Raw genomic sequence first — 111,422 nt, 5'->3', positions numbered from 1 at the left:
AGAGTTTCATGGCCGAGGTGCTCCGGATGGCGTCAGCGCGCGCGTGTCGCTCACGCGGCCACCATCTCGCGTCGCTCGGCCTGGTGCGTGAGCGCCGCGGCGATGAACGACTTGAAGAGCGGATGGCCGGCCCACGGCGTCGAATTGAACTCGGGGTGGAACTGCACGCCGATGAACCACGGATGGACGCTGCGCGGCAGCTCGACGACCTCGGTGAGGCGCTCGCGTTGGGTGAGCGCGGAGATCACGAGCCCCGCCTCGGTCAGGCGGTCGAGGTAATGCACGTTCGCCTCGTAGCGGTGGCGATGACGTTCGTTCAGCACGTTGCCGTAGATCTCGTACGCCAGCGTGCCCGGCTTGACGTCGGACTTCTGCGAGCCGAGGCGCATCGTGCCGCCAAGGTCGGACTGCGCGGTGCGCACCTGGATCGTGCCGTCGGCGTCCTGCCACTCGTCGATGAGGGCGATCACCGGGTGCGGCGTCTCGGGGTCGAACTCGGTGCTGTTCGCGTTCTCGAGCCCGGCCTCGTGGCGCGCGAACTCGATCGTCGCGACCTGCATGCCCAGGCAGATGCCGAGGTACGGCACGCCGTGCTCGCGCGCGTACTGCGCGGCGAGGATCTTGCCCTCGACGCCACGCTTGCCGAAGCCGCCCGGCACCAGGATCGCGTCGTAGCGGCCGAGGTTGCCGACATTCGAGGGCGTCAGGTCTTCCGAGTCGACGTACTCGACCTTGACGCGCGCGCTGTTGTGGATGCCGGCGTGGCGCAGCGCCTCGTTGAGCGACTTGTACGAGTCCGAAAGTTCGACGTACTTGCCGCACATGGCGATCGTGACCTCGTGCTCGGGGTGCTCGACCTGGTGCACGAGGTTGTCCCAGCGCGTGAGGTTGGCCGGCTTGCTGTGCAGCTGCAGGCGCGCGCAGACGAGCTCGTCGAGCCCTTGCGAGTGCAGCATGCGCGGCACCTTGTAGATCGTGTCGGCGTCCCACACCGAGATCACGCCGTACTCGTGCACGTTGGCGAACAGCGAGATCTTGGCGCGCTCGTCGTCGGGGATGGGACGGTCGGCGCGGCAGAGCAGGGCGTCGGGCATGATCCCGATCTCGCGCAGCTTCTGCACGCTGTGCTGCGTCGGCTTGGTCTTGAGCTCGCCGGCGGCGGCGATCCACGGCACCAGGGTCAGGTGCAGGAAGGCGGCGTTGCCGGGGCCGAGCTTGAGGCTCATCTGGCGCACGGCCTCGAGGAACGGCAGCGACTCGATGTCACCGACGGTGCCGCCGATCTCGACGATCGCGACCTGCGCCGCGTCGGGGGTGCCGATGCCGGCGCCGCGCCGCACGAACTCCTGGATCTCGTTGGTGACGTGCGGGATCACCTGCACGGTCTTGCCGAGGTAGTCGCCGCGGCGCTCCTTCTCGAGCACGGTCTTGTAGATCTGGCCGGTCGTGAAGTTGTTCGAGCGCCGCATCCGCGTGGTGATGAAGCGCTCGTAGTGGCCCAGATCGAGGTCGGTCTCGGCACCGTCCTCGGTGACGAACACCTCGCCGTGCTGGAACGGCGACATGGTCCCCGGATCGACGTTCAGATACGGGTCCAGCTTGATCAAGGTGACTTTGAGGCCGCGCGATTCGAGGATCGCTGCGAGCGACGCAGACGCGATGCCCTTGCCGAGCGAGGACACCACACCGCCGGTGACAAAGACGAACTTGGTCATTGCGTGCGGCACGCGCGCCGTGCGCGAATGCCGTGGTGGTAAAGCGCGATTATAGGTGCCGCCCCTCGGGCGGAGCCGGGTGCGGGACCCTGCAGCGGGGCACGGCGGTGGCGGGCGCGCTCCGAGAAGCTCGGCCCGCGCGGCGCCCGTCCGAGCGCCGGACGGCGTGCGCTGGCGGGGCAGGCTCGCCCGGCCGTCAGACGATCTTCTCGCCCGGATGCGTGATCTTGCGCATCGGCCCGTAGCGGTCGGACTCGACGCAGAGCGGCGCCGCCGCTTCGGCCGTGCCGTCCCACTGCGGGTCCTCGATCGACTCGAACGCGTCGCGCAGCTTCTGCCCCCAGCTCCCGCTGATCATCCGCCAGTACGGGTTCTTCTCGTCGATGCAGATGATCTGCTGGCTCTGCAACTGCCCGGCCTCGTAGACCAGCAGGTCGAGCGGCAGCCCCACCGAGAGGTTCGACTTCAGCGTGGAGTCCATCGACACCAGCACGCACTTGGCAGCCTCGTCGAGCGGCGTCGACGGCCGCAGGATGCGGTCGAGCACGGGCTTGCCGTACTTCGACTCGCCGATCTGGAAGTAGCAGGTCTCGCGCGTCGCCTCGATGAAGTTGCCCGCCGAGTAGACCAGGAACAGGCGCATCGCCTCGCCGCCGATCTGTCCGCCGAAGATCATCGTGGTGTTGAAGTCGAGCCCTGCGTTCTTCAGCGACTCGCCGTCCTCGTCGTAGATGCGGCGCACCGCCGAGCCGAGCACGCGCGCGGCGTCGAACATGCTCTCGGCGTTCCAGATCGTGATCGGCGGCTTGTCGCCGTTCTCGAGGCGCTCGACCTGCAGGATCTCGCGCACCTGCTGCGAGATCGAGAGGTTGCCGGCCGACAGCATCACCATGAAGCGGTCGCCGGGCCGCTCGTAGACCATCATCTTGCGGAACGTGCTGATCTGGTCGAGACCGGCGTTCGTCCGCGAGTCCGACAGGAACACCAGTCCGGCATCGAGCTTGACCCCCACGCAATACGTCATCGTCTTTCCTGCAGTGCTTTCAGCCGGTAGAGCGCCTCGAGCGCTTCCTTCGGGCTGAGCATATCGGGGTCGAGCGCGGCGAGCGCCACGTCGACCGCGGATTCCGCCACGGCGGGCGGCGGCTCGGCGGGCGCCGGGGCGAAGAGGTCGATCTGCGGCTGGCCGGCGCTCTGCTGCGCCTCGAGCGCCTCGAGGGTCACGGTCGCGTGGCGCAGCAGGGTCGCCGGCATGCCCGCAAGGCGCGCCACCTGCACGCCGTAGCTGCGGCTCGCCGGCCCCGGCACGATCTCGTGCAGGAACACGATGTCGCGCCCGGACTCGACCGCCGACACGTGCATGTTCACCGCCGCCGGGTTGGCCGCGGGGAACTGGGTGAGCTCGAAGTAGTGGGTCGCGAACAGCAGGAAGGCGCGATTGCGGTTGTGCAGGTGGTGCGCGATCGAAGCGGCGAGCGCGAGCCCGTCGAAGGTCGACGTGCCGCGCCCGATCTCGTCCATCAGCACCAGCGACTGCTCGGTCGCCGCGTGCACGATCGCCGCCGCCTCGCTCATCTCGACCATGAACGTCGACTGTGCGTTGGCGAGATCGTCGGCCGCGCCGATGCGGGTGTGGATCGCGTCGATCGGGCCGAGCCGGCACGCGTCGGCCGGCACGTACGAGCCGATCGACGCCAGCAGCACGATCAGCGCCACCTGGCGCATGAAGGTGCTCTTGCCGCCCATGTTGGGACCGGTGATGACGAGGCTGCGCCGCATCAGGTCGAGCCGGCAGTCGTTCGGCGTGAAGCTCGCGCCGGCCTCGTTGAGACGCGCCTCGACCACCGGATGGCGGCCGCGCACGATCTCGATGCACGGCTCGCGCACGAACACCGGCCGCCGCCAGTCGAGCGTCGCCGCGCGCTCGGCGAGCGCCGCGAGCGCGTCGAGCGTCGCGAGCGCGCGCCCGAGCGCGCCGAGCACGTCGAGGTGCGCCTGCAGCGCCTCGAGCAGCTCGTCGTAGAGCTGCTTCTCGCGGGCGAGCGCGCGCTCCTGCGCCGAGAGCGCCTTGTCCTCGAACGCCTTCAGCTCGGGCGTGATGAAGCGTTCGGCGTTCTTCATCGTCTGACGGCGCTGGTAGTCGGCCGGCACCTTCGCCGCGTGCGCCTGAGAGACCTCGATGTAGAAGCCATGCACGCGGTTGAACTGCACGCGCAGGCCCGCGATGCCGGTGCGCGCGCGTTCGCGGCCCTCGAGCTCGAGCAAAAAGGCGTCGCCGTGCTCGCCGATGTCGCGCAGCTCGTCGAGCAGCGCGTCGTGGCCACGCGCGATGACGCCGCCGTCGCGCAGCTGCGCGGCGGGCTCCGCGGCGATGGCGGCATCGAGCAGCGCGGCGATCGCGGGCGGCGGCGCGAGCGCGTCGCGCACGTCGTCGAGCAGCGTCGCGGCGCTCGCCGGCACCGTCTCGCAGAGCGCCGGCAAGGCGTGCAGCGTCGCACGCAGGCCGGCGAGCTCGCGCGGCCGGACCTGGCCGAGTGCCAGGCGCGCGGTGGTCCGCTCGACGTCGCTGACCGCACGCAGCGCGTCGCGAACGCCATCGACGCTGGTGGCGAGCAGCGCGTCGATCGCGCCGTGGCGCTCGGTCGCGACTCGGCGGTCGCGCAACGGGCTGCGCAGCCAGCGACAGAGCGCCCGGCTGCCCATCCCGGTGACGCAGCTGTCGAGCACCGAGAGCAGGGTCGGCGCAGGCGCGCCGCGCAGCGTCTCGGTGAGCTCGAGGTTGCGGTGAGTGGTGACCGGCAGGTCGATGAGTTCGCTGCTGCGCTCGACCGCGAGGCTGCGCACGTGGGCGAGCGCCCGCCCTTGCGTGTGCTCGGCATAGGCGAGCAGCGCCGCCGCCGCCGCGTGCGCGGCGTGCAGTTCGGCCGCGTTGTGGCCGGCGAGGCTGGCGACGCCGAGCTGCTCGCAGAGCTTCCTCACGCCGAGCGCGCTGTCGAACTGCCAGCCGGGGCGCTGCGTCAGGGTCGCGCCGGCGTGCTGCAGCGCAACCGGCACCTGCTCGCGATCGACCAGCACCTCGGCGGCGCCGAGGCGTGCCAGCCAGCTCGCGAGCTCGCCATCGGCGCATTCGGCCATGCCGAGGGCGCCGCTCGAGAGCGCGAGCCAGGCCAGGCCGAGCCGGCCCTTGCGCGAGGCGACGGCGAGCAGGGGAGCGTCGCGCTTGTCCGCGAGCAGGTGACCGTCGGTCAGCGTGCCGGGGGTGACGACACGCACCACCTTGCGTTCGACCGGGCCCTTGGTCGCGCCGACCTCGCCGACCTGCTCGCAGATCGCGACCGACTCGCCGCACTTGATGAGGCGCGCGAGGTAGGTCTCGACCGCGTGCACCGGAACGCCCGCCATCACGATCGGCTCGCCGGCGCTCGCGCCGCGCGTGGTCAGCGTGATGTCGAGCAGGCGATTGGCCTTGCGGGCGTCGTCGTAGAACAGCTCGTAGAAGTCGCCCATCCGGTAGAACACGAGCGTGTCCGGATGCTCGGCCTTGATGCGCAGGTACTGCGCCATCATCGGCGTGTGCGCGGGCGCGGGCGTGCTCATCTCGTTGCCGACAACGTATCGGTGCCGCACGCGTGGTGGGTGCATGGCGAGAGCCGTCGGCTGGCGGTGTCCGCCGCCACCATGCCGGATGCTGCGGCGCAGCCCGGCCGCACTGCCTCGCGAAGCGGCGTCACTCGGGCGCCGGCACCTTGCGGATGCGCACCGGCGGCTTCAGCTTCGGGGCGGCGGGCGCTTCAGCGGCGGCCGGCGCGGGGCGCGCGGTGTCGTCGAGCACTGCGCCGAGCGCGGCCTCCGGCGTGAGCTCGGCGGCGCGGGCCGCCTCAGGCGGCGCAGCGGCCTCTTCGTTGACCACCGACGTGAACGGCGAGAGCAGCTGCACGAGCTGACCGTAGATGCGCGGGCTGGCGGCGAGGACCTCGCCACGTTCCAGGAAGTCGGCGTTGCCGGTGAAGTTGCCGACCAGGCCACCGGCCTCGGTGATCATCAGCGAGCCGGCCGCCATGTCCCACGGCTTGAGGCCGGTCTCGAAGAAGCCGTCGTACCAGCCGGCCGCCACGTAGCAGAGGTCGAGCGCGGCGGCGCCGGGGCGGCGCAGGCCGGCGCACAGCGGCATCATCACTTCCATCATCTTCAGGTAGCGCTGAAAGTTGTCGCCGCGTCGAAACGGAAAGCCGGTGCCAAGCAGGCAGTCCGCGAGGCGCGTGCGCTTGGAGACGCGGATCCGCTTGTCGTTGAGGAACGCGCCGCGTCCCTTCGATGCGTAGAAGAGGTCGTTGCGCGCCGGGTCGTAGACGACCGCCTGCTGGACCTGCCCGCGGAACGCCAGCGCGATCGACACCGCGTAGACCGGAAAGCCGTGCAGGAAGTTGGTCGTGCCGTCGAGCGGATCGATGATCCACACGTACTCGCTGCTCGACGTGCCGTGCGTGCGGCCCGACTCCTCGGCATTGATGCCGTGGCCGGGGTAGGCGCCGAGGAGCGTCTCGATGATCGCGGCCTCGGCGGCGTGGTCGACCTCGGTGACGAAGTCGTTCGGCGCCTTGCGGTTGATCTGCAGCCGATCGAGGTCGAGCGAGGCGCGGTTGATGATGGTGCCGGCGCTCCGGGCCGCCTTGATGGCGGTGTTGAGCATGGGGTGGAGCGCTTGCGACATGGGCGACGGGGAGGGGCGGGAGCGAGGGGAGCGACGAGCCGGGGATCCCGGTGCCGATAATCGCGATTTTAGGCGTGACCTCGTGACCGACTCCGGCGACTCCACGCGCTTCGTGCTGGTGGGAACCAGCCACCCGGGCAACATCGGCGCGGCGGCGCGCGCGCTCAAGGTGATGGGGTTCGGCGACCTGGTGCTCGTGGCGCCGCGCTTCGCCGACGCGCACCGGCAAGCCGAGGCGGTCGCGTTCGCGAGCGGCGCGACCGACGTGCTCGAGCGCGTGCGCGTGGTGCCGACCCTGGTCGAGGCGCTGGGCGGCATCACCTTCGTCTGCGCGACCGCAATGACGCCGCGCGACTTCGGGCCGCCGACGCATGCGCCGCGCGCGTTCTTTCCCGAGCTCGCCGAGCGCGCGCATCGGGTCGCCTTCGTGTTCGGGTCCGAGCGCTTCGGCATGCCCAACCGCGACGTCTACGCGTGCCACGCGTGCCTCTCGATCCCGACCGCGCCCGACTACGGGTCGCTCAACCTCGCGCAGGCGGTGCAGCTGATCGCCTACGAGTGGCGCCAGGCGCTCGGCGGATTCGAGCTGCCGCGGCCGGTCGAGCCCGGTCGTGCCGACGCGGTGGCGATCGACGGCCTGCTCGGGCACTGGGCGCGCGCGCTCGTGCGCCTCGGCTTTCTCGATCCGCTGGTGCCGCGCAAGCTCATGCCGCGCCTGCAGCAGCTCGCCAATCGAGCCGAGCTGACGGGCGAGGAGCTGCACATCCTGCGCGGCGTCGCGCGTGCGATCGAAAGGCGCCTCGACGAGGCCGAGGCCGGCAGGCCGCGCGAGGGCTGAGCGCCCACGGTCCGGCCGCCGATGCTGCACCCCCGACAGGGTCGGGGCGCGCCGCTAAACTGCCGGGCCCTCCTTGCTGCCGGCCAGCGGCCGCCAGCCCTCAGCCCATGTTCGAACGCCTCCGAGAAGACATCGCCTGCATCGTCGAGCGCGACCCCGCCGCGCGCAACGCGTGGGAGGTGCTGACGTGTTACCCGGGGCTGCATGCGCTGGTGCTGCACCGCTGGGCGGCCTGGTTCCGCCGCCACGATCTGCACTGGCTGGCGCGCTTCGTCTCGCAGCTCGGGCGCTGGCTCACCGGCATCGAGATCCACCCCGGGGCGACGATCGGCCGGCGTGTCTTCATCGATCACGGCATGGGGGTCGTGATCGGCGAGACCGCGGTGGTCGGCGACGACTGCACGATCTACCAGGGCGTGACGCTCGGCGGGACTTCGCTCGCGAAGGGCACCAAGCGCCACCCGACGCTCGGCCGCGGCGTCATCGTCGGCGCCAACTCGCAGGTGCTCGGCGGCTTCACGGTCGGCGACGGCGCGCGCGTCGGCTCGGGTGCGGTGGTCGTCAAGCCGGTGCCGGCGGGCGCCACTGCGGTCGGCAACCCGGCGCGCATCATCCAGGCCGAAGCCGACGCGGCGCGCGAGGCGACGGCCGCCCGTATGGGGTTCTCGGCCTATGGGCTGACCCAGGGCGACGACCCGCTCGCGCAGGCGATGAAGGGCCTCATCGACAACGCCTCGGGCCACGAGCACCAGATCGCCTTGCTGTGGCAGGCCATCGAGAAGCTCTCGGCGCGCTCGCGCGAACTGCCGGCCGACAGCTGCGTGCCACGCGAGGCGCAGACCACCGAGTGCTTCGACGCCGAGCGGCTGAACCGGCTCGTGAAGTAGCGCGGTCGCGCTGGCTCTCGGCGCAGGCATCGGCTGCCTGCGCAGCCAATGGTCAGGCCATCCGGCCGAACCGCCGGCGTCAGCGCGGCGGCCGCAGCGCCGACTTCGGCCGGAACGCCTTGCAGACCGCCTCGTCGGTCTCGATGTAGGGCCCGCCGATCAGGTCGATGCAGTAGGGCACCGCGGCGAAGATTCCGGGCACCGGCGGCGTGCCGTTCGGCAGCCCCTCGAGCGTCTCGGCGATCGACTTCGGCTGGCCGGGCAGGTTGACGATGAGCGCGCGGCCGCGGATCACCGCGACCTGGCGCGACAGGATCGCGGTCGGCACGAACGCGAGGCTGATGCGCCGCATCTGCTCGCCAAAGCCCGGCATCACCTTGGTCGCGACCGCGAGCGTCGCCTCGGGCGTGACGTCGCGCGGCGCCGGGCCGGTGCCGCCGGTCGTCAGCACGAGGTCGCACCGCGCGTCGTCGACGAGTTCGCGCAGCGTGGCGCTGATCGTCGCCTCGTCGTCGGGAATCAGGCGCGGCTCCCAGGTGATCGGGTTCCTGAGCGCGCGGCCGAGCCAGTCCTGCAGGGCCGGGATGCCCTGGTCGGCGTAGGTGCCGCTCGAGGCGCGGTCGCTCACCGAGACGACACCGATCCGGACCGGATCGAAGGCTTGGCTGGCGTCAGTCATGGGCACCTTGCGCTGCGTCACGGATGAACTTGAAGAGCTCGCGGAAGGCGCGGCCGCTGCGCTGCTCGGGGCTATGCGCGGCATCCTTGCGCGCTGCCCGCACGAGGCTGCGCAGCGCCTGCACGTCGCACCCCGGGTGTTCGGCGGCAAAGCGCGTGGTGGCCTCGTCGTCGGCGATCAGCTCGGCGCGCCAGCGCTCGGCCTGGTGCAGCGCGAGCGAATCCTTGGCGCGGCCGAGCTGCATCTCGGTGACAGCCTGGCGCAGCGGCTCGGGGTCGACGCGCCGCATCAGCTTGCCGATGTACTGCAGGTGCCGGCGCCGGCCCTCGTGGCTGCGGATGCGTTTGCCTTCGCGGATGGCGTCGAGAAGGATCTCCGGGATGGCCAGCGACTCGATGCGGTCGTCGGGCAGCTCGAGCACCGCCTCGCCGAGCGTCTGCAGGTCGTGCGAGGCCTGCTTCATGCGCGTCTTGCTCGGACGATCGGGCGCCAGCTCGGCGGCGGGCGCGTCGGCGTCCGGAAGATCGTCGGAAAGCTTGCGGGGCATGGAAAGGCGTGAAGGCGTGGATGACGGACGGTGGCGATGCGCCCGAACCCGGGGTGGATCCGGCGTTGCCGAATCATGCAGCGAGCGGTCGGCCAGCTCGGGGCCGGGCTGTTCTTCCGCGACAGACCATTCGGCCGAGGGCCGGAAAGGCGCTGGGTATCATAGTCCGCCACCCTCTCCACCCGCGGTGCCGCGCCCGTCGAGCGCCGCCGCCACTCCACCATGTCGCTTCCTCCCGTGCCTCCGGCGTCGCCGCGCGGCTTCGCGTACCGCCTCGACCAGTTCCAGGAGCTCGTCGACGACACGCTGCGGCTGGCCCGCGAGGTCGGTGCGACCGACGCCTCGGCCGAGGCCTCCGAGGGCGTCGGCCTGTCGGTGTCGGTGCGCAAGGGCGACGTCGAGAACGTCGAGCGCAACCGCGACAAGTCGCTCAGCGTGACGGTCTACGTCGGCCAGCGCCGCGGCCATGCGAGCTCGTCCGACTTCTCGCGCGCCGCACTCGAGCGCACGGTGCGCGCCGCCTACGACATCGCGCGCTTCACCGCCGAAGATCCGGCGGCCGGGCTGCCTGACGCCGACGACCTCGCGATCGGCGACGCCGCCGCCCGCGACCTCGATCTGTTCCACCCCTGGCCGATCGACGCCGAGCAGGCGATGCAGATCGCGCAGGCCGGCGAGGCGGCCGCGTTCGCCGTCGATCCGCGCATCACGAATTCCGAGGGGGCGGGCGTGTCGGCGCAGCAGTCGCACTTCTTCGCCGGCAACACGCGCGGGTTCCGGGCCGGCTACGCGAGCTCGCGCCACTCGCTGTCCGTGGCGCCGATTGCGTCGCGGCGCGGCAAGCGCGGCGACGAGATGCAGCGCGACTCGTGGTACTCGTCGATGCGGGTGCCGGGCGATCTCGCCGCGCCCGAGGCGGTCGGGCGCTATGCCGCCGAGCGGGCCCTCTCGCGCCTGGGCGCACGCAAGATCGCGACCTGCGAGGTGCCGGTGCTCTTCGAGGCGCCGCTCGCATCGGGCCTCATCGGCTCGTACGTGCAGGCGACCAGCGGCGGCGCCCTCTACCGCGGCTCGTCGTTCCTCATGGACAGCCTGGGCAAGCCCGTGCTCGCGCCGCACCTCGACCTGCGCGAGGACCCGCACCAGCTCCGCGGCAAGGCGAGCGCGCCGTTCGACGACGAAGGCGTCGTCACGCAGCCGCGCGACATCGTCGCGGGCGGCGTCGTGCAGAGCTATTTCCTTTCGACCTACTCGGCGCGCAAGCTCGGCATGAAGACCACCGGCCATGCCGGGGGCGCGCACAACCTGGTGCTGACGAGCCGGCTCACCCGGCCCGACGACGGCCTCGACGCGATGCTGAAGAAGCTGCACCGCGGCCTTTTCGTCATCGAGCTGATCGGGCAGGGCGTCAACCCGGTGACCGGCGACTATTCGCGCGGCGCGGCGGGCTTCTGGGTCGACAACGGCCGCATCGTCCACCCCGTGGAGGAGGTGACGATCGCGGGCAACCTGCGCGACATGTTCATGGCGATCGCGGCGGTCGGCGCCGACGCCTATACGTCCGGCAGCCGCACCACCGGATCAGTGCTGATCGAGCGCATGAAGGTCGCCGGTTCGTGACTGGCCGCACGGCTCGCCCCGCAAGCCGTGCAGGGTAAGACCGGTCGGCGCTCGGTAGCGCGCTGGCTACAATTCGGCGCTTCGGCAGGCTTTCGCCGCCGGCCTCACCGCTCGAACGCCTCGCCCTGTCGAGGCGTTCGCACGCTTCACCCCACCTTCTTCGATCGGGCAGGAACCCCATGACTTCCACTTCCTTCCGCTTCGCCCGGCTGTGCCTGGCCGCGTCGCTCGCGCTCGGCGCGTGGGCCTCTGCCAGCGCCGCCGACATCAAGATCGGCGCTGCCGAGGCGCTGTCGGGCCCGGCCGGCCAGTACGGCCAGTCGATCAAGAACGGCCTGCAGCTCGCCGTCGACGAGATCAACGCCGCCGGCGGCGTCAAGGGCAACAAGATCGTGCTGCAGCTCGAGGACGAGCAGGGTCGCAAGGAACAGGCGATCGACGTCTTCAAGAAGCTGATCTTCCAGGACCGCGTGCTGATGCTATTCGGGCCGACGCTGTCGAACTCGGCGCAGGCCGCCGACCCGATCGCGCAGGCCGCCAAGGTCGTGGTGTTCGGCACCTCGAACACCGCCGACGGCATCACGTCGATCGGCAACTACGTGTTCCGCAACTCGGTCACCGAAGCCGACGTGCTGCCGGTGACGCTGCAGGTCGCGGCCAAGCACGCCAACATCAAGAAGGTCGCCGTGCTCTACGGCAACGACGACGTCTTCACCAAGAGCGGCTACGACGCATTCAAGAAGGCGCTCGACGACCTCAAGATCCCGGTCACCACGACCGAGACGTTCGCCAAGGGCGACGTCGACTTCAAGGCGCAGCTCACCAAGATCAAGGCGACCAATCCCGACGCCATCGTGCTGTCGGCGCTGATCGCCGAAGGCGCGCCGATCATGGTGCAGGCGCGCCAGCTCGGCATCACCGTGCCGTTCATCGGCGGCAACGGCATGAACTCGGTCAAGGTGTTCGACCTCGCGAAGGGCAACTCCGACAACCTGTGGGTCGGCAGCCCGTGGTCGCTGAACAGCCAGACCAAGGAGAACCAGCACTTCGTCGTCGCGTACACGCAGAAGTACAAGTCGGCGCCTGACCAGTTCTCGGCGCAGGCCTACGACGCGATGAACATCACGGCGCAGGCGCTCGGCAAGATCAAGCTCACCGGCAACCTCGAAGCCGACCGTGCCGCGCTGCGCGACGCGCTGCCGGCGGTCACGTGGACCGGCGCCACCGGTGCCTTCAAGTTCCGCCAGGCGATGGGCAAGGACGGCAAGCCCGCCGGCTACGACGCCCAGCAGGCCGCGATCGTCAGCGTGACGCGCGCCGGCAAGTACGTGATCGAGAAATGATCGTCGCGCCGGGTGCGGGCGCTGCTCGCGTCTGCCCCGGCAGCCCGGCCGGCAGCCTGCCGGCCGCGGCCGCGTTCCCTCTTCGCTGAACCATGCTCGAACAGCAACTCGTCAACGCGCTGTCGCTCGGCTGCGTCTACGCGCTTTTCGCGCTCGGCTTCACGCTCGTGTTCGGCGTGCTCGGCGTCATCAACCTGGCGCACGGCGCCGTGTTCATGGTCGGTGCCTACGCCGCCCTCGAGGCGGTGACCCGGCTCGCCTTGCCGCTGCCGCTCGCCATGCTCGTCGCGCTGCTGGTCAGCGGCGTCATCGGCCTGCTGATCGACGTGCTCGTGCTGCGGCCGCTGCGCAACCGCAACGCGCCGCACCTGATCCCGATGATCGCCACCATCGGCATCGCGATCTTCCTCAACAGCGCCGCGCAGGGCATGTTCGGGGCCGAGAACCAGCGCTTCGCGCCCGAGGTGCTGCCGACCGAGTCGTTCCAGATCGGCGCGGTGCACGTGAGCGTCATCGAGCTGCTGATCATCGGCCTCTCGTTCGCGCTGATGGCCGCGCTGTTCGTGCTGATGAACCGCACCCAGACCGGCCGCGCGTTGCGCGCGATCGCCGAGTCGCCGAAGGCGGCGGCACTGCTCGGCATCAATGTCGAGGGCCTGTTCCGGCTCACCTCGTTCGCCGCCGCGGCGCTCGGCGGCGTCGGTGGCGTGCTGATCGCGCTCTATTCGAACGCCGTGTTCCCGATGATGGGCCAGCCGATGCTGCACAAGGGCATCGCGGTGATCATCCTCGGCGGCATGGGCGACATCCGCGGCGCGCTGGTCGGCGGGCTCTTCCTCGGCTTCGCCGAGGTGCTGGCGGTCGCCTACATCGGCTCGACCATGCGCGACGCAATCGCCTTCGGTCTCCTCTTCATCGTGCTGCTGCTGCGCCCCCAGGGCCTGTTCGGCAAGGTTCTCGAGCGCAAGGCCTGATGTTTGCGTGCGGCGCTTCGCGCCTGTTCACCGCCCACTGACCCGATGGACCTCGAGAATTTCTGGGCGATCTACAGCAACCTGGTGCTGACCGTCGGCATCAATGCGCTGCTCGCGCTGTCGATCTGGCTCACGCTGTCGTGCGGCCTGCTCGCGATGGCCAACGCCGCGTTCATGGGCATCGGCGCGTACACCGCGTCGATCCTGACCATGAATGCCGGCATGCCGTTTCCGGTCGCCCTGCTCGGCGGCGTCGTGGCTCCGAGCCTCGTGGCGCTGGTGATCGGCGGCCCCACGTTGCGCCTGTCGGGCGTCTATCTCGCGATGGCGACGCTCGGCTTCGGCGAGGTGGTGCGCGTGCTGATCCTCAACGCCGAAACCTATACCGGCGGCGCGCTCGGCCTCAACGGCATTCCTCAGCTCACCCGGTGGTGGCACGTGGTCGGCTTCCTAGTGCTGGTGCTGCTCCTGCTCTGGCGCCTGCGGCGCTCGCGCGTCGGCCGTGCCTTCGAGGCGATCAAGGAAGACGAGATCGCCGCCGGCATGATGGGCATCCCGGTGATGACGCACAAGTTCATCGCGTTCACGCTGGGCGCCGCGATCGCGGGCCTCGCGGGGGCGCTGAACGCGCACCTCACGTTCTTCATCGGCCCCAGCGAGTTCGGCTTCGACCGTGGCGTCGAGATCCTGACGATGGCCATCCTCGGCGGCATCAACGGCCTGGCGGGGCCGGTGCTCGGCGCCGCCATCATCACCGTGCTCCCGGAGGCGCTGCGCGCGTTCCAGGACTTCCGCCTCATGATCAACGGCGCGATCCTCGTGATCATCGTCCTCTTCCTGCCGCGCGGCCTGTGGGATCCAGCGCGCATGCGGCGCTGGTTCGGGCGTCGCCCGGCCGCCCTCGCGGTGCCCCGCTGATGCTGCGCCTCGCCAACGTCTCCAAGCGCTTCGGCGGCCTCTCGGTCCTGCAGGACGTGAGCTTCGAGGTGCCGCAGGGCCGCGTCGTCGGGCTCATCGGCCCGAACGGCGCCGGCAAGACCACGGTGCTCAACATCATCACCGGGCTCGTCGCGCCGACCAGCGGCGCGATCACGCTCGACGGTTCCGCGCTGACGGGCCTCAAGCCGCACCAGGTGACGCGGCGCGGCGTCGGCCGCACGTTCCAGAACATTCGCGTCTTCAAGGAGATGACGCTGCTCGAGAACGTCGTCGTCGGCATGCATGCGCATCTGAACTACGGCGTCGGGGGGCTGATGTTCTCGCTGCCGGCGTTCCGCCGCCGCGAGCACGAGGCTCGCGACAAGGCGCGCGAGCTGCTCTCGTGGGTCGGCCTCGAGGGCAAGGCGTTCGAACTCGCCGACAACCTGTCGTACGGCGACCAGCGCAAGCTCGAGCTTGCCCGCGCGCTCGCCACCGAGCCGCGCCTCCTGCTGCTCGACGAGCCGGTCGCCGGAATGAACTCGGGCGAGAAGGTCGAGCTGATGAAGCAGGTCGGCCAGATCTCCAGGCGCGGCTACACGATCCTGCTGATCGAGCATGACATGCGCTTCGTGATGGGCCTGTGCGACCAGGTGGCGGTGCTCAACTTCGGCCGCATCATCGCCGAGGGTCCGCCCGAGCAGATCCAGCGCAACCCGGACGTGATCGAAGCCTACCTCGGGCGCGACGAGGACGCAGTGCCCGGGGAACCGCTGGGAGCGACGGCATGAGCGCACCGGGCCGTTCCCCGGCGCTCATCCCGGCGCGCAGCGCGGAGGGTTTTCCCATGAGCACGCCGCTGCTGCGCGTCGAGGGCCTGCGCGTCGCCTACGGGCACGTCGAGGCGGTGCAGGGCATCGACTTCGAGGTCAACGCCGGCGAGATCCGCACCCTGGTCGGCGCCAATGGGGCCGGCAAGTCGACCACGCTGCTGGCGCTCTCGGGGCTGGTGCGCCCGACTGCCGGCTCGATCGTGTTCGACGGCGAGGAGCTGCGGCGCCTGCCCACGCACCAGATCGTCGAGCGCGGCCTGGTCCAGGTCGCCGAGGGTCGCGCGATCCTCACCACGCTCACCGTGCGCGAGAACCTCGAGCTCGGCGCCTACCGTCGGCGCGACCGCGCGGGCGTCGCCGACGACCTGGAGCGCGTGCTCGCGCTGTTCCCGCGCCTGGCCGAGCGCATCGACGGCATGGCCGGCAACCTCTCGGGCGGCGAGCAGCAGATGCTGGCGATCGCGCGGGCCCTGCTTGCCAAGCCGCGCATCCTGCTGCTCGACGAGCCGTCGATGGGCCTCGCCCCGATCGTGGTGCAGGAGATCTTCGCGACGCTGCGCCGGATCAACGCCGAGGGACTGACGATCTTCCTGGTCGAGCAGAACGTCCGGCAGGCGCTGAAGGTGGCCAGCCACGGCTACGTGCTCGAGACCGGCCGGATCGTGCTGTCCAAGCCGAGTGCCGAACTGCTCGGCGACCCGCAGGTGGTTGCGGCGTATCTCGGCGGCTGACGGGCATTCAGGCGTGGCGGCCCGACCCCTCGGGTTCTGAACCGGCGCGCGTTGCCGCTCGCCAGCGCCGCCTCAGACCGACTGCGCCGCCATGAAGAGGCGCGCCGAGCGCGCGCCCGAGCGGCAGAACAGCAGCACCGGCTTCGGCAGCGTCGCCAGCAGGTCGGCCAGGGCAGCCGCCTGCTCGGGCGTCTGCACCGCCGAATCGACCGGAAGGTACGCGTACTGCAGACCGGCCGCGTGCGCGGCGGCCTCGACGTCGGCGCTGGTCGGCTGCGTCGGCCCGCCCTCGAAATCGGGGCGGTTGTTGATGACGCTGCGATAGCCTGCTTCGGCGACCGCGGGCATGTCGCCGGGGGCGAGCTGCGGGCAAGCGGCGACGTCGGCGCTGAGCGGGCGGACGGGAGAGGTGCTCATGGCGGCTCCTGGATGCGGCGGCTCAGGACTTGGAGGCGAGCGCCTGCTTCACGGCGCCCGAGACCAGCGACATGTCGGCCTTGCCGGCGAGCCGCGCCTTCAGCGCCGCCATGACCTTGCCCATGTCACCGGGCCCGCTGGCGCCGAGCTCGGCGACCACCTGGCGGGCCTCGGCCGCGATCTCGTCGGCGCTCAGGCGCTGCGGCAGGTACTGCTCGAGCACCGCGAGCTCGGCGCTCTCCTTTTCGACCAGGTCGGGCCGGTTGCCGGCCGTGAACTGGGCGATCGAGTCCTTGCGCTGCTTCACGAGCTTGTCGACGATGCCGACGATGGCGGCATCGTCCAGCGTGATGCGCTCGTCGACCTCGCGCTGCTTGCACGCCGCGAGCAGACCGCGGATCGTCAGCAGGCGGGCCGAGTCCTTGGCGCGCATCGCGGCCTTCATGTCGTCGTTGATCCGGTCTCGCAGGCTCATCGGTTCACGCCGTCCGAAAAAAGGAAGTTCCAAAACGACAAAGCCCGCGCGCGGCGGGCTCGGGCGAAAGCGGCTCGGCTCAGTAGAGCTTCTTGGGCAGCTGCATGCTGCGAACGCGCTTGAAGTGGCGCTTCACGGCCGCAGCCTTCTTGCGCTTGCGCTCGGCGGTGGGCTTCTCGTAGAACTCGCGGGCACGCAGATCGGTCAACAAACCGAGCTTTTCGATGGTGCGCTTGAAACGGCGAAGAGCGACGTCGAAGGGCTCGTTTTCTTTGACGCGAATGGTAGTCATGTATAGCTAAGGCGTGCCGGGTTAAACGCGGGATTATAGCCAGGAGTTTCGGCCGAGCCAAGTGGGCGCACGTACCTGTGCCGAGCCTGCTGCGCCGTGCGGCTGTAGCGCGCCAACCACCCACGCCGAGAAGGCCGATCGACGGCGCCCGCCGCTCGACGCGGGCGCCGAGGTTAACGTGCGCCCCGCGAGGACGACCTCGTCGCTGCATCGCCCCGGGGACGACCTCGATCGAGGTGTCGTCATGGCGTGGATCATGGTGCTGGTTGCCGGCATGTTCGAAGTGGGCTGGGCCCTCGGCCTCAAGTACTCGGATGGCTTTACCCGGCTCTGGTTTTCCGTCGGCACGCTGGCGGCGACGGCCATCAGCGTCGGCCTGCTCGCGCTGGCCATGCGGGACTTGCCGGTCGGAACGGCCTACGCGGTGTGGACCGGCATCGGAGCGGTCGGTACCGCCATCGCCGGCATCGTGCTGTTCGGGGACGCGGCGTCGCCCGCGCGACTTGGCTGCCTCGGCTTGATCGCAGCCGGGATCGTCGGTCTCGAGGTCGTCTCCCCGGGATAGCGGTTCGCGCGGGTGGCGCCTGGGCCACGGATCGGCGGTCGCCGGGCCGCGAAAACGTGATCTTTGCCGCGGATCTGGCTACATTGCGCTGACGATCAACGTCCGCCCGGAGGTTCCCATGCGCCGATCTGCTCTTGCTTTGGTGGTGTTCGGAGCGCTGGGGGTGCAGGCCCATGCCGCCCCGGTATTCCTGGCCGCCACGCTCACCAATGGTCAGGAGCGGCCGAATCCGGCCGTGCCGACGCTCTCGGACAACACCACGCCGCGGCCGGCGTCGTTCGGGACGGCCGAGTTCGTGCTCAACGACGCGCGCACCTCGCTCGCGTTCACGGCGACGATCTTCAACATCGACTTCACCGGCACCCAGACGGCCGACGCCTACGACAACCTCACCGCCGCGCACATCCATGCCGGGCCGACGGTGACGCCGAACACGACGGGAGGAGTGGTCTGGGGCTTCTTCGGCGCGCCGTTCAACGACAACAACCCCAACGACCTGGTGGTCACGCCGTTCGCCACCGGGGTGGGCGGCACGATCAGGGGCAAGTGGGATGCCCCCGAAGGCAACAACACCACCCTCGCGGCCCAGCTCGACAACATCCTGAGCGGGCGCTCGTACATCAACTTCCACACGACGCAGTTCGGGTCGGGAGAGGTGCGGGGCGCCATCCTGCAGGTGCCCGAACCCGCCAGCCTGGCGCTCGTCGTGGCGGCCGGACTCTGGGCGGGCCTCGCACGACGCCGTTGCTGAGGCAAGGGTTTCCCCGCTGCCGGCGTGGCCGGCCGGGCCTGCGGCGCCGCGTCGATATACTCCGGGGCCTGTGCTCCGGTCGAGCCATCGGGTGCCGTTAACCGGGCATTCTTCGTGACGGATTCGCCGCTGCAGGCCGTTCCCGAGGGACTCGCGCGGCACCCGCGACGCTCAGGGTGTTGAGCCCTGCCGCTCGGGCCGCCACGCCCGTGGTACGCAGGCGAGCGCCGCCGTAGCGGCGTCCGTGGCTCCGGTACCGACCGGAAATTGCTTCGATGCGGCGCCGACAGCGCGATGCGGTGTTTTCCCACCCGGGAGCGCGCCACCCGCTGCTGGGCGCAGATCGACGCTGTGCAAGGATTGGCGCGTCGGCGGGCCCTCGGGCGCCGACGTCTTTGGAGACGATGTCGAATGCCTCACGCCCTGCTGGTCGATGACGACGGGGATTCCGCGGAAACCATGGCGATGCTGATCGCCAACGAGGGTTTCACGGTGGCCACCGCCGGCTCGCTTCGCGAAGCGCGGCGCCAGATGGCCCTGCAGGAGCCCGACCTGGTCCTGCTCGACCTGATGCTGCCCGACGGCAACGGGATGGAGCTGTTCAACGACGCCAAGTCGCTGCCGAACACCGAGATCGTGCTGATCACGGGTCACGCGAGCCTCGACACGTCGATCCAGGCGCTGCGCCTGGGTGCCGCCGACTATCTGGTCAAGCCGACCAGCCTCAAGCAGCTGCAGGGCGTGCTGTCGCGCGTCACCAAGCCCTCCGCACTCAAGGCGGCCGCCGGCGACCTCGAGGAGGGCCTCGAGAAGGAAGGGCACTTCGGCGCGCTCTGGGGCAGGTCGCCGGAGATGCGCAAGGTGTACCAGCAGATCGTGCGCGTCGCCGGCACCGCGGTGACGGTGTTCATCACCGGCGAAAGCGGCACCGGCAAGGAGGTCGTCGCGCGCACCGTGCACGAACTGAGCCGGCGCAAGGCCAAGCCTTTCCTTGCGGTGAACTGCGGCGCGATATCGCCGCACCTCATCGAGAGCGAGATCTTCGGGCACGAGAAGGGCAGCTTCACCGGCGCCGACCGCCAGCACCTGGGGTTTTTCGAGCGCACCAGCGGCGGCACGCTGTTCCTCGACGAGATCACCGAGATGCCGCTCGACCTGCAGGTCAAGCTGCTGCGCGTGCTCGAGACCGGCACCTTCATGCGGGTCGGCTCCACCCAGGTTCAGGAAGCCGACGTGCGGATGATTGCGGCGACCAACCGCAACCCGCTGCAGGCGGTCGCGAGCGGCAAGCTGCGCGAAGACCTGATGTATCGGCTGAACGTCTTCCCGATCCACCTGCCGCCTCTGCGCGACCGCGCGGAGGACGTGCCGCTGATCGCCACCCACTTCCTCGACCAGATCAGCGAACGCGAGGGCCAGAAGAAGCGCTTCGCCCCGGAGGCGCTCGCCCGCCTCGCCGAGTACAAGTGGCAGGGCAACGTGCGCGAGCTGCGCAACGTGGTCTATCGCGCCTACGTCATGGCGACGGGCTCGACCATCGTCGACGAGTGCCTGCCGGCCAGCGAGCCGGCGCGCGGCGGCTCGAACGGGCAGTCGACCATCACGATCAAGCTCGGCAGCACGCTCGCCGATGTCGAGCGCCAGGTCACGCTGGCGACGCTCGAGCACCTCGGGCGGCACAAGGAAAAGACGGCCGCCACGCTTGGCATCAGCCTGAAGACGCTCTACAACCGTCTCAAGGAATACGCCGCCGACGGCGACGCGGTCGCGGCGTCGGTCTCGGGCGCGCTCGACGAGAGCCGCTGACCGGCTGCAGCACGGACCATCGCGCCGTCAGTTGCCACCCTGGCTCGCGTAGGCCTGCAGCAGGCGCGCGAGGCTCGCGGGGTGCAGCGGCTTGACGAGGAACGAGTCGAAGCCGGCCGCCATCGCGCGCGCCTGGTCCTCGCTGCGTCCGTGGCCGGTGACGGCCGCGATCAGCGTGCGCTGCCCGGCCAGGCGCCGGCGTAGCGGCCCGAGGAGCTGCAGGCCGTCGATGCCGGGCAGTCCAAGGTCGCAGAGCACGATGTGCGGCTTGAACGTGCGCGCTGCCTCGAGCGCGGCCTCGGCCGAGTGCGCCGTGACGACCTCGTTGCCCCACATCTCCATGTGCAGGCGCAGGCTCTCGCGCGCATCGCCGTTGTCCTCGACGATCAGCACGCGGTAGCGCTCGGCGAGATTGGGTACCTCGCCAGCCGCGGGCGCCTCGAGCTCGCCTTCGAGCAGCGGCAGCCACAGCACGAACTCGCTGCCGCGCCCAGGCCCTTCACTGAACGCCTCGACGTCGCCGCCATGCAGCTGGGCGATGCGTCTGGCGAGCGTGAGGCCGACGCCGAGCCCGCCGTAGGTCCGCGCGAACGACTGGTCCTCCTGCGAGAACAGCTCGAACACGTGCGGCAGGAACGACGGGTCGATGCCTCGCCCGTGGTCCTTCACCTTGACCTGCACGGTCTTCGCGACCGGCTGGACCTCGATCGTGATCGCCGACGGCTCGCCGCTGAACTTGGCCGCGTTGACGATGATGTTCGAGAGCGCCTGCGAGAGCCGTGCCGGGTCGCCCTTGACCGCGAGGCGCTGCTCGGGCATGTGCAGGTCGATCGTGTGGTGGCCGGCGTCGATCTTCTCCTGACTCGCCGCGATCGCCGCCTGCACGACGCCGTCGATGCCGACACGCTCGTTGATCAGCGAGACCTCGCCCTGCGCCGACTGGGTGACGTCGATCAGGTCTTCCACGAGCCGGCCGAGCCGCCCGACCTGGCGCTCGAGGATCTCGCGCAGGCGCGCGAGGATCGGGTTGGAGCTTTCGAGGGTTCGCAGCACGCTCGCCGCGTTGGCGATCGGCGCGAGCGGGTTGCGCAGCTCGTGCGACAGCGTCGCGAGGAACGCGCCCTGACGCCGCTCGGCCAGGCGCAGCGCCTGCGTGCGTTCGGCGAGCTTCTCCTCGAGCTCCTTGCGTTCGTGGATGTCGATGCAGCTGCCGACGTAGCCGAGCAGTCGGCCGTCGACGTCGAGCCGCGGCATCGCGCTGTCGTAGACCCAGCGATAGCCGCCGTCTCGGTGGCGAAGCCGATAGTCGAGCGAGAACGGGTGGCGTGCCTCGGCGCTGGTGGCGCGAATCGCGACGCAGCGCTCGACGTCTTCCGGGTGCACCTCGCGCGTCCAGCCGTCGCCGAGCAGGCTGTCGAGGCTGCGTCCGGTGAAGCGCAGCCAGCCCGCGCTGAACCAGTCGGCCGCGCCGCTCGCGTCGGTGCTCCAGAGCAGCGCCGGCGCCGCGTCCGCGATGTCGCGAAAGCGCCGCGCTTCGACGTCGTTCATCGGTTGCTCCGCCTTCGGCGCGTTCCGCTTCGGGCGAGGCGCTGCGCCATGGCGGCCGGCGCCGCCGCGCAGGGGCGCCCCGGCGCCCAGCCAGGTTGAAAGCCGCGCGCCATCGAGGAGTCAGGCACCTTGCAGCGCAACGCCGACGCCGGAGCCGTCGGCGAGGCGACGGCGGCGCCGCTCGACCGGCGCCAGCTTGAGCAGCTGGCGGTACTTGGTGACCGTGCGACGGGCGACCTTGAGCCCCTGGCGCACCAGCAGCCGCGCGATCTGGGCGTCGGAGAGCGGGCTGCTCGGGTTCTCGCCGTCGATCATTCCCTTGATGACGCCGCGGATCGCGGTGGCCGAGCAGGCGCCGCCGTTGACCGTCGCCATCTCGCGCGAGAAGAAGTACTTCAGCTCGAACACGCCCACCGGCGTGGCCATGTACTTGTTGTTGGTGACGCGGGAGACGGTCGACTCGTGCAGGCCGAGCTCGTTGGCGATCTCGCGCAGGCCGAGCGGCTTCATGGCCATCGGACCGAATTCGAGGAAGTGGTGCTGGCGCTTGAGGATCGCGTTGGCGACCATCAGGATCGTCGAGAAGCGCTGCTCGACGTTGCGCACCGTCCAGCGCGCTTCCTGCAGGTGCGCGGCGAGCTCGCTGTGGCGCGACTCGCGGTGCTCCTGGAACATCGACGCGTACGCCTGGTTGAGCTTGACGCGCGGAACGATCGCGCGGTTGAGCGTCGCCACCCACTTGCCGCGCTGCTTCTTCACGATGACGTCGGGCGTGATGTACTGGACCGACGGCGCCTCGACCTTGGTGCCGGGGCGCGGGTCGAGGTGGCGGATCCGTTCGCAGGCGGCCTCGACGGCGGCCGGGCTCGCGCCGAGCGCCTTCGCGAGGCCGTTGACGTCGCGCTGCGCGAGGCGCGGCAGATGGTCGCGGATGATCCGCTCGGCGAGCGCGCGTTCGCCTTCGTCGTCGATGAGGTGCAGCTGCAGCGTGAGGCACTCGGCGAGGTTGCGCGCCCCCACGCCGCTCGGGTCGAGCGCCTGGACGCGCTTGAGTGCGATCTGCATCTCGGCCATGTCGACCGCCGGTTCGAGGTCGCTGATCGCGGCGATCTCCTCGAGTTCGGTGCGGAGGTAGCCGTCGTCGTCGAGCGACTCGACGATGGCGCAGGCGAGGGCATGGTCGCGGCGCGACAGCGGCAGCACGTTGATCTGGCTGCGCAGGTGCTGGCGCATGCCGACGCTCTCGGCGATCAGGTCGAGCGCCGAGATGTCGGAGTCCGAGCTGCTGGTGCGCGGGCTCGTCGGCGACAGCTGCCAGCTGTCACGCTCGTGCGCGTCGTAGGCTTCGTCGGCGATGCTGTCGTTCGAGACGGCCGGCGCCTCGGTCTTGTCGCTCGCTGCGTCGACGCCCGGCGGGCCTTCCGACGGCGAATCGTCGAGCTCGAGAAAGGGGTTGCGGCCCATCGCGTCGTGCACTTCCTGGGCGAAGTCGAGCGACGACAGCTGCAGCAACCGCACCGCATGCTGCAGGCGCGGCGTCACGCTGTGGTGCTGGCGTTGAGCGGGCTGGAGTCGGAGGCTGGAAGAAGAGCTGGCGTTGGCGAGAGTCATCGGATTCGTGCTCGATACGGCTCGTGAAAGTCGTTGTGGATCGGGTCTCGACGACCTTCGGCAAGGCGTCTTGCCGAGGTCACGAAAGCGTTGGAACGCAACACCCGTGCCAGCTGTTTTCGCCACTCCGCCAAGGCGGCGGATCGTGCCTTTCTCACGGGGAAAGCGACCCTCAACCGGGTCGGAGCCGCGCGCGTGCCACGCCGCCCGGGGCGCCCGTGGGGGCAGGCTTTACCGGAAATTCTTGCCCGCCGGCCCCGCCGTTCGCCCGCGTCAGCGCCGCGCCGCCTTCACGTAGCTCGCGAGGAAGCAGCGCTTCTGGCTGTCCGCGAAGGCCACCGTGACGGTCTCGGCGTCGGCCGATTCGACGATGCCGCGGCCGTAGCGCGGCACGCGCACTGGCGTGCCGGGCGTGAGCCGCTCGGGCGCCGGCGAGCGTGTCGGGGCGGGGGCGTCCGCCCCGCGGGAAGCGACGCCGGCCGACGCGTCGCGCTCGGCGCCTGCGGAGCCGTCAGCCGCTTCACCACCCTCTGGCACTGCCGCCTCCGCGCCCGCGGCCGCGTCGATGCGGCCGCAGTTGTCGCAGCCGTGGCAGCGCTCGAAGTCCTCCATCTCGTCGAAGTGCTGCAGCAGGACGCGCCAGCGGCAATAGCCGGTCTGGCCGTAGAACACCATCTGCTCGAGCATCGCGCGGTCGCTGTCGCGCTTGTCGCGATAGGCGCCGAGCATCTTCTCGAGCTCGGCGCCCTTGAGGTCGGGCCGGCGCAGCGCGAGCGAGCCGTCACGCGCCTGGGCGACCACGCGCTGATGACGCAGCAGGCGCAGCGACACCTGCAGCTTGCCGCGCGGCACCTCGAGGCTCTCGTCGAGGCGGTCGAGCGTCCACGGCTGGCCGTCGGGACGCTCGCGCTGCAGCGTGGTGTAAAGCGTCGTCATCTCCTCGAGTGCCGGGTAGCGGCCCGCGAGGAAGAACTGCTGGACGGCCTTGTCGCTGTGCAGGTAGAGCAGGGTGCAATCGGCATCGAGCCCGTCGCGCCCGGCGCGCCCCGACTCCTGGTAGTAGGCGTCGAGCCCTGCGGGCATCTGGTAGTGCAGCACGAAGCGGGTGTCCGGTTTGTCGATGCCGAGCCCGAACGCATTGGTCGCGACGATCACGCGCGCCTGGCCGTCCATGAACGCGTCCTGGTTCTGGCGCCGATCCTTGGCCGAGAGCCGCCCGTGATAGCGCGTGACCGACTCGCCGGCGTCGGCGAGCGCGGCGTAGACCGTCTCGACCGCCTTGATCGTCGCGGCGTAGACGATGCCGGCACCCTCGTGCGCGCGCACCCACTCGACGGCGCGTGCGAGCTTCTCGTCCTCGCGCGTGACCTGCTGCACTGCGTAGTGCAGGTTCGGCCGGTAGATGCCGGTGCGGACCACCTCGAAGCGTTTGACGCCGAGTTGCTGCGCGATGTCGGCGACGACCTCGTCGGTCGCGGTCGCGGTGAGGGCCAGCACGGTCGGGCTGTGCATCGCCGTGCGCGCGCTGCCGATCTCGAGGAACGCGGGCCGGAAGTCGTGCCCCCACTGCGAGATGCAGTGGGCCTCGTCGATGACCAGGAGGCTGATCGTCTGCTCGCGGACCAGCTGCTGGAACTCCGGGTCGGCGACGCGCTCGGGCGTCGTGAAGACGATGCGCGCGCGGCCTTCGCGGATCGCGTCCTCGGCTTCGTGGGTCGCCTCGGCGTCGACCGCACTGTTGAGCTGGTGGCAGTCGACGCCGATCTCGCGCAGGCTGTCGCACTGGTCCTTCATCAGCGCGATCAGCGGCGACACCACGAGCGTGATGCCGGGCAGCAGCATCGCCGGCAGCTGGTAGCAGAGCGACTTGCCGGCGCCGGTCGGCATGATCGCCAGCGTGTGGCGGCCTTCGAGCACGTGCCCGATGACCTCGGCCTGGCCTTCGCGCAGGCGTTCGAGGCCGAAGGTCTGGCGCAGCACCTGGTCGATGCGGCGCTTGGTCGCGGTGGCGGCGGGCGACCGGGCGCTGGCCTTGCGGGGTCGGGGCGTCGGCTCGGCTCGCGAGGTGGGTTCGGCCGTTCTATCGGGCGCGGCCTCGCCGGGCGTGGCGTGCGTGCCGCCTGCGTTTTCCGACCCTCGCTCGTCGTCGGGCAGATCGGGTGCGGGGGCGGCATCGGCAGCGCGGGAATCCAGCGGGTCGAGAGCGGTGTCGGGTTCGAGCTTGGTCATGCGCGCCACTAGGCAACGCTGAGGCCCGCTCGCCGCGCCGGCGGGCTTATCGACTCATGCGCCAATCGTGACGGGCACAGCGGTTGCCGTTTGCCGGCATGCCGCATCCGCCCGCCGATTCCTCGTTTGCCACGCCGCTGCTCGCCGGCGACCCTGCCGAGCCGCCGCTGCCACCGTCGGGTCCGCGCCCCGAGCCCGCGCCGGTGCCGGTCGGCGACCCGCCGCCGACCGCGCCGCCGCCGCCGGTCCGCGAGCCGCCTGCCGACGCGCCGCCCGCGATCGCGTGAGCCGCGATGGCAGGCACCCCCAACGTTCAGTCGAGCCGCGAGCGTGCCGCGCCGGGCGGCCGCCCCGTGCGCACCGCAACCGGCGTGGTCGTCGCCGAGACGCCCGAAACCCCGGTGCCGCCGGGGCTGGTCTACGTGAGCGACGCCGAGCCGGGCATCCGGCGCATTCGCAAGGGCGACAACTTCTTCTACAAGGCGCCCGACGGCAGGGCGATCCGCAGGGAAGCCGAGCTCAAGCGGATCCGCTCGCTCGCCATTCCGCCCGCATACGAGGACGTCTGGATCTGCCCGCTGCCGAACGGTCACCTGCAGGCCACCGGCCGCGACGCGCGCGGGCGCAAGCAGTACCGCTACCACCCGGAGTGGCGGCTGGCCCGCGATACCACCAAGTTCGAGCGGATGCTCGAGTTCGGCGCCGCGCTGCCGCGCATCCGGCGCCGCGTCAAGGCCGACCTCGAGGCGCCCGTGGGCAGCGCCCCGGGGCGCCTGACCGTGCTCGCGACCATCGTGCGGCTGCTCGACACCACGCTGATCCGCGTCGGCAACGACGAGTACGCGCGCACCAACAAGTCGTACGGCCTGACCACGCTGCGCACGCGCCACGTGGAGGTGGAGCGCGGGCGCATCCAGCTGCGCTTTCGCGGCAAGAGCGGGGTCACCCACGAGGTCGCGCTCGAGGATCCGCGCGTCGCGAAGGTGGTGCGGCGCTGCCAGACCATGCCCGGCCAGGAGCTGTTCCAGTACCAGGACGATGACGGCGAGCGCCACACGGTCGGCTCGGGCGACGTCAACGACTACATCCGCGAGGCGAGCGGCGCCGACTTCACCGCCAAGGACTTCCGCACCTGGCACGGCAGCGTGCACGCCCTCGACCTCTGGCTGCAGCAGGCCGATGCCGATACCGAGCACCGGCTCACGGCGAACCAGCTGATAGGCGAAGTCGCCAAGCGACTCGGCAACACGGTCGCGGTGTGCCGGAAGTCGTACATCCACCCGCGCGTGCTCGAGGCGCTCGGCGCCGAGCACGCCGATGTCTGTGCCGGCTTGCAGGCGCTGCGGCGGCCGGGCCTCGACCCGGCCGAGCGCCGCTTCCTGGCGTTCCTCACCGCGGCGGCGTAGCGGATTAGGGCGTTCGCCCTCGCTTCCGTGACGACGGCGCCCACCGCAGGCGCCCTCGGGCGACTTCGGTGACGGGCCCGGCAGCGGCGGCCACCGACGTTCCGGGCGGTGACGCGGCCGCGCGCGACGCTCGCCGGCGATCCCACGCGTTGAGCTTTCCCCCTCCGCCGAGGGCTCCAGGTAACTCCCCGGTTGTGCCGGCATCCTGGCGCGCCTAAACTCTTTCTACCGACCGGTCGAACTTGCAGTTCGGCGTGTGCGGCGTTGCGAGGGAATCGGCGTGGACGAAGCAGTGGTCATCATCGAGCAGCAGGGCGGCGTCCGCATGCTGACGCTCAACCGGCCGCAGGCGCTCAACAGCTTCACGGCGGCGATGCATGCCGAGCTGATGGCCGGCCTCGACGCCGCGGCGGCTGCCGACGACGTGCGCTGCGTCGTCATCACCGGCGCCGGCCGCGGCTTCTGCGCCGGGCAGGACCTCGGCGACCCCGGCGCGGCGCCCAACCCCGACCCGCACGGCCCGCCCACCGACATCGGCGCCCTGATCGAACGCTTCTACACGCCGCTTGCGCTGCGCCTGGCGAGCATGCCGGTGCCGGTGCTCGCGGCGGTCAACGGAGTGGCGGCCGGCGCGGGGGCCAACATGGCGCTCGGCTGCGACATCGTCGTCGCGTCGCGCAACGCCAGCTTCATCCAGGCCTTCACGAAGATCGGGCTCGTCACCGACTGCGGCGGCAGCTGGCTGCTGCCGCGCCTCGTGGGGCGCGCCCGCGCGCTCGGCCTCGCGATGCTCGGCGACAAGCTGCCGGCCGAGGAGGCCGAGCGCATCGGCCTCATCTGGAAGTGCGTCGACGAGGCGGCGTTCCGCAGCGAGGTCGACGCGATCGCGGCGCGGCTGGCCGCCATGCCCACCAAGGCGCTGGTGGCGACGCGGCGCGCGATCGACGCTGCCCAGCACCTCGACTTCGAAGGGGCGCTCGGCAACGAGGCCTCACTGCAGACCACGCTCGGCAGCTCGCACGACTACCTGGAGGGCGTCGCTGCCTTCATGGCCAAGCGCGCGCCGACCTTCAAGGACCGCTGAATGAACGCTCCGTACACGCTCGACGCCTCGACCGAGGTCGCCGTGATCGGCGCCGGCAGCATGGGTGCCGGCATCGCCCAGCTCGCCGCCCAGTCGCGGCACCGCGTGCGCGTGCTCGACGCGCAGCCCGGCGCCGCCACGCGCGCGCTCGAGCGCATCGGTGCCGACCTCGACGCTGGCGTGCAGCGCGGCCGCATCGACGCTGCCGAACGCGAGGCGGTGTTCGGGCGCATCTCGGTGGTCGAGAGCGCGAGCCAGCTCGCCGGCTGCGGCCTCGCGGTCGAGGCCATCGTCGAGCGGCTCGACGCCAAGAAGTCGCTGTTCCGCGAACTCGAGGACGCGCTCGGAGCCGACGCCGTGCTCGCGACCAACACCTCGTCGATCTCGGTCACCGCGATCGCCGAAGGGCTCGCCGACCCACGGCGCGTGGTCGGCTGGCACTTCTTCAACCCGGTGACCCGGATGAAGCTGGTCGAGATCATCCCCGGTGTCGAGACCGACCCGGCGGTGGTTGCGGCGCTGCACGCGCTCAGCCGCGCCTGGGGCAAGACCGCGGTCGACGCGCCGAACGCGCCCGGCTTCATCGTCAACCGGGTCGCCCGGCCGTACTACGCCGAGGGCCTGCGCCTGCTCGCCGAGCGCATCGCCGCGCCCGAGGCGATCGACCGCGTGCTGCGCGACGCCGGCGGCTTCGCCCTCGGGCCGTTCGAGCTGATGGACCTGATCGGCAACGACGTCAACCTCTCGGTCACCGAGTCGGTGTTCGCCGCGACGGCCTGGGACTCGCGCTACGCGCCCAACATCATCCAGCAGGAGCTGGTGCGCGCCGGGCGTTTCGGGCGCAAGTCGGGCACCGGGTTCTACCGCTACGCCGACGGCGCCAGGCCGCCGGCCGCGCCCGCGGTCGCGGTCGACACGAATGCCGCGCCCGCCAGCGTTGCGGTCGCCACCGACATGGGGCTGCTCGGCGGACTCGTCGAGCGACTGCGCGGTGCGGGACTGCCGATCGCGGTCGACGAGCGCCTGACGGCCGAGACCTTCCGCCTCGGCGACGGCGTGGTGGCGCTCACCGACGGCCGCACGCTCGCCGAGCGGCGCAGCTACCACGAGACGATCACGGTGCTGCTCGACCTCGCGCTCGACTACGCGAACGCCAAGGCGGTCGGCGCGACCGGCAGCGCCGAGTCGCTCGGGCAGCTCGCCGCACTGCTCGCGCCGGCCGGCCTCGATGTGATCGCGCTCGCCGACGTCGCCGGCCTCGCCGTGATGCGCATCGTCTGCGGGCTCGTCAACGAAGCGGCCGACGTGATGACGTGGACGGCGACCCGCGCGCAGGACATCGACACCTCGATGCAGCTCGGCACCGCGTACCCGCGCGGGCCGCTGGCCTGGGGCGATGCCATCGGCCCGGCGCGCGTCGCCGGCGTGCTGGCCAACCTGCAGTCGCATTACGGCGACGTGCGCTACCGCCGCTCGCCGCGCCTTGCCACGGCGCAGCACACCGGCGGAACCCTGCACGGGGGCACGGGTGCCTGAGCACGCGACGCCGGCCGCGGTGGCGGCGCACCTGTTCGCCGGCGATCGCGCGTCGCAGGCGCTCGGCATGCGCATCGTCGACGTCGCCGACGGCGTCGCCGAGCTGCAGATGACGGTGCGTCCCGACATGCTGAACGGCTTCGAGATCTGCCACGGCGGCTTCATCACGACGCTGGCCGACTCGGCGTTCGCGTTCGCCTGCAACACCGGCAACACGCTCACCGTCGCGGCGGGCCTGACGGTCGACTTCCTGGCGCCGGCGCACGGCGGCGACACGCTGACCGCGCGCGCCGAGCGGGTGTCGCAGAGCAGCCGCACCGGCGTCTACGACATCGCGGTGCGCAACCAGCGCGGCGAGCGCATCGCGCTCGTCCGCGGCCGCTCACACGCGCTCAAGGGCCGCACGGTGCTGCCGGAGGAGACGCCATGACCGTGAAGCGACCCGAACCCGGCGAGCTCGAGCCGATCGAGCGGGCCAGCCGCGACGAACTGCAGGCGCTGCAGCTCGAGCGCCTGCGCTGGAGCCTCGGCCACGTGTACGAGAACGTGCCGCAGTACCGGCAGGCGTTCGATGCCAAGGGCGTGCACCCGGACGACCTGAAGAGCCTCGCGGACCTCGCGCGCTTCCCGTTCACCACCAAGGCCGACCTGCGCGAGCACTACCCGTATGGCCTGTTCGCGGTGCCGAAAGAGCGCATCGCGCGCATCCACGCATCGTCGGGAACCACCGGCAAGCCCACCGTGGTCGGCTACACGCTCAAGGACATCGATGTCTGGGCCGACCTGGTCGCGCGCTCGATCCGCGCGGCCGGCGGCCGGCCGGGCGACATGGTGCACGTGGCGTACGGCTACGGCCTCTTCACCGGCGGCCTCGGCGCGCACTACGGCGCCGAGCGCGCCGGCTGCACCGTGATCCCCATGTCGGGCGGGCAGAGCGAGAAGCAGGTCCAGCTGATCACCGACCTGCGCCCCGACATCATCATGGTCACGCCGTCGTACATGCAGGTGCTGATCGAGGAGTTCCGGCGCGCCGGCATCGACCCGCGCGCCACGAGCCTGAAGGTCGGCATCTTCGGCGCCGAGCCATGGACCGAGGCGATGCGGCGCGAGATCGAGACCAACGCCGGCATCGACGCCGTCGACATCTACGGCCTGTCGGAAGTGATGGGGCCGGGGGTCGCCAGCGAGTGCGTCGAGTCGAAGGACGGCCCGGTGATCTGGGAGGACCACTTCTACCCGGAGATCATCGATCCGCTCACCGGCGAGGTGCTGCCCGACGGCAGTGAGGGCGAGCTCGTGTTCACGACGCTCACCAAGGAAGCGCTGCCGGTCGTGCGCTACCGCACCCGCGATCTGACGCGCCTCTTGCCGCCGACCTCGCGCAGCATGCGCCGCATGGGCAAGATCGTGGGCCGCAGCGACGACATGCTGATCATCCGCGGCGTCAACCTGTTCCCGACCCAGATCGAGGAGATCGTGCTGAACCACGGGAGCCTGTCGGGGCAGTACCAGCTCGTCGTCACGCGCGAGGGCAACCTCGATGCGGTCGAGGTGCGCTGCGAGGTGTTGCCGGAGCACGCCTCGGCGGACCGTGCGGCGCTCGCACAGGCGATCGGGCAGCGCATCAAGGCGCTGATCGGACTCTCCATGGCGGTCGACGTCGGGGTGCCCGACAGCCTCGAGCGCACGCTGGTCGGCAAGGCGCGTCGCGTGATCGACAAGCGACCGCGCGGCTGACGACGTCGCGTCGCATCGAAACCGGCCGCCCAACGGGCAAGGAGCCAGCATGTACACCCAGGCGATGGACACGATGGCGCGCGAGGCGCCGCAAACCGCACGCGTGCCGGACGATCCGGCGGCCGCCGCGCGCTTCGAGGCGCGCATCGACGCCGGCGACTTCATCGAGGCCAAGGACTGGATGCCCGAGCACTACCGGCGCACATTGGTCCGACAGATCAGCCAGCACGCGCACTCCGAGATCGTCGGCATGCTGCCCGAGGGCAACTGGATCACGCGCGCGCCGACCTTGAAGCGCAAGGCGATCCTGCTCGCCAAGGTGCAGGACGAGGCCGGTCACGGGCTCTACCTGTATTCGGCGGCCGAGACGCTCGGCACCTCGCGCGACCAGCTGCTCGCGGCGCTGCACAGCGGCAAGGCCAAGTACAGCTCGATCTTCAACTACCCGACGCTCACCTGGGCCGACGTCGGCGTGATCGGCTGGCTGGTCGATGGCGCGGCGATCATGAACCAGGTGCCGCTCTGCCGCTGCTCGTACGCGCCGTATGCGCGCGCGATGGTGCGCATCTGCCGCGAGGAGAGCTTCCACCAGCGCCAGGGCTTCGAGTCGCTGCTGACCATGATGAACAAGGGCACCGACGCGCAGCGCCGCATGGTCCAGGACGCGGTCGACCGCTGGTGGTGGCCGAGCCTCATGATGTTCGGCCCGCCCGATGCGGAATCGCCGAACTCCGAGCAGTCGATGCGCTGGGGCATCAAGCGCATCAGCAACGACGAGCTGCGCCAGAAGTTCGTCGACGCCGCGGTCGAGCAGGCAAGGGTGCTCGGCGTCAGCCTGCCCGACCCCGAGCTGCGCTGGAACGAGGCGCGCGGCCACCACGACTTCGGCGCGATCGACTGGAACGAGTTCTGGCAGGTCGTCGGCGGCGACGGCCCGTGCAACCGCGAGCGCCTCGCGGCGCGCGTGGCGGCGTGGGACGACGGGGCCTGGGTGCGCGAGGCGGCGCTCGCCCACGCCGCGAAGAGCGAACTGGCGGAGGCGGCATGAGCCCTGCGGTGACCCCTGGCGCGATCCCCGGGCCACCGGCCGAGCCGGTCGGCAAGCCCGCCGGCCGCCCCGAGTGGCCGCTCTGGGAAGTGTTCGTGCGCAGCAAGGCCGGGCTCGACCACAAGCATTGCGGCAGCCTCCATGCCGCCGACCCGGCGATGGCGATCCAGCTCGCGCGCGACGTCTACACGCGGCGCCAGGAAGGCGTCAGCGTGTGGGTGGTCCGGTCGGACCAGATCGTCGCGTCCGACCCCGGCGAGAAGGCCGCGTACTTCGACCCGATGGAAGACAAGGTGTACCGCCACCCGACGTTCTACGAGCTGCCGGCCGCGGTCGACCACATGTGAGCGCGCGCGCTTTATGAGCTCTTCCTCGATCGCGATCGCCGACGACCCCGCCGTGCGCTACCTGCTGCGCATCGGCGACACCTGCCTCGTGCACGCGCAGCGCCTGGCCGAATGGAGCGGCCACGCGCCGATGCTCGAGGAAGACATCGCGATGTCGAACATCGCGCTCGACCTGCTCGGCCAGGCCCGCGCGGTGCTGACGCGCGCCGGCCAGGTGGAGGCCGCGGCACGCGGCGTAGGCTCGGCAGCCGCGTTCGACGAGGACCAGCTCGCCTTCCTGCGCGACGAGCGCGACTTCGTGAACGTGACGCTCGCCGAGCTGCCGCGCGGCGACTTTGCATCGACCATGCTGCGCGCATTCATGCTGGCGACGTTCTTCCGGCTGCTGTGGGAGCGTCTCGACGCGTCGAGCGACGCCGAGCTGGCGGCGATCGCGGGCAAGGCGGTCAAGGAAGCGCGCTATCACCAGCAGCACGCCGGCGACTGGGTGGTGCGGCTCGGCGACGGAACGCCCGAGTCGGCGCGCCGCATGCAGCGCGCGCTCGACACCTTGTGGCCGTACGTGCCCGAGCTGTTCGAGGCCGACGCCGTCGACGCGGCCGCGGCGGCGAGCGGCCTCGGCCCGAACTGGGCCGATCTCGAGACGTCGTGGCGCGCCGAGGTCGAGCCGGTGCTCGGCGCGGCCGACCTCTCGTTGCCGGCGCCGCGGGCGTTCCGCAGCACCGGCAAGGCCGGTCGCCACAGCGAGCACATGGGCTATCTGCTTGCCGAGATGCAGCACCTGCAGCGCGCGTTCCCCGGAGGCGTCTGGTGAGCGTCGCCGCGATCAGGCGCCGTGAAGTCGGCGCGCCCGACGTGGCCGCGCGCGTCGAGCGCGCCTGGGCCGTGCTCGCCGACGTGCTCGACCCCGAGCTGCCGGTCGTCTCGATCCGCGACCTCGGCATCGTGCGCGACGTGCATGCCGACGGCGACCGGCTCGTCGTCGTGCTGACGCCGACCTACTCGGGCTGCCCGGCGACCGAATGGATCGAGCGCAGCGTGCGCGACGCGCTCGATGCCGAAGGCCTGGCCCCATCCGGCGTCGAGTGGCAGCGCGCGCCGGCGTGGACCACCGACTGGATCAGCGCCGAAGGACGCCGCCTGCTGCGCGAGCACGGCATCGCGCCGCCCGGGCCGGCAGCCGCGCCGACGGGCGCGCCGTTGCGCTTCGTGCCGGCGGCCGCGCGACGTGCGCCTGCCGTCCAATGCCCGCGCTGCGCGAGCCTCGACACCGCCTGCCTCTCGACCTTCGGCTCGACCGCGTGCAAGGCGCTCTATCGTTGCAACGCCTGCGGCGAGCCGTTCGAGTTCGTCAAGCCGATCTGATGGCGCTGCACTTCCATCCCTTGCGCATCAAGCGCATCGTCCCCGACGCCGACGACGCCCTGCTGGTGTCGTTCGACGTTCCCGAGGCGCTGCGTGACGAGTTCCGCTTCACCCACGGCCAGCACCTCACGCTGCTCGGCCACATCGGCGGCGTCGAGCAGCGCCGCTCGTACTCGATCTGCTCGGGCGTCGACGACGGCGAGCTGCGCGTCGGCGTTCGCAAGGTCGAGGGCGGCGTGTTCTCGACGTGGTTGCACGAGCACCTGCGGGTCGGCGACACGGTGCAGGTGATGACGCCCGAAGGGCGCTTCTTCGTCCCGCTCGAGACCGGCGCCGCGCGCCACTACCTCGGCATCGCCGGCGGCAGCGGCATCACGCCGATCCTTTCGATCGTCAAGACCGTGCTGGCACGCGAGCCGCGCTCCCGCTTCACGCTGATCTACGGCAACCGGCGCCAGCGCTCCGCGATGTTCAAGGAGGAGCTCGAGGACCTCAAGAACCGCTACCTGTCGCGCCTGGTGCTGCACTGGGTGTTCTCGCGCGAGCAGACCGATCTGCCGCTCTACAACGGTCGGCTCGACAGGGCCAAGATCGCCGAGTTCCTGGGCTCGGTGGTCGACGTCGGAAGCGTCGACCATGCCTTCGTGTGCGGGCCGCACGGCATCAACGACGCCGCCGAGGCGGCGCTGCTCGAAGCCGGCTTGTCGCCGACGCACGTCCACATCGAGCGCTTCGGCATCCCGGCCGAGTCGCAGGCGCTGCTCGCGCCGGTCGCCGACGCGCGCGACGCCGCCGAGGCGAGCATCGTCATCGTGCGCGACGGCATCCGCCGCGAGCTGGCGTTCCACCGCGAGGACGGCAACATCCTCGACGCCGCCGCGGCGGCCGGCATCGACGTGCCGTTCTCGTGCCGTTCGGGCGTGTGCTGCACCTGTCGCGCCAAGCTCGTCGAAGGCGAGGTGCGCATGGACCGCAACTTCGCGCTCGAGCGCCACGAGGTAGAGGCCGGCTTCGTGCTCGCCTGCCAGGCCCACCCCTTGAGCGAGCGCGTCGTGCTCTCGTTCGACGAGCGCTGAGGGAGCGGACGAGCATGCCGCGCGGACGCGCCCCCGGCTACGCGATGCAGCGCGAGCAGATCCTCGCCAACGCGGCGAAGCTGTTCGCGCGTCAGGGCTTTACCGCGACCTCGATGAACCAGGTCGCCGACGCCTGCGGCGTGTCCAAGCCGGCGCTCTACCACTACGTCGACGACAAGCACCAGCTGCTGGTCGAGATCGCCGCCAACCACGTCGATCGCCTGCTCGGGCTGATCGCCGAGGTCGAGGCCGCCGGGCTCGCGCCCGAGCCGATGCTGCGCGCGCTGATCGAACGCTTCCTCGCCCTCTATGCCGACACGCAGGCCGAGCACCAGGTGCTGACCGGCGACGTGCGTTTCCTCGAGCCGCCCGAGCGCGAGCGCGTGCTCGACGGGCAGCGCCGCGTGGTCGCCGCGTTCGCGGCCGCGCTGGTGCGCGTCGTCCCCGAACTGCGCGACGCGCGTCTCGAGACGCCGGTCGCCATGCTGCTGTTCGGCATGATGAACTGGACCTTCACCTGGCTGCAGCCGCACGGCCGCCTGACCCACGCCGACGTCGCCCCGCTGATCGCCGATCTGCTGCTCGGCGGCGTCGGTTCGATCGAGGCGCTCGGCGCGCCGCCCGCCACCCCGAGCACCGCACCGCGCGCGAAGGCGCGGTCGCGAACGCCGCCCGCCGCCAAGGCGGCCTGACGACGCCGTGCAGCACACCGCACGCGAGACCCGAGTCCACCAGGAGCACCCATGAACTTCAAGAAACCCGTCTTCCTTGCCGTGAGCCTCGCGCTCGCCGCGCTCGCCCACGCCCAAGTGAACGTCGGCGTCACGGTATCGGCGACCGGCCCGGCGGCCTCGCTCGGCATTCCCGAGAAGAACACGATCGCATTGATGCCGACGACGATCGGCGGCCAGAAGATCAACTACATCGTGCTCGACGACGCGTCCGACACCACGGCGGCGGTGAGCAACACCAGGAAGCTCATCACCGAGAACAAGGTCGACATCGTGCTCGGGTCGACCACCACGCCGAACTCGCTGGCGATGATCGACGTGGTCGCCGACGCGCAGACGCCGATGATCTCGATGGCCGCGTCGGCCCGCATCGTCGAGCCGGTCGACGCCAAGAAGCGCTGGGTCTTCAAGACGCCGCAGAACGACATCATGATGTCGCTCGCGATCGCCGGCCACATGCAGGCGCAAGGCGTCAAGACCGTCGGCTTCATCGGCTTCGCCGATGCCTACGGAGAAGGCTGGTTCCAGGAGTTCAGCAAGGTCGCCGGCTCGAAGGGTCTGACCATCGTCGGAAGCGAGCGCTACGCCCGCAACGACACCTCGGTGACCGGCCAGGTCCTCAAGCTGATGGCCGCCAGGCCCGACGCGGTGCTGATCGCCGGCTCCGGCACGCCGGCCGCGCTGCCGCAGCGCACGCTCAAGGAACGCGGCTACACCGGCAAGTACTACCAGACGCACGGCGTCGCCAACAACGACTTCCTGCGCGTCGGCGGCAAGGACCTCGAAGGCACCTTCCTGCCGTCGGGTCCGGTCCTCGTCGCGAGCCAGCTGCCGGCGAGCGACCCGGTGCGCGCCAGCGCGCTCGAGTACGTGCAGAAGTACGAGGCCGCGTACGGCAAGGGCTCGGTGTCGACCTTCGGCGCGCACGCCTGGGACGCCGGTCGTCTGATGCAGGTCGCGGTCGCCGCGGCGCTCAAGAAGGCGCAGCCGGGCACGCCCGAGTTCCGCAGCGCGCTGCGCGACGCCCTCGAGGCGGCCCGCGAAGTCAAGGGCGCGCACGGCATCTTCAACATGTCGCCGACCGACCACCTCGGCCTCGACCAGCGCGCCCGCGTGATGGTCAAGATCGAGGACGGCGGCTGGAAGTACCAGCCGTGAGACCCGTCGGGTTCCACGGGACTCTGCCGCACTGCGGAGGCGCGCGGTGAACGGCGCGCCCCTGCAGAGCCTGATCGCCGGCGCGTGGATCGGCACGCGGCCGGCGCTCGCGCTGCCGAGCGCCATCGACGGCAGCGTCGTCGCCCACACGCACGAGGAAGCGATCGACTTCGGCGCCGCGCTCGAGTTCGGGCGGCGGCGCGGGTTCATCGGCCTGATGGCGCTCGACTTCCAGCAGCGCGCGGCGCGCCTGAAGGCGCTCGCCGCGTACCTGAACGAGCGCAAGGAAGCGCTCTACGTGCTGTCGCGGCACACCGGCGCGACACGCAGCGACAGCTGGGTCGACATCGAAGGCGGCACCGGCACGCTCTACGCGTACGCGTCGCTGGCGTCGAACGAGCTGCCGTCGGGCAACGTGGTCCACGAGGGACCGGTCGCGACGCTCGGCAAGAAGGGCCAGTTCGCCGGCACCCACATCCTGGTGCCGCGCGGCGGCGTCGCGGTCCACATCAACGCGTTCAACTTTCCCGTGTGGGGGCTGCTCGAGAAGTTCGCGCCGAGCTTTCTCGCGGCGCTGCCCTGCATCGTCAAGCCGGCGACCGCGACCAGCTACCTCACCGAGGCGCTGGTCCGCATGATCGACGACTCGGGGATCCTTCCGGCCGGCAGCCTGCAGCTGGTGATCGGGTCGACCGGCGACCTGCTCGATCGCCTCGAGAGCCACGACGTCGTCACCTTCACCGGGTCGGCCGACACCGCCGTCAAGCTGCGCTCGACGCCGAACCTGATCCGCCAGTCGATCCCGTTCAACGTCGAGGCCGATTCGCTCAACAGCGCGATCCTCGGGCCCGACGTCACGCCCGACAGCCCCGAGTTCGACCTCTTCGTGAAGGAGGTCGTCCGCGAGATGACCGTCAAGGCGGGGCAGAAGTGCACCGCAATCCGGCGCGCGATGGTGCCGAGGGCGCAGCTCGACGCGGTCGCGGCGGCGCTGAAGGCGCGCCTCGCGAAGGTCGCGGTCGGCGACCCGGCGCTCGAGAACGTGCGCATGGGCGCGCTCGCCTCGAAGGCGCAGCAGCACGACGTCGGCGAGCGCGTGCGGATGCTGGCCGAAGGCAACGAGGTCGTGTTCGGCGCGGCCGACGGCTTCGCGCCGCTCGGAGAAGGTGTCGGGGAAGGCGCGTTCTTCGCACCGACGCTGCTGCTCTGCCGCGACGGCTGGGCCAACGACGCGGTGCACGACGTCGAGGCGTTCGGGCCGGTCAGCACCTTGATGCCGTACGGCGACATCGACGAGGCGATCGCGCTCGCCGCACGCGGCCGCGGCAGCCTGGTCGCGACGCTGGTCACGCACGACCCGGCGATCGCCGCGCGCGCCGTGCCGCAGCTCGCCGCGTGGCACGGTCGCCTGCTGGTGCTCGACCGCGATGCCGCGGCCGAGTCGACCGGGCACGGCTCGCCGCTGCCGCTGCTCAAGCACGGCGGCCCGGGCCGCGCCGGCGGCGGCGAGGAGCTCGGCGGCGTGCGCGCCGTGACCCACTTCCTGCAGCGCGCGGCCATCCAGGGCTCGCCGACCATGCTGGCGGCGGTGGGCGGCGAGTACGTGCGCGGTGCAGCGGTCCGCGAGTCCGACGTCCATCCCTTCCGCAAGCACTTCGAGGATCTCGCGATCGGCGACTCGCTGCTGACGCACCGCCGCACCGTCAGCGAGGCCGACATCGTCGCGTTCGGCGGCATCTCGGGCGATTACTTCTACATGCACTTCGACGAGATCGCGGCGCGCGACTCGGCGTTCGGCAAGCGCATCGCGCACGGCTACTTCGTGCTGTCGGCGGCAGCGGGCCTGTTCGTCTCGCCGGCGCCCGGTCCCGTGCTCGCCAACTATGGGCTCGACACGCTGCGCTTCGTCAAGCCGGTCGGCATCGGCGACACGATCCAGGCCCGGCTCACCGCCAAGCGCAAGATCGACCGCAACAGGAAAGACGCCGCGGGCGTGGGGCAGGGCGTGGTCGCCTGGGATGTCGCGGTGACCAACCAGGACGGCGAGCTGGTCGCGAGCTACGACATCCTGACGCTGGTCGCCAAGCGCGCCACCTGAGCGGGCGTGCGGGCGGACCGCCGGCGCGGCGGCAGCGGGCACATCGCGGCCTGCCGCGCGACGGGGAAACCCCCGTCCGGGTGGGGCGGGGCCGGCTCCTAGAATCGCCCGGCACCCGCACCCGGAGCTGACAACGCATGGCCCAGACCCGCCGCGCCGGCGCCCCCAAGGCCGGCTCGTCCGGACCCAAGGGACCGCGCATCCTCAAGAAGTACCCGAACCGCCGCCTCTACGACACCGAGATCTCGAGCTACATCACGCTCGCCGACGTGAAGGAGATGGTGCTCGCGGGCAAGGCGTTCGAGGTGCGCGACGCCAAGACCAACGAGGACCTGACGCGCAGCATCCTGCTGCAGATCATCCTGGAAGAGGAAACCGGCGGCGTGCCGATCTTCTCGACGTCGATGCTGTCGCAGATCATCCGTTTTTACGGGCACGCCATGCAGGGAATGATGGGCTCGTACCTCGAGAAGAACCTGCAGACCTTCACCGACATCCAGGCGCGCATCGCTGAGCAGTCGAAGGGCCTCTACGACCCCAAGACGCAGAACCCCGAGATGTGGGCGCAGTTTCTCAACGGGCAGGCGCCGATCGTGCAGAACCTGATGGGCAACTACCTCGAGCAGTCGCGCAACATGTTCGTGCAGATGCAGGAGCAGGTCGCCAAGCAGGCCGAGACGCTGTTTCCGGCGATCCCCGGACTCAAGCCGCCGCCGCGCGAGAAGCCCTGAGCGGGCGCGCCTTCTGCGGGGCGCGAGGGCTCCGGCGAGTCCGATCGGCGAAAATCGCCGGATGATCGAAGAAGCCCTTCAGGCGCCCGTCGCCGCCCCGCGTGCCGGCGCGCCCAAGATCGGTTTCGTCTCGCTCGGCTGCCCGAAGGCGCTGACCGATTCGGAGCTGATCCTCACCCGCCTCGGGGCCGAAGGCTACGCCACCTCCAAGACCTTCGGCGGCGCCGACCTGGTGATCGTCAACACCTGCGGCTTCATCGACGACGCGGTCGCCGAGAGCCTGCAGACGATCGGCGACGCGCTCGCCGAGAACGGCAAGGTCATCGTCACCGGCTGCCTCGGCGCCAAGACCGGCGAGGCCGGCGGCAACCTGGTGCGCGAGATCCACCCGAGCGTGCTGGCGGTGACCGGCCCGCACGCGACCGCCGAGGTGATGGACGCGGTGCACCGCCACGCGCCGATCGAGCACGACCCGTTCGTCGACCTGGTGCCGCCGCCGCAGGTGTCGCCGGTCGGCATCAAGCTCACGCCGCGCCACTACGCCTATCTGAAGATCAGCGAGGGCTGCAACCACCGCTGCACGTTCTGCATCATCCCGAGCATGCGCGGCGACCTGGTGTCGCGGCCGATCGGCGACGTGCTCGCCGAGGCCGAGGCGTTGTTCGAGTCGGGCGTCAAGGAACTGCTGGTGATCAGCCAGGACACCAGCGCGTACGGCGTCGACGTCGCCTACCGCACCGGGTTCTGGGCCGGGCGGCCGGTGAAGACCAAGATGCTCGACCTCTGCGAGCGGCTCGCCGACATCGCCGAGCGCCACGGCGCGTGGGTGCGCCTGCACTATGTCTATCCGTACCCGCACGTCGACCAGATCCTGCCGCTGATGGCGAGCGGGCGCATCCTGCCGTATCTCGACATCCCGTTCCAGCACTCGCACCCCGACGTGCTGCGGCGCATGAAGCGGCCGGCGAGCGGCGAGAGGAACCTCGAGCGCCTGCAGCGCTGGCGCGAGGTCTGCCCCGAACTCGTCGTGCGCAGCACCTTCATCGCCGGCTTCCCGGGCGAGACCGAGGCCGAGTTCGAGCACCTGCTCGACTTCGTTCGCGAGGCCGGGATCGACCGCGCCGGCTGCTTCGCCTATTCGCCGGTGGCAGGCGCGGCCGCCAACGACCTGCCCGGCATGCTGCCGCTCGAGGTGCGCGAGGAGCGGCGGGCGCGCTTCATGGCGGTCGCCGAAGCGGTGTCGACGGCGCGCCTCGAGCGCCGCGTCGGCGCGACCATGCAGGTGCTGGTCGACAAGGCCCCCGCGCTCGGTCGCAAGGGCGGCGTCGGCCGCAGCTACGCCGACGCGCCCGAGATCGACGGCACGGTGCGCATCCTGCCGCCCGAAAAAGCGTCGAAGACGCTCAAGGTCGGCGAGTTCGCCCGCGTGCGCATCGTCGGCACCGAGGGCCACGACCTCGTCGGCGTGATCGCCTGATGGCAGACGAGGGCGGAGCGGCCGGGACCGCGCCGGGCGGCCCGGCGGGCGGGAGCGGCGCAGCGTCGGGAGCGGCGGCTGGTCCGGGCGTTCCCGCCGCGCCGCCCGACACCGCGTCGGCGGCGCCGGCGTCGCCGGCCGCCACCGCGCTGATCGCCCATCCGTACTGCCCGCCGGCGGGCTTTGCCGCGCCGCAGCCGCCGGTGCACAAGGCGTCGACGGTGATCTTCCCGAACGTCGCCGCGCTGCGCGCGCGCAACTGGCGCGAAAAGACCGGCTACACCTACGGCCTGCACGGCACGCCGACCACGTTCACGCTCGAGGCACGCATTGCGACGCTCGAGGGCGGCCTGCACACGCTGCTGGTGCCGAGCGGCCTCGCGGCGATCGCGCTGATCGACATGGCGCTGCTGAAGGCGGGTGACCACGTGCTGCTGCCCGACAACGTCTACGGCCCGAGCAAGGAGCTCGCGCGCCACGAGCTCGCCGGCTGGGGCATCACGCACGCGTTCTACGACCCGCAGGAGCCGGCCTCGCTCGAATCCGCGATCACGCCGGCGACGCGCCTCGTGTGGCTCGAGGCCGCGGGCTCGGTGACGATGGAGTTCCCGGACCTCGCGGCGTTGATCGCGATCGCGCGCCGCCGCAGCGTCACGGTCGCGCTCGACAACACCTGGGGCGCCGGCATCGCGTTCGACCCGTTCCGCATCGGCGCGAACGAGGGCGGCGAGCCGCTCGGCGTCGACATTTCGATGCAGGCGCTCACCAAGTACCCGTCGGGCGGTGGCGACGTGCTGATGGGGTCGGTGACGACGCGCGACGAGACGCTGCACCTCCGGCTGAAGTTCGCGCACATGCGGATCGGCTTCGGCGTCGGCGGCAACGACGTCGAGCACGTGCTGCGCTCGCTGCCGTCGCTGCCGCTGCGCTACGCGGCGCAGGACCGTGCCGGGCGTGCCCTCGCCGAGTGGTGGCGCGGTCGCCCCGAGGTGACGCAGGTGCTGCATCCGGCGCTCGCCGGCAGCCCCGGCCACGACCACTGGCGGCGCCTCTGCGGCGGCGCGGCGGGCCTGTTCTCGGTGGTCTTCGACGCGCGTTTCGACGCGCGGCAGGTCGATGCCTTCGTCGATGCGTTGCGCCTCTTCAGGATCGGCTACTCGTGGGCCGGGCCGGTGAGCCTGGTGGTGCCGTACGACCTTGCGCTGCTGCGCGGCGCGCCGCCCGGCGGCGCGACGCTGGTGCGCTTCTCGGTGGGGCTCGAGGCTCTCGAGGATCTGATCGCGGACTGCGAGCAGGCGCTCGCCGTGTTGACGCGCTGAGGGCGCGCTCGGCCGAGCGCAGGCTCAGCCGCGCACCCGCAGCCGCATCGTCAGGCCTACTGGCGCCATCGTGAACGCGAGGTGCTCGACCGCCTCGCCGCCGCCCGGCGTGTCGACGCCGACGATCTCGAACGTGTTCAGAAGCATGGCCATCGCGCTCTTGATTTCGAGCATCGCGAGCTGACGACCCGGGCAGACGCGCGGACCGGCGCCGAACGGCATCGAGACGCGGCTCGGCGCGCTCGCCGCGCGTGCCGGGTCGCCGCCGAGCCAGCGCCCGGGATCGAAGCGCTGCGGCTCGGGAAAGTAGCGCTCGTTGAGGTTGTCGCTGCGCATCGCGCCCCAGACCACCGACCGGGCGGGCACCCGCACGTCGCCGATGACGGTGTCGCGCAGCGCCTGCATCAGGAGGGTCGGCGCGACCGGCTTGAGGCGCATCGTCTCGTTCGCGCAGGCGTCCAGATAGCCCGGCGCGGCGACGCGCTCGTAGGTCCAGGCGTCGACCGGGCCGAGGCGGGCGGCTTCCTCGACCGCACGTGCCTTCTGGTCCGGGTGGCGGTCGAGCAGGTAGATCATCCAGGCCAGCGTGTTGGCGGTCGTGTCTTCGCCGGCGAGCAGCATCGTCATCACGTTGCCGGCGATGTCGCGGTCGGTCCACGCGGCCTCGGCATCGGCATCGGCCGCGACGATCATCGCCTCGAGCAGGTTCGGCGGGTTCTCGCGCCGCGCGGGATCGGCGGCGAGCCGCTCGCGCGCCGCGGCGATGAAGCCGGCGATCGCCTCGTTCACCGCGGCGACGCTGCGCTCGAGCTCGCGGTCGGCGCGGCTCTTCCAGTAGCGCCAGGTCGCGACCGGCGCGATCAGGCGGTGCGCGAACGCCGGAAAGATCTTGTCGAGGTGACGCTGGATGATGTCGTCGTCCGACTCCAGCGTGTTGAAGTCGTTGCCGAACGCGAGCCCCGAGATGGCGTCGACCGTGAAGCGCATCAGGTCGCCTTGCAGGTCGATCGGCGCTCCGGTCGCCGCGGCGCGCCGCCAGCGCGCTTCGAGCCGTCGCGTCACCTTCACGAGCGACGGGAAGTAGGCCTTGAGCCGGCGCGGATCGAAGCCGGCCATGACGACCCGGCGCTGGCGCCGCCAGTCGTCGCCTTCGGCGTTGAAGACGCCGGGCTGGATGCCCATTTCGTCGCTGATGCGCGCGAGCTTGGGAATGCGCCGGAAGCCCTCGGGGCGGTCGCGCAGCGCCGCCGCATAAGCCTCGTGGTCGGCGACGACCAGCAGCGTGTAGCGCCCGAGGCGCAGGCGAAAGAACGGCCCGTAGCTGCGCGCCCACGCTTCGACGTTCTGGTGGATGCGTGGCGGGTCGACCTGCAGCAGGCTGCCGAAGAACGGCCAGCTGCGCGGACCGGGCAGGTCGTCGATCTCGCGCAGGATCGCGGCGCCGGCGCCCGCCTTCATGTCCACCGTCTCACCCGCGCGGCTTGGACGAGACCTTGTGGCGCATCAGGCGTCCCTTCTCGCGGTCCCAGTCGCGCTCCTTCTCGGTGTTGCGCTTGTCGTGTTCGGCCTTGCCCTTGGCCAGCGCGATCTCGGCCTTCACGCGGCCGCCCTTGTAGTGCAGGTCGAGCGGCACCAGCGTGAAGCCGCGCTGCTCGACCTTGCCGATGAGGCGCCGGATCTCGTCCTTGCGCAGAAGCAGCTTCTTGGTGCGGTCGGCTTCGGGCGAGACGTGGGTCGACGCGCTGCGCAGCGCGTTGATTCGACAACCGATGAGGTAGAGCTCGCCGTCGCGGATGACGACGTAGCCGTCGGTGAGCTGGACCTGGCCGGCGCGGATGGCCTTGATCTCCCAGCCCTGCAGCACCATCCCGGCCTCGTGTTTCTCCTCGATGTGATAGTCGAAGCGGGCGCGGCGGTTCTCGGCGATGGACATGGGGTAGGGCTTCGAGGGCAGCAAAGTGCCGCTCATACAATTTGGCGATTGTATGAAGCACGTCAAGAAGTCGGTCCTGCTCTGGTACTCGCCGCACGAGATCTACGAGCTGGTCACGGCGGTCGAGCAGTACCCGCAGTTCCTGCCGTGGTGCGAACGTGCCGAGATCATCGAGCGCGACGAGCACGGGCTCACCGCGCGCCTGCACCTCGCGTTCTCGGGCCTGCGCCACGCCTTCACGACGCGCAACACGCAGGTCCGCGATACATCGGTGCATGTCGGCCTGGTCGACGGGCCGTTCTCGATGCTCGACGGCACCTGGCGCTTCATCCCGATCGCGCTGCCGCCGCTCGGCGCCGGCCCGAGCGAGGGTTGCAAGATCGAGTTCGAACTGCGCTACGCGTTCGCGAACTTCGCGCTCGAGGCGGTCATCAGCCCGGTGTTCGATCGCATCGCCAACACCTTCGTCGACGCCTTCGTCAAGCGCGCCGAGCAGGTCTACGGCGCGCGCTAGCGTGACACCCGCTTTCGCGGTCGAGGTGGTGTTCAGCCCCGCGCCACGCGAGGTCGACCGCAGCCAGGTCCTGGTGGCGCCCGGCGCCAGCGTCGTGGACGCGATCCGCGCCAGCGGCGTGCTCGAGCGCCACCCGATGATCGACCTCGACCGACAGCGCGTCGGCATCTGGGGTCGTGCGTGCGGCCCGGAAGCGCCGGTCAGCGCTGGCGACCGCGTCGAGATCTACCGGCCGCTCGCGGCCGACCCGAAGGACGCGCGGCGCGCGCGGCATCGGGCGCTGGTCGCGGCCAAGCGGAAGGCAAGGCGCTGAGCTCGGAGCTGCCGGGTTCCAGCGGTTGCGGCGCGGGCTCCGGCCGCCTGAGCGACTCCCCGCGCGACCCCGGCGCCGCAGTCGCGGCGCGCGGCCACGGCCGCGGCCGGTCATCGTTCGTTCGCGTGAGCCGAAGATGCCATGCTTGCGGAAGGGCAGCCGCGGACGCGCCTTCGGGGGGCGCGCGGCGTGACGCGCGGCGCTGCTACTTGCAGTCGCTCGCGATGATCGCCTGCGTGCGGCGCGCCTCGTCGCCGCGCGCCCTGTCGTCGAGGAACTCGCGCTCGCCCTTGTCGTTCATGCGGGCGACGCGCATGCCGCTTTCGAGCGTCTGCAGCTGACTGCGCGCGCGGGTGCAGTTCTCGGCACGCGCGGCGGCGAGCCGCGTTTCCTCGGCCTTGGCCTTGGCCTGCTGCTCCTGCTCGGCCTTCTTGCGGCGCGCCTCGAGCTCGGCGTCGGCGCCCTTGGGGGCGAGCGGCGCGCTGGCAGCGGGGTCGACCGTGCCCGACGTCGCCGCCGCTGCAGGTGTGGCCGCGGCGACCGCCGCGGGCTGACGCGCGGCTTCGGTGCGGCGTTGCGCAGCCGGCCGGCTCAGGATGTTCTGCTCCGGCGTGCCGGGCGGCGGCGGCAGGTCGCTGTACTGCGTGCGGCCGCTGCCGTCGCGCCACTTCCACTGCGCCGCAGCCGGGAATGCGAGCGCGAGCGCCACGGCGCCGACCAACACCATCGAGAACTTTCGGGCCATCGCTCCACCCACGAATCGACCGCAAGGACAAGCCTGGCAGTGTAGCGGCGCACCCCTCGCCGGCAGCGCTGTCCGAGCCCCCCGGAAAGGGATGTTTGTGGCGCCCTCCCTATAATTCGCTTTTGCGTCCAGGGCCGTTCCGATGCGACTTCTTGGCAAAGCGCTGACCTTCGACGACGTGTTGCTGGTCCCGGCGTTCTCCCGTGTTCTGCCGCGCGACACCAGCCTCGCGACCCAGCTGTCCCGCAACATCCGCCTGAACCTGCCGCTCGTGTCGGCAGCGATGGACACCGTCACCGAGTCGCGGCTCGCGATCGCGCTGGCCCAGGAGGGCGGCATCGGCATCGTGCACAAGAACCTCACGCCGCGTCAGCAGGCGGCCGAGGTCGCGCGCGTCAAGCGCTATGAATCGGGCGTGCTGCGCGACCCGATCACCGTGACGCCCGAGATGACGGTGCGCGAGGTGATCGCGCTGTCCAAGCAGCACGGCGTGTCCGGCTTTCCGGTGCTGCAGGGCAAGACGGTGGTGGGCATCGTCACCAACCGCGACCTGCGCTTCGAGGAGCGCCTCGATGCCGCCGTGCGCGAGATCATGACCCCGCGCGAGCGGCTCGTGACCGTGCGCGAGGGCGCGACGCTCGCCGAGGGCAAGGCGCTGATGCATTCGCACAAGCTCGAGCGCGTGCTGGTCGTCAACGATGCGTTCGAACTGCGCGGCCTGATGACCGTCAAGGACATCACCAAGCAGACAACCTTCCCCGACGCCGCGCGCGACGCCCACGGCAAGCTGCGCGTCGGCGCGGCGGTCGGGGTCGGCGAGGGCACCGACGAGCGCGTCGAGCTGCTCGTCAAGGCCGGCGTCGACGCGATCGTCGTCGACACCGCGCACGGTCACAGCGAGGGCGTGACCGACCGCGTGCGCTGGGTCAAGCGCAACTTTCCGAACGTCGACGTGATCGGCGGCAACGTCGCCACCGGCGCCGGTGCGCTCGCACTGGTCGAAGCCGGCGCCGACGCGGTCAAGGTCGGCATCGGACCCGGCTCGATCTGCACCACGCGCATCGTCACCGGAGTCGGCGTGCCGCAGGTCATGGCGATCGACGAGGTCGCGCGCGCGATCGCCGGCAGCGGCGTTCCGCTCATCGCCGACGGGGGCGTGCGTTACTCGGGCGACCTCGCCAAGGCCATCGCCGCGGGCGCCGACACCGTGATGATGGGCGGCGCCTTCGCCGGTACCGAGGAAGCACCGGGCGAGGTCATCCTCTACCAGGGCCGCACCTACAAGAGCTACCGCGGCATGGGCTCGATCGGCGCCATGCAGCAGGGCTCGGCCGACCGCTACTTCCAGGAAGGCGAGAGCACCGCCGGCGGCAGCGCCAAGCTGGTGCCCGAAGGCATCGAAGGCCAGGTGCCTTACAAGGGCTCGGTGGTCGCGATCATCTTCCAGATGGCCGGCGGCCTGCGCGCTTCGATGCACTACTGCGGCTGCGCCGACATCGCCGAGATGCACGCCAAGGCGCAGTTCGTCGAGATCACGTCGTCCGGCATTCGCGAGAGCCACGTCCACGACGTGCAGATCACGAAGGAAGCGCCGAACTATCGTTCCGAGTGAGGCGCGTGGCGCAGCGCTCCGCGGCGCGGTGAACGCGCAACCCGACTCGTCCGCCGCCGCGGCGCCCGGCGCTTCGTTGCCGGCGAGCGCGCCGCTCGCCCCGGCGCCGGCCGCCGAGTCGCGCGTCGCGTCGCGCGCGGCGGCGATGCCGTTCATCATGCTGACGGTGCTGATCGACATGGTGTCGATCGGTCTGATCATTCCGGTGCTGCCGGTGCTGGTCGGCACCTTCACCGGGTCGACCGCCGACCAGGCATGGTGGTTCGGCGTCACCACCTTTACCTTCAGCCTCGCGAACTTCGTCACCTCGCCGCTGCTCGGCGCGCTGTCCGACCGCTACGGCCGCCGACCGGTGCTGCTGCTCGGCTTCTTCGCGCTCGCGCTCAGCTTCTTCGTCACCGCCATGGCGACCGCGCTCTGGATGCTGATCCTGGTGCGCGTGTTCAGCGGGGCGATGCAGTCGAACGCGGCGGTCGCCAACGCCTACGTCGCCGACATCACGCCGCCCGAGCAGCGCGCGCGCCGCTTCGGCCTCATCGGCGCGATGTTCGGGATCGGCTTCATCCTCGGTCCGGTGATGGGCGGCGTGCTCGGGCAGATCGACGTGCACCTGCCGTTCTACGCGGCCGGCGTGCTGGCGCTGCTCAACTTCGCCTACGGCTGGTTCGTGCTGCCCGAGTCGCTGCCGCCCGAGCGCCGGCGCCGCTTCGGCTGGCGCGCCATCAACCCGCTGGCGTCGCTGCTGCGCCTCGGCCAGCTCAAGGGCGTCGGCCTGCTGGTCGCGGTGATCGCGTTCAGCGGCCTCGCGCAGTTCGTGCTCTACACGAGCTGGGTGCTCTACACCACCTTCAAGTTCGGCTGGGGGCCGCTCGAGAACGGCTGGTCGATGTTCGCGGTCGGCATCGCCTCGGCACTGGTGCAGGGCGTGTTGCTCGGCCGCCTGCTCAAGCGCTTCTCGCCGCAGCGCCTCGCGATCTGGGGGCTCGTGTCGTCGACGCTGGCGTACGTGCTCTACGGCGTGGTCCCGCAAGGCTGGATGATGGTCGCGGTGATCTTCGTGAACCTGCTCGGTTTCACCGTGACCGCGTCGATCCAGAGCATCATCTCCGGCGCCGCCGATCCCGCCACGCAGGGCCGCACGCTCGGCGCGGTCGGCGGTCTCAACAGCCTGATGGCGGTGATCGCGCCGATGTTCGCGGCCCCGCTGCTCGGTGCGGTGTCGCACCTGCCGCGCGGCGACTGGCGCATCGGCGCCCCGTTCTACTTCTGTGCGCTGCTCCAGTTCGCGGCGCTGGCGCTGGCGTGGGTCCAGTTCCGGCGCCTGCGGCGCGCGCGCCTCGCGGCAGGCGGCGTTGCCCAGCCCACCGCGTCTTCCCCGACGGCCTGACAGCCGACCGACCATGCACGACAAGATCCTCATCCTCGATTTCGGCTCGCAGGTGACCCAGCTGATCGCCCGCCGCATCCGCGAGGCGCACGTTTACTGCGAGATTCATCCCAACGACGTCAGCGACGCGTTCGTCCGCGAGTTCGCGCCCAAGGGGATCATCCTGTCCGGCAGCCACGCGTCGACCTACGAGGCGCACGACCTGCGCGCGCCGCAGGCGGTGTGGGATCTCGGCGTTCCGGTGCTCGGCATCTGCTACGGCATGTTCGCGATGGCGGTGCAGCTCGGTGGCACGGTCGAGCCGAGCCGGCACCGCGAGTTCGGCTACGCCGAGGTGCGCGCGCATGGTCATACCAGGCTGCTCGACGCCATCGAGGACTTCTCCACCGCGGCCGGGCACGGCATGCTGAAGGTGTGGATGAGTCACGGCGACAACGTCACCCAGATGCCGCCGGGCTTCAAGCTGATGGCGTCGACGCCGAGCTGCGAGGTCGCCGGCATGGCCGACGAGGCGCGCGGCTACTACGCGGTGCAGTTCCATCCCGAGGTGACGCACACCCGCAAGGGCCGCGAGATCCTCGAGCGCTTCGCGCTGCAGATCTGCGGCGCCAAGCCCGACTGGGTGATGGTCAACTACATCGACGAGGCCGTCGCGCGCATCCGCGAGCAGGTCGGCGACGACGAGGTGATCCTCGGCCTCTCGGGCGGCGTCGATTCGAGCGTCGCCGCGGCGCTGGTGCACCAGGCCATCGGCGATCGCCTGACCTGCGTGTTCGTCGATCACGGCCTGCTCCGTCTGGACGAGGCGCGCATGGTGATGGAGATGTTCGCCGACCGCCTGCACGTCAAGGTGCTCGCGATCGACGCCAGCGAGGCGTTCCTCGGCGAGCTCGCCGGCGTGAGCGACCCCGAGCTCAAGCGCAAGATCATCGGCCGCGAGTTCGTCGAGGTGTTCACCCGCGAGGCGGGGCGCCTCGAGCAGGCGAAGTGGCTCGCGCAAGGGACGATCTACCCCGACGTCATCGAGTCGGGCGGCGCCAAGACCAAGAAGGCGACCACGATCAAGAGCCACCACAACGTCGGCGGGCTGCCCGAGACGCTGGGCCTCAAGCTCCTCGAGCCGCTGCGCGAGCTCTTCAAGGACGAGGTGCGCGAGCTCGGCGTCGCGCTCGGCCTGCCGCACGACATGGTGTACCGCCACCCGTTCCCGGGGCCGGGGCTCGGCGTGCGCATCCTCGGCGAGGTGAAGCGCGAGTACGCCGACCTGCTGCGCCGCGCCGACGCGATCTTCATCGAAGAGTTGCGCAACACCATCGACCCGGTCAGCAACAAGAGCTGGTACGAGCTGACGAGCCAGGCGTTCGCGGTGTTCCTGCCGGTCAAGAGCGTCGGCGTGATGGGCGACGGCCGGACCTACGAGTATGTCGTCGCACTGCGCGCGGTGCAGACCAGCGACTTCATGACCGCCGACTGGGCCGAGCTGCCGTACGCGCTACTCAAGACCGTGTCGAGCCGCATCATCAACGAGGTGCGCGGGATCAACCGCGTGACCTACGACGTCTCGTCGAAGCCGCCGGCGACCATCGAGTGGGAGTGACGTGAAGGGCGTGTTCGGCATCGTCGCGCTGCTGGTCGTGGTCGCGTTCGTGGCGCTGCTTGCCAAGCGCCAGTTCGGGGTCGCGCGCCACGGGGTCGCCGCGCCGACGCTGGCGGCGTCGGCTGCCGGCATCCAGCCGCCCGTCGGCGAGCCTCCGACGGCCACCACCGAGCGGGTGCGCGACGACGTGCAGCGCGCGCTCGAGCAGTCGAACGAGCGCCTGCGGCAGGTCGACCGCTGATGGCTGCCCACCACGACGAAAGCGCAATGCGGATGGCGCTCGACCAGGCGCAGAACGCGTGGCTGGTCGGCGAGGTGCCGGTCGGCGCGGTGCTGATGCGCGCGACGCCCGACGGGCCGCAGGTGGTCGCGACGGGCTACAACCGCCCGATCACCGACCACGATCCGACCGCGCACGCCGAGATCGTTGCGCTGCGCCACGCGGCCCGGCTGCTCGGCAACTACCGTCTTCCCGAGCTCGAGCTCTACGTGACGCTCGAGCCGTGCGCGATGTGCGCGATGGCGCTGATGCACGCGCGCATCAAGCGGGTCGTCTTCGGCGCGCTCGATCCGAAGGCCGGTGCCGCCGGCTCGGTGGTCGACCTGTTCGGCAACCCGCTGCTCAACCACCACACGCAGATCAGCGGTGGGCTGCTCGCCGACGCCTGCGGCGGGGTGCTGCGCTCGTTCTTCGCCGAGCGGCGCGCGCAGGTGCGCGAGCAGCGCCGCGCCCGCCAGGCGGCGGCCGCGACCGCCGGCGAGCTGCCCGACGCGCTCGACGACGTGACGATCCCGGCCGGCGAGTCGATCGAGCTGGACGCGGAGTCGCCGCGATGAGCGCGTCGAGGAGGGCGGAGCAGGGTGGCGCCGGCGGCGATCACGGGCGGGGCCATGACGATCAAGCCGGCGTCGGGCGCGAGCAGGACTCCAGTAACGTCCGCACCGCAGCGAGCTACGCCGACCATGGCCACCAGCAGGCTGACCACGAGCACGCCGAGAACGGCCACGGCGACGAGCACCATCACCACCACCATCGGCACGCCGACCGCTCGGGCAGCGCGCCGTCGCTGCGGCTGTTCTCGCCCGCCGGCGCGCTGCGCTCGGTGCTGCCGCTGCGGCGTGCCGCAGCGCGCCTTGCGAAGCACGGCTTCGTGGTTGACATCGACGAGTCGGCGACCGCGCGCGTGCAGCGTTTCGCGGGCAGCGACGACGTGCGGCTGGCGACGCTGCATCGCGTCGCGGACCTGCGACCCGGCGTCGCGCTCGCCACGCGCGGCGGCTACGGTCTCACGCGCCTGCTCGACCGCATCGACTGGGCGGCGATCGCCGCCAGCGTCGAGGCCGGCACGCGCTGGGTCGGCCACAGCGACGTCACGTCGCTGCAGCTCGGCATGCTCGCGCACGCGGGCGGCGTGACCTGGGCCGGGCCGCTCGCCTGCGACGACTTCGGGCGCAGCAGCGCCGACGGCGGCGTCGACGACGTCACCGAGGCGTGCTTTCTCGAGGCGATGGAAGGCTCGCTCGAGGCGGTCGGCTTTCGCACCGATGCCGGCTTCGACGGACTCGACGTCTCCGGGACGCTGTGGGGCGGCAACCTCGCGATCGTGAACTCGCTGCTCGGCACGCCGCACTTCCCGCGCATCGACGGCGGCATCCTCTTCCTCGAGGACGTCAACGAGCACCCGTACCGCATCGAGCGCAGCCTGCTGCAGCTGCGGCAGGCCGGCGTGCTCGACGCCCAGCGCGCGGTGCTGCTCGGGGCGTTCACCGGCTGGAAGAAGTCGCCGCTCGACAAGGGCTACGGCCTTGCCGACGCGATCGATCACGTGCGGTCGACGACGAAGACGCCGATCCTCGGCGGCCTGCCGTTCGGACACGTGCCGACCAAGGTGATGCTGCCCGTCGGACAGCGCGTGCAGCTGCTGGTCGACCGACGCGACGCCTTCATCGGCTGGTGACGCGCGGGCGGGTCGACGTGCTGGCTGCAGGGTCCCGTGCCAACGGCTTCGGCAGGCGCTCGCCGCGGCGCTGGATCGGATTCGCCGCGGTGGTGGCAATCCATGGCGTGGTGATCTACGCACTCGTGACGGCGCTCGCGACGCGCGAGGTCGATGCGCCGCAAGCGACGGTCGAGACCCGGATCGTCAGCGAGCCGGCGCGCGCCGAGCCGGCGCCCGAGGCGGCGGTGCCGGTGCCGGCCTTCGATGCGCCGCCGCCGCCGTTCATCCCGCCGCCCGAGATCCGCATCGCGGCACCGACCCCGCAGCCGGCGCCCGCGCAGCCACCGGTGCCGGTCGCGCCGCCGACGGCGATCGTGCCGCCGGCGCCTCCGGCGCCTCCGCCGCTCGCCGCACCCGCGCCGCCGCCGCCGGTGGTCGCGGCGGTGCCCATGCCCGCGTCGGCGCCGCGCCCGGCGTCGCCGGGGCCGGTGCAGATCGGCGTCGTCTGCCCCAACCAGGCCGCGGTGCGGCGCGACGCCGCTTTCCCGCGCGAAGCCATGCGCCAGGGCCTCGACAAGGGCGACGCGCTGGTGCAGTTCACGCTCGGTTCCGGCGGCGAGGTCAAGGACATCAAGACGCTGCGCGCGTCGCACCCCATCTTCGCGCGCAGCAGCATGCGCGTCGTTGCCGAGTACCGCTGCATCGGGCAGGGCCGCGACATCGTGGTCCAGGTCCCGTTCGAGTACCGGCTCGACTAGCCTTCGGGCCTTCTCGTCACTCTCCAGCCATGCAGGACCCATCCATGCCTCCTCGAGCCCCGTTCCGGGCGCGACTCGTGCCGCTCGTGCTGCTCGCGGCGACCGCGGGCGTGCTCGCCGCACCGCCTGCGATCGCGCAGCCCGCCGTCGCGGGCAGCGATGCCGCGGCGAGTGCGCCGGCCGCGCCGTCATCGGCGGCGAGCGCTGCATCGGCCGCAGTCGCGGCGCCCGCGAGCGCCGTCGTCGCGGCGCGTCCGGCGAGCGCGGCCGCACCGAGGCGCGAGACGGTCGAGAACCCGTACGGCCTCGGCGCGCTGATTCGCCACGGCGACGCCATCGCGCTCGGCACCCTGGTGATCCTGCTGCTGATGAGCATCGGCAGCTGGACCATCATCGTGACCAAGCTCGTGCAGAGCGTGCGGCTGGCGCGCGAGGCACGCGTCGCGCCGCGCCAGTTCTTCCGCGCTCGCACGCTCGGCGAGGCGACCCAGGCGCTCGGGGCCGGCAGTGCGTTCCGCGCGATCGCCGATGCCGGCATCACCGCGAGCGAGCACCACGAAGGCGCGCTGACCGAAAACATCGACCGCAACACCTGGGTCGGCATGAACGTGCAGCGCAGCCTCGACGACGTGCAGAGCCGGCTGCAGGACGGACTCGCGTTCCTCGCGACGGTGGGTTCGACCGCGCCGTTCATCGGCCTCTTCGGCACCGTCTGGGGCATCTACAACGCGCTCACCGCGATCGGCGTCGCGGGGCAGGCGTCGATCGACAAGGTCGCCGGGCCGGTCGGCGAGGCGCTGATCATGACCGCGCTCGGCCTCTTCGTCGCGGTGCCCGCGGTACTCGGCTACAACTGGCTGGTGCGGCGCAACAAGGTCACGATGGAGTCGGTGCGGCGCTTCGGCGCCGATCTGCACGGCGTGCTGATGGGCGCGCCGATCGCGGCGACGACCACCGCTGCTTCCGCCGGCGCCGCCCCAGCGCCGGCGTCGACCACCCCGCGCTGAGCGCACGCACGAGACGCAGCCGATGGCGATGCAGCTCGGGCCCGGCGCCGGCGACGACGACGATCTCACGGCGACGATCAACACCACGCCGCTCGTCGACGTGATGCTGGTGCTGCTGATCATCTTCCTGATCACGATCCCGGTCGTCACCCAGACGGTGCCGGTGAACCTTCCGGACGAGCGCAACGTGCCGCGCCAGACGCGCCCCGAGAACGTCGAGATCTCGGTGACCCGCGACGGCGAGTTCTTCTGGAACGGCGCCCCGATCGACGCCGAAGCGCTGGAGCGACGCCTGCAGGAGGTGGCGGGTCGCTCTCCGCAGCCCGAGGTGCACGTGCGCGGCGACGAGCGCGCGCGCTACGAATACGTCGGCCGCGTCCTGCACGCGTGCACGCGGGCGGCGATCCGCAGGGTGAGCTTCGTCACCGAACCCGGTGCGGGCTGAGCCGACGACGACCATGGCGCTGCAACCCGGCCTCGGCGATCGCGCCGACGACGAACCCGAGGTGATGCTCGACATCAACACCACGCCGCTGATCGACGTGATGCTGGTGCTGATCATCATGCTGATCATCACGATCCCGGTTCAGCTGCACGCGGTGAACCTGAACCTGCCGAGCGGCAGCGTGCCGCCGCCGGTGGTGCAGCCGCGCGTCGTCAACGTCGACATCGACTTCGACGGCACCATGCTGTGGAACGGCACGGTGCTCGCCGACCGCGGCGAGCTCGAGGCGCGGTTGCGCACGGTCGCCGCCGAGGCCGATCAGCCCGAGCTGCACGTCCGGCCGAACCGGCTCGTCGAGTACCGCTTCGTTGCGATGGTGCTCGCGAGCGCGCAGCGGATCGGCGCGACGAAGATCGGGATCGTCGATCGCGATGGCGGCGGCTAGCGTGCGGCGGGCGGCCCGTCGCGGCGGCATCGAGGGCCGGTCGATCAGGCTCGCCTGGTGCCCGCTGCTGGTCGCGGCCACTTTCGTCGCCTCGGGGGTGCTCGCCCCGGTCGCGGCCCAGGAAGCGGTTCGTCCCGAGATCGGTCGACCTCTTCAGGCGGCGCAGCAACTCGTCGGCGCGCGCCGGTTCGGCGCGGCGCTCGCCAAGGTGCGCGAGGCCGACGCGGCCGGCCCACGGACGCCGAACGAGCGCGCGCTGATCGAGCGCATGCGCATCGCCGCGGCCCTCGGAGCCGGCGAGATCGACGTCGCGGCGCGTGCCTACGACGCGCTCGCCGCCGACGGCACGCGGCCGGGGGGCGCCGAAGCCGCGCGCACGCTCGAGGCGATCGCCGCCGGCTACTACCGCGCCGGGCAGTACGCGAGAGCAGCGCAGTGGGCCGAGCGCGGCGCGCGAGAGGGCGCGGCGAGCCCGGCACTGCGGGCGCTGCAGATCCGCAGCCTCTTCCAGGCGGGAGACGTCGCCGCGGCGCAGCGCGAGCTGACCCGGGACGTCACAGCGGTCGAACGCAGCGGCGGCACGCCCGCGGACGACACGCTTCGCCTGTTGCTCGCGATGGCGCAGAAGCAGGGCGACGCGGCGGCGTTCGATGCCGCCCTCGAGAAGATCCTGGCCCATCACCCGACGCCCGCCGACTGGGCAACCCGGCTCGACCGCCTGCAACGGCGGCCGGGGTTCGCCGGGCGCCTGACGCTCGACCGCCTGCGCCTGCTGCAGGCGACCGGTGGCTTGAAGCGCGCCGACGACGTCGTCGAGATGGCGCAGCTCGCGTTGCAGGCCGACGCCGGCGCCGAGGCGCGCCGCGTCGTCGAGCAGGGCTACGCGACGGGCGTCCTCGGCAACGGCCCCGACGCCGCGCGCCACGAGCGCCTGCGTGCGCTGGTCGCGCGCGCGAGCGGCGACGCCGCGAGAACCCGCGCCGCCGATGCCGACAGCCGCGTCGCCGCCGCGCTCGACCGCGCGTACGCCGGCGACGCCAAGGCAGCGGCCGTGGCGATTCGAGACGCGCTTGCGGGCGGCGGGCTCAAGCGCCCGGACGACGCGCGCCTGCACCTCGCGATCGCGCAGTGGCTCGCCGGCGATCGCGCCGGCGCGATCGCGACGTTCCGGGCGGTCGGCGGCAGCGACGGCACGGCCGACCTGGCGCGGCTCTGGACGCTGCACCTGCGGCGCGGCAGCTGACCCGAACGTGGGGACCGGGCGCCGACGAATGAAAGCGGCCCTGGGTGGCGGTGGCGACCTACTTCGGCGCGAGCCGGATCGCGCCGTCGAGGCGGATCACCTCGCCGTTCAGCATCTCGTTGGTGACGATCTGGTGCACCAGCTTGGCGTAGTCGGCGGGGGTGCCGAGGCGGCTCGGGAACGGCACGCTGGCGGCGAGCGCCTGCTGCACCTCCTCGGGCATGCCGAACAGCATGGGCGTGCCGAAGATGCCGGGGGCGATCGTCATGTTGCGGATGCCGTTGCGCGCCAGATCGCGCGCGATCGGCAGCGTCATGCCGACCACGCCGCCCTTCGACGCCGAGTACGCGGCCTGGCCGATCTGGCCGTCGTAGGCGGCGACGCTCGCGGTCGAGATCAGCACGCCGCGCTCGCCGGTCGGTTCGGGCTCGTTCATGGCCATCGCGGCCGCGGCGAGCCGGATCATGTTGAAGCTGCCGATCAGGTTGACCGTGACGACCTTGCTGAACAGCGCGAGCGGGTGCGCGCCGTCCTTGCCGAGCGTCTTGGCCGCCGGCGCGATGCCGGCGCAGTTGACCAGGCCGACGAGCTTGCCGAGGTCGATCGCGCGCTCGACCGCGCCTCGAGCGTCGGCTTCGGCGCTGACGTCGCAGCGCACGAACGCGCCGCCGAGCTCGGCAGCGACCGCCTCGCCGCGCTCGGCCTGCAGGTCGGCGACGACCACCTTGCCGCCGTTCGCGGCGAGCATGCGGGCGGCACCTTCGCCGAGCCCCGACGCTCCCCCGGTGACGATGAAGACGCGACCGGCGATGTCCATCGAGAGCTCCGGGTCGGAAGGTGGGCGCGGTCAGGCGCTGATCAGACGAGGGCGGCGAGCGCGCGAGCGGTGATCTCGTCGACGCTGCCGGTGCCGCTGATCTTGCGGTATTTCGGCGCCGCGGGGTCGCCCGATGCGGCCCACTGCGCGTAGTAGTCGACCAGCGGCCGGGTCTGCTCCTGATAGACCGCGAGGCGGCGCATCACGGTCTCCTCGACGTCGTCGAGGCGCTGGATCAGCTCCTCGCCAGTCACGTCGTCCCGGCCTTCGAGGCGCGGCGGATTGAACTTGACGTGGTACGTGCGGCCCGAGGCGACGTGCACGCGGCGGCCGGCGACCCGCTCGATGATCTCGGCGTCGGGGACGTCGATCTCGAGCACGTAGTCGAGCTGGATGCCGGCGGATTTGAGCGCGTCGGCCTGCACGATGGTGCGCGGGAAGCCGTCGAACAGGAAGCCGCCTGCGCAATCGGGTTCGGCGATGCGCTGCTTGACGAGGCCGATGATGATGTCGTCGCCGACCAGAGCGCCGGCGTCCATCACCTTCTTGGCGGCGATGCCGAGCTCGGTTCCCGCCTTCACGGCGGCGCGCAGCATGTCGCCCGTCGAGATCTGCGGAATGCCGAAGTGCTTGCACAGGAAGGTGGCCTGCGTCCCTTTCCCGGCCCCGGGCGCTCCCAACAGAATCAGTCTCATGCGGTCCCTTGCTGCGTCGCGTCGAACATGGAAGTGGGTTCAGGCGCCGCGGCCCGCTCCCGGTCCGGCCGAAGCCGGAGCGCGATTGTCGGCGAACACGGCACGCACGCGGCTCAGGTCTTCCGCGGTGTCGACGCCGGGTCCCGGTGCGCTCGCGGCGCGATGCACCGCGATGCGCTCGCCGTGCCAGAGCACGCGCAGTTGTTCCAGCGACTCGATGCGCTCGAGCGGGCTCGGCGCGAGCGTGCCGAAGCGGCGCAGGAACGCCGCGCGATAGGCATAGAGCCCGATGTGGCGCAGCGGCACCGGGTCGGCGAGCGCGGCCGGGTCGCCCGCCGGCGCATCGCGCCACCATGGGATCGGCGCGCGCGAGAAGTAGAGCGCGCGGCCGGCGGCGTCGAGCACCACCTTGACGACGTTCGGGTTGGCGAACTCGGCCGGGTCGGCGATCGGATGCGCGGCGGTGCTCATCACGCACTCGGGCGTGCGCTCGAGCAGGCTCGCGCAGGCGTCGATCGAGTCGGGCTCGATCAGCGGCTCGTCGCCCTGCACATTGACCACGATGGCGTCGCCGTCGAGGCCGAGCTGCTCGCACGCCTCGGCAAGACGCGCGCTGCCGTTCGGGTGGTCGGGCGAGGTGAGCACGACGTCGACGCCGTGCTCGCGGCACGCCGCGGCGATGTCGGCGTGGTCGGCTGCGACCACCACCGAGCGCGCGGCCGACGCGCGCGCGCGCTCGGCGACCCGCACGATCATCGGCAGGCCGGCGATGTCGAGCAGGGGCTTCCTCGGCAGGCGCGTGGCCGCCAGCCGCGCCGGGATCAGCACGTCGAAGCTCATCGCGCCGGAGCGCCGGCGCCACCACGCACCGCCGGCCAACCGGCGGACGGCGGACGACGCCGGCGCGCCGTCACGGGCCGGGCGCCGAGGTCGCCGGCTCGTCCGTCGAGCGCGCCTCGCTCTCGAGCATGACCGGGATGCCGTCGCGCACCGGGTAGGCGAGCCGGTCGGCGTTGCAGATCAGCTCCTCGCGGTCGTGCAGCGGGGGGCGCGCATGGCGCAGCGGCCCCTTGCAGATCGGGCAGACGAGCAGATCAAGAAGGCGTGGTTCCATCGGTCGTTCCATGGCGCGCCGCCGGCAGCAGCGCGAGCAGCGCGGCCTCGAACGCGGCGCCGGGCGCGAAGTCTAGCGCCGCGACCCAGACGCGAGTCACGCCGATGCGGTGTGGGTCGAGCTTGGCGGCGTCCTTCTCGGTGACGACGACGTCGGCGGTGCCGTTCGGCCACGGCAAGGTCGCGAAATCGAAGTGGTCCGGCAGGGCGAGCGGGACGACCTCGACGCCGGCGGCGGCGAGCAGGTCGAAGAAGCGCCGCGGGCGGGCGATGCCGGCCGCGGCGAGCACGCGGCGCCCGCTCAGTGCGCCAAGCGCATGCGGGTCGGGCCGGTCGCCGCGCCACCAGTCGGCGAGCCCGACCACGCCCGCGAGGCGCCGCTCGGCAGTGGGTCCGGGCCAGCGCGTGGTCGGCGCCGGGGCGTTGTAGAGCACGCAGCTGCGCGCCGGCAGATGCGCCGGCAGCGGCTCGCGCAGAGGCCCCGCGGGAAGCAGCCAGCCGTTGCCGACGCCGCGTTCGTCGAACACCAGCACCTGGGCGTCGCGGCCGAGCCGCCAGTGCTGCAGTCCGTCGTCGCTGACGATGACGTCGACTCCGGGATGGCGCGCGAGGAGCTCGCGCGCCGCCGCGACGCGGTCGCGCCCGACGACGACCGGCACGCCGGCGCGCCGGCGCAGCACGAGCGGCTCGTCGCCGCACGCCGCCGCCGGCGTCGCGGGCTCGACCTCGACCAGCGCGTCGGGCGCGGCGCGACCGTAACCGCGCGAGATCACGCCCGGCGTCCGGCCGACGCCGCGCAGCAGGTCGACCACCGCCAGCACCGTCGGCGTCTTGCCGGCGCCGCCGACGATCAGGTTGCCGACGACGACCACCGGGACCGGCAGGCGCTCGACCCGCAGCACGCCGAAGCGGTAGAGCGCCCGGCGCAGCATCAGCACCGCGCCGAACAGCGCGGCGAGCGGCCGCAGCGCGATCGCGAGCGGCCCGCGGACGAGCCAGGCGCGCTGCAGCGCATCGGCCCAGCGGCCGGACGTCGTCATCGAACGCGTGCTGGCGACGCCGGCACGGCTGACGCGCTCAGCGCGCGGCGCCCGCCGGCGACGCCTGTGCGGCGAAGGTGAGCCGCGAGAGGCCGCTGCGGCGCGCCGCGTCCATGACGCTGACGACGCTCTGGTAGCCGGCGTTGGCGTCCGCCGAGATGATGAGCACGGCGTCGGCCCTGGCGCCGGCAGCCGTCAGCGCCGCTGCGATCGCGTCGACGCTGCGCCCGTCGACCGGCTGCCCGCCGACCGCGACACGGCCGTCGGCGGCCACGGCGACGATCAGCTCGCGCGGGCGGTCCTGCGCCGCATTGGCGTCGGCGAACGGCAGCGCCACCTGCAGCTCGGTGAACTTGGAGTAGGTCGTCGACAGCATCAGGAAGATAAGAACGACGAGCAGCACGTCGATGAACGGGATCAGATTGATCTCCGGCTCCTCCGGGCGCTGCTTGCGGAAGTTCATCGCGGCTCGGCGGGGGCGTGGCGCGGCACCGCGAAGCGCAGCAGGTGCGGCACCAGGCGGGCGGCCGCCTGTTCCATCTCGAGGGTATAGGCGTCGACGAGGCCGCGGAAGTATCGATAGAACATGAGCGACGGGATCGCGATCATCAGCCCGAACGCGGTGTTGTAAAGCGCCACCGAGATGCCGTGCGCGAGCTGGGCCGGGTTGCCGCCGCCCGGGGTCTGCGAGCCGAAGATCTCGATCATCCCGATCACGGTGCCCATGAGGCCGAGCAGCGGTGCCGCCGAGGCGATGGTGCCCAGCGTGTTGAGGTAGCGCTCGAGGCGGTGCACCGCGGCGCGGCCCGCGGTCTCGAAGGTGGCACGCAGCGCATCGGCGCCGATCCGCGGCTCGCTGATCACGGCACGCACGCCGCTCGCGAGCACGGCGCCGAGCACGGAGCTGTCTCCGAGCTTCTTGACGACGTCCAGCGAAGGCAGACTGGTGCGGGTGAGGGCGATCACCTCGTCGACCAGGCGCGGCGGCATGACGCGCTGGGTGCGCAGGCTCGAAAGACGCTCCAGAACCACGGCCAGGGCGCCGATCGAGCACACGAGGAGAGGCCAGATCGGCCATCCGGCCGCTTGTATGATCGCCAGCAAACAGGACCTTCTATCTGGAAGCGGGTAGGGGTTCGCGCCACGCGGCAGTGGCGCGTGATTATGGCCGGCACCCGCGCCGCCCCGCGCCTCGTCGCCATCTCCGGGCATCCAGGCGAACTTGTAAGCCGAGCCGGGCCGCCGATACAAATCGTCCACCGTTCTTGTGGACAACTTTGTGGGCAAGTTGTCGAGGCGGCGCCTTTCCCGGGCCATTTGCCTCTGCAGCGGTTCTTTGCTGAAAAATTGTGCAGGCGAAACGCCTTGAAAATCAGTCACTTACGTGATAGTCCCGGGGGCGTGGGGGACGCGGCGGCGTCGCTCCCATGCAACACCGCAGCTGTGGAGTTCTCGCCCGTCGGGAGCTGCCACTGAGCGCGGTTGCGCCCGTTTCCGGCGCGCGCGCGCCGATCTGGAGCGTCGCCCAGCTCGTCGGCGCCGTGTCGGAACTGATCGCGAGCGGCATCGGCGCCTGCGTGGTGCGCGGCGAGCTCGCGGCGTTCTCGCGAGCGCCCAGCGGGCACTGCTACTTCACGCTGAAGGACGCCGATGGCGGCGCCTCGCTGCGCTGCGCGATGTTCCGGCGCGCGGCCGGCCTGCTCGACTTCCAGCCGGGCGACGGCCAGGTGGTCGACCTGCGGGGCCGGCTCGCGATCTACGAGCCGCGCGGCGAGCTGCAGTTCGTCGCCGAGTCGATGCAGCGCAGCGGCGCCGGCGCACTCTACGAGCAGTTCCTGCGGGCGAAGGCGCGTCTCGCGGCCGAGGGCCTGTTCGACGACGACAGGAAGCGCGCGTTGCCGGCGTTCCCTCGCCGCATCGGCGTCGTCACCTCGCTCGCGGGCGCCGCGCTGCACGACATCGCGACCACGCTGCAGCGGCGCTCGCCGCATGTCGAGCTGCTGATCTACCCGAGCCCGGTGCAGGGCGCCGACGCCCCGGCCGCGCTGTGCGCGGCGATCGCGAGCGCGGCCAGGCGCGCCGAGGTCGACGTGCTGATCGTCGCGCGCGGCGGCGGCTCGCTCGAGGACCTGTGGGCGTTCAACGACGAGCGCGTGGTGCGGGCGATCGCCGGCGCGCCGATGCCGGTGATCTGCGGCGTTGGCCACGAGACCGACGTGACGCTGGCCGACCTCGCAGCCGACCTGCGCGCCGCGACGCCGACCGCGGCCGCCGAGCTCGCGGGGCCGGCGACGCGCGCCGAGCTCGCCGGCCTCGACGGGCTGGCCGACACGATGCGGCGGCGCGTCACGCACCGCCTCGACGTCGAGGCGCAGCGTCTCGACCGCGCCGGACTGCGTCTGTCGCGCCCGGCCGACGCGCTGCTCGCGCGCCGGCACGCGCTCGAGCTGCTCGAGAACCGCGCGGTCGGCGCGGTCGCCCGCGCGCTGCAGCGCCAGCAGTCGGGGCTCGACGCGCTCGAGGCGCGATTCGGCCGTGCCGCGCTGCAGCGCGCGGAGCGCGCCGGCGCGATGCTGGACACGCTCGACGCCCGCCTGACGCGCGCCACGCTGCGACGCAGCGAGCGCGCGGCGGCCCTGGACGCGCTCGGTGGCCGCTTCGTGCGGGCGGCGCTGCAGCGCAGCGAACGGGCGCGCGCGACGCTCGACGCGCTCGCCGGCCGGCTCGACGCGCTCGATCCCGCGCGCGTGCTCGCGCGTGGCTACGCGCGCCTCACCGACGAGGCCGGCGCGGCGATCACCTCGGTGGCACAGGTGCGACCGGGGCAGGCGTTCCGCGCGGTGCTCGGCGACGGGGCGTTCGACGCCCGCGCGGCGGGCGCCGAGCCGGCAGCGACGCCGCCGCGCAGCGCTGCCCGCACGGCGGGCGCCGAGCCGGCAGCGACGCCGCCGCGCAGCGCTGCCCGCACGGCGCGCGACGCCGCGACGCCCGATCTCTTCGGCGCGTCGGACTGACGCACCGCGCGCGGCGCGCGCGCCTCTCGGCCGCTCGTTCGACCCGGCCGCACCAACCGGGTCGCGGACGCGGCGCGCCCCGCGCCACGCGGCCGGCAGGGCAAGCTGCCTACAATCTTTCGATCCGCCCAACTTCCGACGAGGACACCATGGAACATACCCTGCCGCCCCTGCCGTATTCGCACGACGCGCTGGCGCCGCACCTGAGCCGCGAGACCCTCGAGTACCACCACGACAAGCACCACAACGCCTACGTCGTGAACCTGAACAACCTGCAGAAGGGCACCGAGTTCGAGAACATGGACCTCGAGGCCATCGTCAAGAAGTCGAGCGGCGGCATCTACAACAACGCCGCCCAGGTCTGGAACCACACCTTCTTCTGGAACTGCATGAAGCCGGGCGGCGGCGGCGCGCCGACCGGACCGCTCGCCGATGCGATCAACGCCAAGTGGGGCAGCTACGACGCCTTCAAGGAAGCGTTCACCAAGAGTGCGGTCGGCAACTTCGGTTCGGGCTGGACCTGGCTCGTCAGGAAGGACGACGGCGCCGTCGACATCGTCAACATGGGCGCTGCCGGCACGCCGCTCACCACCGGCGACAAGGCGCTGCTGACGATCGACGTCTGGGAGCACGCCTACTACATCGACTACCGCAACCTGCGCCCCAAGTTCGTCGAGACCTTCCTGGCCTCGCTGGTGAATTGGGACTTCGCGACGAAGAATTACGCCGCCTGAGCGGCGGCCGGATCGGGCGGTCGCACCGCCCGATCCGATCGGCAAAGCCGGCTGCGTGCCGGCTTTCTTGTTTCGTCAGTTGCCGAACGGCGCGCCGCGCAGCCTGGCGCCGGGCTTGATGCCCCGCTTGTCGAACCAGCCGTCGTTCATCTCGAGGACGAAGCGCACCGGCTTGGTGGAGCAGTGCGAGTCGAGCGTCTGCGGCTTCATGCGATCGAGGTTGACGATGGTGCCGTCGTCGCCGATGAACGCGATCGCGAGCGGGATGAGCGTGTTCTTCATCCAGAAGCACTGCTGGCTGGCGTCCTCGAACACGAACAGCATGCCTTCGGTGTCGGCCATCGCGGTACGGAACATCAGGCCGATCTGACGCTCGTCGGGCGTTTGCGCGACCTCGGCATTGATGCGGTAGATGCCGACGCTGAGCGGCACCGACGGCAGCTTCTGCGGCCCCGTCTGAGCCAGAGAAAACGTGGCTGCCGACGCGGCGACGAGGCCGATCGCGAGGTGGCGCAGGGCGTGGAGCAGGGTCATCTGGGGCTCGGGTGTCGGGTGGGCTCGGGACTAGAATGCGGCGCGCCAATACGCGCATCAACGCTCGCGAGCGGGAGCCACATTCTCATGTATCAGCACATCAAGGTGCCCGAAGGCGGGCAGAAGATCACCGTCAACGGCGACTTTTCGCTGAACGTTCCGGACCAGCCGATCATTCCGTTCATCATGGGCGACGGCACCGGCATCGACATCACGCCGGTGATGATCAAGGTGATCGACGCCGCGGTCGCGAAGGCGTACGGCGGCAGCAAGAAGATCCACTGGATGGAGGTCTATGCCGGCGAGCGTTCGACCGCCGTCTACGGCCCCGACGTGTGGCTGCCGCCCGAGACGCTCGACGCCGTGCGCGAGTACGTGGTCTCGATCAAGGGCCCGCTCACCACCCCGGTCGGCGGCGGCATCCGCTCGCTGAACGTCGCGCTGCGCCAGGAGCTCGACCTCTACGTGTGCCTGCGCCCGATCCAGTACTTCAAGGGCGTGCCCTCGCCGGTGCGCGAGCCCGAGAAGACCAACATGGTCATCTTCCGCGAGAACTCGGAAGACATCTACGCCGGCATCGAGTTCGAGGGCGAGAGCGAGAAGGCCAAGCGCCTGATCCAGATCCTGCAGGACGAGTTCGGCGTCAAGAAGATCCGTTTCCCGAGCACCTCGGGCATCGGCATCAAGCCGGTCTCGCGCGAAGGCACCGAGCGCCTAGTGCGCAAGGCGATCCAGTACGCGATCGTCAACAACAAGCCCTCGGTGACGCTGGTCCACAAGGGCAACATCATGAAGTTCACCGAAGGCGCGTTCCGTGACTGGGGCTACGCCCTGGCGCAGCGCGAGTTCGGCGCCGAGCTGGTCGACGGCGGTCCGTGGGTGAGCTTCAAGAACCCGCGCACCGGCACGGACATCATCGTCAAGGACGTGATCGCCGACGCGTTCCTGCAGCAGATCCTGTTGCGCCCCGCCGAGTACTCGGTGATCGCGACGCTGAACCTGAACGGCGACTACGTGTCGGACGCGCTCGCCGCGCAGGTCGGTGGCATCGGCATCGCCCCGGGCGCCAACATGTCCGACTCGATCGCGATGTTCGAGGCGACGCACGGCACCGCGCCCAAGTACGCCGGCAAGGACTACGTCAACCCGGGCTCCGAGATCCTTTCGGCCGAGATGATGCTGCGCCACATGGGTTGGGTCGAAGCGGCCGACCTCGTGATCAGCTCGATGGAAAAGGCGATCCTGTCCAAGAAGGTCACCTACGACTTCGCGCGCCTGATGGAGGGCGCGACGCAGGTGTCGTGCTCGGGCTTCGGCCAGGTGATGATCGACCACATGTGACCTCGCTCCACGGCGTCTCATGATGCCCCGTAAGCCCCTGATTTTGTTGAAGAAATCAGGGGCTTCGTCTTTTCAGCACGTCTCACGGCAGACCACGAAATCCCGCCATTTTGGAGGGGAAATTGACGGGAGACGGGGCCCGAAACGGCCCAAATTCCTCCACTTGGAGGTGGCTGAAAAGTGTCGGGAGACGACGCATGCGACTGAGCAACTACACCCTCACGCCCACTCGGATCAACAACGCCAAGGCGAAGGCGCGGCTCTACAAGCTAAGCGATGGCGGGGGGCTTTTCGTCGAGGTCAGCACGACCGGCCAGAAGACCTGGCGCTACCAGTACCGATTCGCCGGCAGCCGCCGAGACGTCAAGATCGGGCGATACCCGGAGATCGGGGTGGCCGACGCCCGGGCGCGGCACTTCGAACTCAGGTCGCTCTTGGAGCGAGGGGTAGACCCCGCCGAAGTTCGTCGCCAGGAGACTGCGGAGCGTCGGCAGCAGGCGAAGGACAGCCAGCCCGCTGCCGACCAGTTCGAGGCGTTCTCCCGGCGCTGGATCCGGGAGCGCTTGATGACCAGGTCCGACACCTACCGGAACCAGATCGAGTCCCGGCTCGAGCGCTTCGTATGGCCAGCGATCGGCGAGAAGCCGCTGGGCGGCGTCCGGCCCGCCGACGTGCTCGCGATCATCGAGGACTTGAGAGGAACGCCGAAGACGGCGGAGGGCGTCAGGCAACACATCCAGCAGATCTACAACTACGCGATCCAGAAGCTGCTCGTCGAGGTCAACCCGGCCTTGCCACTGCGAGGCGTCATCGAGGTGCCTGCCGCCGAGCACCACCGGCATCTGACCGAGCCAGAACTGGGAGCCTTCTGGCGGTCGGTGGCAAAACAAGGCGCGCACTTCGTGACCATCGCTGCCACCCGGATGCTCATGTACACGATGTGCCGCAAGTCAGAGGTGCTGCGAGCCCGGTGGCGCGAGTTCGACCTCGAGCGGGCCCAGTGGGACATCCCGGCCGAGCGCATGAAGATGAAGGCGCCGCACCGTGTCTACCTGTCCCGACAGGCACTCGAACTCCTCGGGCTGCTGAAGGCATTCGGCTCGGAGCCGCAGGCCTACGTGTTCCCGTCGGTGCTTCGTGCCGCAGTGCCGCTCGGCGACGCTACGCTGAACCACTTCTTCAAGCGACTCGACTTCGGCGTCCCGGACTTCTCGCCCCATGGGACCCGAGGCACGGCAGCGACCTTGCTTCGTGAGCACGGATTCAGCCGCGAGGTGGTCGAGCTGCTTCTGGCGCATGCCGAGCGAAACAAGGTGACGGCCGCATATCACCATCACGAAATGGCGGACGAGCGGCGGCGCGCGCTCCAATACCTGGCGGATCAGATCGATCGATTGGCCAGCGCATCCGTCGCTGGCTCAACGGTGTCTTCTGACGGTCGTGAGCACTGCGTGACCGCATGAAGCGACTTGGGGATGCGGATGTTGCAGTCAAGCATCGTCTACAACGCCGGCTTTGGCAGTACCCTGATGCTGCAATTTCTTCCACTGAATCGCGGGAGGCTCGACTTGCGACTGGCTCTCTTCCTTGCGATCGTCGCGGCGGGTGCAATCGCAGGCTTCGCAACCGGCAGCGGTGAGGACAGTGCGACAAGGCTTGTTCTCGCCGGTGTCGGCGCGTTGATCGGCGCTGCGATCGCCGGAGCGGTACTCAAGCTCGGAGGCATCAAGGGATCAAACACGTATACAGGAGGCGCGATTCCAGGTTCCGGCGTGACTTCCGAGGACCTCGCGGCCAACTATTGGCGTGACAAGGGACACCCACCCTTCATGAAGCCTCCTGAGGGGGACCCGCCATCTCGCGGGCCCGATTGACTACGGCTTGATGATCCCCTTCACCGCGTCTTTGGCATCTTGGAAGGTCTCGGCCGCGTCCCGGGCCACTTGCCTTGCGGTGCCTTTGAAAAGCGACTGCCGTGGGGAAATCGTGCCGTCGTCGGCGCGCCCGGGGCTCCGCTTGTCATCGAACTCTTGCCGTCGAGCAGCAGTCCGGCCACGGAGATCGTCCGACGACGTCTGAATCTGCCGGCGAGCGTCGCTTGGTTCGGGCGCAGTTTGTGCCGGTGGAGCGACTGGAAGAGCAGCCTGACGAACCGCGCCCGCCGCTCGTCGATATGTAGCGTCAATATCCGGCGTGACGCGCGGGTCACCGCTGTTGGTCGTGTATAGATGGCGGACGTCGTCGAAGGATGACGGCATGCCAGTGCCGTCGCTGAAGTTTCGGGTTGGAGCCAGCGCCTGTCGGGCAAGTTCAGCGCTCAGCAGTTGTTGAGCGGACGCGCTTGTGCCGCCGTACTGTTCAGCGTACCGAGTGAACATCGCCAGGTTGTAGGGATCCTGCGCAATGTCGATTGAAATCGAATCGCCTCTCTCCCGGGCCACGGCAAGCCGCTCAGAGAACGCGGTGCGGTCGGCGAGGGAAGCATCTGCGCGGGCGGAGCGCGCGGTTGTGGTGGCGATCCTGGACGACAGTTCGCGTGCTTCGCGAGCATCGGTGGCTATAAGGCTCGCGACGGAACTGTCGCGAGACACGCGGTCGCCGAACTGCTTGAACTCCGAGGCCTGTTCGGACGTGAGCGCACCAAGCACCTTCCGCTCGTCTGCACTCAGTCCGGACAGGTAGGTCTTGTCTGCACTCGCGTTCAGTTGGGCGCCAACGAACCGAGCATTGAATCCAGCGTGACCTGTAACGCCAAGCGCAATGCGAGCAACCTGAGACTGTGTCAACCCAGTGGACTCGGAAACGCTTCGGGAGATCTGATCCAGCCGATCGATGGTTTGCCCCAACTGCTCGAAGCTGCTGGATGTCGACCCCGTGCTGCTCCGCGATGACTTCAGCTTTGCCAAGCCCTTGGTGAAAGCCTCGGACAGCACCGCCGAACGTTCGGTGCTGGCTGCGACCGCTTCGCTTCGGGCTGCGTCGACCTGGCGGGTGGCGTCCTGCACGTCCTGTTCGCTCACGCGCATCGAGACGACCCGGGACGCGTAGCCCTGGTTGCGCAGCAGGCTCACTGCGGTCCGGCCGGTCAACATGTTCGACGAGAAGGTGTTGCCGCTGATGTCGTTCTGCCAGTTGCTCATGAACGCGGACGTCCGGTTCGGCGCGAGCCGGATCTGGTCCATCGAGACATTACCCATGCTCAGGTTGCCCGCTGCGGCACCTGCCGTGGCACCGGCCACCATCGACTGCAGGCCCGAGAGACCGCCCACCAGCGCGGTGCCGAAGGTCTCCATCCGCTTGAGCGCCGCCCAGGCGATGAACGGGATACTGATGGCCAGGTAGCCCACCACCGCCTCGCCGGAAATCGCCCGCGAGTAGATCGTCGATGCCGTCTGCAGCGACAGGGCCTTGGCGCCGCTGCCGAGGTCAGCCGCCGCCGCGAGGTCGTAGGCGGCGTAGATCGATGCCATGTAGTTGAGCACGGCATACAGCGGCGGCCAGAGCTGGATCCAGATCAGCACCGCGGCATAGCCCTTGAAGGCCAGCATGGTCTCGCGCCCGCTGGTCAGCAGCATCAGCAGGACGAGGAGAGGGAACAGCGCGTAGGTGATGGCCTCGATCACGTTGCGGAACACCGGCAGCGCCTGCTCGGCGACCTTGCCTGCATTCAGCCAGGCCGCGTTCTGCTGCGCCACGGACTGCGCCCGCCCGACGGCCAGCACCATGGCCGCCGGGTCGTTCACCTTCTGACCGATGATGTTGCTGGTGTCGTTGATCGCATTCAGCACTGCGTTCTGGCGGATCAGGTCGGCCGCCGTCGCGGCCGCGGTCGCGATGCTGTTCTTCAGGTAGGCCTGCTGGATCTGCCCGGCGATGGCGGCATTGGCGGCCGCCGCCGGCAGCGTCGGATTCAGCTGGAAGGCGAGCTTGCCCTGGATGCGGGTCAGCTGCGCCGGCAGCCGGCCGTTGAGGTTCGTGTAGGCGTTCGGGCAGGTGTCGACGGTGATCGAGCCGCCAGCGCTGGTCAGGGTCGTGAAGCGGGCCGGGTTGGGCGATGCCATCAGCGCCCACACGTCGTCCGAGCTCGAGAACGTGCCCGGATCGACCGTGCCGTCGATCAGGTCGTACATCGTGCAGTTGTGGATGAAGTTGACCAGGTCCGTGCGGAAGTTCGGATCCTGGAAGGCGACGCCTCCAGTCTCCCGGATGAGGCGGTTGCCGAACATCAGGCCGTTCTTCTCGTAGCTCAGTTCGCTCGGCAGGGAGCCGACACCCGGGATGACCTGGAATGCCGTCTCGAACAGGCCCGTGAGCGTGTGCCCGACCGTGCTGGTGACGCTGCCGAGGAAGGCCACGCCGAACGGGACGTTAGCCACCACCTTCACGGCGGATCCGCCGGTCTTGTCGACGACGCCCACGGTCACCCGCGGCACGATGAGAACGGAGAACACCAGCAGCACGGTGGCCAGCCACTTCCACCCCTGCAACTTCTCTGGCGCGAAGGCGTAGGCCACCAGCGCCGAGATGAACCCGCAGAAGGCCACCGCGGCGACCGCCGCCATGTAGTCGCCGGAGCCGTGGATGGCTGCCGCGGCGTTGAAGATGCCGAACAGACTGTCGGCGTTCTGGTAGGCGTAGATCTCCCACATGCATCGCTCCTGGGGACTGGTCCGCCTCCGGGTTGCTGGCGCGGCGCCTGCGGCAACAGTCCTGCCGACCGCCGTGTCAGCGGGCCTGGAAGGCCGCCTGCTGCCCCAGCATGTCCATCACGTGCTGGGGCATGCTCGAACGCAGCTGCCGCTCGAGCTGCTCCAGGTGGCTGGATACCGCCCGGAACGAGCCGACCTTCTGGTACAGCAGGTTCTTCTCCTGCGACAACTGCAGCAGCATGGCCTGGGCCCGCTGCCTCACCAGGTTGGCGCGATCGCGCTGCGTCTGCTGCAGGGTGTAGTCCTTGTCCAGCGCCGCCATGCCCACGCGCAGGTTCCGCTCCAAGAAGACGTAGGCGTAGTCGGCCGCGATCACGTCGCGGTACTGCGCGATCAGGCTGTCGGACAGCCCCGAGCCGGGAATCGTCGCGCCGATCGAGAGCATCTTGTAGACCGGCTCGGTGGTCTGGTTGACGAAGCCGACCTCCGCCGAGTTGTTCGGGATCGCCGTTCGCGTGGCGATCTTGTCGGCGATCGAGCGCATCATGGTCTCGACGCGAGCGGTGAAGGGCGTGTGGGTGTAGCTGGTGTTCAGCGTCACCACGTCGCAGTCGGTGTAGTTGTTGCACCGGAGCAGGTGCTGCGTGACGTTGGTGCCGGTGCCCGCCGCCTGGCCGTACAGCAGCTGGCTGATCGAGGTGATCGTCGGCGCCACGGGCTCGGGGTCCCGCGCCGCATCCTCTGGGTAGAAGATCACCGTGCCGACGATGCTCATGATGAGCTCGCGCTCCTGGTCGTCGAGGTAGGTGCCGGTGCGCTGCAGCGCCTTCCAGGTCAGGTTGCCGACGAAGGGCGCCTTGTTGCGGATGTTGGCGTCGCCCGAGGATCGGGCCGAGGCCAGGATGCCGGGGCGGTCGGTCGCACAGCGGCGGCGCGCGGCGTCCCGGTCGGTCTCCAGGCCCATCTCGATGGCCAGATCGGAACAGGCCTCCTGCGAGCTGAAGCCTGCTGCCTCGGCGGCCGTGCTGACGATGGCCTTTGCGGTCTCGCAGGAGTTGATGCGCGCGTTGTTGATCCAGGTCTCCAGGCCCTTGGCCCACTTTGTCAGCCCGCCCAGCAGCGGCGAGACCGACTCCAGCGCCAGCTGGAAGGCGATGCCCGGCAGAGCGGCCGTGATGTTGCGCAGCATGTTCTTGAACTCGGCCGCCGAGATGTGCGAGAAGGAGCCGCCGAACACGTCGATGCCGCCGCAGCCGGCGCGTGCGCTCGGAAACTGGATCGCCGCGAGCTGGTAGACCTTGTTCGGTGCCCGCATGAACAGGCTGCCCCCGGTGTAGGTGTTGAAGGTCTGCCCGCGGAACGCGCCGGGTGCGGTGTAGTTGCCGATGGCGCCCAGGCTGTTGAACATGTTGTTCACCTCGGCGTTCAGGTCGCCGGCCCGCAGTGGCGCTGGGCCCAGCGCGAGGGCGGAGCAGCACAGGGCGACAACTGCTCCGCGGTGCAGGGACCGATGCGCGTCGGTACGCTTCATGAGGGTCTCCTTCGGATTCATGTCGGCGGGGATGTGGGTTCGCCGCCTCACCGCGGATCGGTCATGCGGGCGTGCGCCTGAAGGCCGCCGTTCCCGCGCGGGACAGGTGTGGCGGCGCTGTCTGGCGAGGCGGCGACCATCGAGATGCGCTCCACCAGTTGCGCCTCGGACAGCACGCCGAAGCCGATCGGGGTGATCTTTCCGGTGAAGGGTTGGGCGAGGTAGACGGCCGGAACCTGGCCCACCCGAAGCGTGGTGGCGATCCCGTTGTCTCGCCGGGCATCCGCGAAGCCGGGGATCGGGCCACCGTCGACGCTGATCGCGACCACCTTGATGCCGTGCCGGGCCTGGAAGGCCTCGAGCGTCGGCGCGAAGGCATGGCAGTAGGGGCAGTCGCTGCGGAAGAAGAAGAACAGGACGTGGTCGCGGCCCAGGGCGCTGATGGACTGGCTGCGCTGGGCCGTCTGAAGCTGGTCGAACACCTCCAGCGCCTTCGCGTTCACCGGACGTCCCTGGAGCGTGGGGTCGAGTTCCGGGCTGGCCCATGCGATGCGCTGTGCCACGTCAGCGAAGGTAGATGCGCGCGACACCACCTGGGCCTCCAGCTCCATGTAGCGGCGTACGTTGGCTTCGGTCGGCCGCATGATGGCGATGTGCCGGCGCTCCTCGAGGGCCTTCTGCAGGCGCTCGAACTCGACGATCTCGGGGGGCTTGGGGGGCGACCGCCGGGGCGCAGTGGCGGCGCTCGATGCCGGTGCGGCTTGCCGCGGTGCGGAAGCCGGTGGTTCGGGCGGAGGGATCTCCGGCTCCTCGTAGAAGTGCCAGCCGCGCCAGTTATCGGACCAGTACGGCCGTCCGGGGTCCTGCGGCTGCGCAAGGACGATCGTCCCGCTGCCGACCATGACAACGAGGCAGAGTGCCAGCCGAGCTTGGCGCGAGGCAGGGCGGCGCAGCGTCATGGGAGCCGCCTCACGACAGCGACCGCGGCGGCTGGCCGTCGCGGCAGTAGTTGATGCCGAAGTCGATGGTCTGCCGCCGCGGTGCCTGCACGCCGCCAGCGCCGTAGTTGGGCAGCTGCACGCCGTCTTGCCAGAAGCGCACGTTGAGGCGACTGCAGCCGGGCTGGGCGTAGCGCTTCTCGGTGCTCACGTCGATGTAGATCGGCGTCGTGGCGTTGAAGCGCTTCGAGATCGCGTCGGCGACCTCACCGACCAGGACCCCATGGGCCTTGCCGTCGGGTGCGTCCAGGGCCGACAGCATCAGCTGCTTGGCATCGTGGACCGGCAGTCGTTCCTGCGCGATGGCCGCGCTGGCGATCAAGGCGCATGCGGCGCCGACCAGAACGGTGATGGCCTTCATTGGCACTTCCCCTGGCCGTAGTAGCAGGTGGGCACGCGGCTGGCGCTGCCGGCCTGCAGCGCGTTGACGTTCGGCAGGGTCGGTACCAGAGACGCGTAGAACTCCGACAGGTCCATCGCCGCGAAGTTGAGCGTCTGCAGTTGCGCCACGGTGAATCCGGAGCAGTCGGCGTTCTGCGCGCCGCCCCAGCCCTTGCCGATCTGCGCGCGGCCCTGTTCATTGACGATGCGCGCCAGCATCGAGTTGAAGCAGCACTTCGAGGTGGTGTGCTCGACGCAGGACACGCACACGCCCAGGACCCGGAAGCAGGATGAGCACCAGGTGCCGATCGTGTGGCACAGCCTGGCGCCTTCCTTCATCGCCAGCTTCCCCTCGTCCTCGTTGCAGGACATCATCGAGAGGACGATGTAGATGATCACCGCGATGGCCAGCGTCCACGGGTCGAAGGCCACGACCAGGCTGTCCCCGGCATACACGGCCACCGATCCGGCGGGCAGGGCGGCGCCGTTGACCGCCACCGTCACGCCGTAGGTCGTGAACGTGCCGCTGAAGCCGCCGCCCATCAGCAGCGCCGAGATGCCCTGGTAGATGAACTGCTGGTTCTGCGAGTTCATCAGCACGTCGAACACAAGGCGCGAGCCACCTCCGAAGATGCTCTGGTTCGTCATGCCGGCGCCGGCGCCGTCGGCGTAGCAGCAGTTCTTCAGCAGGCGGTCGCGGCAGCGGTTCTCCTCGCCCTTGAAGACCTGCATGCGGTCGGCGTCCAGGTAGATGCCCGCCTCGCGCCCGGCCTCGAGCATCGACATGCTGCGCGCGAAGTCGGGGTCGTTCGGCGCGCCGATGTCGAAGCAGTTGCCGCTCAGGCAGAAGACGTTGGTCGGGCAGTTGCTGCTGGTGGTGACGGTCTCGGCGGGCACGGGGCAGCTGTAGCCGTCCTCGAACACCTCGCACACGCCGGTGACGGCGTTGGTCTGCCGACAGGTCGACGACTGCGGCGTGCAGCCTGTTGCCACCAGCGGTGCGCACTGGTCGGCCGATGCGCCACCGCTGCACGACATGGTGCTCCGGTACTTCCAACAGTCGCGGGTGACGGCCACGCCGTCGACGACCTTGGTCGCCGGGCCATCGGTGCAGACGGCGGGCGAGGTCGTGGTGCAGCGACCACCGGCGTCCAGGGTCGGGCACTGGTCGTCCCAGCGGTCGGTCTCGGTGACGGTGGTGGCTGGCCGCGTATAGGACAGCCGCATCGTCGGAATCGGGCCGAAGGCGGGGTTGGGCGCCCAGCCGATCACGGCCCGGTCGGCGTCGATGTTCCAGTAATAGCCGCCTATGGCGCCGGTGATGTCGATGCCGGCGTAGGACGTCCATCCGGGAGCGGGCGCGTAGCACCTGGTGCCGTCCAGCGCGGAGGTGGTGCAGCCGCTGTCGCCCTGGCAGACGGTGTCCTGGATGTTGTCCCCGCTCTGCGTGCCGGCGCGGCAGGCGGCGTAGACCCTGAGGAAGGGCTCGACGCTGGTGCAGCTGTAGCCGGAGTCGCCACCACCGGTACAGACCTCGGCGCGCTCCGGGGCCACCATCGCCGTCAGGCTGCAGGTCGATCCGCTGCAGCTCTTGTCAGCCACCCAGACGGCCGTGCGGATGGGCTGGCCGTCGATCATCGAGTAGGTGGTGTCGAGGACCGACACGATCTGCGGGAAGACGACCGGCGTCGTCATGTCCACGTCGAAGAAGGTGAGCGGATTGCCGTCCTGGGTGACGCGGAAGTGCTGCGCGGTGACGGCGCGGTCGGGCAGGCACTGCACGTCCAGACCCGTGCGGCCGGAGGCGGCGTGGGCGAACCAGTCGCCCGGGTTGCAGCTGGTGGTCCGCGTCGTGCTGACGGTCAGGCTTCGGCTGCAGCTGTAGTTGCCGACGCCGACGTAGCGCAGGCAACTGCGTGGCTGCATGCCGGCGGGCACCGGGGTGATCGTGGTGGTGCAACCGCTGTAGTAGGCGGCCAGGCTGCCCAGCTCGGCCGACGGCGTCCGGCCGATTGCACGCGCGGCAGCCACGGCAGGGTCATCGGCGCCGACCGTCGGGCGCGGCGTGTTTGCCGAGGAGAAGGCGCCACGCTGCGCCTGGCAGAGAGGGTCGGTGGGGGTCAGTGCACAGGCAGACAGCCTCGCGCTGCCCTGCGTCGACAGGTTGGGCTGGCGGTAGTAGCTGCGCTCAGGAGGGGTGGTCGTGTAGCCTGGGACCACGGCGGTGGCGCCCGGTGTGGTGACGTTGCCGCGTGCCACGGGGTTCGCGGCCTGGCCGGCGGCAACACCTTCCTCGTGCGGGCCAGCGACGGCTGCCGTCTGCGTTGTCAGAAAGCAGGCGGTGGTGATGCCGGCGACGAGGCGGCGCCACGGCGAGGCGCGGCTCGCCGTCAACGGCGGCGGGGAAGGGCGGTGGCTACCGGGGCCGGGCGGGGTGGGGAGAAGCACGCCCCATGGTCAGGGGCAGTCCGGTCGGTGTCTCGGGGAAACGGGGTGCACGAGGGTGGGGTTTCGATGCTGGGCAAGCTTTCGGCGCACGGCTGTGCCGCGATTGCCGCCGTTTGCCTCTACCTTTGCTACGAAAGGTCGATGACGGACTGCAGCCGCTGATGCGCCGACGTGGAGTCGCCGGTCGAGTTGCGGCGATTGCGTTCACAGTAGCGTCAGGCATCCGACGACGGTCACGGGAGGCGTCTGTTTTGCCACTTGTTGAAACTGAATCGCCGCGCGCCGCTACTCGCTCGACTAAGGCGTGAGGAGTCCTTCGCCCTGACCTGGTGCCCCGCCCAATCACGCCTCGATGCCGTGCTCCTTGAGGATGTGGGCGTAGTGGTGTGGTTTGGGCGACAGGCTGCCGCCGAAGACCCTCTGACGAAGGCACTGTGCAGCAATGCGTTCCATGTCGTCGACCGGGTCCGCTTCGTACGCCTCGTAGTACTTTACGTAGTTGCTGGCGTCGTAGACGTCTGGGGCGCCACCGTGGATGACTGCGGCCCTCATCTTCAAGAGCAACTTCAGCCGGGTTACGTCATACACCGTTCCCATCGTCGAGCTGACGGAGTCCGCTACCGCCTGTGTGTGCTGCGCGGCATTCGAGAAGAGCGCATCGAGGGCCATGAACAAGACGGGGAACCGCTCGGAGTCGCCGAGCGACCACGCGCGATAGAAGTACTCGAGTGCCTTGATCTCGCGCCGTGCCTCATCCGTCTCTTCCCCGAGCTTGGTGGAGAGCAACTCCAACCAAACGTGGTCCTGCGCCTCGATCTTGATGTTCTCCATCATCGCGGGCGTGCATGGCTCGCCGTACGAAAAGCTGGCATTGCCATTCTCCAGCGAGGCACGCCCTCCGAACATCTTGCGGCCAGAGAACTGGTAGCGCTCGCGCGGATGCGGCAGAAGCGCCACCGCTCCAAGGATTGCGTTGCGCGCCTTCGTGGCCGCCTCCGACGCTGGCGTGTGCACTCCGAGCCACGCAATCGGCCTCTCGACTCGGCCTTGCCAGTAGGGAAATGGCGGGAACTGTGCGGGCTTCAATTGCGCTGCGACCCGAAGATGGGACTGCTCGAGCGAGTCGGCCTTGATGAGGAAGAAGCTATCGGCAACGAAGTCCTTGAGTACCTCGACCGGAACGAGCGGAAAGAGCGTCGGATACGCCGAGGGCGACATCAGTGTCGACGCAGCCAAGGACTGGGTCAGGCTTTGCTTGATCTCGTCAGGCAAGCGGTCGGCATACGATTCCTCAAACTGCTGTCCCCACACGTGCGGCGCGAGCAAGTAGAAATTGTCCTTGATGAAATCCATCAAGCGCGATGCGATCTTCGAGATCGTCAGGCTCCTGAGGTACGAAGGACCGACCGCACGCACAAGCAAGGCGGTCTTCATCAGTCCGACGCGGGAGAAGTACACCTCTGCACCCAAGTTCAGCAGGCCAGCCGGCGTTCCTGGCCTACCAAACAGGAAACTGGTGACTGGGCCGCCCGGCTGCCGCCGCGAGAAAGCAGACGACAGCAACTGGTCTACTGCATAGCGCAGGCTGGGACTTCCCGACGGTGGGTCAGAGGTCAATGACGACATCGCCGGTACGCTTGCCGCGTTCAATAGACAAAGCAGTTCCGGCCCTGGAACGAGAAGGTTATGGGCCCGTCGCATCGCGTGGTGAGCACCTTTCGCAGCCCAAGCTCTGTTCGGAAGCCGGAAATGCCACTCGCGTTCGAGCCGTAGAAATTTGTCGTCTCCTGCGTCTCGTATTGCTTGTAGTCGTCGCTGATGACAATCACTTTCGGCTGGCAGCGATAGACGCTGAACATCTCTGGGCAGATACCGTTCCTTCGACCATGGTGCGCGGCAACCAGCACGTCTACACCGCCTACGACTGGCCAGAACTGCTCCAACTCAAGCAACTGGCGCCATCCTGCACACTCCATGTCGCCGGGGAACATGAAACGGTGGCCGAGGACATCGAGCGTGAACACCAGGCTCAGGTTGTTCTCGTCCTCGAATGTGGGGTATCGGTTCCAGGTCCAAATCATGTGGACACCTGGAATCTGAGGCGGAATCTGTCGCCAACCGATGTCGCGCCGCAGAGCCATGCTCCGCGCTACTGCCTCGATACCCTTGCCCAAATTGTCGCGGCCATCCTCGGTCTTGAGCTTGATGATGGTTTCGGGGGCCACGCTGGGATTGCCTAGGAGGCAGCCTATCGTGATGCCTCTCTCCTCCATGTCGGGAAAGCCCGACATGTGGTCTTCGTCGAAGTTCGTGCAGACCAGCATGTCGACGTAGGTGACGCCCATTGATTGCAGGTGCTCCCCTGGATGCCACGGCCCGCCGCAGAAGTTGACCGCGTGACCGCAGTCGATGAGCACGCGGTACGTCGTTCCCCAACTCGTCGGCATAGTCAGCAATGCGCATTGCCCGTGGTCGACGTCGAAGACCTGAAGCGCGCCATCGTGCAGCAGGTTGCTCATGGCAATACCCTGTAAGACAAGCAGCTCGAGCCGCTCGGCATGAAGTCGATCGTGCTGTCGTTCCGCGTTGTCGGCACGTATCGCATTTCGCCTCCGTTCTGAACGGATGGCCCATCGCCTAGTCGCGGTAGTAGGCGCCGGGCTCCGGCGTGGCGTACTGCAGATCCCGTCACGAATTCGAAGAGGCCTTGGCCGTAGGCTTGCGGGGTACCGCTGACGGCAGGGACGGCAACAACTCGAACAGGCGCTCTGCGTACGCGAAGCCGATGCGCCGTACCGCTGCCCTGTCGAAGTAGAGGAGCCAGGCCGCGAGCAGGCTGATCGACACCAGCAGCGACAGACCTGCCGCGAGGCCAGGGTCTAGCAGGTTGGCGGGCGCGAAGTACGGTGGGTCGACCTGCACCGCGCGTGCGATGACCAAGCCGTAGAGGACGCCGAACGCTGACACGAGCACGCCGATCGGCTTCATCGCGAGCATGTTCCGATGAAATCCGTACGCGATGTTCTCCTTAAGCAACAGGCTCTTGTTGGTTCGCGTCAGCTCTCGCAGGCGCTTGGTGGCCCCAACGTAGATGTCGTCTGCCTTGGCAGGATCCGCAGCCTCTTCCTCGGCCGTCGGCATCGCGATGCCGAGCTTGGCGGCGATCGCTGCGTGGTATCGATGCTTGCTGACGCTATCCAGAAACGGGTCGGCGTGCCGCAGCGCGATCGTGGTGGGCATGCCGCCCCACTCGCGCACCAGTGCCTCTTCCAACTGTTTTCCCCGGCCGCGTGCCACGCTGGCCAGGCCGTAGATCGCACCGCAGCCGCCAAGCAAAGCCACCAGGCTGGCGAGCACCGGGTGCCGGGGGCCATAGACGCACAGCAGCGGCACCAGAAGCGGCAGCGCCACCAGTAGGCCCGGCGTGATGCGCGCCTTGCGCTCGTAGGGATCCTTGATCAAGTCGATGAGTGACATGGGCTAGTTTTGAGAGCCGACAGCATCGAGGAACGGCTGGATCTCCTCGCGGTTCTTCAGCGCGATCTGTTGCGCCTGGGGATCCGTCGACTGCGCGTGCAACCCCAACCGACGCATCGTGTAGTACAGGAACGCCTGGCGGCAAGGCAACTCGGCCTGACCGTCCTGCATCCCGTAGTCAAGTTCGATGACGCGCTTTTTGGCGGGCGGCAGGTCTGGGTGCGGCACCAAAACCAACGGCAGGATCGTCTGCCACTGCGCGTCGAGCCGCGGATCGACTGTGCTTGGCTCGGCCTGACCGGTGTTCAGGATGCGAGCCAACACGAAGTCGCTGAAGCGCCCGCGCTTATGGCAGAACGCCCTCACGTGCCAACGAAAGCCGTCATAGCCGAGCGCGTGTGGCGACAGCACCCGCTCGGGCGCATCCAGCGAGCTCATCGACTGGTAGGTGACGCTGATGGCGAGCTTGCCCCGGATCGCCCGGACCATCGTCTCGACGATCCGCTCGTTCAACCTGCGCTGTGGCGTTGGCGCCCAGTCAGCCTCGATAGGCGTGCCGAGGAAGCTCGTGGCCATCTCGATGAGTCCGGACTTCGTGGCCAGCAACTCGGCCAGAAAGCTACGCGCCGAACTCCGCTGGTACAGGGGCTTGAACTCGCTGCCAGCGACGTAGGTCTTGGAACTGCGGTCGTAGGTGAGGTTGCCTGGCGCCAGCTCCGTGTACTTGGCGATGTCCAGCGAGACCTGCGGGATCGACAGCCCGAAGTGCTCGACCAGGTCGGTCCGGTTCAACCGTCCCTCCCATCGCAACCTGAAGTCAATGAACTGTAGCCGGCGCTCCAGCCCCCAGCTCAAGCCCTTGGTCGGTGCGGCGTCGGAAGGCGGTTCACCCATTTATGCGTCTAAAATGTATAGTCGTTGCGTTGGATTGGCGTAGTTAGTCTACGTGACTTTGTAGAATCCGTCCAGGGAGTCAACACCATGCCGAGCACTATCACCTTCTTCCCCGTCGACAACGGCGACATGACGCTGCTGAAGTTCGGCGACGCCGACGCCACGACGCTGCTGATCGACATCAACATCCGCCAGGATGCCGACGACCCCGACGGGGATGCCCGCGACGTCGCCAAAGACCTGCGCGATCGCCTCAAGCGCGATTCCAACGGGCGGCCGTATGTCGACGCCTTCCTGTTGAGCCACCCCGACCAGGACCACTGCCGCGGCCTCGAACGCCACTTCTACCTGGGCCCGCTGTCGGACTACCCCGACGACAAGAAGGCCGACAAGGACAAGAAGATCGTCATCCGCGAGATTTGGTCTTCGCCGATCGTGTTCCGGCGCGCGAGCAAGAACCACACGCTGTGCTCGGACGCGCAGAAGTTCAATGGGGAGGCACGGCGGCGGGTGAAGCGCAACCGCGACACGGGCTTCGCCGTCGGCGAGGGCGACCGCATCCAGATCATGGGTGAGGACGTCGACGGCAAGACTGACGACCTCGGGCCGATCGTGCGCAAGGTGGATACGAGCTTCTCGACCATCAACGGCAAGTACTCCTCGTACTTCTCGGCCTACCTGCTCGCGCCGATCGATGCGGAGGACAACGAAGAGCTCGAGGAGTGCCTCGAAAAGAACCAGTCGAGCGTGATCATGAACATCACGCTGGCCGCCGACGCGCTGCACCCCGACGGGGCCAAGTTCCTCACCGGAGGCGACGCCGAGGTGTTTATCTGGAACCTCCAGTGGCAACGCCACAAGGACAATAAGGGCGTGCTCGAGTACGACCTGCTGCAGACGCCGCACCACTGCTCGTGGCACTCGCTGTCGGAGGACAGCTGGTCGGATCTGGGCGAGAAGGTCAAGGTGGACGCGGACGCTCGCAAGGCGCTCTCGCAGACCCGCGGCGGCGCCACCATCGTGGCCAGTTGCAAGCCGATCAAGGACGACGACAGCGACCCGCCGTGCATCCGCGCCAAGCGCGAGTACGTCGACATCGCGAACGACGCGAAGGGACAGTTCTTCTGCACCGGCGAGTACCCCAACGCCGATGCTGTCGAGCCGCTCGAGTTCACGGTCAGCCGGCAGGGCCTGCAAGCACCGTCCAAGAAGCAGGCTGCAGCCAAGCTGGCCGCGGTGGTCTCATCGGCACGCACGCCGATGCCGCACGGCTGACGATGGCCGAAGCCGTCGACGACGCCATCGCGCGCCTCGGTCGGCACCGCGCGGTCGCGCGGGTGGGCACTCCGTCGACCGCCGGCGGCCTGACGGAGGTCGAGGTAGACATCCGGGTCGAGCTTCCCAGCCGCAGCCGGCACGAGGGGCAGTCTGCGACGGGAGTCCGAGAAGTCGAGACCTGCAAGTTCGTCTTCAAGAGCGACTGGCCGCTGTCTGCGCCGCGTCCGTTCCTGCGGGCGGACTTTCCGCTCGACCTGCCGCACATCAATGCGCATCGCCCTGGCCAGGCGGTGTCACCATGCATTTTCGAGGGCTCGCTGGATGAATTGATGCACCGGTTCGGCGTGGACGCCGTGGTCGACCAACTGGTGGACTGGCTGCACAAGGCGGCCTCGGGAACGTTGATCGACCTTTCGCAAGGGTGGGAGCCGGCGCGCCGAGACTCCTGTCCGTCGACGATTGTCTTCAGCGCCGAGCAGGTCGCGGCCCTGGCGCCGTTGGACGGCTCGCTCGTAGCGATCAACGCCGGTTACGTCGCCATCGATGGTGGCATCAGCGCGCTCGTCGATCCCAACCTGGTGCCGGTGCCCGAGCCCGCCTTCGACCAGCAGGCGCACCAGAAGGACGACCTGAAGTGGGCGTCGGGGCGCGCCGCCGTGTTCGTTGCCCGCGCGCCGCTGCAGAACGGACAGCCGCAGATCTTCTCGCGTTATCAGCCCGAGTCGGTTGCCGAATTCGAATCGCTGCTCGTTCGGGCGGCGGACCTGGGCATCGACCGGAACGCGCTGGCCAAGGCCCTGGACGACTACTACGGGCGTGCGATCCTCGTCGCCAAGCAGAACCCACGCACCTGGAGCTATGGGCTCTACGCGGTCGTCATCCTGGCGGTCCAACGGCCGGCGTCGCTGGTCGGCGCGCCGGGCCGCAGCATCGAGTTGCTCCCCTACGTGGTCCGCTACGAGATCGACCCCAAGGACCTGTTCCGACGCGCTGCGACGGTACACCCGGCATTTCATGCCCACGCGCTATCCCCCGAACTCCTGGCCAGGACCTCGGGCCTTGCGGGCGCGGCGGTGTCTCAGCCGATCACGGTCCTCGGCTGCGGGAGCCTTGGCTCCAAGATTTCGCTGCACCTCGGTCGGGCCGGCTTCGGGAACATGAGCTTCGTGGACATCGAGGCGCTCTCGCCGCACAACTCGGCCCGCCACGCGCTGCTCGACTACCCGACCGCACTTGTGCCCAAGCGCAAGGCCGATCTCATGCGCGAGACCTTCACCCAGTTGTCGCACGCCGGTGCGCGCGCGTTCGACACGGACGCGGTGACGGTACTCGGCAACCCCGCCAAGTTTGTGGAGGTCGTTCCCGAGGGCACCGTCCTTGTGCTTGACGCCACGGCGTCGTTGAAGGTGCTCGCCGTCCAGGCCTTGTCGCCACTGCTGGCCTCAACCGGAGCCCGCCTTGCTCGCACCTTGATGTACGGCCAGGGGCGCTGCGCGGTGCTGGCTCTTGAAGGTCACCAACGCGCCGTCACGACCGACGATCTGAGCGCCCTGCTCTTTGAGCGCTGTCGCTGGGATACCCAACTGCGTGCGGCGCTGAAGGGCACTTCCTCGGAGCTAACGCAGGTCTTTGTCGGTGACAACTGTCGGTCGTTGACGGCACCGATATCCGACGCCACGGTTTCGAGGTCGGCTGCGCTGGTGGCAATGCAGATCGAACGCTGGTTGGCCCACGGACTGCCGGAGGTCGGCCAACTCGGCGTCGGCACGGAGCAAGACGACAGGATCGGCATGAACTGGTCCCTCGTCTCGCAAGAAGCGACGATGGTGCTACCGGTCACCGATGACGGCGGGTGGACTGTTCGCGTGCTTGCTGGCGTTCGGGATTACATCAATGCCGACGCGGCACGTTGGGGCTCATACGAGACCGGTGGCGCGTTGATCGGCCACGTCTCACACGAGGCTCGGACCATCGTCGTTGCCGGTCTGGTCCAGGCTAGCGCTGACAGCTACCGGGGCCCCTCGCGCTTCGTGCTCGGCACCGAGGATCTGAAAAGGAACTTGCGCCAGGCCCATGAGGACTCCCTCGGCTACCTGGCGTTCGTGGGTACCTGGCACACACACCCTCAGGGCGGTACGCACTCAGGCATTGACCGGGCGACGCTTGGTTGGCTCGCCGAGGAGTTCGAAGGACTGCCAGCCGTCTCGCTCATCTGGACGCCCAACAGCTTCATCTGCGTAGTCGACCGCCGCTAGCGCACAGCATATGCGGATGCCAGCTCTGAACCGAACTGCGGTCCCTCGACTGCAGAAGTTGAGTGATCGCAACCAGTCTTCTGCGGTAGGTTGCTGGCTTTGGGCGCGGGGCGCAGTGGGCGCGGGGACTACCGCTTTGTACGAACTGAAGCTCTGGAGTCCTGATTCAGGTACTGCATTGCATGGTCTAGGGTCACATCTCCAGCGACCTTCGCGAACTGCCGCGACGAGCCACACACGCGGGATGCGCACGCTTCGGCCCCGGCACCGTCCATGACCAGGACGAATGTCGGCGTCCTCGTGATCCCATGGCGATCGAACGCTTCCGGATCGATCTGGACGGCAACGCGGCGGCTGCCGATCAGCGCCTGCATGCGGGTCACCGTGTCGCGGATCGAGCCGTTGATCAACCCCCGCAGCACCAGCGTCGCGCCCGCCCCCGAGGCCTGATCCACCAGCCGCTGCAGCGTTGCCTCCGGCATCGCGAAGCTCACGAAAATCAGCACCTTCGGCCCTCTCTTGCCCGGACCGATAGCCGTTGTCTGCGCGCCGTTCTGCAGGTCGAAGCCTCTGGATATGGCCTCGAGGTCGATGGGCATGCGGGTCACCGGCTGCGGCAGGTTTTCGATGCGAGGTGCGCCAGGAATCGGTACCCGTGCCAGTTCAGCCTCGGTAGGCATCCGATGCTGCTGGCGCGCGCGCTCGATGTCGGCGTCGGTGACAGCGGGTGGCGTCGCAGGGGCACCCAGCACGCTGCGGGCAAGAAGGAGCACGGCGACTCCCGCGACGAGCGTCCGTCCGATGAACGATGCCCTGTCAGTAGCCCACACAGCAGTTCCTTTTCCTGAACAGCATGAACGCGAAGTCCTCTCCGCGCACCGGGTACTCCTTGCCGGCGCCCCAGACGATGGTGCTGCGGCCGAAGGGCTGGCAGCAGCGCCCGCCGTCCTTGGCGGTGTTGGCCACCGGATAGGTCAGCTGGGTCTTGTAGGCGGTCTTGTCCATGGCCGGCAGGAAGTAGGGCCCGCACAGGCCCGGGCGGCCATGCCAGCCCCAGGCCAGCAGCTCGCGGTGCATCTTGGCGGTCAGCCGCTGCGCGATGAGGGCCGCCGTTCGCACGCCGCCCATGTGGTACGGCACGTGGCCATCGAAGGGGTAGATGCCGCCCTGGCAGCCGGCGCACCAGAACATCTCGGCGATGCCGAAGCCCGCGGTCGCGGCCACGCAATCGGCCGCGCAGGCCGCCACCGCCACCGGGTTGGCGAACAGCACGGCCTCGGGGTTGAGGATGAGGGTGAGCTCGTCGTCGTTCCACAGCGGGTCCACCTCGGTCAGATAGGCCAGGTCGAACGAGCCCCGCTCCAGGCACGGGAAGTCGGTCACCACCTCCAGCCAGTACAGCACCGGGTTCACGTAGAAGTGCGCCTGGTAGAAGCTGCCGCCGTCGCCGTCGCCTTCGGGGCGCGTGAACCGTGCTGCTGCCGGCGCCGGGATGCCGGGGTCGAGGTCGATGCCGCCCAGCGACGCCAGGCAGAACGGCTTGCGCACGGCCTCCACGTGCCGGGCCGGCTCCCAGAACCCGATCGACAGTCCGATGGTGGGGTTCACGCCGCAGCTGCAGACCGGGTTGGACGGGTTGGGGATGTCCTCCTGCCCATCGAAATTGGCGATGGTGGCGCTGCCGATGCTGATCGGCAGGATGCAGCTCCAGCAGATCTCGGTGATCGGGTTGGGGAAGCGGCCGGTGCAGGTCAGGCTGTCGGCGGCCTGCGCAGGCGCCACCCAGGGCAGGGCGGCGAGCAGCACCGCGCGGGCAAGCACGTGGTCGGCCCATCGGCGAAGCGCGGGCATCCTCAGTGCGGCAAGCCAGCGGATCAGGGCGGGCAGGGTGGTCATTGCACGAGCACCTCGTCGACGCGCAGGCGCATGCCTTCCTGCGAGACCAGGGCGGGCACCTGCCTGATGCCGAAGCGGCGGGTCAGCGTCCCCTGCTGGTCGTAGTACACCGGCACACGCCAGGCCTTCATCAGGTCCAGATACGAGCCACCTGTCAGGATGGGCTTGACCTTGCCGTCGTAACGCGCGATCAGCTCGCGGGCCCGAGCGACCTGCCGTCCGTCACGGGCATCGAAGAACAGCAGCCGCTTGGACAGCGACACCACCTCCAGCGGGTTCTTGCGCGTCCCGGCCGGGAACAGCAGCCGGCCCTGCGCATCGACGATGTTGCGGTCGAGCGTGAAGGTCGGATCGATGGTCCAGGACCGTGCCGTCTCGGTGCTTCGTATGCCCTCGACCGGAGCGGGCTGGCGTACGGCGGCCACACTGCGGTTGCGGGCCTCTTCGATCAGACGCTGCAGTTCGCCCGTGCGTTCCTTGTCGCGCAGGCGCTGCTGTATGAACTCCAGCAGGTGGGGCTCGGCAATGCCATAGGTCGGGCCGATGGTCCCCAGGTCCACGGCGTGGGCGGCCGTGCTCAGGATCGAGGCGACGGCCACCAGCAGCGACCGAATGACGCGTGCCGCCGGGCTGGTGCAACCTGCCCGAGGCAGTGGCATTTCGAACTTCATCTTGCCGCCTTTCGGGTGCAAGAGACCTGCTCGCCAAGCCGCGTCAGACCTGGTCCGTCCTGGAGGTGGCTGGCCCGGATCATCGCCATCAGCAGCGGATCGCCGTCTCCTTCCGCCATTGCCTGTCGCAACTCGCGGCTCGAAAGACTCCGGCGGCACCGGCGCTCGTGCGCCTGGAGATAGGCCTGCGCCCCTTGGTGCGCCGCAGGGGAGATCTGCTGGAGCAGAGCTAGGTAGTCGGCCATCGGCACGTCGCCCGTGACAGCCGGCTCGGACGGTGTCTGCGCCAGCGCCGGCAAGGCTGTGGCGAGCGCGGTCAGGGCGACGAGGGACGCCAAAGATGCCCGGGAGGTCGATCGGGCCACGTGACGGGGCACCGGCCAACGCAGCATCAGGTGCGTATACACGGCAGTCCCTTAGAACAGTGGCACCACGGTGCCCAGCACCTGCTCGGCCCGCACGAGCCCGCTGCTGCGGTAGCGCGAGTCGAACGAATCCGGGCCCGTGCCCTGCACGTAGTAGTGGCCCGGCGGGATCACCGTCGGCGCGATCGGCTCCAGCGGGCGCCGGTCGAAGGCCTGGGCCTTGGCCGTGCCGACGACGACACCGTTGACCGACACCGTGCGGCCGGACACCGTCACCACGTCGCCCGGCAGGCCGCGCACGACCTTGAAGAACGGCTGACCGTCCAGTCCGGGGTAGGCGGCTCGCGCCTCGCCCGCAAACGAGAAGATGACGAATTCGCCGCGCTGCAGCGGATGCTCGCCGTGCTGCAGCCAGGCCACCCGGTACGGCAGGCTGCCCGTCCAGTTGAAGAGGACCGGCACGCGCGGCGTCGGGTCGATGAAGAGCCGCGTGTAGGCGAAGGCCCAGATCGCGAAGACGGGCAGGTAGAGATACCAGCGTCGCCGCATGTGCATCGCAAAGTCGATGGCCTGGGTGCGAAGGCTGCGCTTCATCGGGCCTCCTCGGGGTCGTTCCTGTGAGGTGTCTGGGGATGGCCCAGCTTCTGCTGCAGCAGTGACGTCAGATCGACGGTCCGCGGTGTCCGGCCGGCCACGGCGCTCTTCAGCACCACCAGGCAGGCGCAGTCGCGCGGAAGTTCCTCCAGAGCGGCCGGCAGCCGCTGCGAGAAGCTCCGGGCCAGCGCAAACGCCTTCTCGCGGTCGGCATCGGTGGTGGCGCGGGTCAGGAGCTGGGTGAACTCGGCCTCCTTCTGCCGATACACCTCGCCGACATCGACGACACCGACGCGCTGGGCCGGACGCACCACCGCGCGGTCGTAGGCGGCCAGCGTGCCCAGCACGATCAGCAGAGCGAACGCCGCATGCAGGAGGATGGGCACCATGCCCACAGGCCCGGCAACGGGTTGTTGGGTTTTCGGGCCCGGACTAGCGCTGGCGTCGACGTCCATGGGAGCCTCGCCAAAGTCACACCGCGTGCCCGCGCCGCCGCAGCAGCTCGGTGATCGCGTCGTCGATGCTCAGGCCCTGCGCCCGCAGCTCGTCGATCGGGGCGTTGTCCTCCAGCTTGTTGGAGAACAGCAGGTGGGTCGCCGGGTCGAGGATGTTCCGCGCCACGCCTTCGCCCACCGGCGAGGAGATGTAGACCTCCGAGAACACGCCCGGCTCCGTGCGCAGCGAGTTGAGCAGCCGCTTCTTGGGCTCGTCCATCGACAGCCGCCCCTTGCGGTCGAGCATCTCGATCGACTCGGGCTTCTGCCGCAGCAGGAACACCCAGTCCGAACAGTTGAAGGCCGCCTCCATCTGGGCCGAGCCGTAGTAGTCGTCGGCACTCTGCGTGGCCGTGCCGAGCGATCCGCCGTACTTGCGGGCGCGACGCGCGGCTTCCTCGACCACGGCCGCCTTCACGGGGTCGTCGGCGCCGATGTCGCCCAGCTGCTGCTTCAGCTCGTCGATGAAGAGCACCTTGCGCCGGTTGCGCGTCAGGTACATCTCGCCGGTGATCTGGTGCAGCAGCAGGATGTTGACGACCGCATGCAGATCGGGCCTGCGCTTGAGCTCCTCGTTCTCGATGACGACGAAGTCGTTGCCGAAGTCGATGTTGTTGCGCCCCTCGAAGAAGCGCTCGTACTGGCCGCCGCGCGCGTAGGGGTTCAGCATCACGGCCAAGTCGCGGATACGCGGGTCCTCGCGCACGCCCAGCTCCTCGATAGTGCCGGCCTTGAAGGCGTCTCGAAGCGCAGTCACCGTGAGCGCGTTGCCGTGCTGGCGGAACAGCTTTATCACCATCGCCGAGATGGCCTTGTACTGGACCTCGTCCAGCGGCCGGGACATCGAGGCCATCTTGGAGATGGCCGGCACCAGCATGTCGATGTCCTCGTTGATGTCGACGATGTGCGTGAAAGGGTTGAGGCAGATGTCGACGTCGGGCCGGAACTCGATGTACGTGCCCTTGGCCTTGCGGCACAGCTTCTCGAACGACCGACCGAGGTCGAGCATCCACACCTTGGCGTCGATGGCCCGGTAGGACCACGCCATCTCGTTCATCAGCACGGACTTGCCGGACCCGGGCGCGCCGATGATCGCGAAGTTGTAGTTGCCCAGGTCGTTGTCGAAGATGTCCAGCGTCATCAGCTGGCCGCGCCGGCCACCGAAGACCAGGGCCGGCGTGCGCGTGCCGCGCCACTCGGCGATCAGCGGCGCCAGGTGGATGGCATTGGCCATCGTCTTGCGCGAGACGCGGCGCATCTTGGCCAGGTCCTTGTGGAAGGCCTCCGACAGCGTCATCGGCAGGCTGGCCAGCAGCGCCTGCCGGTGCATGTAGACATCGGCGTTGAGCTGGAAGCCCCGTCCGCGCCAGATCGCGTTGGCGGTCTCCTGGGCGGACACGGCTTTCTCGGGCGGCGAGAAGATCGCCAGTTGGTGGTACAGGCTCACCAGGCTGCTGCCCACGTCGATGGCGTTGGCCGCCGCGGTCCAGTCCTGCAGCTTCTTGCCCACGTCGGGCATCACCTCGGCCATCTTGCTGCGTGCGTTCTGGGTCGCGCGCACATGGTTGGCCGTGACCACGGACTTCATGACGTTGGGGTCGAGCACGTGCACGCCCATGGTCAGCAGGAAGGGCGCGCTGTACTGCAGCGCCGGCTGCATCAGGTCGCCGATCAGCGAGCCCATCTGCCACAGCGCAAAGCGCTCGGGGAAGGACTTGATCGAGTAGAAGCGTGCTTCCAGCGATCCCTCGTGACCTTCTTTCCAGAGGGTCAGGCCGGCAGGGTGCGGGTCCTGGATGGTGTCGAAATCGACGATCTGATCGCGGATCTCGCGGCCGTCGTCGTAGTGGAGGTTCGGCGCGTCGGTCTGGGAGACCCGGTCCGGGTTGGTGAACAGCGCACACCAGTTGATCAGGTCCGCGGCGTCGCAGACACGGCTGGGCAGCGACGCCGAGCGCAGCGTGGACGCCATGGACTCGCGCAGCGCGACCAGCTCGTCGCGCCGGGTCAGGTCGCCGGCCTGTTCCACGCCGCCGGGCACCGACACGCTCATCATCAGCCGGAAGTCGCGGATCGTGTAGTGGAAGCCGGTGGTCAGCGACTGCTGCGCACCGTGCAGCAGGTGCCCCACACGCTGCCGCGCAAGGCGGTGGAACAGGTTGTCGTTGCGCGCCGGGCGACCCCAGTGCTTGGCCTTGTCGGCCTGGTCGGCATCCTCGACGCGCAGGTTGGCATAGCGGCGCAGCTGCTCGCGGATGTGCGGCGAGGCAAACAGATGGAACTGGATCCCGGTGGCTGGCGGGCAGGTCGAGTACAGCGAGATCAGCACCTCGGCCATGCGGTCGTCGGCACCCGACTGCGGCATCAGCTCGAGCATGAAGCCCAGGCTGTCGCGGTTGACGAAGAGCTTCTCGTCGGCGAGGTAGGCCGAGTACGGCAGCCAGGACGCGAACTGTTCGGCCGGCGTGTCGGGAGGCGAGCCCAGGCCCAGCCAGCCCAGGCTGCCATGGCCGGGGCGGCTCCCGCTGGGACGGGCGGCGGATCGGATCGAATCGGACTGGGCGAACGGAGTGGGCATGGCGTGTGCCTCGCAGGGAATACCGGATGAGGTGCCAGGTCAGTCGTTGGGTTCGTTGCCACGAGGATCGACGGGCATCTGCGGCCGGCCCGCCGGAGGTGTCAGGCCGGGCAGGGACAGCGAACCACTCGGTTGATCTGTCCGACCGGACTGGTTCGATGTCCTGGGATCGCGCGACTCGGTGGTGCCGCCTGCAGGACGTGCGGATGCGGGCGGCGGAGGCCGCAGCGGTGCGTAGGCATCGCGGATCTGCCGTTGGGCGTGCTCGACGAGCCACTGGCCGTCGTCGACCCGGACGTAGACGTAGCCCTGGTCGTGGAGGTCGCGGTCGGCGTCTTCCCAGGGCTTGAACCACAGCCGCAGGATGCGGGCCGCCGACCGGAGCGGCATAGCCGTGGGCGAGGGCGGCGTCGATGGCGAGACAGCGATGCGGGAGGCCGCCGCGCCTGCAGCGCCAGCCGCGGCTGCGCCCGCGATGCCCTCCGTCGCGCGCGGGGCTTGCGGCATGCCTGGGTTGGCACCGGCCGTTCGCCGCTGACTTGGCAGGTTGTTCTGCACAGCATTGGCGTAGGTGCCGGAGACGGAGTCGCAGGTCACGCCGTCCGGGGCCTTGCAGGCATAGCTGGAGCTGCCGCTGAGGCCGCTCATGCTCATGCAGCCGCTCAGCATCCAGGCCAGCAGCACCGACGCCGTGGCCCGTCCGGTGGCTGGGGCAGCACGCGCTCTCGGAGCTGCGTGGAACACGACGGCGGGCTTCTTCATGGCTTGCCCCCCGCCACCTTCGACACCTGCTGGAGGCGCGCGAGCAGCACGGTCCGGTCGACGTAGCCGTCGGTGCGAGTGCCATCCGCCCAGACCAGGGTGGGTGTGCCCTGGACGGCGAGGCGCTGCGCGAGCGCGAGGTTGCGGTCGAGCGGGTTGTCGCACTCCGGAGCCCGCGAAGCGGCCGGGTCGCCCGCCGACCTGAGCAGGGAGGTGTCGCCCTGCAGCATGAACTGGTGCCATGCCTTCTCGCGGTCCGCCGCGCACCAGATCGAGACCGGGCGCGCGCGGCCCTGGAAGGGCACGAGGAAGGTGTAGATCGTCACGTCGTCCAGGCCGGCCAGTTCGGGCTCGAGCCGGCGGCAGAACGAGCAACCCGGGTCGCTGAACACGGCGATGCGACGGTGCTCGTTGCCGCCGCTGCCTCGCACAGTCTTGATCGCGTCCGCCAGCGGCAGCTGGTCGAAGGCGATGGGCGGCTCAGGTGCCGGCATCCTGTCGGCCTGCGCCGAGGGAACGCCCGCGCCGGGCGCCTGCCGGTCCTGCGCAGCGCTGGCGGCCGCGCGTGCCAGTCTGGGGCCGGTGAGGTCCTGCATCGTCTGGGTGTCGAAGACCCGGCCGAAGATGAAGTAGCGCGGATTCCGCGGCGACACGTAGGCCACGTTGCTGTTCATCCAGACCTCGTACAGGCCGGCCACGGGCGAGCGTTGCACCTGCGTGAACTGGGTGCCGGGGTGCGCCTTGCGCAGAGCGGCCAGCAGCCGCGCCTCATCGGAGGCCGTGGCGCCGGCGTGGCCTGCGGAAAGGGCCGTCAGACCGGCCACGAGCCAGGCCGCGGGCCGGCGGCACCGGACGGGAGCACGCGGGGCGGGAGAGGGATAGGCGAAGCCTGGCGAGGGCTTGTCAGTCGTTGGCATCGTCGGAGACCTCCGGGTTGCTCGGTCGGACTGCAAGGGGCGCTGCGGCAGCGGCGCTCATCGGCACGTCGATGCGGACGCCCTTGGTGATGACGACATCGATCTCGCGGCCGGCGTCGACCTCGATCACAGGGAAGGTGTTCTCGGCCAGCTTGATGTAGTACTGGGCGAGCCGGTCGAGGGCGCGGCCGACACCCGTGCCGAGCCCGGCCCGGTAGGCGTCGGCGCCCGAGGCGCTGGTGATCGTTCCCAGCGGCGAGGTGCTGACGTTGGTGGACGAGGTGGCCAGGCCCTGGCCGATGCCGCTGACCACGCCGGCCAGCAGGGCGTTGGCCAGCATCTGGCCCTGCTTGGTGACCAGCCGCCCGCGTATGCCGACCTTGCCGTCCTCGCCGTAGACGCTGCCCTGGATCTTCACTTCCAGGGTCGCGCCATCGGCGCGGACACACGAGAGGTTCTCGGTGCGGAGGTAGGCCCGTTCGGAGCTGATGTCGCCGTAGCCAGCCGCGATGACGAAGCACTCGCGATACTCGCCACGGAAGCGGTTGGGCAGCACCGCGTTGTCCGACAGGCGGATCAGCACCGGGTGGGGGTTGGACTGCGCCTGCCCGCCGGTGGGTGCGTCCAACCCGCCGAGCAGCGTGCCGCGCGTGAAGCTCACCGGCAGCCAGGTCGACACCGTCCGAGGCTCGGCCGCCGGTGTGCCGGTACGCTCCGAAGCGCTGCCGCTCGTGCCGGCGACGCCTTGCATGCTGCGATCGACCAGCGTGACGCGGCTGATCGCAGGTGCCACCGGTGCCGCCGGTACGGGGTCGGCCGTCGGCAGCCCCGGCATGCCCGCCGGCAACTGTCGGCCGGCCGTGCCCTGGCCATAGGTCGAAGGGAGCGGCAGGCTGGCCGCCGGCGGCAGCCCGGTCGGCGTGGTGCCGGCCGAGACCGACGGCAAGGCGGGTGGGAGTGGTGCAGGCACGGGCGGAACCGGGGCTGCAGCAGGCGCCGGAGCAGCGGCGCCCTGGGCCGCCTGCGTCGCCGAGGTCAGGCGCTGTTCCAGTTCCGCGAATCGCTGCATCGTGCGGGCCTCGAAGGCCTGGCGGTCGCGGTTGAGCCGGGTCTGCTCCTCGCGCTCGCTCTCGTACTGGGCGAGCTTGCTGCCTGCCGTGCCGACCCACTGGTCCACCGGGTTGACCTGCTGGCCTGGCGGCATGACGCCGATGTTGGTGACCGGCCCTGGCGCGCCGGCGGCGGGCTTGCGCGCACCGGATGACGAGCCGGTGTCCGTGGACGCGAAGATCAGCCACAGCAGGCCCACGCCGGCGGCCACGATCACGCCCAGCAGCGCGAACTGGCGCTGGCGCGGGGTCATCCGCTCGGCCAGTTGCGCGCCGAGGCGGGTGGCCGACTGGCGAAGGGCGGCTGCGGACGGGGGCACAGGCGACACCATCACTGGCCTCCGCGGCGGATGACGAAGACGTTGGTGGTCTCGCCCGGGCGCAGGTTGTGGTGCTCGACAGCCACGGCCAGCACCTGCCCGCCCGCGGGGCTGTCGGGTCGGTCGAACTCCTGCTCCGCCAGCACCATCACGGCCTGGCTCACGTTCTGAAGCAGGTACTTCTCACCCACCAGACCCCGGCCCTCGTAGCGCCGCATCAGCGAGAACCTGGCTTCCGCCCAGAGCTGGATCGGCTGGTTGAGCTCGTCCACACGGATGTCGGGCGGCACGCGGTCGGACGCCATCGCCAGGAGCAGCGTCTTCAGCCCCCGGATGTGGTTCGGAGCGGTGCCCAGCGGTGTCTGCGAGCCCGCCGCGCTGGGCGGTGACTGCATCGCCTGCAGCGCCCGTTGGCCGGGGTCGCGGATGACGATGGTGTCGGCCGGGGTGTCTGCCTTGCGCAGCACCAGCGTGTAGGTGGCGTGCGCCGACGAGATGAACAGGTTGACCGGCTTGGGCGAGTCGCCGACCGGACGGATGTAGATCTCGCCCTTGTCGCGGTCGCACTCCAGGACGATTTCTCCTGCCGGATTCACGGCCGGCAATGCGGCAGCGGGTGGGGCACCGTTGCTGCCGCTGGAAGACGGCGCAGCACCACCGCAATTGCTGGAATGGATGTTGCCGAACACGTCCGTGATCGCGGCGCCGTCGATGCGGATGCGCGTGGGCTCCTTGATCGACAGCACGGCCTCGACGGCCACGCCGTCGCGGGCATCCAGCACCTGCAGCGCGGTTGCCGGCGCTGCGGCTGCGAGCAGGCCTGTCAGGGCGGCCCATGCGGCGACCGAGCGGAACCAGCGGGGTGTCAGGCAACCGCGCGCCGTGAACACCACTGCTGCCGGGGCAGCCTGGCGACGGCACTGCGGCCGGGAGTCACGGCGCGGCATGGGTCACCTCCTTGAAGGTCTTCAGGTGCATCCGGCCGCCGCTGTACGCGAAGCCCACCTCGTAGGCCTTGGCGTCGTTGGCCGTTTCCAGGCCGTTGACCAGCGTGCGCAGCCGGCCGCGGACGACGACGGTCTGTGTGTCCTCGCTGGGCACCAGCTGCTGCGGCATGAAGAAGGTGCTGGCGTTGATGCGCTTCAGCCGCGCCGCCTCCAGCTCCTGCCGGGTCTTGAGCTCGCCATGCTGGTCAGGCTCGACATAGCCGAGCAGGATGTCCTTCTTCCAGTCGATGGAGGCCGGCGTCACGTCCAGCACCAGCCAGGCGATGAAGGCGCCCATCTGCTCGAGGTACTCGCCGCTGGCCTTGTCGCGCGAGACCCAGAAGGACTTGTTGATCGACGGCGGCACGACGACCGTGCGCACCGCGCCCAGCAGGTTGAGGATCACCACCAGGGCCAGCACATGCGCGCCGGCCAGCAGGCCCACGGTGAGCGCCATGCCGCGGTTGCGGCGGCGCATCTCCTTGATGTCCCCGTTCAGGCGTTCGAAGTCCATGTCAGTCCCGCCCGGCCGTCCGAAGGGACTGAGCAGCCCCTCGGGGGCCGCGAACGAAGTGAGCTTGGGGCTTCATCTCTTGGCCTTGGGGTCAACCGACCATGCGCCGGATGTGCGACGGCGGCGTGGCGCGCATCGCCGTCAGCGGGCTGGTGGGCAGGTGCCAGTACAGCCAGTGCACCGCGAAGGCCGGGTGCTTGTCGGCCTTGATGCGGGCGATGGCGCGCGAGGTGAGGGCGCCGGCAGCCAGGCACAGCGCGAAGGAGAACTTCGAGCCGGACATGTAGCCCATGAACAGCCCGAAGAGCAGGGGCGCGGCGACGTCGACGTCCCAGAAGCCGATCTTCCACTGGTCGTCCAGGCGGCGCGGGATGTAGGTGTCGGCGTGCATGCGGGCCTCCTGCTCGTCGGCTGCGCGCGCGTCAGATCACCGCACCCATGATCGCGCCCGCGATCACGAGGCCGACCGCGGCAAAGATGGCCAGCCCGACATAGAACAGCACCGGGCCGAAGTTGCGCAGTGCGGCCAGCGAGATGAGCGCGACCACGAAGCCGACGAAGCCGACCAGGGCCTTGATGCCCGGCCCCAGGCTGGCGATCTGCGTCAGCGCCGAGGTGAGCGGGCCGGTGATGCCGGTGAAGGCGACCAGGTCGAGGGCGTAGCCGGGAAAGGCGACGCACAGGCCGAGCGCCATCAGCACGAAGAGCGAGACGGGCGACAGCAGGCGCTTCGAGCGGCGGCTGCCGGCGAAGTGGGCCGTACCGGGGCCGTCGGCGCCGTCGGTTGCGAGGGAGCCCGTGGCACGGGCGGGATGCACAGATGCGAGAGCGGTGTTCATGGGAGTCCTCCGAGGGTTCAGGGCTGGGAGACGAAGGTGGATGGCGGTCGGGTCGGGTGCGGGTGATCAGCGGGTCGGTGGCAGGGTTCAGGCCAGTGCGGGTAGGGCCGGGTGTGCAGATGAGGGTCGGGCGACTGCAGGCGCACTACAGGTCGGAGGGAACACGCCAGAAGGCGATCTCGACCCGCCGGTTGCGCGCACGGCCTTCCGGGGTGTCGTTCTCCGTGGCGTAGCAGCAGACGCCGCGTCCATCGACGTTGAGCTCTGCGTCAGCCAGATGCGGGTGGCGCGCCCGCAGGTACTGCGCGACCGCAGCAGCGCGCTGGCGGGCCAGCCGGTCGTTGGCAGCCGCAGGTCCGACGTTGTCGGTGCGGCCCGGATGTCGATGCGCCGGATGCCGTCGCCCGTGGCCGCGGCATCGATCAAGGCACGGGAAGCGGCCGTGAGCACCGCGCTCCCGAACGGAAAGCCCACGGCGATCTCGGACACCAGCGGTTCGCCCGCGTCCTCGGGCCCGATCGCGGTTCGATGCGCAGTTGGCAGCGTTGCCTGGGGTCCGGCGATTACCAAGGTCTCACCGGGGCTCAGCGACTGTGCGATGACCGCATCCGAGCCCGGGGTTGAATCGGCTCGCGCTTCAGCCGTTGCTGCGCGCGCTGGATCGACGGCCAGCGTCTTCGGCGTGACGACGGGGCAGGCGGGCGGTGCGCACGTGGCGAACCAAGCCTGACGGCCGTGGTCCAGCTGGGCGATCGACAGGCCAGCTGCGGCGCGCGCCGAAGTGGTGGGCGGTTGAGCGGCCTCTGGCCGCGAAGGGAGGGCGCCAGTTCGGGGTGCGCTGCACGACGACGCGGCGCCAACGGCCGTCACCGCGAGCACAGGCACGGCCAAGAGCCGAAGCGCACGTCGCGTCATGGCGCCACCCTCGCAGCCAGGAGGATGGGCGCCGATCGCGCCGCCTGCATAGGCGGCTGCGACGTCGCCGCAACGGGGCGTGTGGCCGCGCCGCTGGCGGAAGGCATCCGGCGGTAGACCTTCCAGGCGTAGCTGGCACGCGCCGCCGTGCAGGCCTCGCCCTTGAGCTGGCTGCAGGCGGCGTTGTAGGCGCCGACGGCGTTCCACGAGGCACCGTGCCGCGCGAATGCGTCGGCCAGCAGCCACGCGCCGACGTGGATGTTCGTGCACGGGTCGTAGAGCTGCGCCTCGCTGATGCCATGCCGCGCCAGCGTCGGAAGGTGGGAGCTGTTGATCTGCATAAGCCCGATGTCGTAGGAGCCCGTGCGCTGCAGATGCGATCGGTTCACGGCGCGCGGGTCGAGGTCGGACTCGACACGCGCCACCGCGACCAGCAGGTGGGGCGACAGCCCGTAGCGCTGCGCCGCCTGCTCCCAGCAGGCCTGGGCCTGCAACGGCGCCCAGCCGGTGGCGAGCGCTGCCAGCAGCCAGGGTCCTGGCATCGGCCGGATCGGCGACCGTCGCGCGGGGAACAACAGCGGCACCTGCATGGATCGACCCGTGACGTCTTGGTGGACAGGGCGACGCCGTTCCAGTCGGCCAGGCCTGGTCGACTGCTGGGCGTCGAGCGACGGGTGAGGACCGGCGAAGCGGTCAGGGTAGGAAGCGGGTGTGGAGCGGGTATTGAACGGGTTTACGGGGAGGTGACCTGCGGCGCGTCTGGGACGAAACCCCAGCACCACCGCGTCGTCACCTCTCGCCTCATCCGGTGCGGGACGGGCGCCCGCGCGCGGCTCGGTCGGCCATGTTCAGCCGGGCCTGGCGCAGCACCAGCGTGTCGGCGCCCTCGTGCTGGCAGCACAGGGCCACGCAGGCCGTGGTCAGCTGGTCGAGCTGGAACTTGGGGTTGGGGTGGCGGTTGGCCGGCGAGCGCTGCACGGCCAGCAGCAGCTCGTACTGCGGGCGCCACATCGACTCGCGACGCCTGGGCGTCAGCGGCGGGCGCAGCACCAACTGCGTGCCCAGGAAATCGAAGATCCGCGCTGGCGCGTCATCGTGCAGGAAGACCAGCGACACGCAGGCGCTGATGAGGTCCGGGAAGCGGAAGGTCGGAGAGACGTTGCCCTCGCTGCGCAGCACCGTGAACAGCCAGTCGTGCTCCTCGAGCCAGAGCCGGGTCTCGATGGTCTCCGGGTGTTCGCCGTCGTGGGCGCCGGAGCCGGTCTGGCCAGCCTGGGGGGCGGCGTCGCAGCGGGCAGCGGGCAATGCAGAGTACATGGCGCGGTCCTCGTTCGGTGGCTTCAGGATCTGAAGGCCGTGCTCTGTCGAGCGCGTGACCGAAAGGGTAGGAGCCGGCTGCCGCCGCGGCGCCGCGGAATGGCGCGTTTGCGAGGGGGGTTTCGACGCCGAGCTGAGTGCGACCTATGTGCCGACGTGTAGCCAACTCCCGTCGTGGCTTACCTAGCCGACCACTGCCAGCTGTGGCTCGATGACCTTGCTCAGATGGTTGACGGTATGCGTGATGTGGGTGTTTTGGTCGATCGTCACCCAGGTCTCCAAGGCACCGTAAGTCTTGCGACCGGCCGCGGCCGTAGTGATGTACTCCCCACCCCAGCAGTCGGCACCGCGAAACTCTGACTTACCTTGGAGAACCTGAGACAGGCGGTGGTGCTGAGACGTGTTGTCGGCCCAGCGAGAACCCTTCACGATGAGCCACTCGCGATCAGTCGAGTACCGAATTTTCGCGGATGGTTTGATGACGCGAGGGTCCAGATCGATGTAGTCAGGGTGGACGACGCCATAGTCAGAGTAGTCGACGCTAGGCGCGACCTTGGCAATCGCCTGCCAGACCAAGTAGTCGGTCCGGGGGACGCGGTTGAAGCTGTCCTTCTTGTAGTTCCCCATGTTGGGGACCATGGCCGAGGCGGCGAAAACCACTCGAGCGGCGCCGACCTTCGAGAGTTCGAGGTAGGCCTTCAGGAACTGCGCTCGAACAACATCCGGGCTTTGACCAGCAACAGATCGGAAGTCGCAGAAGATGTGGATCGGGATTGCCGCGGCGCTCAGCTCGCCTACAAGCTGCTTCACTCTCGCAGCAAGTACGCTCGTGAGCTGGATATCTTCTGCTTCGAGTCGAATCGCAAGGGCTTCTGCGCCGTTGGCGACCACGGCACGTATGGACAGCTTGTACTGGACATCGCGTTCGAGGCCGATCACCGGAATGGCACGAACCTGCTCGGCAGCAAGTCGGTTGTGCACGATCGTCACGGGATGCTTTCCCTCAAGCCCACGGGCCAGCGGATTGATGTCAAAGAGGTCCACGTAGCAGATCCCCTGCTGCTTCCAGCCTGACGCAACCGTGAGTGCCTGCTTGATCAGGTGAGCCTCAACCTCGCTGCCGTTCTGGGTTCCTGGCTTCAGAGCCAGGATGTCGAAGAACGGGATGATCCTCGCCTTGACAGGTGCCGCAAGATGTTGGAGCGACTTTGCCTCACCTCGTTTGCTCTTGAGGATCGGCGAATAGATCACGCGCTTCATTCTTCATCTCCCTGGGTGGATACCTGGAAAAGCTTGCCGATGCCGCTGACTCCGGACAGTTCCTTCAGGATCCTGTAGTTGGAGGTTTCGCGCTGAATGCGGCCGGCAACAATGGCTGGATGAATCATCAACGTATCAGCTAACTGAATGACAGCTTCGTGCTTCCGAGTTCGGTAGGCATCACTGCTCTTCCAGATCTGTCGCGGAATGAAGGCTTCTGCAGCATAGATGTTGGCCTCCAGTTCTTTCTCCTCGTCGTTGGACATTTCGTCCTGATCGACAAAGGTGGCGTGTTGCCTACCTAGATGGCGTTGGACATGAATGAGTTCATGCATAAGCGTGAACCAAAAGTAATCTACGCGATCGTACCGAAGCGTGAGGCCAATCACGGGCGCACCATCGTCCAGTATCGCGGCACCGTCAAGTCTCGTTTTGGGCAAGTGCGGTTCAACAACCAGCGTAACGCCTTTCATCGCGAGAAACTCGCGAGCCAACAATGGCCCATCGGGCGAGCGGCTGAGCTTGGCGATTTGCCGCAAGAATTCATCGGTGATAGAGCCTTGAACATACCGTACGTCAACCTTGCGTAGGTCCCGAGCGCGTACCAGCACCCTTGCCACCCAGGCATAAATCGCGTAGCGGCTCTCTTCGTTCTGAACGCCGGTCAGCGTCTTGCGTAAGAGAACCGGTGCGTGATGCGCTGAGGTTCGAGCAAAGAACGAACGGATCAAATCTTCCCCAGTCTTGCCCTGTGCAAGATCGGAGTCCAGCCAGCCACGCTTCTTCATCTCGCGGACGGGAAACTTGCTCCAATCCAAATCTTCAGGATCAACATCCCGATCGCGAGGATGGGCGATCAGCAACTCGGCAGGAATCTTCAGATGTTCATGGATGGCACGAATCATCTCAATAGTCAGACCGCGCTTTCTCGCGAGGATCTCTGATGCTCGACTCCGACTTCCTACTATCGTTGCAAAGTCCTTTTGCTTCAAGCCAAGCTCGGCCAACCTGTACAGAATTGCATCAATCGGGTCGGGTGTTTCGAGCTTGAAGCGTTCCTCCTCATACTTCTCAAGAAGCACGGAAATAATGGCGAGGCGTTCGGCTTCTTCGCTGTCGGGCGAAGGGTCCGAGATCGCAAGCTCCTTGGCCTGCTCAAGTAGAGCGGCATACTGCAAGTCGTCTCTAATGACGCGGAGCTTCATGCTATTTTTCTTGGGCGGAGATTGGGACGGACTTACGACCCTGCGATGCGGCAAGTACGATCAAGAGTCCGGAGTTGAAGGCGATCTGGGCAGTCAATACTGAATCGACCCCTACTAGGTAAAACGAGGCCAGAGTCGGCGTCACGAAAGTCGTGGCAGGAAAACACTCGATGACATCGGCCTTTGACTGCCAAGTCGATCGGTTGGTGATTGCGAGCCACATCGAAACAGCTGTCCGGGCCGCCGGGTACTGCTGCGTGTGCGTGAGGAGGAGCTCTCGGCCCAACAGGATCATGCGAGCAAGTCTAGCACAGTTCCCAAAATGGGAACAATGTTCCCGTGCTGGGATGGATGCCGCTCCACTGCTGGCGGGCCCTCGCCGCATGCTCGGGCGTGACCTGCGAAGGCCGGTCCTGCGCATTTCTGGTGCCCGGCAGCCAACGGAGCGCCGCTCTACGCTCGCCTGTGAAAGCTTGAGAGCGCAGCGGCGCCAAGGAGAGCGATTGCCACGATCACCGTTGGCAGCGTCAATGGAGGCACCGTAGTCGGCAAGACGAAGGTGACGGCGGCGGTGCAGGCCAGAACGATCGCTGCGGAGACCGCAAGGGCAAAGACCTCGGGATCGTGGTGCAGAAACTCCTTCGACTTGATCACTCGGCTGATGGCACCGTCCGCCGTTGCTGCAACAAGGAACGCCGCCATCCAAGGCAGCCACTCCAGCATCGCCGACAGCCTGAAGGCGGCCAGCAGCACGAGCGCGTCGATCGCGCGGAAGTAGCTGTTTCCGAACAGCCGCCGGTTGACGGAAGCCATCTCCCGCGCCACGGCACCGTCCACGCCGCTGGCCGCCGATGCGCTGGCGATTGGGGGCACAGGCGTGGCCTCCCGTGCCGCACCCTGAAGGCCCAGTGCTCGGTCGAGGATCCGTAGCGCCGGCGCCTCGCCCCAAAGCTCTTCCATAGCCTGGTGCTCGCTTCGAATCTGCGCCAGGAACCGCTCTGGCGGATGCGCCGATGGCAGGTAGAGCACCAGCACCAGCAGGCTCAGCAGGGCGGCGATGCTGACGATACGGATCACGACGGCTGCCCCGTCATCGCACCTGGAGTCCGGATCGCCTTCGGTGGCGCCGAACCTGTTGCTTTGGGCTCATCCGCATCCGGGTCAAGGATCGGAAACCGACCCTTGATGATCCGCCCGCCCGACACCGAGGCGAAGTACTGCAGGTTCGGCAGCTTTCCCAGCACGTCGGCCGGCACCATCTCCTCGAAGCTCTCGGTGAGCTGCGTCGAGTAGCTCGACGAGAAGTCGCCCAGGTGTGCGTCGGCGCCGCTGCTCAGGCCCACGCGCACCGAGTGGATCGCGGTCTTGCCGAAGGTCTCGACCACGAAGTCCTGCGTCGGCCGGTCCTTGGATCGCAGCGCGATCAGGTTGTTCAGGTTGCCCAGCGCCATGCGCGCCGCGTCTTCACTGCCCAGCCGCTTGGCCAGGTCGGCCAGCGTCTGCATCGCGCAGGTGGTGAAGATGCCACCCTCGGCACCCTTGTTCAGGATCTCGATCAGCGGCTGGTTGATGACGTTCGACACCTCGTCCACGAACAGCGAGATGCGCCGGTAGCCGCCCAGGTTGTAGCGCATGCCCGCACGGGCGGCCAGGTCGGCCAGGGCCAGTGCGCCGATGGCGGTAGCCACCGACGGGTCGGGCAGGGAATCGAGGCACATGTACAACACATGGCCCGCGCGCTCTATCTTCTCGAAGTTCATGATCGGCCTCGCATCACCGGCGTCGAAGGGGTCGGGCGACAGGCTGCGGCCCAGGTCGCCCGAGGTCAGCATCGAGAGCACCGGCAGCAGGTTGGCGGTGATCTTCTGGTAGTGCTCGCGGTTGTGGCGGAAGGTGCGCACCTGGGCGTCAAGCACCTTGTTGCGCTGCGACTGCGGGACGTGGTGCTCGTAGAAGGCGACCAGGGCCAGCAGGTCCGCACTGGCCGCCTCCGACGGGCGCTTCATGTTGCCGCGGTGCGCGTCGTGCAGCAGCTTCTTCATTTCCGGCTGGTCGCGCCAGCCGGTGCCGAGAAGCCGCTCGTAGAAGCGGCGCAGTGTCGCTTCCAGCACGGGCTCGATGCCGCCCTCGATGTACTTGGTGAGCTTGACCAGGTTCGGCCGCTCCTCCAGTTCGACCAAGCCCTGCACGACCACGTTCACGGCGTCCCAGCCGAAGGCGGAGAAGGCGCCGGCCGTGTCCGGCGGCATGATCGACTGGATCCGCGAGGCGATCTCGGTGGGCTTCTGCCAGTTGAAGGTGAAGTCCAGGCGCACGCCGGCTTCAGGGAATGCGGGGTGGAACTCGAGGAAGGTGTCGGGCTCGCGCCAGTCCTCGCAGGCACGCTGGGTGACACGCTTCAGGCGGCGGCTGTTCTTGGGATCGATGACGATCACCACGTCGCCGCGGCGGACGGCCTGCGTCACCAGGTTGGCCAGCGCCACGCCCTTGCCCGACTGGGTGGTGCCCACCAGCAAGGTGCCGCCTTCGAAGTTCTGCAGCGGCCGGTGCAGGGGCACCTCGCGCGGTTCGACGCCATGGATGTAGGGCAGACCGATCTCGGCATCGGGTTGCGGTCGTGCGTCGTAGCCCAGCACCTGCAGCAGGCGGGGCGACACGGTGAACTCCCGGTAGTCGACCTTGGCCAGTTCGTAGAGGCGCTGCGAGTGGACGGGCCGCCACTCGAAGCCGAAGCCCAGGAATACCGCGTCAGGCTTCTCGGTCCAGCGGGCGACGGCCCGTGTGCTCAGCACCTGGATGCCTCGGCCGGATAGCGAGGCGCGCAGCACCAGGGTGTGAACGCCCTGCGCCAGCCGCAGGACGCCCATCGCCAGGCAGAAAGCGGCGAGCGGGAGTGCGAGCTGTCGCGGGAGGAGGCCCAGTCCGCCGGTGACTGCGAAGAACAGCAGGGCGGATGCCCAGACGGCGGCGGCGTACACCTCGTAGGCGCGCCGCCAGGGCATCTCGTAGCGGCGCATCAGCATGTCAGGGCTCCTCGTGCGCGGCCGGCTCGAAGGCGGCAGGGTCGAAACCATCGATGCAGGCTGGGGCAACGACCAGCCCGATGGTCGGCTCGCCGCGGAAGTCGGCCGTGACGGTGGCCGGGCCATCCCGTCCGGCATGTACCAGCAGGCCGACATCGGCCAGGGCCCGACCCGCCAGCGCGGGCTGCACGCCATGCCGCTCCAGTTCAGCCAGCGGCACGAACAGGCCGGCCGCGACAGGTGCGGCGGCCGCAGCGCTGCCGGGCCCATTGAGGGTGCCGACGATGGCCGCGAGGGCATCGCGCACGGCAGGGTTCAGGCGCATGGGTGCGTTCAGCTTGAAGGTCGGCGCCGCGGCCGGCGGCGGGGAGGGCGGAGGGGGCGGCGACGGGACAGCCAGGTCGGCAACGACAGCAGGGGGCGGTGCCGGGGTCTGTGACACCGGCGGCGGGGATGCGCGAGCTGCCGGTGATGTGGCCACCTCGGTGGCGTCGAGCAAAGAGAACTGGGTGCCGGGCGGCGGTGCCGGGGCTGGCGCCGGTGCAGTCGTTGGCGCCTTCTGTGTGGTCCGCGTGGCGCCAGGTGGGCAGACCAACGAGATGGTCAATGGCTCGGCCGGCGGCGTGACACCGTTCAGCAGGATCGCCGGCGATGCCAGCTTCACAGCCTCCGCGGCGGTCTTCAACTCAGGCGGCAGGACGAACCAAGTCGAGGCACCGTCCGGCTGCTGCACGAAGACCCCGGCCTCCAGAAGCAGATCGAGCATCGTCTCAGGCGCCTTCGGGATGCCGGCCAGCTGATCGGCTTCGAGGAGTGCCTGGACATCGTGGGCCGCCTGCGGCCACAGCAGGAACAGCCCATCGGACCCCAGCCAGGCGCGCGACTTCTCCCGATTCGGGAACCAGCTGGGACTGCCGGATGCCAGGCGACGCATGGCGTCGACCAGGTACCGCTCAAGGTGCGAGCCGAACTGAGGCACACCGTAGCGATCGGCGTTGGCCTGCAGGTTCCGGTCGACCACCAGCGCGAGCGATCGACGCACCAGAGCGTCGAGGACGTTGTGGTCACGGTATACCGGCTGCCCGCTGATGCTGGACAGGAGGTGCGGGACGATGATGCTGTTGTCCTGCGCCAGGTACTGGAGCGTGGCTCCCGGGATGACCAGGGGCAGTGCGAACACGCCCAGGCCGCGCGACTCGGTGGCGTTCGGCCGCCAGCGAACGAAGTAGCGAGTAGCACTGCGCGATGCCAGCCAGTCGCCCAGGGGGACGAGGAACTGCGGCCACTCGCCACCCGCCTCGTCGGTCACGATCTGGTGGCTGAGCACCCGGTGCAGTTCGCAGCACAGGCCACCGATGAAGGTGGCCAGGCGCCAGCGCGGTTCAAGCTGGCGGCGCGCCGAGATCGTCGATCGTCCGGAGAAGATGTGCGCGTCGGTGCCTTGCAGGCTGTAGAACGCGACCTCCAGCCCGAGGTTCAGCAGGCCAGCAGGTGAGCTGAAGTAGTTGTCGGCGGTGGCCGGCAGCAGGTGGACGTAGCCGGCATAGCGCTGAAGCAGCGGCTGCACCTCGGCGTCGAAGGTGTCGCGGGACAGGCCGAAGCACAGGCGGATGCGGCTGACGAGGCCGTCGGCCGATGCCAGCACGTCAGGGACGGGCAGGGCGGCGAAGCCCGGGTCGGACGCTGGAAAGGCTCCGTGGGAAGCTGACGAAAGCATGGCGATTGCAGGCGTGCACCCGCGGCCATGTTGATGGACACGGTTGAACGCCGTCACCTGAAAGGATCACTCTCGGGCACGGCTTTCGACACCAGGCGTCGGCGGCAGGCCTGATCCGACATCGCTGGCGGTCGACATCGGGCGTGCGTCGTCCGCGTTCATACACCGCCATGGCGGGCTGCTGTCGGGCTGCTGTCGTGGTCAGCGCCGTCGGTGCTTTCGATACTGCATGCCATCGATGTCCTACCATGGAGAACCTTGTGATTGACACCGCCGAAAGAGTGACGACCGCTCGCCTGCTGACCCCGGCCGAACTCGGCCTGTGCGTGCGGCTCTTCCGAGAGATGCGCCAGTGGTCTCAGGAGCAGTTGGCTGAAATCTCCGGGCTCAACGTCCGCACGATCCAGCGGGTCGAACAGGGCCTGGCGGCCAGCCTGGACACGCGAAGGGCTCTGGCCGGTGCGTTCGAGTTCGAGGATCTGGATGTACTGAACAAGCCTTTCGCGATCCCGACGGAAGAGGAGCTCAAGGCACAGAAGGCAAAGTTCGATCGCGAACACGTCACCTTGACTGCACTCCCGCTGACGACGGGGAAGCAGTTGGCCAAGCTCACCGAAGCTCACATGATGGATCTGTCGGAGCCTGGGTGCGAGCTCGAGCGGGAGGCGGACGAGGCGTTCGCCGGATTGGTGGACTACTTCAGAGAGTACCGTGACTGCGCGGACCTCTACACCGAGTCGACCAAGTTCGAGGTGTACGACGAACTGCAGTCCCGCATCGATGGCCTGAAGGCGCTCGGCGTGTCATTGCGCTATGCCGAACGCAAGATGCAGGTGAAGTGGGGAACCGACCCCGATGCCAAGCCGATGCCGGTAAGCGTTCTGTACGTTGTCGCTTTCCCGCTGGGCAAGGAGCCGGACCAGTTTGCGACACCGAAGTCCGGCGGCATCCGCTTCTGATGCAAGTAGGACGCTGTGCCGTCCACGCCAGATCGGAATTGCTTCCTCTGTATCTCGCATCGCCATCCGAGGCGATGTCCCGAAGTCTGTTGAACGCGTGAGCTGAAGGTGGCGGTTCCTTTCGCCTGGATGCGAGCATCCAGGTGCCTAGCAAGCAAAGAAAGGAACCACCGAGATGAAGTCTCGCACGAAGCCCGCGTTGCGGGCATTGCCGGCTGCCGAAGTGCAGATCTCGTTGCCCGTGCAGGGCGTGCTGCGCGATGTGCGCCACGCCTTCCTGGGCTTGTGCATCGACGCGGGCCAGAAGGTGTTGGCCGCGTTGATGGAGTCCGACCGGATCGCGCTGTGCGGCCCCAAGGGGGTGCCCGATACACAGCGTCGAGCGGTGCGCGGCGGCAGCACCGCAGCGCAAGTTGTGCTGGGCGGGCAGCGCATCGCGGTGCGTCGGCCGAGGGCGCGCTCGATAGCCGATGGCGAACTGGCCCTGCCCAGCTTCGAGTGGGCCAGCAGCGGTGACCCGCTGGACGCGGCCACGATGGCGGCCATCGCCGCGGGTGTGTCGACCCGCCGCTACGCCAGCACCCAGGAGCCGGTACCGGCGGTGCACCAGCCGCGCGCCGCGTCCAAGAGCGCGGTGTCGCGCCGCTTCGTGCAGCTCAGCCAGGAGCAGCTCGCGCAGTGGCTGGCGCGCCCGATTGATGAACTGGACCTGCCCGTGGTGATGATCGACGGCATCCACTTCCGCGACCGCGTGATCCTGCTGGCCATTGGCATCGACGCCCATGGCAACAAGCACGTGCTGGGGCTGCGTGAAGGCTCCACCGAGGCCGCGCGCGTGGTGACCTCGCTGCTGTCGGACCTCATCGATCGCGGCCTGGACGCCCAGCGTATGCGGCTGTGGGTCATCGATGGTGGCAAGGCGCTGCGCAAGGCCATCGTGCAGACCTTCGGTGCGACGGCGATGATCCAGCGCTGCCAGGAGCACAAGCGCCGCAACGTGCTCGAGCACCTGCCCGAAGACATGCACGCCAGTGTGAAGCGAGTGCTGAAGGACGCCTGGTCGGCATCGGACGCCGACCTTGGCCGGCGCCAGCTTCAACGCCTGGCGACCTCGATGCAGGCCAAGCACCCTGGGGCAGTGGCCAGTCTGCGCGAGGGCCTGGAGGAGACATTGACGGTCCAGGACCTAGGCATCTCAGGCGCGCTCTACCGCACGCTGCGCACGACCAACCCGATCGAGAACCTCAACGGCTCGGTCGCGCGCTACTGCCGCAACGTCAAGCGCTGGGGCGACGGGCAGATGGTGCTGCGCTGGGTGGCCAGCGCGCTCAGCGATGCCGCTCATCGCATGCGCAAGCTGCGCGGCTGCAGCCAGATGCGCAGCCTGCTCAAGGCCCTTGACGCTCGTCGCCCAGAGGCCGGATCCGCAACGCTCCGAAAGGCCGCGTAGCATCACACCATTGGAGCCGTCACCCGCCCACGGTTCAACAGAGAGCGGGACATCGCCCCATCCGACAGGGAAGGTCCTGCTGCGAACCGATTGGCTCACGGCTGGCTTTCGCTCGCCGAGGACGTTCCAGCCTGCCCCGTCGACGAGCCAAAGGAACGCTGCAGCAGGATGAGCATCCCCAACTGCTCCGCACTCGGCGCAGCCAGCGGCTGCACCGGAAACGCCCCCTGCACCCGCGGGTCCGTGCCGTACCGCTGCACCAGCTTGCAGAACGGGCAGTGGTCGTTCGACCGCGCCACGGAGCCGAAGGCCGCCAGGAACTCGCTGTGGCAGGTCGGGCAGGTGACGAGCGAGAAGCTCCTCGTGTCGGTGAGCCACAAACCGTCCGTGTGCGCGGCCAGATCGAAGGCGCGGTCGAAGCTGATGCGGTGCGGGGGCTGGCAGATGCCGAGGTAGTGGCGGTAGGCACCGACGAGAGCCTCACCCGCAGGGAAGTCGGCGTCTCGCAGACGGCGGTACAGGGCCACGACGATCGAGGCCTCGGCGCGGTGGAGCAGGTTGGCGCCGTGGTACCACTCCGGCGAGTCCGGCGAGCGCCCTCGAGGCACGGCCATGCGGTCCGGGAAGAGCAGGCGCAGCGCCTCGCGGGGTGGCAGGCCCGTCAGATGGCCGATGGTGCGCACGCGTGCACCGCAGGCCGCACAGGCTTTGGCCAGTGCCAGGGCGCGCAACTGGCGATCGACCCGCGACTGCATTGCCAATGACCCGGCAACTGAGCGTCAGGCGGCCGAACTGGCCGTCACATGGCGGGGGGCGTGGACCGTGGCCAGCGGTCGAACCAGCGGCAGCGGTGTGTCGAGCAGGCTGACCAGGTCGCGGCGCGGCGGGAAGAGCGTGGCGTCACCCAGGTTGGCCACGATGGCCATCAACTGCTGGACGCTCATCGTGCCGAGCCGCTCTGCCTGCATGGCGTCGAGCGAGAAGCGGCAGCACGCGGCCGTGCGGTCGTGGAGGATGCCGTCGCGGATGGTGAGCAGCAGGGTCAGGTTGGCGATCTGCACATCGGAGAGCTGGACCTGGTTCATGGTGCGTCCTCGCGTGGGGACCACGAGCCCGTGCAGGGCAGGGTGGAGGGGTTGGTCGGTGGATGCGGGTCGTGTTGCAGTGGCCGAAGGAAGGGTTCCGGCGCTGTGCGGCCAGCATAGGGTGGGCGACAGGTCGACTTCAATGGGCGGCGCGGGCCTGTGCATCTGCTTACCGAATTGCCACTCGCAAGCCCTGGCGAATTCCGGCGAATGCGTGAGCGCGACCGCATGACTCGATGTGCGGCGTGAACGACGCCCTTGTCGGGGCGCCGTGCAACGTCGGCGCCGGCACGGTCGGCGAACGGGGTTGCCCCCGCTCGCCGTCGTGCCGGACTGCCTGCTCAGGCCGTGCTCAGATCGCTTCGGCCAGGCCCTTCCACTCGGCGGTGCCGAGCTCGATCAGCTTGCCGCCCAGCGCCTCGAACTCCGTGGCGCGGTCGTAGTCGTCGATCTCCTGGCTGTAGTGCGTCACCGCATTGACCAGCCCGTAGCCCGAGAGCTCGCCCTCGGTGATCAGATGCCGCAACACGCCCGAGCGCTCGAAATCGTTGAGCGTGTAGCGCTGGGCCAGAACCTCGACCGTCCTCACCGGGTCGCCGACGAGGGGGATCTTCAGCGTCTTCTGCAGCTTCTGCGCCGTCTGCCGGAAGCTCGCTTCCGACACCGCCGCCTGCACCACGTCGCGCACCTTCAGGAAGAAGGCCTTGTCGTCGGCACGCAGGGTGTCGTCCTGGTAGACCTGCAGGCCCTCGTCCTCGGTGCCGAGCGAACGGCCCACGTGCGTCTTGCGCAGCGACCGGTCGGCCGCGATCAGGCCGTTGCGGCAGACCAGCCGGTACAGCAGCGGCTGCACCGACAGCGTGCCCTGGCCGACCTCGGAGTTCGAGATCACCACGCCGGCCTGCACCACGTCGCCCGGCGCCATCTCGTAGGTCAGGCGCGAGGTGATGCACTTCAGGTACATGCGCGTCTCGGTCAGCTCGACCGACTCGAAGCGCACCTCGGGGAGCTGCTGCAGGATGGGCAGCACGCTCTCGGCGAGGTCGAAGTTGTCGAGCCGGCGGTAGCGGTCCGACAGCACCGCGCGCACCTGGCCGTCCAGGGTGCGCAGCATGCGCCGGTCGTCCTCGCTCTGCAGCCAGGTGTTGACGTTGCGGTCCAGCAGCACCGGTTGCTCCTCGCGCATGCGCTCGAAGTACGCGTGCGGGATCTTCAGCTTGTCGGCCAGCTGGCGGCGCGCCAGCGGCGTGACGCCGTAGCGCACCGGGTTGCCGGCTTCGTTGACGACGATGTGCGTCCGGCCGTCGTCGCCGGTGCTGTGATGCACCAGCTGCGACGGCACGATCAGGTCCTTCTTCGAGTGCAGCTGGCGCTCCAGTTCCTGGGCCAGGCTCACGAGGGTACGTCCGCTCTTCATGACTTTCTCCAATCGGGTTGGGGTGTGTGAGAAGCGGGGACGGCACGGCCCACGTCGGGGCACGGGTCCCCGCGGTGGGTTGACGACAGCAACTCGCCGCATGCAGCGTGTCCTGGATGGATTGGCGATGCATCGGCGAGGCAGGGGCGCGACTTCGGTGACACGGGTGTCGCCATCGATCGCGCGGGATCTCCAGGGCTGCCTTCGTGGCGCCGTTTGGCGTCACCTGGTCTGGCAGCTACCAGTCGGGAAACGACGAGAGGAGCGCGTCGGCCGCATGGCCGACGGCGCCTGACCTTTTCGCCGGCACCGGCAGGTCTTGGCGCAGGGCATGCGCCGACCCGTCCAGTGCCGCTGAAAAAGCGGGTGCGGCCCGCCGTGGCTCGCCGCACCCCAAGCTTCATGACCTCTGCCTCAGCCACCGAGGGCCACCCGGTTGCCCGAGGCCCGGTCGGCCGACGACGATGCGGTCGCCTGCCCCCGGCCCTGGTCGGGGCCGGTGGCACGCTGGCACCACACATCGGCCCAGTCCGTGCCCGCATGGCGCGGCACGAACACCCGCACCTGGCGCGGGCCGGTGGTCTTCTCCTCCCGCTTCAGCCGCCGCGCGAGCGCGTAGGCGAAGCACTGGCCGGCGAAGTCGCCACCGGCGTCGTTGTCCGCGTAGATGCAGACCTCGCGCACGGTGTCCGGCACCCAGAGCTTCTCCAGGTTGCCGGCGCTGATGCCGGCCCACACGGGCTTGCCGGTAGCCAGGTGCACCGCCAGGGCGGTCTCGATGCCTTCGCACAGCGCGAGCTGTGCGCCGGCATCGAACAGACGCACGGCGGCGCCGTGGATGCCCGCGGAGAGCACCTTCTTCGCGTCGGCGGCGTCGAGCTTTCGGCCATCGCGCAGGTAGGTCCGGTGCAGCGTCACGGCCTGACCATCCGGCGCCTGGATCAGCGCCAGCATGGCCGGGTAGGCCGCGATCTGCCGCGACTTGCCGTCCGCACCCTTCTCGAAGTAGCCGAGCGACGGGTGGAACCGCAGCACCGGCGGATGCCGACTCAGGGTCAGCCCGCGCCCGCTCAGGTAGCGGTCGACTTCGTCGCCGGCCACCACCGGCCGCGCCTCGTCCCAGATGCGCTGCACCAGCCGGCGCATGCGCTCCCCCGGTGCCGCAGGGGCAACGGCTTCGCTGACCGCCGCCGGCAGCATGCCCAGGCAGCGTTCCACCTCGCACAGGGCGGCATGGAAGTCCACGCCCCGCACGGCCTGCAGCAGCTTGAAGCCGCCACCCGGGCCG

109 protein-coding genes and 1 pseudogene (1 of these 110 running past the window's edge) are annotated in these 111,422 nt (G+C 69.4%); 50 read left to right on the top strand and 60 right to left on the bottom strand.

The genetic code is table 11. The features are described 5' to 3' along the window. The 5 genes from kdsA to HQN59_RS04385 all read right to left on the bottom strand — a co-directional run. Positions 1-10, bottom strand: partial view of a 3-deoxy-8-phosphooctulonate synthase gene (gene kdsA / locus HQN59_RS04405; RefSeq protein ID WP_176066511.1) — the start only. The gene continues 848 nt to the left of window position 1, outside the view; 10 of the gene's 858 nt are visible here — the first part of the coding sequence; it begins with the start codon at positions 8-10; the stop codon falls past the left edge of the window. A gap of 40 nt (positions 11-50) precedes the next feature. Continuing rightward, positions 51-1,715, bottom strand: a complete 1,665-nt coding sequence (locus HQN59_RS04400) for a CTP synthase (RefSeq protein WP_176066509.1) — start codon at positions 1,713-1,715, stop codon at positions 51-53. Positions 1,716-1,911: 196 nt separating this feature from the next. Beyond that, positions 1,912-2,739, bottom strand: coding sequence for a proteasome-type protease (locus HQN59_RS04395; RefSeq protein ID WP_176066507.1), 828 nt, complete (start codon positions 2,737-2,739; stop codon positions 1,912-1,914). Further along, on the bottom strand, positions 2,736-5,312 hold the full coding sequence (gene mutS, locus HQN59_RS04390) for a DNA mismatch repair protein MutS (RefSeq protein ID WP_246294698.1): 2,577 nt from the start codon (positions 5,310-5,312) through the stop codon (positions 2,736-2,738). The genes HQN59_RS04395 and mutS overlap by 4 nt, the downstream gene beginning before the upstream one ends. A gap of 130 nt (positions 5,313-5,442) precedes the next feature. Beyond that, a complete protein-coding gene (locus tag HQN59_RS04385) occupies positions 5,443-6,426 on the bottom strand; it encodes an inositol monophosphatase family protein (protein ID WP_176066502.1) in 984 nt (327 codons plus the stop codon). A gap of 82 nt (positions 6,427-6,508) precedes the next feature. Between HQN59_RS04385 and HQN59_RS04380 the strand changes: the two genes are divergently transcribed. Beyond that, on the top strand, positions 6,509-7,264 hold the full coding sequence (locus HQN59_RS04380; RefSeq protein WP_342451119.1) for an RNA methyltransferase: 756 nt from the start codon (positions 6,509-6,511) through the stop codon (positions 7,262-7,264). Between the two features lie 107 nt (positions 7,265-7,371). After that, positions 7,372-8,151 (top strand): serine O-acetyltransferase, encoded by a 780-nt coding sequence (cysE, locus tag HQN59_RS04375; protein WP_176066498.1) that lies wholly within the window; start codon positions 7,372-7,374, stop codon positions 8,149-8,151. 79 nt (positions 8,152-8,230) lie between these two features. On the opposite strand, the gene mog is transcribed toward cysE, so the two are convergent. Further along, entirely contained in the window at positions 8,231-8,830 is a 600-nt protein-coding gene (gene mog, locus HQN59_RS04370) for a molybdopterin adenylyltransferase (protein WP_176066496.1), read from the bottom strand. Beyond that, positions 8,823-9,377, bottom strand: a complete 555-nt coding sequence (gene yjgA / locus HQN59_RS04365; protein ID WP_176066495.1) for a ribosome biogenesis factor YjgA — start codon at positions 9,375-9,377, stop codon at positions 8,823-8,825. The genes mog and yjgA overlap by 8 nt, the downstream gene beginning before the upstream one ends. Positions 9,378-9,599: 222 nt before the next feature. On the opposite strand from yjgA, the gene pmbA reads away from it, so the two are divergent. The 6 genes from pmbA (at position 9,600) to HQN59_RS04335 (ending at position 15,796) form a co-directional block, all read left to right on the top strand. Then, on the top strand, positions 9,600-10,997 hold the full coding sequence (pmbA, locus tag HQN59_RS04360; protein ID WP_176066493.1) for a metalloprotease PmbA: 1,398 nt from the start codon (positions 9,600-9,602) through the stop codon (positions 10,995-10,997). A 179-nt stretch (positions 10,998-11,176) separates the two neighbouring features. Next, entirely contained in the window at positions 11,177-12,340 is a 1,164-nt protein-coding gene (locus HQN59_RS04355; protein WP_176066490.1) for an ABC transporter substrate-binding protein, read from the top strand. A gap of 92 nt (positions 12,341-12,432) precedes the next feature. After that, on the top strand, positions 12,433-13,314 hold the full coding sequence (locus tag HQN59_RS04350; RefSeq protein ID WP_176066488.1) for a branched-chain amino acid ABC transporter permease: 882 nt from the start codon (positions 12,433-12,435) through the stop codon (positions 13,312-13,314). Positions 13,315-13,359: 45 nt separating this feature from the next. Further along, on the top strand, positions 13,360-14,232 hold the full coding sequence (locus tag HQN59_RS04345; RefSeq protein ID WP_176066486.1) for a branched-chain amino acid ABC transporter permease: 873 nt from the start codon (positions 13,360-13,362) through the stop codon (positions 14,230-14,232). Beyond that, positions 14,232-15,023 (top strand): ABC transporter ATP-binding protein, encoded by a 792-nt coding sequence (locus HQN59_RS04340; RefSeq protein WP_176066483.1) that lies wholly within the window; start codon positions 14,232-14,234, stop codon positions 15,021-15,023. The genes HQN59_RS04345 and HQN59_RS04340 overlap by 1 nt, the downstream gene beginning before the upstream one ends. Positions 15,024-15,079: 56 nt before the next feature. Continuing rightward, positions 15,080-15,796 carry an ABC transporter ATP-binding protein gene (locus HQN59_RS04335; protein WP_176066481.1) on the top strand — a complete coding sequence of 239 codons (717 nt, stop codon included), beginning with the start codon at positions 15,080-15,082 and terminating at the stop codon, positions 15,794-15,796. A 72-nt stretch (positions 15,797-15,868) separates the two neighbouring features. Here HQN59_RS04335 and HQN59_RS04330 read toward each other — a convergent pair whose 3' ends face one another. The 3 genes from HQN59_RS04330 to rpsU all read right to left on the bottom strand — a co-directional run bounded on the left by HQN59_RS04330 (position 15,869) and on the right by rpsU (position 16,980). Beyond that, positions 15,869-16,213 (bottom strand): protein tyrosine phosphatase family protein, encoded by a 345-nt coding sequence (locus tag HQN59_RS04330; protein ID WP_176066479.1) that lies wholly within the window; start codon positions 16,211-16,213, stop codon positions 15,869-15,871. Positions 16,214-16,235: 22 nt separating this feature from the next. Beyond that, positions 16,236-16,688: a GatB/YqeY domain-containing protein gene (locus HQN59_RS04325; protein ID WP_176066477.1), complete on the bottom strand. Its 453-nt coding sequence runs from the start codon at positions 16,686-16,688 to the stop codon at positions 16,236-16,238. A 79-nt stretch (positions 16,689-16,767) separates the two neighbouring features. Next, the gene (gene rpsU, locus HQN59_RS04320) at positions 16,768-16,980 is read right to left on the bottom strand and encodes a 30S ribosomal protein S21 (protein ID WP_054018851.1); all 213 of its coding nucleotides are present in this window, start codon (positions 16,978-16,980) and stop codon (positions 16,768-16,770) included. A gap of 244 nt (positions 16,981-17,224) precedes the next feature. On the opposite strand from rpsU, the gene sugE reads away from it, so the two are divergent. The 3 genes from sugE to HQN59_RS04305 all read left to right on the top strand — a co-directional run bounded on the left by sugE (position 17,225) and on the right by HQN59_RS04305 (position 20,102). Continuing rightward, a complete protein-coding gene (gene sugE / locus HQN59_RS04315; protein ID WP_176066475.1) occupies positions 17,225-17,545 on the top strand; it encodes a quaternary ammonium compound efflux SMR transporter SugE in 321 nt (106 codons plus the stop codon). 118 nt (positions 17,546-17,663) lie between these two features. Next, positions 17,664-18,296, top strand: coding sequence for a CHRD domain-containing protein (locus HQN59_RS04310; RefSeq protein ID WP_176066473.1), 633 nt, complete (start codon positions 17,664-17,666; stop codon positions 18,294-18,296). A gap of 411 nt (positions 18,297-18,707) precedes the next feature. Further along, complete coding sequence (locus HQN59_RS04305) at positions 18,708-20,102, top strand: sigma-54-dependent transcriptional regulator (RefSeq protein WP_176066470.1); 1,395 nt, start codon at positions 18,708-18,710, stop codon at positions 20,100-20,102. A gap of 27 nt (positions 20,103-20,129) precedes the next feature. Here the strand turns inward: HQN59_RS04305 and HQN59_RS04300 are convergent, their stop codons facing one another. The 3 genes from HQN59_RS04300 to HQN59_RS04290 all read right to left on the bottom strand — a co-directional run bounded on the left by HQN59_RS04300 (position 20,130) and on the right by HQN59_RS04290 (position 25,490). Then, on the bottom strand, positions 20,130-21,650 hold the full coding sequence (locus HQN59_RS04300) for a PAS domain-containing hybrid sensor histidine kinase/response regulator (RefSeq protein ID WP_176066468.1): 1,521 nt from the start codon (positions 21,648-21,650) through the stop codon (positions 20,130-20,132). A gap of 120 nt (positions 21,651-21,770) precedes the next feature. After that, positions 21,771-23,261 carry an RNA polymerase factor sigma-54 gene (locus HQN59_RS04295; protein WP_176066466.1) on the bottom strand — a complete coding sequence of 497 codons (1,491 nt, stop codon included), beginning with the start codon at positions 23,259-23,261 and terminating at the stop codon, positions 21,771-21,773. A 273-nt stretch (positions 23,262-23,534) separates the two neighbouring features. Beyond that, positions 23,535-25,490 (bottom strand): RecQ family ATP-dependent DNA helicase, encoded by a 1,956-nt coding sequence (locus HQN59_RS04290; protein WP_176066464.1) that lies wholly within the window; start codon positions 25,488-25,490, stop codon positions 23,535-23,537. Between the two features lie 98 nt (positions 25,491-25,588). On the opposite strand from HQN59_RS04290, the gene HQN59_RS04285 reads away from it, so the two are divergent. The 17 genes from HQN59_RS04285 to HQN59_RS04210 all read left to right on the top strand — a co-directional run bounded on the left by HQN59_RS04285 (position 25,589) and on the right by HQN59_RS04210 (position 42,603). Beyond that, positions 25,589-25,777 carry a hypothetical protein gene (locus HQN59_RS04285; RefSeq protein ID WP_176066462.1) on the top strand — a complete coding sequence of 63 codons (189 nt, stop codon included), beginning with the start codon at positions 25,589-25,591 and terminating at the stop codon, positions 25,775-25,777. A gap of 6 nt (positions 25,778-25,783) precedes the next feature. After that, positions 25,784-26,896 (top strand): DNA topoisomerase IB, encoded by a 1,113-nt coding sequence (locus tag HQN59_RS04280; protein WP_176066460.1) that lies wholly within the window; start codon positions 25,784-25,786, stop codon positions 26,894-26,896. Between the two features lie 280 nt (positions 26,897-27,176). Further along, positions 27,177-27,980 carry an enoyl-CoA hydratase-related protein gene (locus tag HQN59_RS04275; protein WP_176066458.1) on the top strand — a complete coding sequence of 268 codons (804 nt, stop codon included), beginning with the start codon at positions 27,177-27,179 and terminating at the stop codon, positions 27,978-27,980. Further along, a complete protein-coding gene (locus HQN59_RS04270; RefSeq protein ID WP_176066457.1) occupies positions 27,981-29,516 on the top strand; it encodes a 3-hydroxyacyl-CoA dehydrogenase in 1,536 nt (511 codons plus the stop codon). After that, positions 29,509-29,946 carry a hydroxyphenylacetyl-CoA thioesterase PaaI gene (gene paaI / locus HQN59_RS04265; RefSeq protein WP_342451118.1) on the top strand — a complete coding sequence of 146 codons (438 nt, stop codon included), beginning with the start codon at positions 29,509-29,511 and terminating at the stop codon, positions 29,944-29,946. Before HQN59_RS04270 ends, paaI begins: the two co-directional genes overlap by 8 nt. Then, positions 29,943-31,253 (top strand): phenylacetate--CoA ligase PaaK, encoded by a 1,311-nt coding sequence (paaK, locus tag HQN59_RS04260; protein ID WP_176066455.1) that lies wholly within the window; start codon positions 29,943-29,945, stop codon positions 31,251-31,253. Before paaI ends, paaK begins: the two co-directional genes overlap by 4 nt. A gap of 49 nt (positions 31,254-31,302) precedes the next feature. Continuing rightward, positions 31,303-32,301 carry a 1,2-phenylacetyl-CoA epoxidase subunit PaaA gene (gene paaA / locus HQN59_RS04255; RefSeq protein ID WP_176066453.1) on the top strand — a complete coding sequence of 333 codons (999 nt, stop codon included), beginning with the start codon at positions 31,303-31,305 and terminating at the stop codon, positions 32,299-32,301. Next, positions 32,298-32,648, top strand: coding sequence for a 1,2-phenylacetyl-CoA epoxidase subunit PaaB (gene paaB, locus HQN59_RS04250; protein ID WP_246294697.1), 351 nt, complete (start codon positions 32,298-32,300; stop codon positions 32,646-32,648). The genes paaA and paaB overlap by 4 nt, the downstream gene beginning before the upstream one ends. A gap of 13 nt (positions 32,649-32,661) precedes the next feature. After that, complete coding sequence (gene paaC / locus HQN59_RS25950) at positions 32,662-33,462, top strand: 1,2-phenylacetyl-CoA epoxidase subunit PaaC (protein ID WP_246294696.1); 801 nt, start codon at positions 32,662-32,664, stop codon at positions 33,460-33,462. Further along, complete coding sequence (gene paaD, locus HQN59_RS25945; protein WP_342451117.1) at positions 33,459-34,013, top strand: 1,2-phenylacetyl-CoA epoxidase subunit PaaD; 555 nt, start codon at positions 33,459-33,461, stop codon at positions 34,011-34,013. Before paaC ends, paaD begins: the two co-directional genes overlap by 4 nt. After that, positions 34,013-35,089 carry a 1,2-phenylacetyl-CoA epoxidase subunit PaaE gene (gene paaE / locus HQN59_RS04240; RefSeq protein WP_176066451.1) on the top strand — a complete coding sequence of 359 codons (1,077 nt, stop codon included), beginning with the start codon at positions 34,013-34,015 and terminating at the stop codon, positions 35,087-35,089. The genes paaD and paaE overlap by 1 nt, the downstream gene beginning before the upstream one ends. Positions 35,090-35,103: 14 nt before the next feature. Further along, positions 35,104-35,781: a TetR/AcrR family transcriptional regulator gene (locus HQN59_RS04235; RefSeq protein WP_176066449.1), complete on the top strand. Its 678-nt coding sequence runs from the start codon at positions 35,104-35,106 to the stop codon at positions 35,779-35,781. A 51-nt stretch (positions 35,782-35,832) separates the two neighbouring features. Next, complete coding sequence (locus HQN59_RS04230; RefSeq protein WP_176066447.1) at positions 35,833-36,978, top strand: ABC transporter substrate-binding protein; 1,146 nt, start codon at positions 35,833-35,835, stop codon at positions 36,976-36,978. Between the two features lie 46 nt (positions 36,979-37,024). Continuing rightward, the gene (gene paaZ, locus HQN59_RS04225; protein WP_176066445.1) at positions 37,025-39,076 is read left to right on the top strand and encodes a phenylacetic acid degradation bifunctional protein PaaZ; all 2,052 of its coding nucleotides are present in this window, start codon (positions 37,025-37,027) and stop codon (positions 39,074-39,076) included. 137 nt (positions 39,077-39,213) lie between these two features. Beyond that, positions 39,214-39,807: a polyhydroxyalkanoate synthesis repressor PhaR gene (gene phaR, locus HQN59_RS04220; RefSeq protein ID WP_176066443.1), complete on the top strand. Its 594-nt coding sequence runs from the start codon at positions 39,214-39,216 to the stop codon at positions 39,805-39,807. A gap of 61 nt (positions 39,808-39,868) precedes the next feature. Further along, positions 39,869-41,284 (top strand): 30S ribosomal protein S12 methylthiotransferase RimO, encoded by a 1,416-nt coding sequence (gene rimO / locus HQN59_RS04215; RefSeq protein ID WP_176066441.1) that lies wholly within the window; start codon positions 39,869-39,871, stop codon positions 41,282-41,284. Beyond that, positions 41,284-42,603: a PLP-dependent transferase gene (locus HQN59_RS04210; protein WP_176066439.1), complete on the top strand. Its 1,320-nt coding sequence runs from the start codon at positions 41,284-41,286 to the stop codon at positions 42,601-42,603. The genes rimO and HQN59_RS04210 overlap by 1 nt, the downstream gene beginning before the upstream one ends. A gap of 24 nt (positions 42,604-42,627) precedes the next feature. On the opposite strand, the gene HQN59_RS04205 is transcribed toward HQN59_RS04210, so the two are convergent. Beyond that, the gene (locus tag HQN59_RS04205) at positions 42,628-44,061 is read right to left on the bottom strand and encodes a cytochrome P450 (protein WP_176066437.1); all 1,434 of its coding nucleotides are present in this window, start codon (positions 44,059-44,061) and stop codon (positions 42,628-42,630) included. A gap of 10 nt (positions 44,062-44,071) precedes the next feature. Next, positions 44,072-44,536: an SsrA-binding protein SmpB gene (gene smpB / locus HQN59_RS04200; protein WP_176067421.1), complete on the bottom strand. Its 465-nt coding sequence runs from the start codon at positions 44,534-44,536 to the stop codon at positions 44,072-44,074. A gap of 52 nt (positions 44,537-44,588) precedes the next feature. Here smpB and HQN59_RS04195 point away from each other — a divergent pair, with 52 nt between their 5' ends. Further along, on the top strand, positions 44,589-45,050 hold the full coding sequence (locus tag HQN59_RS04195; RefSeq protein WP_176066436.1) for a type II toxin-antitoxin system RatA family toxin: 462 nt from the start codon (positions 44,589-44,591) through the stop codon (positions 45,048-45,050). Between the two features lies 1 nt (position 45,051). Further along, the gene (locus HQN59_RS04190) at positions 45,052-45,363 is read left to right on the top strand and encodes an RnfH family protein (protein WP_176066433.1); all 312 of its coding nucleotides are present in this window, start codon (positions 45,052-45,054) and stop codon (positions 45,361-45,363) included. A gap of 205 nt (positions 45,364-45,568) precedes the next feature. Here the strand turns inward: HQN59_RS04190 and HQN59_RS04185 are convergent, their stop codons facing one another. After that, complete coding sequence (locus tag HQN59_RS04185) at positions 45,569-46,108, bottom strand: DUF4124 domain-containing protein (protein ID WP_246294695.1); 540 nt, start codon at positions 46,106-46,108, stop codon at positions 45,569-45,571. 142 nt (positions 46,109-46,250) lie between these two features. On the opposite strand from HQN59_RS04185, the gene guaB reads away from it, so the two are divergent. The 11 genes from guaB to HQN59_RS04130 are packed head-to-tail and all read left to right on the top strand — an operon-like array spanning position 46,251 to position 56,542. Further along, the gene (guaB, locus tag HQN59_RS04180) at positions 46,251-47,720 is read left to right on the top strand and encodes an IMP dehydrogenase (protein ID WP_176066431.1); all 1,470 of its coding nucleotides are present in this window, start codon (positions 46,251-46,253) and stop codon (positions 47,718-47,720) included. Between the two features lie 28 nt (positions 47,721-47,748). After that, a complete protein-coding gene (locus HQN59_RS04175; RefSeq protein ID WP_342451116.1) occupies positions 47,749-49,107 on the top strand; it encodes an MFS transporter in 1,359 nt (452 codons plus the stop codon). A 13-nt stretch (positions 49,108-49,120) separates the two neighbouring features. Further along, positions 49,121-50,704 (top strand): glutamine-hydrolyzing GMP synthase, encoded by a 1,584-nt coding sequence (guaA, locus tag HQN59_RS04170; RefSeq protein ID WP_176066429.1) that lies wholly within the window; start codon positions 49,121-49,123, stop codon positions 50,702-50,704. Between the two features lies 1 nt (position 50,705). Next, positions 50,706-50,945, top strand: a complete 240-nt coding sequence (locus tag HQN59_RS04165; RefSeq protein ID WP_176066427.1) for a hypothetical protein — start codon at positions 50,706-50,708, stop codon at positions 50,943-50,945. Continuing rightward, positions 50,945-51,541 carry a tRNA adenosine(34) deaminase TadA gene (tadA, locus tag HQN59_RS04160; protein ID WP_176066425.1) on the top strand — a complete coding sequence of 199 codons (597 nt, stop codon included), beginning with the start codon at positions 50,945-50,947 and terminating at the stop codon, positions 51,539-51,541. Before HQN59_RS04165 ends, tadA begins: the two co-directional genes overlap by 1 nt. Next, positions 51,538-52,662 (top strand): LD-carboxypeptidase, encoded by a 1,125-nt coding sequence (locus tag HQN59_RS04155; RefSeq protein WP_176066424.1) that lies wholly within the window; start codon positions 51,538-51,540, stop codon positions 52,660-52,662. The genes tadA and HQN59_RS04155 overlap by 4 nt, the downstream gene beginning before the upstream one ends. Further along, positions 52,659-53,402, top strand: a complete 744-nt coding sequence (locus HQN59_RS26740; RefSeq protein WP_176066422.1) for an energy transducer TonB — start codon at positions 52,659-52,661, stop codon at positions 53,400-53,402. Before HQN59_RS04155 ends, HQN59_RS26740 begins: the two co-directional genes overlap by 4 nt. Before the next feature lie 44 nt (positions 53,403-53,446). Further along, positions 53,447-54,409, top strand: a complete 963-nt coding sequence (locus HQN59_RS04145; protein ID WP_176066420.1) for a MotA/TolQ/ExbB proton channel family protein — start codon at positions 53,447-53,449, stop codon at positions 54,407-54,409. 22 nt (positions 54,410-54,431) lie between these two features. Next, a complete protein-coding gene (locus HQN59_RS04140; protein WP_176066418.1) occupies positions 54,432-54,854 on the top strand; it encodes an ExbD/TolR family protein in 423 nt (140 codons plus the stop codon). Between the two features lie 13 nt (positions 54,855-54,867). Then, the gene (locus HQN59_RS04135) at positions 54,868-55,299 is read left to right on the top strand and encodes an ExbD/TolR family protein (RefSeq protein ID WP_176066416.1); all 432 of its coding nucleotides are present in this window, start codon (positions 54,868-54,870) and stop codon (positions 55,297-55,299) included. Further along, the gene (locus HQN59_RS04130; protein WP_176066414.1) at positions 55,286-56,542 is read left to right on the top strand and encodes a tetratricopeptide repeat protein; all 1,257 of its coding nucleotides are present in this window, start codon (positions 55,286-55,288) and stop codon (positions 56,540-56,542) included. Before HQN59_RS04135 ends, HQN59_RS04130 begins: the two co-directional genes overlap by 14 nt. A 58-nt stretch (positions 56,543-56,600) precedes the next feature. Here HQN59_RS04130 and HQN59_RS04125 read toward each other — a convergent pair whose 3' ends face one another. The 7 genes from HQN59_RS04125 to HQN59_RS04095 form a co-directional block, all read right to left on the bottom strand. Then, complete coding sequence (locus HQN59_RS04125; RefSeq protein ID WP_176066412.1) at positions 56,601-57,359, bottom strand: 3-hydroxyacyl-CoA dehydrogenase; 759 nt, start codon at positions 57,357-57,359, stop codon at positions 56,601-56,603. Between the two features lie 41 nt (positions 57,360-57,400). Then, a complete protein-coding gene (gene adk / locus HQN59_RS04120) occupies positions 57,401-58,054 on the bottom strand; it encodes an adenylate kinase (protein WP_176066410.1) in 654 nt (217 codons plus the stop codon). Between the two features lie 39 nt (positions 58,055-58,093). After that, positions 58,094-58,894, bottom strand: coding sequence for a 3-deoxy-manno-octulosonate cytidylyltransferase (gene kdsB, locus HQN59_RS04115; protein WP_176066408.1), 801 nt, complete (start codon positions 58,892-58,894; stop codon positions 58,094-58,096). A gap of 70 nt (positions 58,895-58,964) precedes the next feature. Next, positions 58,965-59,168: a Trm112 family protein gene (locus tag HQN59_RS04110; protein ID WP_176066406.1), complete on the bottom strand. Its 204-nt coding sequence runs from the start codon at positions 59,166-59,168 to the stop codon at positions 58,965-58,967. Next, a complete protein-coding gene (lpxK, locus tag HQN59_RS04105) occupies positions 59,149-60,207 on the bottom strand; it encodes a tetraacyldisaccharide 4'-kinase (protein WP_176066404.1) in 1,059 nt (352 codons plus the stop codon). The genes HQN59_RS04110 and lpxK overlap by 20 nt, the downstream gene beginning before the upstream one ends. A 37-nt stretch (positions 60,208-60,244) precedes the next feature. Next, a complete protein-coding gene (locus HQN59_RS04100) occupies positions 60,245-60,670 on the bottom strand; it encodes an ExbD/TolR family protein (protein ID WP_176066402.1) in 426 nt (141 codons plus the stop codon). Next, positions 60,667-61,311: a MotA/TolQ/ExbB proton channel family protein gene (locus tag HQN59_RS04095; RefSeq protein WP_176066400.1), complete on the bottom strand. Its 645-nt coding sequence runs from the start codon at positions 61,309-61,311 to the stop codon at positions 60,667-60,669. Before HQN59_RS04095 ends, HQN59_RS04100 begins: the two co-directional genes overlap by 4 nt. Before the next feature lie 323 nt (positions 61,312-61,634). On the opposite strand from HQN59_RS04095, the gene xseA reads away from it, so the two are divergent. Further along, positions 61,635-63,221 (top strand): exodeoxyribonuclease VII large subunit, encoded by a 1,587-nt coding sequence (xseA, locus tag HQN59_RS04090; protein ID WP_176066398.1) that lies wholly within the window; start codon positions 61,635-61,637, stop codon positions 63,219-63,221. A gap of 149 nt (positions 63,222-63,370) precedes the next feature. After that, positions 63,371-63,955 (top strand): superoxide dismutase, encoded by a 585-nt coding sequence (locus tag HQN59_RS04085; RefSeq protein ID WP_176066396.1) that lies wholly within the window; start codon positions 63,371-63,373, stop codon positions 63,953-63,955. A gap of 75 nt (positions 63,956-64,030) precedes the next feature. Here HQN59_RS04085 and HQN59_RS04080 read toward each other — a convergent pair whose 3' ends face one another. Then, complete coding sequence (locus HQN59_RS04080; RefSeq protein WP_176066395.1) at positions 64,031-64,489, bottom strand: DUF192 domain-containing protein; 459 nt, start codon at positions 64,487-64,489, stop codon at positions 64,031-64,033. A gap of 87 nt (positions 64,490-64,576) precedes the next feature. On the opposite strand from HQN59_RS04080, the gene icd reads away from it, so the two are divergent. The 3 genes from icd (at position 64,577) to HQN59_RS04065 (ending at position 67,704) form a co-directional block, all read left to right on the top strand. Next, positions 64,577-65,830, top strand: coding sequence for an NADP-dependent isocitrate dehydrogenase (gene icd, locus HQN59_RS04075; protein WP_176066393.1), 1,254 nt, complete (start codon positions 64,577-64,579; stop codon positions 65,828-65,830). A 197-nt stretch (positions 65,831-66,027) separates the two neighbouring features. Further along, complete coding sequence (locus tag HQN59_RS04070; protein WP_176066391.1) at positions 66,028-67,293, top strand: tyrosine-type recombinase/integrase; 1,266 nt, start codon at positions 66,028-66,030, stop codon at positions 67,291-67,293. A 12-nt stretch (positions 67,294-67,305) separates the two neighbouring features. Further along, the gene (locus HQN59_RS04065) at positions 67,306-67,704 is read left to right on the top strand and encodes a hypothetical protein (RefSeq protein WP_176066389.1); all 399 of its coding nucleotides are present in this window, start codon (positions 67,306-67,308) and stop codon (positions 67,702-67,704) included. Here HQN59_RS04065 and HQN59_RS04060 read toward each other — a convergent pair whose 3' ends face one another. The 9 genes from HQN59_RS04060 to HQN59_RS04020 all read right to left on the bottom strand — a co-directional run bounded on the left by HQN59_RS04060 (position 67,705) and on the right by HQN59_RS04020 (position 80,208). Further along, the gene (locus tag HQN59_RS04060; protein WP_176066387.1) at positions 67,705-70,479 is read right to left on the bottom strand and encodes a conjugal transfer protein TraG N-terminal domain-containing protein; all 2,775 of its coding nucleotides are present in this window, start codon (positions 70,477-70,479) and stop codon (positions 67,705-67,707) included. A gap of 76 nt (positions 70,480-70,555) precedes the next feature. After that, positions 70,556-72,010, bottom strand: a complete 1,455-nt coding sequence (locus tag HQN59_RS04055; protein WP_176066385.1) for a conjugal transfer protein TraH — start codon at positions 72,008-72,010, stop codon at positions 70,556-70,558. Positions 72,011-72,057: 47 nt separating this feature from the next. Continuing rightward, positions 72,058-72,969, bottom strand: coding sequence for a conjugal transfer protein TraF (gene traF / locus HQN59_RS04050; RefSeq protein WP_176066383.1), 912 nt, complete (start codon positions 72,967-72,969; stop codon positions 72,058-72,060). Between the two features lie 10 nt (positions 72,970-72,979). After that, positions 72,980-73,369 carry a hypothetical protein gene (locus HQN59_RS04045; protein WP_176066381.1) on the bottom strand — a complete coding sequence of 130 codons (390 nt, stop codon included), beginning with the start codon at positions 73,367-73,369 and terminating at the stop codon, positions 72,980-72,982. After that, positions 73,366-75,783 carry a type-F conjugative transfer system mating-pair stabilization protein TraN gene (gene traN / locus HQN59_RS04040; RefSeq protein ID WP_176066379.1) on the bottom strand — a complete coding sequence of 806 codons (2,418 nt, stop codon included), beginning with the start codon at positions 75,781-75,783 and terminating at the stop codon, positions 73,366-73,368. The genes HQN59_RS04045 and traN overlap by 4 nt, the downstream gene beginning before the upstream one ends. A 396-nt stretch (positions 75,784-76,179) precedes the next feature. After that, on the bottom strand, positions 76,180-77,463 hold the full coding sequence (locus HQN59_RS04035; protein WP_176066377.1) for a hypothetical protein: 1,284 nt from the start codon (positions 77,461-77,463) through the stop codon (positions 76,180-76,182). Between the two features lie 20 nt (positions 77,464-77,483). Next, positions 77,484-78,356, bottom strand: a complete 873-nt coding sequence (locus HQN59_RS04030; protein WP_176066375.1) for a ComEC/Rec2 family competence protein — start codon at positions 78,354-78,356, stop codon at positions 77,484-77,486. A 169-nt stretch (positions 78,357-78,525) separates the two neighbouring features. After that, on the bottom strand, positions 78,526-79,314 hold the full coding sequence (locus HQN59_RS04025) for a hypothetical protein (RefSeq protein ID WP_176066373.1): 789 nt from the start codon (positions 79,312-79,314) through the stop codon (positions 78,526-78,528). A gap of 3 nt (positions 79,315-79,317) precedes the next feature. Further along, entirely contained in the window at positions 79,318-80,208 is an 891-nt protein-coding gene (locus tag HQN59_RS04020; RefSeq protein ID WP_176066371.1) for a BrxR family helix-turn-helix transcriptional regulator, read from the bottom strand. 87 nt (positions 80,209-80,295) lie between these two features. Here HQN59_RS04020 and HQN59_RS04015 point away from each other — a divergent pair, with 87 nt between their 5' ends. Beyond that, positions 80,296-81,483 (top strand): anti-phage 6A-MBL system MBL-fold protein, encoded by a 1,188-nt coding sequence (locus tag HQN59_RS04015; RefSeq protein WP_176066369.1) that lies wholly within the window; start codon positions 80,296-80,298, stop codon positions 81,481-81,483. A 2-nt stretch (positions 81,484-81,485) separates the two neighbouring features. Continuing rightward, entirely contained in the window at positions 81,486-83,741 is a 2,256-nt protein-coding gene (locus tag HQN59_RS04010; RefSeq protein ID WP_176066367.1) for an anti-phage 6A-MBL system cap2_3 protein, read from the top strand. A 128-nt stretch (positions 83,742-83,869) separates the two neighbouring features. Here HQN59_RS04010 and trbC read toward each other — a convergent pair whose 3' ends face one another. The 23 genes and pseudogenes from trbC to mobH form a co-directional block, all read right to left on the bottom strand. Further along, entirely contained in the window at positions 83,870-84,514 is a 645-nt protein-coding gene (gene trbC, locus HQN59_RS04005) for a type-F conjugative transfer system pilin assembly protein TrbC (RefSeq protein WP_342451114.1), read from the bottom strand. A gap of 43 nt (positions 84,515-84,557) precedes the next feature. Continuing rightward, a complete protein-coding gene (locus HQN59_RS04000) occupies positions 84,558-85,592 on the bottom strand; it encodes a TraU family protein (RefSeq protein WP_176067415.1) in 1,035 nt (344 codons plus the stop codon). A 41-nt stretch (positions 85,593-85,633) separates the two neighbouring features. Continuing rightward, entirely contained in the window at positions 85,634-86,308 is a 675-nt protein-coding gene (traW, locus tag HQN59_RS03995) for a type-F conjugative transfer system protein TraW (RefSeq protein ID WP_246294693.1), read from the bottom strand. Continuing rightward, positions 86,305-86,715 carry a hypothetical protein gene (locus HQN59_RS03990; protein ID WP_342451113.1) on the bottom strand — a complete coding sequence of 137 codons (411 nt, stop codon included), beginning with the start codon at positions 86,713-86,715 and terminating at the stop codon, positions 86,305-86,307. Before HQN59_RS03990 ends, traW begins: the two co-directional genes overlap by 4 nt. A 9-nt stretch (positions 86,716-86,724) precedes the next feature. Next, positions 86,725-87,267 (bottom strand): conjugative transfer signal peptidase TraF, encoded by a 543-nt coding sequence (gene traF / locus HQN59_RS03985; protein WP_176066363.1) that lies wholly within the window; start codon positions 87,265-87,267, stop codon positions 86,725-86,727. Then, positions 87,264-87,722 (bottom strand): hypothetical protein, encoded by a 459-nt coding sequence (locus HQN59_RS03980; protein ID WP_246294692.1) that lies wholly within the window; start codon positions 87,720-87,722, stop codon positions 87,264-87,266. The genes traF (HQN59_RS03985) and HQN59_RS03980 overlap by 4 nt, the downstream gene beginning before the upstream one ends. A 16-nt stretch (positions 87,723-87,738) precedes the next feature. Further along, positions 87,739-90,339, bottom strand: coding sequence for a type IV secretion system protein TraC (traC, locus tag HQN59_RS03975; protein WP_176066361.1), 2,601 nt, complete (start codon positions 90,337-90,339; stop codon positions 87,739-87,741). A gap of 39 nt (positions 90,340-90,378) precedes the next feature. Then, complete coding sequence (traV, locus tag HQN59_RS03970; protein ID WP_176066359.1) at positions 90,379-91,101, bottom strand: type IV conjugative transfer system lipoprotein TraV; 723 nt, start codon at positions 91,099-91,101, stop codon at positions 90,379-90,381. Further along, complete coding sequence (locus HQN59_RS03965) at positions 91,098-91,925, bottom strand: DsbC family protein (protein WP_342451112.1); 828 nt, start codon at positions 91,923-91,925, stop codon at positions 91,098-91,100. Before HQN59_RS03965 ends, traV begins: the two co-directional genes overlap by 4 nt. Before the next feature lie 79 nt (positions 91,926-92,004). Beyond that, on the bottom strand, positions 92,005-93,447 hold the full coding sequence (locus HQN59_RS03960) for a TraB/TrbI/VirB10 family type IV secretion system protein (protein WP_342451111.1): 1,443 nt from the start codon (positions 93,445-93,447) through the stop codon (positions 92,005-92,007). Positions 93,448-93,458: 11 nt separating this feature from the next. Continuing rightward, positions 93,459-94,394, bottom strand: coding sequence for a type-F conjugative transfer system secretin TraK (locus tag HQN59_RS03955; protein ID WP_176066355.1), 936 nt, complete (start codon positions 94,392-94,394; stop codon positions 93,459-93,461). Then, a complete protein-coding gene (gene traE / locus HQN59_RS03950) occupies positions 94,381-94,947 on the bottom strand; it encodes a type IV conjugative transfer system protein TraE (protein WP_176066353.1) in 567 nt (188 codons plus the stop codon). Before traE ends, HQN59_RS03955 begins: the two co-directional genes overlap by 14 nt. 91 nt (positions 94,948-95,038) lie before the next feature. Beyond that, positions 95,039-95,338 carry a type IV conjugative transfer system protein TraL gene (gene traL / locus HQN59_RS03945; RefSeq protein WP_054022761.1) on the bottom strand — a complete coding sequence of 100 codons (300 nt, stop codon included), beginning with the start codon at positions 95,336-95,338 and terminating at the stop codon, positions 95,039-95,041. Positions 95,339-95,369: 31 nt separating this feature from the next. Next, positions 95,370-95,786 (bottom strand): hypothetical protein, encoded by a 417-nt coding sequence (locus tag HQN59_RS03940; protein WP_246294691.1) that lies wholly within the window; start codon positions 95,784-95,786, stop codon positions 95,370-95,372. A 145-nt stretch (positions 95,787-95,931) separates the two neighbouring features. After that, positions 95,932-96,150, bottom strand: a pseudogene (locus HQN59_RS26990) (OmpA family protein); the annotation flags it as partial. Between the two features lie 547 nt (positions 96,151-96,697). Next, positions 96,698-97,291, bottom strand: coding sequence for a lytic transglycosylase domain-containing protein (locus tag HQN59_RS03930; RefSeq protein WP_246294690.1), 594 nt, complete (start codon positions 97,289-97,291; stop codon positions 96,698-96,700). Positions 97,292-97,502: 211 nt separating this feature from the next. Further along, positions 97,503-98,018: a hypothetical protein gene (locus tag HQN59_RS03925; protein WP_176066351.1), complete on the bottom strand. Its 516-nt coding sequence runs from the start codon at positions 98,016-98,018 to the stop codon at positions 97,503-97,505. 183 nt (positions 98,019-98,201) lie between these two features. Then, entirely contained in the window at positions 98,202-99,278 is a 1,077-nt protein-coding gene (locus HQN59_RS03920) for a beta family protein (RefSeq protein ID WP_176066349.1), read from the bottom strand. Beyond that, positions 99,275-100,483 carry an ImmA/IrrE family metallo-endopeptidase gene (locus tag HQN59_RS03915; protein ID WP_176066347.1) on the bottom strand — a complete coding sequence of 403 codons (1,209 nt, stop codon included), beginning with the start codon at positions 100,481-100,483 and terminating at the stop codon, positions 99,275-99,277. Before HQN59_RS03915 ends, HQN59_RS03920 begins: the two co-directional genes overlap by 4 nt. Position 100,484: 1 nt before the next feature. Continuing rightward, the gene (locus tag HQN59_RS03910; protein WP_176066345.1) at positions 100,485-100,778 is read right to left on the bottom strand and encodes a type II toxin-antitoxin system HigB family toxin; all 294 of its coding nucleotides are present in this window, start codon (positions 100,776-100,778) and stop codon (positions 100,485-100,487) included. A 158-nt stretch (positions 100,779-100,936) separates the two neighbouring features. Then, entirely contained in the window at positions 100,937-101,560 is a 624-nt protein-coding gene (locus tag HQN59_RS03905) for an IncC plasmid conjugative DNA transfer DtrJ family protein (RefSeq protein WP_176066343.1), read from the bottom strand. Then, positions 101,557-103,506, bottom strand: a complete 1,950-nt coding sequence (gene traD, locus HQN59_RS03900) for a conjugative transfer system coupling protein TraD (protein ID WP_176066341.1) — start codon at positions 103,504-103,506, stop codon at positions 101,557-101,559. Before traD ends, HQN59_RS03905 begins: the two co-directional genes overlap by 4 nt. 1 nt (position 103,507) lies before the next feature. Next, complete coding sequence (gene mobH / locus HQN59_RS03895; protein ID WP_176067402.1) at positions 103,508-105,223, bottom strand: MobH family relaxase; 1,716 nt, start codon at positions 105,221-105,223, stop codon at positions 103,508-103,510. 260 nt (positions 105,224-105,483) lie between these two features. Here mobH and HQN59_RS03890 point away from each other — a divergent pair, with 260 nt between their 5' ends. After that, positions 105,484-106,182 carry a helix-turn-helix domain-containing protein gene (locus HQN59_RS03890; RefSeq protein WP_425342684.1) on the top strand — a complete coding sequence of 233 codons (699 nt, stop codon included), beginning with the start codon at positions 105,484-105,486 and terminating at the stop codon, positions 106,180-106,182. 175 nt (positions 106,183-106,357) lie between these two features. Beyond that, positions 106,358-107,632, top strand: a complete 1,275-nt coding sequence (locus HQN59_RS03885) for an IS256 family transposase (protein WP_176066339.1) — start codon at positions 106,358-106,360, stop codon at positions 107,630-107,632. Positions 107,633-107,727: 95 nt separating this feature from the next. On the opposite strand, the gene HQN59_RS03880 is transcribed toward HQN59_RS03885, so the two are convergent. The 4 genes from HQN59_RS03880 to HQN59_RS03865 form a co-directional block, all read right to left on the bottom strand. Next, positions 107,728-108,387 carry a FlhC family transcriptional regulator gene (locus HQN59_RS03880; RefSeq protein WP_176066337.1) on the bottom strand — a complete coding sequence of 220 codons (660 nt, stop codon included), beginning with the start codon at positions 108,385-108,387 and terminating at the stop codon, positions 107,728-107,730. A gap of 24 nt (positions 108,388-108,411) precedes the next feature. Beyond that, on the bottom strand, positions 108,412-108,717 hold the full coding sequence (locus HQN59_RS03875) for a hypothetical protein (RefSeq protein ID WP_176066335.1): 306 nt from the start codon (positions 108,715-108,717) through the stop codon (positions 108,412-108,414). Positions 108,718-109,069: 352 nt separating this feature from the next. Then, entirely contained in the window at positions 109,070-110,134 is a 1,065-nt protein-coding gene (locus tag HQN59_RS03870; protein WP_176066333.1) for a DUF932 domain-containing protein, read from the bottom strand. A 414-nt stretch (positions 110,135-110,548) separates the two neighbouring features. Beyond that, the coding region (locus HQN59_RS03865) for a DUF7146 domain-containing protein (RefSeq protein ID WP_176066331.1) at positions 110,549-111,422 on the bottom strand (874 nt) is incomplete at its 5' end.

The sequence above is a fragment of the Rhizobacter koreensis genome (assembly GCF_013366375.1).
Classification (GTDB): domain Bacteria; phylum Pseudomonadota; class Gammaproteobacteria; order Burkholderiales; family Burkholderiaceae_C; genus Schlegelella_A; species Schlegelella_A koreensis.
This window is presented reverse-complemented; position numbering and strand designations above follow the sequence as displayed.

Excerpts from the sequence above, each read along its gene's own strand:
- HQN59_RS04025 (WP_176066373.1), bottom strand. The coding sequence starts at position 79,314 with ATGTCACTCATCGACTTGATCAAGGATCCCTACGAGCGCAAGGCGCGC.
- HQN59_RS03980 (WP_246294692.1), bottom strand. The coding sequence starts at position 87,722 with ATGGACGTCGACGCCAGCGCTAGTCCGGGCCCGAAAACCCAACAACCC.
- xseA (WP_176066398.1), top strand. The coding sequence starts at position 61,635 with ATGCAACACCGCAGCTGTGGAGTTCTCGCCCGTCGGGAGCTGCCACTG.
- HQN59_RS04345 (WP_176066486.1), top strand. The coding sequence starts at position 13,360 with ATGGACCTCGAGAATTTCTGGGCGATCTACAGCAACCTGGTGCTGACC.
- HQN59_RS04385 (WP_176066502.1), bottom strand. The coding sequence starts at position 6,426 with ATGTCGCAAGCGCTCCACCCCATGCTCAACACCGCCATCAAGGCGGCC.
- HQN59_RS04000 (WP_176067415.1), bottom strand. The coding sequence starts at position 85,592 with ATGCCCGCGCTTCGCCGATGGGCCGACCACGTGCTTGCCCGCGCGGTG.
- smpB (WP_176067421.1), bottom strand. The coding sequence starts at position 44,536 with ATGTCCATCGCCGAGAACCGCCGCGCCCGCTTCGACTATCACATCGAG.
- HQN59_RS04330 (WP_176066479.1), bottom strand. The coding sequence starts at position 16,213 with ATGAGCACCTCTCCCGTCCGCCCGCTCAGCGCCGACGTCGCCGCTTGC.
- HQN59_RS03910 (WP_176066345.1), bottom strand. The coding sequence starts at position 100,778 with ATGATCCTGTTGGGCCGAGAGCTCCTCCTCACGCACACGCAGCAGTAC.
- HQN59_RS03940 (WP_246294691.1), bottom strand. The coding sequence starts at position 95,786 with ATGAACACCGCTCTCGCATCTGTGCATCCCGCCCGTGCCACGGGCTCC.
- yjgA (WP_176066495.1), bottom strand. The coding sequence starts at position 9,377 with ATGCCCCGCAAGCTTTCCGACGATCTTCCGGACGCCGACGCGCCCGCC.
- guaA (WP_176066429.1), top strand. The coding sequence starts at position 49,121 with ATGCACGACAAGATCCTCATCCTCGATTTCGGCTCGCAGGTGACCCAG.
- HQN59_RS03920 (WP_176066349.1), bottom strand. The coding sequence starts at position 99,278 with ATGAAGCGCGTGATCTATTCGCCGATCCTCAAGAGCAAACGAGGTGAG.
- traW (WP_246294693.1), bottom strand. The coding sequence starts at position 86,308 with ATGAAGTTCGAAATGCCACTGCCTCGGGCAGGTTGCACCAGCCCGGCG.
- paaK (WP_176066455.1), top strand. The coding sequence starts at position 29,943 with ATGACCGTGAAGCGACCCGAACCCGGCGAGCTCGAGCCGATCGAGCGG.
- HQN59_RS04060 (WP_176066387.1), bottom strand. The coding sequence starts at position 70,479 with ATGTGGGAGATCTACGCCTACCAGAACGCCGACAGTCTGTTCGGCATC.
- mobH (WP_176067402.1), bottom strand. The coding sequence starts at position 105,223 with ATGCTTTCGTCAGCTTCCCACGGAGCCTTTCCAGCGTCCGACCCGGGC.
- paaA (WP_176066453.1), top strand. The coding sequence starts at position 31,303 with ATGTACACCCAGGCGATGGACACGATGGCGCGCGAGGCGCCGCAAACC.
- HQN59_RS04300 (WP_176066468.1), bottom strand. The coding sequence starts at position 21,650 with ATGAACGACGTCGAAGCGCGGCGCTTTCGCGACATCGCGGACGCGGCG.
- HQN59_RS04010 (WP_176066367.1), top strand. The coding sequence starts at position 81,486 with ATGGCCGAAGCCGTCGACGACGCCATCGCGCGCCTCGGTCGGCACCGC.
- traF (WP_176066363.1), bottom strand. The coding sequence starts at position 87,267 with ATGAAGCGCAGCCTTCGCACCCAGGCCATCGACTTTGCGATGCACATG.
- HQN59_RS04185 (WP_246294695.1), bottom strand. The coding sequence starts at position 46,108 with ATGGCCCGAAAGTTCTCGATGGTGTTGGTCGGCGCCGTGGCGCTCGCG.
- icd (WP_176066393.1), top strand. The coding sequence starts at position 64,577 with ATGTATCAGCACATCAAGGTGCCCGAAGGCGGGCAGAAGATCACCGTC.
- traF (WP_176066383.1), bottom strand. The coding sequence starts at position 72,969 with ATGACGCTGCGCCGCCCTGCCTCGCGCCAAGCTCGGCTGGCACTCTGC.
- HQN59_RS04145 (WP_176066420.1), top strand. The coding sequence starts at position 53,447 with ATGCCTCCTCGAGCCCCGTTCCGGGCGCGACTCGTGCCGCTCGTGCTG.
- HQN59_RS04045 (WP_176066381.1), bottom strand. The coding sequence starts at position 73,369 with ATGAAGGCCATCACCGTTCTGGTCGGCGCCGCATGCGCCTTGATCGCC.
- HQN59_RS04140 (WP_176066418.1), top strand. The coding sequence starts at position 54,432 with ATGGCGATGCAGCTCGGGCCCGGCGCCGGCGACGACGACGATCTCACG.
- HQN59_RS03925 (WP_176066351.1), bottom strand. The coding sequence starts at position 98,018 with ATGTACTCTGCATTGCCCGCTGCCCGCTGCGACGCCGCCCCCCAGGCT.
- HQN59_RS04285 (WP_176066462.1), top strand. The coding sequence starts at position 25,589 with ATGCCGCATCCGCCCGCCGATTCCTCGTTTGCCACGCCGCTGCTCGCC.
- HQN59_RS04110 (WP_176066406.1), bottom strand. The coding sequence starts at position 59,168 with ATGGAACCACGCCTTCTTGATCTGCTCGTCTGCCCGATCTGCAAGGGG.
- HQN59_RS04130 (WP_176066414.1), top strand. The coding sequence starts at position 55,286 with ATGGCGGCGGCTAGCGTGCGGCGGGCGGCCCGTCGCGGCGGCATCGAG.
- HQN59_RS04210 (WP_176066439.1), top strand. The coding sequence starts at position 41,284 with ATGGCAGACGAGGGCGGAGCGGCCGGGACCGCGCCGGGCGGCCCGGCG.
- traD (WP_176066341.1), bottom strand. The coding sequence starts at position 103,506 with ATGCTGATGCGCCGCTACGAGATGCCCTGGCGGCGCGCCTACGAGGTG.
- HQN59_RS04100 (WP_176066402.1), bottom strand. The coding sequence starts at position 60,670 with ATGAACTTCCGCAAGCAGCGCCCGGAGGAGCCGGAGATCAATCTGATC.
- paaC (WP_246294696.1), top strand. The coding sequence starts at position 32,662 with ATGAGCTCTTCCTCGATCGCGATCGCCGACGACCCCGCCGTGCGCTAC.
- HQN59_RS04310 (WP_176066473.1), top strand. The coding sequence starts at position 17,664 with ATGCGCCGATCTGCTCTTGCTTTGGTGGTGTTCGGAGCGCTGGGGGTG.
- mutS (WP_246294698.1), bottom strand. The coding sequence starts at position 5,312 with ATGAGCACGCCCGCGCCCGCGCACACGCCGATGATGGCGCAGTACCTG.
- HQN59_RS04080 (WP_176066395.1), bottom strand. The coding sequence starts at position 64,489 with ATGACCCTGCTCCACGCCCTGCGCCACCTCGCGATCGGCCTCGTCGCC.
- adk (WP_176066410.1), bottom strand. The coding sequence starts at position 58,054 with ATGAGACTGATTCTGTTGGGAGCGCCCGGGGCCGGGAAAGGGACGCAG.
- HQN59_RS04035 (WP_176066377.1), bottom strand. The coding sequence starts at position 77,463 with ATGTCGTCATTGACCTCTGACCCACCGTCGGGAAGTCCCAGCCTGCGC.
- HQN59_RS04065 (WP_176066389.1), top strand. The coding sequence starts at position 67,306 with ATGCGGATGTTGCAGTCAAGCATCGTCTACAACGCCGGCTTTGGCAGT.
- guaB (WP_176066431.1), top strand. The coding sequence starts at position 46,251 with ATGCGACTTCTTGGCAAAGCGCTGACCTTCGACGACGTGTTGCTGGTC.
- HQN59_RS03885 (WP_176066339.1), top strand. The coding sequence starts at position 106,358 with ATGAAGTCTCGCACGAAGCCCGCGTTGCGGGCATTGCCGGCTGCCGAA.
- traC (WP_176066361.1), bottom strand. The coding sequence starts at position 90,339 with ATGCCCACTCCGTTCGCCCAGTCCGATTCGATCCGATCCGCCGCCCGT.
- HQN59_RS04340 (WP_176066483.1), top strand. The coding sequence starts at position 14,232 with ATGCTGCGCCTCGCCAACGTCTCCAAGCGCTTCGGCGGCCTCTCGGTC.
- HQN59_RS04230 (WP_176066447.1), top strand. The coding sequence starts at position 35,833 with ATGAACTTCAAGAAACCCGTCTTCCTTGCCGTGAGCCTCGCGCTCGCC.
- HQN59_RS03930 (WP_246294690.1), bottom strand. The coding sequence starts at position 97,291 with ATGCAGGTGCCGCTGTTGTTCCCCGCGCGACGGTCGCCGATCCGGCCG.
- HQN59_RS04205 (WP_176066437.1), bottom strand. The coding sequence starts at position 44,061 with ATGAAGGCGGGCGCCGGCGCCGCGATCCTGCGCGAGATCGACGACCTG.
- HQN59_RS04400 (WP_176066509.1), bottom strand. The coding sequence starts at position 1,715 with ATGACCAAGTTCGTCTTTGTCACCGGCGGTGTGGTGTCCTCGCTCGGC.
- mog (WP_176066496.1), bottom strand. The coding sequence starts at position 8,830 with ATGACTGACGCCAGCCAAGCCTTCGATCCGGTCCGGATCGGTGTCGTC.
- traL (WP_054022761.1), bottom strand. The coding sequence starts at position 95,338 with ATGCACGCCGACACCTACATCCCGCGCCGCCTGGACGACCAGTGGAAG.
- HQN59_RS04125 (WP_176066412.1), bottom strand. The coding sequence starts at position 57,359 with ATGGACATCGCCGGTCGCGTCTTCATCGTCACCGGGGGAGCGTCGGGG.
- HQN59_RS03915 (WP_176066347.1), bottom strand. The coding sequence starts at position 100,483 with ATGAAGCTCCGCGTCATTAGAGACGACTTGCAGTATGCCGCTCTACTT.
- HQN59_RS04020 (WP_176066371.1), bottom strand. The coding sequence starts at position 80,208 with ATGGGTGAACCGCCTTCCGACGCCGCACCGACCAAGGGCTTGAGCTGG.
- HQN59_RS04280 (WP_176066460.1), top strand. The coding sequence starts at position 25,784 with ATGGCAGGCACCCCCAACGTTCAGTCGAGCCGCGAGCGTGCCGCGCCG.
- phaR (WP_176066443.1), top strand. The coding sequence starts at position 39,214 with ATGGCCCAGACCCGCCGCGCCGGCGCCCCCAAGGCCGGCTCGTCCGGA.
- HQN59_RS04135 (WP_176066416.1), top strand. The coding sequence starts at position 54,868 with ATGGCGCTGCAACCCGGCCTCGGCGATCGCGCCGACGACGAACCCGAG.
- HQN59_RS04355 (WP_176066490.1), top strand. The coding sequence starts at position 11,177 with ATGACTTCCACTTCCTTCCGCTTCGCCCGGCTGTGCCTGGCCGCGTCG.
- HQN59_RS04235 (WP_176066449.1), top strand. The coding sequence starts at position 35,104 with ATGCCGCGCGGACGCGCCCCCGGCTACGCGATGCAGCGCGAGCAGATC.
- paaB (WP_246294697.1), top strand. The coding sequence starts at position 32,298 with ATGAGCCCTGCGGTGACCCCTGGCGCGATCCCCGGGCCACCGGCCGAG.
- traE (WP_176066353.1), bottom strand. The coding sequence starts at position 94,947 with ATGGACTTCGAACGCCTGAACGGGGACATCAAGGAGATGCGCCGCCGC.
- HQN59_RS04195 (WP_176066436.1), top strand. The coding sequence starts at position 44,589 with ATGAAGCACGTCAAGAAGTCGGTCCTGCTCTGGTACTCGCCGCACGAG.
- HQN59_RS04335 (WP_176066481.1), top strand. The coding sequence starts at position 15,080 with ATGAGCACGCCGCTGCTGCGCGTCGAGGGCCTGCGCGTCGCCTACGGG.
- HQN59_RS03880 (WP_176066337.1), bottom strand. The coding sequence starts at position 108,387 with ATGCAGTCGCGGGTCGATCGCCAGTTGCGCGCCCTGGCACTGGCCAAA.
- paaE (WP_176066451.1), top strand. The coding sequence starts at position 34,013 with ATGGCGCTGCACTTCCATCCCTTGCGCATCAAGCGCATCGTCCCCGAC.
- HQN59_RS04015 (WP_176066369.1), top strand. The coding sequence starts at position 80,296 with ATGCCGAGCACTATCACCTTCTTCCCCGTCGACAACGGCGACATGACG.
- HQN59_RS04030 (WP_176066375.1), bottom strand. The coding sequence starts at position 78,356 with ATGAGCAACCTGCTGCACGATGGCGCGCTTCAGGTCTTCGACGTCGAC.
- HQN59_RS04295 (WP_176066466.1), bottom strand. The coding sequence starts at position 23,261 with ATGACTCTCGCCAACGCCAGCTCTTCTTCCAGCCTCCGACTCCAGCCC.
- traV (WP_176066359.1), bottom strand. The coding sequence starts at position 91,101 with ATGAAGAAGCCCGCCGTCGTGTTCCACGCAGCTCCGAGAGCGCGTGCT.
- HQN59_RS04305 (WP_176066470.1), top strand. The coding sequence starts at position 18,708 with ATGCCTCACGCCCTGCTGGTCGATGACGACGGGGATTCCGCGGAAACC.
- HQN59_RS03955 (WP_176066355.1), bottom strand. The coding sequence starts at position 94,394 with ATGCCGCGCCGTGACTCCCGGCCGCAGTGCCGTCGCCAGGCTGCCCCG.
- HQN59_RS04325 (WP_176066477.1), bottom strand. The coding sequence starts at position 16,688 with ATGAGCCTGCGAGACCGGATCAACGACGACATGAAGGCCGCGATGCGC.
- HQN59_RS04070 (WP_176066391.1), top strand. The coding sequence starts at position 66,028 with ATGCGACTGAGCAACTACACCCTCACGCCCACTCGGATCAACAACGCC.
- rimO (WP_176066441.1), top strand. The coding sequence starts at position 39,869 with ATGATCGAAGAAGCCCTTCAGGCGCCCGTCGCCGCCCCGCGTGCCGGC.
- HQN59_RS04395 (WP_176066507.1), bottom strand. The coding sequence starts at position 2,739 with ATGACGTATTGCGTGGGGGTCAAGCTCGATGCCGGACTGGTGTTCCTG.
- HQN59_RS04290 (WP_176066464.1), bottom strand. The coding sequence starts at position 25,490 with ATGACCAAGCTCGAACCCGACACCGCTCTCGACCCGCTGGATTCCCGC.
- HQN59_RS04155 (WP_176066424.1), top strand. The coding sequence starts at position 51,538 with ATGAGCGCGTCGAGGAGGGCGGAGCAGGGTGGCGCCGGCGGCGATCAC.
- HQN59_RS04270 (WP_176066457.1), top strand. The coding sequence starts at position 27,981 with ATGAACGCTCCGTACACGCTCGACGCCTCGACCGAGGTCGCCGTGATC.
- lpxK (WP_176066404.1), bottom strand. The coding sequence starts at position 60,207 with ATGACGACGTCCGGCCGCTGGGCCGATGCGCTGCAGCGCGCCTGGCTC.
- pmbA (WP_176066493.1), top strand. The coding sequence starts at position 9,600 with ATGTCGCTTCCTCCCGTGCCTCCGGCGTCGCCGCGCGGCTTCGCGTAC.
- HQN59_RS04350 (WP_176066488.1), top strand. The coding sequence starts at position 12,433 with ATGCTCGAACAGCAACTCGTCAACGCGCTGTCGCTCGGCTGCGTCTAC.
- sugE (WP_176066475.1), top strand. The coding sequence starts at position 17,225 with ATGGCGTGGATCATGGTGCTGGTTGCCGGCATGTTCGAAGTGGGCTGG.
- HQN59_RS04055 (WP_176066385.1), bottom strand. The coding sequence starts at position 72,010 with ATGAAGCGTACCGACGCGCATCGGTCCCTGCACCGCGGAGCAGTTGTC.
- cysE (WP_176066498.1), top strand. The coding sequence starts at position 7,372 with ATGTTCGAACGCCTCCGAGAAGACATCGCCTGCATCGTCGAGCGCGAC.
- kdsB (WP_176066408.1), bottom strand. The coding sequence starts at position 58,894 with ATGAGCTTCGACGTGCTGATCCCGGCGCGGCTGGCGGCCACGCGCCTG.
- tadA (WP_176066425.1), top strand. The coding sequence starts at position 50,945 with ATGGCTGCCCACCACGACGAAAGCGCAATGCGGATGGCGCTCGACCAG.
- HQN59_RS04085 (WP_176066396.1), top strand. The coding sequence starts at position 63,371 with ATGGAACATACCCTGCCGCCCCTGCCGTATTCGCACGACGCGCTGGCG.
- HQN59_RS03870 (WP_176066333.1), bottom strand. The coding sequence starts at position 110,134 with ATGAAGAGCGGACGTACCCTCGTGAGCCTGGCCCAGGAACTGGAGCGC.
- rpsU (WP_054018851.1), bottom strand. The coding sequence starts at position 16,980 with ATGACTACCATTCGCGTCAAAGAAAACGAGCCCTTCGACGTCGCTCTT.
- HQN59_RS03875 (WP_176066335.1), bottom strand. The coding sequence starts at position 108,717 with ATGAACCAGGTCCAGCTCTCCGATGTGCAGATCGCCAACCTGACCCTG.